72 protein-coding genes are annotated in these 91,805 nt (G+C 40.9%); 30 read left to right on the plus strand and 42 right to left on the minus strand.

The features are described 5' to 3' along the window. Nucleotides 1-352: 352 nt before the first annotated feature. The gene (locus H6G86_RS22925; RefSeq protein ID WP_242064924.1) at nucleotides 353-2,680 is read right to left on the minus strand and encodes an FAD/NAD(P)-binding protein; all 2,328 of its coding nucleotides are present in this window, start codon (nucleotides 2,678-2,680) and stop codon (nucleotides 353-355) included. A 369-nt stretch (nucleotides 2,681-3,049) separates the two neighbouring features. On the opposite strand from H6G86_RS22925, the gene H6G86_RS22930 reads away from it, so the two are divergent. Then, complete coding sequence (locus tag H6G86_RS22930) at nucleotides 3,050-3,769, plus strand: hypothetical protein (protein ID WP_190936242.1); 720 nt, start codon at nucleotides 3,050-3,052, stop codon at nucleotides 3,767-3,769. Nucleotides 3,770-3,918: 149 nt separating this feature from the next. Here the strand turns inward: H6G86_RS22930 and H6G86_RS22935 are convergent, their stop codons facing one another. The 3 genes from H6G86_RS22935 to H6G86_RS22945 all read right to left on the minus strand — a co-directional run bounded on the left by H6G86_RS22935 (nucleotide 3,919) and on the right by H6G86_RS22945 (nucleotide 6,176). Then, complete coding sequence (locus tag H6G86_RS22935; protein ID WP_190936243.1) at nucleotides 3,919-4,806, minus strand: hypothetical protein; 888 nt, start codon at nucleotides 4,804-4,806, stop codon at nucleotides 3,919-3,921. A 49-nt stretch (nucleotides 4,807-4,855) separates the two neighbouring features. Continuing rightward, nucleotides 4,856-5,362 (minus strand): hypothetical protein, encoded by a 507-nt coding sequence (locus H6G86_RS22940; RefSeq protein WP_190936244.1) that lies wholly within the window; start codon nucleotides 5,360-5,362, stop codon nucleotides 4,856-4,858. A 463-nt stretch (nucleotides 5,363-5,825) separates the two neighbouring features. Then, the gene (locus tag H6G86_RS22945; protein WP_012408957.1) at nucleotides 5,826-6,176 is read right to left on the minus strand and encodes a histidine triad nucleotide-binding protein; all 351 of its coding nucleotides are present in this window, start codon (nucleotides 6,174-6,176) and stop codon (nucleotides 5,826-5,828) included. A 501-nt stretch (nucleotides 6,177-6,677) separates the two neighbouring features. Between H6G86_RS22945 and H6G86_RS22950 the strand changes: the two genes are divergently transcribed. Together H6G86_RS22950 and H6G86_RS22955 are read left to right on the plus strand one after the other, a co-directional pair. Next, nucleotides 6,678-8,624: an APC family permease gene (locus H6G86_RS22950; protein ID WP_190936245.1), complete on the plus strand. Its 1,947-nt coding sequence runs from the start codon at nucleotides 6,678-6,680 to the stop codon at nucleotides 8,622-8,624. Nucleotides 8,625-8,653: 29 nt separating this feature from the next. Next, on the plus strand, nucleotides 8,654-9,259 hold the full coding sequence (locus H6G86_RS22955; RefSeq protein WP_190936246.1) for a Uma2 family endonuclease: 606 nt from the start codon (nucleotides 8,654-8,656) through the stop codon (nucleotides 9,257-9,259). A 131-nt stretch (nucleotides 9,260-9,390) separates the two neighbouring features. On the opposite strand, the gene H6G86_RS22960 is transcribed toward H6G86_RS22955, so the two are convergent. From H6G86_RS22960 to H6G86_RS23000, 9 genes are all read right to left on the minus strand, one after another. Then, entirely contained in the window at nucleotides 9,391-9,939 is a 549-nt protein-coding gene (locus H6G86_RS22960; protein ID WP_190936247.1) for a L,D-transpeptidase, read from the minus strand. Nucleotides 9,940-10,073: 134 nt separating this feature from the next. Then, nucleotides 10,074-11,000, minus strand: coding sequence for a hypothetical protein (locus H6G86_RS22965; protein ID WP_190936248.1), 927 nt, complete (start codon nucleotides 10,998-11,000; stop codon nucleotides 10,074-10,076). A gap of 72 nt (nucleotides 11,001-11,072) precedes the next feature. Beyond that, complete coding sequence (locus H6G86_RS22970; protein WP_190936249.1) at nucleotides 11,073-12,566, minus strand: hypothetical protein; 1,494 nt, start codon at nucleotides 12,564-12,566, stop codon at nucleotides 11,073-11,075. Nucleotides 12,567-12,583: 17 nt separating this feature from the next. Then, nucleotides 12,584-12,931 (minus strand): hypothetical protein, encoded by a 348-nt coding sequence (locus H6G86_RS22975; RefSeq protein WP_190936250.1) that lies wholly within the window; start codon nucleotides 12,929-12,931, stop codon nucleotides 12,584-12,586. A gap of 12 nt (nucleotides 12,932-12,943) precedes the next feature. After that, the gene (locus H6G86_RS22980; protein WP_190936251.1) at nucleotides 12,944-15,667 is read right to left on the minus strand and encodes a CHAT domain-containing protein; all 2,724 of its coding nucleotides are present in this window, start codon (nucleotides 15,665-15,667) and stop codon (nucleotides 12,944-12,946) included. A 383-nt stretch (nucleotides 15,668-16,050) separates the two neighbouring features. Next, complete coding sequence (locus H6G86_RS22985; protein WP_190936252.1) at nucleotides 16,051-16,680, minus strand: response regulator; 630 nt, start codon at nucleotides 16,678-16,680, stop codon at nucleotides 16,051-16,053. Between the two features lie 6 nt (nucleotides 16,681-16,686). After that, the gene (locus H6G86_RS22990; protein ID WP_190936253.1) at nucleotides 16,687-19,473 is read right to left on the minus strand and encodes a PAS domain S-box protein; all 2,787 of its coding nucleotides are present in this window, start codon (nucleotides 19,471-19,473) and stop codon (nucleotides 16,687-16,689) included. Nucleotides 19,474-20,258: 785 nt separating this feature from the next. Beyond that, on the minus strand, nucleotides 20,259-21,038 hold the full coding sequence (locus H6G86_RS22995) for an SDR family oxidoreductase (protein ID WP_190936254.1): 780 nt from the start codon (nucleotides 21,036-21,038) through the stop codon (nucleotides 20,259-20,261). A 242-nt stretch (nucleotides 21,039-21,280) separates the two neighbouring features. After that, nucleotides 21,281-22,120 carry a DUF8623 domain-containing protein gene (locus tag H6G86_RS23000; protein ID WP_190936255.1) on the minus strand — a complete coding sequence of 280 codons (840 nt, stop codon included), beginning with the start codon at nucleotides 22,118-22,120 and terminating at the stop codon, nucleotides 21,281-21,283. 84 nt (nucleotides 22,121-22,204) lie between these two features. On the opposite strand from H6G86_RS23000, the gene murG reads away from it, so the two are divergent. Together murG and H6G86_RS23010 are read left to right on the plus strand one after the other, a co-directional pair. After that, a complete protein-coding gene (gene murG, locus H6G86_RS23005) occupies nucleotides 22,205-23,278 on the plus strand; it encodes an undecaprenyldiphospho-muramoylpentapeptide beta-N-acetylglucosaminyltransferase (RefSeq protein WP_190936256.1) in 1,074 nt (357 codons plus the stop codon). Nucleotides 23,279-23,316: 38 nt separating this feature from the next. Beyond that, entirely contained in the window at nucleotides 23,317-24,633 is a 1,317-nt protein-coding gene (locus H6G86_RS23010; RefSeq protein ID WP_190936257.1) for an RlpA-like double-psi beta-barrel domain-containing protein, read from the plus strand. Nucleotides 24,634-24,849: 216 nt separating this feature from the next. Here H6G86_RS23010 and H6G86_RS23015 read toward each other — a convergent pair whose 3' ends face one another. Both H6G86_RS23015 and H6G86_RS23020 read right to left on the minus strand, forming a co-directional pair. Further along, entirely contained in the window at nucleotides 24,850-25,503 is a 654-nt protein-coding gene (locus tag H6G86_RS23015) for a response regulator (protein ID WP_190936303.1), read from the minus strand. After that, nucleotides 25,503-26,768: a sensor histidine kinase gene (locus H6G86_RS23020; RefSeq protein WP_190936258.1), complete on the minus strand. Its 1,266-nt coding sequence runs from the start codon at nucleotides 26,766-26,768 to the stop codon at nucleotides 25,503-25,505. Before H6G86_RS23020 ends, H6G86_RS23015 begins: the two co-directional genes overlap by 1 nt. 390 nt (nucleotides 26,769-27,158) lie before the next feature. Between H6G86_RS23020 and H6G86_RS23025 the strand changes: the two genes are divergently transcribed. The 4 genes from H6G86_RS23025 (at nucleotide 27,159) to H6G86_RS23040 (ending at nucleotide 29,338) form a co-directional block, all read left to right on the plus strand. Then, nucleotides 27,159-27,677, plus strand: a complete 519-nt coding sequence (locus tag H6G86_RS23025; RefSeq protein WP_190936259.1) for a Spy/CpxP family protein refolding chaperone — start codon at nucleotides 27,159-27,161, stop codon at nucleotides 27,675-27,677. 67 nt (nucleotides 27,678-27,744) lie between these two features. Further along, the gene (locus tag H6G86_RS23030) at nucleotides 27,745-28,266 is read left to right on the plus strand and encodes a Coq4 family protein (protein WP_242064925.1); all 522 of its coding nucleotides are present in this window, start codon (nucleotides 27,745-27,747) and stop codon (nucleotides 28,264-28,266) included. A 214-nt stretch (nucleotides 28,267-28,480) separates the two neighbouring features. Continuing rightward, nucleotides 28,481-28,723: a regulatory protein SipA gene (sipA, locus tag H6G86_RS23035; RefSeq protein ID WP_190936305.1), complete on the plus strand. Its 243-nt coding sequence runs from the start codon at nucleotides 28,481-28,483 to the stop codon at nucleotides 28,721-28,723. 57 nt (nucleotides 28,724-28,780) lie between these two features. Then, nucleotides 28,781-29,338 carry a peroxiredoxin gene (locus H6G86_RS23040; protein WP_190936260.1) on the plus strand — a complete coding sequence of 186 codons (558 nt, stop codon included), beginning with the start codon at nucleotides 28,781-28,783 and terminating at the stop codon, nucleotides 29,336-29,338. A gap of 245 nt (nucleotides 29,339-29,583) precedes the next feature. On the opposite strand, the gene H6G86_RS23045 is transcribed toward H6G86_RS23040, so the two are convergent. Together H6G86_RS23045 and H6G86_RS23050 are read right to left on the minus strand one after the other, a co-directional pair. After that, entirely contained in the window at nucleotides 29,584-33,576 is a 3,993-nt protein-coding gene (locus H6G86_RS23045; RefSeq protein WP_190936261.1) for a DUF2157 domain-containing protein, read from the minus strand. A 166-nt stretch (nucleotides 33,577-33,742) separates the two neighbouring features. Further along, entirely contained in the window at nucleotides 33,743-35,326 is a 1,584-nt protein-coding gene (locus H6G86_RS23050) for a glycosyltransferase family 39 protein (protein WP_190936262.1), read from the minus strand. Between the two features lie 1,580 nt (nucleotides 35,327-36,906). On the opposite strand from H6G86_RS23050, the gene argZ reads away from it, so the two are divergent. After that, complete coding sequence (argZ, locus tag H6G86_RS23055; RefSeq protein ID WP_190936263.1) at nucleotides 36,907-39,018, plus strand: bifunctional arginine dihydrolase/ornithine cyclodeaminase; 2,112 nt, start codon at nucleotides 36,907-36,909, stop codon at nucleotides 39,016-39,018. A 67-nt stretch (nucleotides 39,019-39,085) separates the two neighbouring features. After that, on the plus strand, nucleotides 39,086-39,610 hold the full coding sequence (locus tag H6G86_RS23060) for a DUF2085 domain-containing protein (protein WP_190936264.1): 525 nt from the start codon (nucleotides 39,086-39,088) through the stop codon (nucleotides 39,608-39,610). 20 nt (nucleotides 39,611-39,630) lie between these two features. On the opposite strand, the gene H6G86_RS23065 is transcribed toward H6G86_RS23060, so the two are convergent. Then, nucleotides 39,631-40,839, minus strand: a complete 1,209-nt coding sequence (locus H6G86_RS23065; RefSeq protein ID WP_190936306.1) for a NupC/NupG family nucleoside CNT transporter — start codon at nucleotides 40,837-40,839, stop codon at nucleotides 39,631-39,633. Between the two features lie 243 nt (nucleotides 40,840-41,082). On the opposite strand from H6G86_RS23065, the gene H6G86_RS23070 reads away from it, so the two are divergent. Continuing rightward, nucleotides 41,083-42,285, plus strand: a complete 1,203-nt coding sequence (locus tag H6G86_RS23070) for an RNA-guided endonuclease InsQ/TnpB family protein (protein WP_190936265.1) — start codon at nucleotides 41,083-41,085, stop codon at nucleotides 42,283-42,285. Between the two features lie 126 nt (nucleotides 42,286-42,411). Here H6G86_RS23070 and H6G86_RS23075 read toward each other — a convergent pair whose 3' ends face one another. From H6G86_RS23075 to H6G86_RS23095, 5 genes are all read right to left on the minus strand, one after another. After that, on the minus strand, nucleotides 42,412-43,269 hold the full coding sequence (locus H6G86_RS23075; protein ID WP_190936266.1) for a hypothetical protein: 858 nt from the start codon (nucleotides 43,267-43,269) through the stop codon (nucleotides 42,412-42,414). Nucleotides 43,270-43,321: 52 nt separating this feature from the next. Then, nucleotides 43,322-43,576, minus strand: a complete 255-nt coding sequence (locus tag H6G86_RS23080) for a hypothetical protein (protein ID WP_190936267.1) — start codon at nucleotides 43,574-43,576, stop codon at nucleotides 43,322-43,324. 80 nt (nucleotides 43,577-43,656) lie between these two features. Beyond that, nucleotides 43,657-43,920, minus strand: coding sequence for a type II toxin-antitoxin system RelE family toxin (locus H6G86_RS23085; RefSeq protein WP_190936268.1), 264 nt, complete (start codon nucleotides 43,918-43,920; stop codon nucleotides 43,657-43,659). Then, a complete protein-coding gene (locus tag H6G86_RS23090; protein ID WP_190936269.1) occupies nucleotides 43,917-44,147 on the minus strand; it encodes a hypothetical protein in 231 nt (76 codons plus the stop codon). The genes H6G86_RS23085 and H6G86_RS23090 overlap by 4 nt, the downstream gene beginning before the upstream one ends. 377 nt (nucleotides 44,148-44,524) lie before the next feature. After that, a complete protein-coding gene (locus H6G86_RS23095; protein ID WP_190936270.1) occupies nucleotides 44,525-45,925 on the minus strand; it encodes an amidohydrolase in 1,401 nt (466 codons plus the stop codon). Nucleotides 45,926-46,006: 81 nt separating this feature from the next. Between H6G86_RS23095 and H6G86_RS23100 the strand changes: the two genes are divergently transcribed. Both H6G86_RS23100 and H6G86_RS23105 read left to right on the plus strand, forming a co-directional pair. Next, nucleotides 46,007-46,786, plus strand: a complete 780-nt coding sequence (locus H6G86_RS23100; protein WP_190936271.1) for a cysteine hydrolase family protein — start codon at nucleotides 46,007-46,009, stop codon at nucleotides 46,784-46,786. Nucleotides 46,787-47,058: 272 nt separating this feature from the next. After that, nucleotides 47,059-47,514, plus strand: coding sequence for a cupin domain-containing protein (locus H6G86_RS23105; protein WP_179075012.1), 456 nt, complete (start codon nucleotides 47,059-47,061; stop codon nucleotides 47,512-47,514). Nucleotides 47,515-47,921: 407 nt separating this feature from the next. On the opposite strand, the gene H6G86_RS23110 is transcribed toward H6G86_RS23105, so the two are convergent. After that, nucleotides 47,922-49,577, minus strand: coding sequence for a B12-binding domain-containing radical SAM protein (locus H6G86_RS23110; protein WP_190936272.1), 1,656 nt, complete (start codon nucleotides 49,575-49,577; stop codon nucleotides 47,922-47,924). Between the two features lie 330 nt (nucleotides 49,578-49,907). On the opposite strand from H6G86_RS23110, the gene modA reads away from it, so the two are divergent. Continuing rightward, nucleotides 49,908-50,702, plus strand: a complete 795-nt coding sequence (gene modA, locus H6G86_RS23115; RefSeq protein ID WP_190936273.1) for a molybdate ABC transporter substrate-binding protein — start codon at nucleotides 49,908-49,910, stop codon at nucleotides 50,700-50,702. 139 nt (nucleotides 50,703-50,841) lie between these two features. Here modA and H6G86_RS23120 read toward each other — a convergent pair whose 3' ends face one another. After that, complete coding sequence (locus H6G86_RS23120) at nucleotides 50,842-51,789, minus strand: NAD-dependent epimerase/dehydratase family protein (RefSeq protein WP_190936274.1); 948 nt, start codon at nucleotides 51,787-51,789, stop codon at nucleotides 50,842-50,844. Between the two features lie 401 nt (nucleotides 51,790-52,190). Further along, on the minus strand, nucleotides 52,191-52,673 hold the full coding sequence (locus H6G86_RS23125; protein WP_190936275.1) for a hypothetical protein: 483 nt from the start codon (nucleotides 52,671-52,673) through the stop codon (nucleotides 52,191-52,193). A gap of 206 nt (nucleotides 52,674-52,879) precedes the next feature. Between H6G86_RS23125 and glgX the strand changes: the two genes are divergently transcribed. Beyond that, complete coding sequence (glgX, locus tag H6G86_RS23130) at nucleotides 52,880-54,883, plus strand: glycogen debranching enzyme GlgX (RefSeq protein ID WP_190936276.1); 2,004 nt, start codon at nucleotides 52,880-52,882, stop codon at nucleotides 54,881-54,883. Between the two features lie 30 nt (nucleotides 54,884-54,913). Here glgX and H6G86_RS38860 read toward each other — a convergent pair whose 3' ends face one another. Next, the gene (locus tag H6G86_RS38860; protein ID WP_190936277.1) at nucleotides 54,914-55,696 is read right to left on the minus strand and encodes an ATP-grasp domain-containing protein; all 783 of its coding nucleotides are present in this window, start codon (nucleotides 55,694-55,696) and stop codon (nucleotides 54,914-54,916) included. 437 nt (nucleotides 55,697-56,133) lie between these two features. Between H6G86_RS38860 and H6G86_RS23140 the strand changes: the two genes are divergently transcribed. Beyond that, complete coding sequence (locus tag H6G86_RS23140) at nucleotides 56,134-57,567, plus strand: sensor histidine kinase (protein ID WP_190936278.1); 1,434 nt, start codon at nucleotides 56,134-56,136, stop codon at nucleotides 57,565-57,567. A 17-nt stretch (nucleotides 57,568-57,584) separates the two neighbouring features. Here H6G86_RS23140 and H6G86_RS23145 read toward each other — a convergent pair whose 3' ends face one another. The 3 genes from H6G86_RS23145 to H6G86_RS23155 form a co-directional block, all read right to left on the minus strand. After that, nucleotides 57,585-57,812, minus strand: coding sequence for a hypothetical protein (locus tag H6G86_RS23145; RefSeq protein ID WP_190936279.1), 228 nt, complete (start codon nucleotides 57,810-57,812; stop codon nucleotides 57,585-57,587). Nucleotides 57,813-57,831: 19 nt separating this feature from the next. Then, on the minus strand, nucleotides 57,832-60,159 hold the full coding sequence (locus H6G86_RS23150) for a heavy metal translocating P-type ATPase (protein WP_190936280.1): 2,328 nt from the start codon (nucleotides 60,157-60,159) through the stop codon (nucleotides 57,832-57,834). 143 nt (nucleotides 60,160-60,302) lie between these two features. After that, entirely contained in the window at nucleotides 60,303-60,497 is a 195-nt protein-coding gene (locus H6G86_RS23155; protein ID WP_114084902.1) for a heavy-metal-associated domain-containing protein, read from the minus strand. Nucleotides 60,498-60,885: 388 nt separating this feature from the next. On the opposite strand from H6G86_RS23155, the gene H6G86_RS23160 reads away from it, so the two are divergent. Next, nucleotides 60,886-62,325: an RtcB family protein gene (locus H6G86_RS23160; protein ID WP_190936281.1), complete on the plus strand. Its 1,440-nt coding sequence runs from the start codon at nucleotides 60,886-60,888 to the stop codon at nucleotides 62,323-62,325. Between the two features lie 2,948 nt (nucleotides 62,326-65,273). Further along, complete coding sequence (locus H6G86_RS23165; protein WP_190936282.1) at nucleotides 65,274-65,729, plus strand: response regulator; 456 nt, start codon at nucleotides 65,274-65,276, stop codon at nucleotides 65,727-65,729. A 32-nt stretch (nucleotides 65,730-65,761) separates the two neighbouring features. On the opposite strand, the gene H6G86_RS23170 is transcribed toward H6G86_RS23165, so the two are convergent. The 3 genes from H6G86_RS23170 to H6G86_RS23180 all read right to left on the minus strand — a co-directional run bounded on the left by H6G86_RS23170 (nucleotide 65,762) and on the right by H6G86_RS23180 (nucleotide 69,308). After that, complete coding sequence (locus H6G86_RS23170) at nucleotides 65,762-66,886, minus strand: hybrid sensor histidine kinase/response regulator (RefSeq protein WP_190936283.1); 1,125 nt, start codon at nucleotides 66,884-66,886, stop codon at nucleotides 65,762-65,764. A 35-nt stretch (nucleotides 66,887-66,921) separates the two neighbouring features. Beyond that, complete coding sequence (locus H6G86_RS23175) at nucleotides 66,922-68,256, minus strand: ATP-binding response regulator (RefSeq protein ID WP_190936284.1); 1,335 nt, start codon at nucleotides 68,254-68,256, stop codon at nucleotides 66,922-66,924. A gap of 665 nt (nucleotides 68,257-68,921) precedes the next feature. After that, nucleotides 68,922-69,308: a hypothetical protein gene (locus H6G86_RS23180; RefSeq protein WP_190936285.1), complete on the minus strand. Its 387-nt coding sequence runs from the start codon at nucleotides 69,306-69,308 to the stop codon at nucleotides 68,922-68,924. Nucleotides 69,309-69,627: 319 nt separating this feature from the next. On the opposite strand from H6G86_RS23180, the gene H6G86_RS23185 reads away from it, so the two are divergent. Then, the gene (locus H6G86_RS23185) at nucleotides 69,628-70,350 is read left to right on the plus strand and encodes a response regulator transcription factor (RefSeq protein ID WP_190936286.1); all 723 of its coding nucleotides are present in this window, start codon (nucleotides 69,628-69,630) and stop codon (nucleotides 70,348-70,350) included. A gap of 136 nt (nucleotides 70,351-70,486) precedes the next feature. Here the strand turns inward: H6G86_RS23185 and H6G86_RS23190 are convergent, their stop codons facing one another. Then, nucleotides 70,487-71,851 carry a lipid-A-disaccharide synthase-related protein gene (locus H6G86_RS23190; RefSeq protein ID WP_190936287.1) on the minus strand — a complete coding sequence of 455 codons (1,365 nt, stop codon included), beginning with the start codon at nucleotides 71,849-71,851 and terminating at the stop codon, nucleotides 70,487-70,489. A gap of 234 nt (nucleotides 71,852-72,085) precedes the next feature. Here H6G86_RS23190 and H6G86_RS23195 point away from each other — a divergent pair, with 234 nt between their 5' ends. From H6G86_RS23195 to H6G86_RS23205, 3 genes are all read left to right on the plus strand, one after another. Next, a complete protein-coding gene (locus tag H6G86_RS23195) occupies nucleotides 72,086-74,170 on the plus strand; it encodes a BamA/OMP85 family outer membrane protein (protein WP_190936288.1) in 2,085 nt (694 codons plus the stop codon). A 377-nt stretch (nucleotides 74,171-74,547) separates the two neighbouring features. Further along, nucleotides 74,548-75,570, plus strand: coding sequence for an NADPH-dependent curcumin/dihydrocurcumin reductase (curA, locus tag H6G86_RS23200; protein ID WP_190936289.1), 1,023 nt, complete (start codon nucleotides 74,548-74,550; stop codon nucleotides 75,568-75,570). A gap of 87 nt (nucleotides 75,571-75,657) precedes the next feature. Then, nucleotides 75,658-77,064 carry a collagen-like protein gene (locus tag H6G86_RS23205; protein WP_190936290.1) on the plus strand — a complete coding sequence of 469 codons (1,407 nt, stop codon included), beginning with the start codon at nucleotides 75,658-75,660 and terminating at the stop codon, nucleotides 77,062-77,064. Nucleotides 77,065-77,067: 3 nt separating this feature from the next. Here the strand turns inward: H6G86_RS23205 and H6G86_RS23210 are convergent, their stop codons facing one another. Continuing rightward, on the minus strand, nucleotides 77,068-77,628 hold the full coding sequence (locus tag H6G86_RS23210) for an ABC transporter permease (protein WP_190936291.1): 561 nt from the start codon (nucleotides 77,626-77,628) through the stop codon (nucleotides 77,068-77,070). Between the two features lie 672 nt (nucleotides 77,629-78,300). Next, a complete protein-coding gene (locus tag H6G86_RS23215; protein ID WP_179075032.1) occupies nucleotides 78,301-78,876 on the minus strand; it encodes a TIGR04376 family protein in 576 nt (191 codons plus the stop codon). 149 nt (nucleotides 78,877-79,025) lie between these two features. On the opposite strand from H6G86_RS23215, the gene H6G86_RS23220 reads away from it, so the two are divergent. Then, nucleotides 79,026-80,570 carry a DUF3131 domain-containing protein gene (locus tag H6G86_RS23220; protein WP_190936292.1) on the plus strand — a complete coding sequence of 515 codons (1,545 nt, stop codon included), beginning with the start codon at nucleotides 79,026-79,028 and terminating at the stop codon, nucleotides 80,568-80,570. 93 nt (nucleotides 80,571-80,663) lie between these two features. On the opposite strand, the gene H6G86_RS23225 is transcribed toward H6G86_RS23220, so the two are convergent. From H6G86_RS23225 to H6G86_RS23235, 3 genes are all read right to left on the minus strand, one after another. Further along, nucleotides 80,664-81,206 carry a Uma2 family endonuclease gene (locus H6G86_RS23225; protein WP_190936293.1) on the minus strand — a complete coding sequence of 181 codons (543 nt, stop codon included), beginning with the start codon at nucleotides 81,204-81,206 and terminating at the stop codon, nucleotides 80,664-80,666. Between the two features lie 108 nt (nucleotides 81,207-81,314). Beyond that, nucleotides 81,315-81,743, minus strand: a complete 429-nt coding sequence (locus H6G86_RS23230; RefSeq protein WP_190936294.1) for a type II toxin-antitoxin system VapC family toxin — start codon at nucleotides 81,741-81,743, stop codon at nucleotides 81,315-81,317. Continuing rightward, entirely contained in the window at nucleotides 81,740-81,970 is a 231-nt protein-coding gene (locus H6G86_RS23235) for a hypothetical protein (RefSeq protein ID WP_179066283.1), read from the minus strand. Before H6G86_RS23235 ends, H6G86_RS23230 begins: the two co-directional genes overlap by 4 nt. Before the next feature lie 11 nt (nucleotides 81,971-81,981). Between H6G86_RS23235 and H6G86_RS23240 the strand changes: the two genes are divergently transcribed. Beyond that, entirely contained in the window at nucleotides 81,982-82,128 is a 147-nt protein-coding gene (locus H6G86_RS23240; RefSeq protein WP_190936295.1) for a hypothetical protein, read from the plus strand. Nucleotides 82,129-82,193: 65 nt separating this feature from the next. Here H6G86_RS23240 and H6G86_RS23245 read toward each other — a convergent pair whose 3' ends face one another. Next, entirely contained in the window at nucleotides 82,194-82,475 is a 282-nt protein-coding gene (locus H6G86_RS23245) for a hypothetical protein (RefSeq protein ID WP_190936296.1), read from the minus strand. Between the two features lie 392 nt (nucleotides 82,476-82,867). Between H6G86_RS23245 and H6G86_RS23250 the strand changes: the two genes are divergently transcribed. The 3 genes from H6G86_RS23250 to H6G86_RS23260 all read left to right on the plus strand — a co-directional run bounded on the left by H6G86_RS23250 (nucleotide 82,868) and on the right by H6G86_RS23260 (nucleotide 89,011). Next, nucleotides 82,868-85,678, plus strand: a complete 2,811-nt coding sequence (locus H6G86_RS23250) for a DUF3131 domain-containing protein (protein WP_190936297.1) — start codon at nucleotides 82,868-82,870, stop codon at nucleotides 85,676-85,678. Between the two features lie 513 nt (nucleotides 85,679-86,191). After that, complete coding sequence (locus tag H6G86_RS23255; protein ID WP_190936298.1) at nucleotides 86,192-88,201, plus strand: glycosyltransferase; 2,010 nt, start codon at nucleotides 86,192-86,194, stop codon at nucleotides 88,199-88,201. 102 nt (nucleotides 88,202-88,303) lie between these two features. Continuing rightward, nucleotides 88,304-89,011, plus strand: a complete 708-nt coding sequence (locus H6G86_RS23260) for a PIG-L deacetylase family protein (protein WP_190936299.1) — start codon at nucleotides 88,304-88,306, stop codon at nucleotides 89,009-89,011. A 40-nt stretch (nucleotides 89,012-89,051) separates the two neighbouring features. Here H6G86_RS23260 and H6G86_RS23265 read toward each other — a convergent pair whose 3' ends face one another. Beyond that, entirely contained in the window at nucleotides 89,052-89,417 is a 366-nt protein-coding gene (locus tag H6G86_RS23265; protein ID WP_179075039.1) for a Lin0512 family protein, read from the minus strand. Nucleotides 89,418-89,572: 155 nt separating this feature from the next. After that, nucleotides 89,573-89,941, minus strand: coding sequence for a cyclic nucleotide-binding domain-containing protein (locus H6G86_RS23270; RefSeq protein WP_190936300.1), 369 nt, complete (start codon nucleotides 89,939-89,941; stop codon nucleotides 89,573-89,575). A gap of 338 nt (nucleotides 89,942-90,279) precedes the next feature. Between H6G86_RS23270 and H6G86_RS23275 the strand changes: the two genes are divergently transcribed. After that, the gene (locus tag H6G86_RS23275) at nucleotides 90,280-90,660 is read left to right on the plus strand and encodes an endonuclease domain-containing protein (RefSeq protein WP_190936301.1); all 381 of its coding nucleotides are present in this window, start codon (nucleotides 90,280-90,282) and stop codon (nucleotides 90,658-90,660) included. Between the two features lie 391 nt (nucleotides 90,661-91,051). Then, entirely contained in the window at nucleotides 91,052-91,489 is a 438-nt protein-coding gene (locus tag H6G86_RS23280) for a hypothetical protein (protein WP_190936302.1), read from the plus strand. Nucleotides 91,490-91,805: the final 316 nt, after the last annotated feature.

Consider the following 91,805-nt stretch of genomic DNA (forward strand, 5'->3'; position numbering starts at 1 on the left):
TGGCATCTGCTGAATCTGCTCCTGTTGCTCTTTCTGCTCCTGCTATCAACGGTTAATTCTCAAGCATTAACTCAATTAGCTAAATAAGAAAGCGCTCTCCCACTTCGGGAGGGCGCTTTTAATTTAAGTTAGCAACAGAGGAGGTATTTACTAAATACCTCTTTAAGAATTACGGGAGTTAGTCGGGAAATACTAAAAGCTGAAACCAAGAGCGGGATATCACATTAGCGAACAACTTTACAATGGTTCAAGAACCCTGGTTTATCGCGGATATAAAGAGACTGACCAACAGCCTGTAGTCATCAAGCTGCTGAAAAAGCCTTATCCCAGCTTCACAGAACTCTTGTCGGCTCTAGATATACATAGCAAAGTAATCATTGTAGATTTCCGTATTAGTCATAACTGTGATTTCTATTTGTTTCTTTTCTTCATCTGTAGCCAGACTCATGGCCGGGTTTAAGCTATCTTGGGGGATAAAATCACCACAGTATTCATTAGCCGGTACTGTTGCATTCATTTTTTGGGGATAACTCAATTTGAGATTATTCATGATTGTAATGAATTGACTACGGCTGCGTTCGCACTGCGCTCCGTAGGAATCGCTAAATCTAGGATTAAAACGCTTTTCTTCGCCAATGGTGGAAACTGTGCGTCCTTTGTAATCATGGGCGGGATATACCAAGGTATCATCTGGCAAGGTGAATAAGCGTTGTGTCACCACATCGTATAGGGTTCCAGGATCGCCACCTTGAAAATCTGTGCGTCCACAACCACGAATAAATAAGGCATCACCAGTTAATAAGTGGGTTTTGTTTACCAAATATGCTATGTGACTAGCACTGTGACCTGGTGTGAAAATTGCTTCGATCGCTACCGATCCCACATCGATGATTTCGCCACCGACAAGAGAGCGATCAGCCTTCGTGACAGCAGGATTCTGGGGAACGATCACCTGACAGCCTGTTTGTTGCCTAAGTTTGCCTGCCCCTGTGATGTGATCGGCATGAAGATGAGTTTCTAGACAATAGCGTAGCTTTAATCCTAATTCATCTAATGATTGCAAATCGCGGTCAACTTGCTCTAATACAGGGTCAACTAGAACAGCATCTCCTGTCTGTTGATCGGCAATCAGGTAAGTATAACTACTAGTTTCAGGATCAAATAATTGACGAAATAGTAAGCTTGACTGGGGTATCTGTGAGCTGCGTAGGCGTAACCCGTCGTAGACATCGCCTGTCTCCTTATTTAAGGAAAGTATCGTGGGAATCGGACGCACACGTACTGGCAGCGACTGCAATAACGCTTGAGATAATTCCTGCGCCTGTACCCGTAATTCTGGAACAGCGACAGTTTCCCACAAGTCGCCTTTGCGAGGAGTGCCCAAGGTATAAAGCAGCGTCGAAACATTACTGTCTGCCGTATATAAAGCACCGTGGGGATCTGCATCTAAGCCTAAGCCGATGGCATTGGGGCGAATTAATCCTTGCGATCGCAAATCAGCAATTAGGGGGTGAGGCGATCGGCGATAATCTGCTGCTACCCCGGTACAATTCACTACACGGTGGACGTGTAAGACAGTATTAGCATGGGTTTTGCGCTGGCATACAGTCACTGCCACACCATCCGGCAAAGCTTGATATTCCCGAATCCGTCCGGCGGAAATGTTAAGTTGACCAGAATCCAACATTTCAGTGACAACATCCGCCACTTTGGGGGCAATACGGTGACGATGCACATCCCAATAGGCTGTTAGGTGACGCAAAAAGCGCTGCTGTTCCTCAGTCGGTAGTTTTTGCCAAATTTTCTGAATTATGGGACGCAGAGAATCAATTACCGATCGCCAGTCATAGCCTTGGGCAGCTGCAACTTCCACCTCGGAACGCAGCCGCCGTAACCAGCCGCGCACACTTTTTGGTGAAGTCTCTGGGGTCAAAAAGCTAGGATAAGGTTTAGCTGCTTGATGTTTTTGGGGAAATAACCCTCGTCGAGATATAGCATAAATTTTGCCCCGATGTTGGCGATCGTGCAGAGATAAAACCATATCCACCATCGTTAGTCCTGTACCAATTAGCAGCACAGGCGCATCAAGATCGAGGTCTGCTAGGGCATCGGCTGACCAAGCATTCCGCAGATAACTTTCATTATTGCTGTCTGCGCTTTTGATTGCGGGTGGTGTAGAAGGCGAGTTTCCCAACGCCAACACAACTTTATCTGCGGCAAAACAGCGACCACTACGCAGAGAGACGCTCGTGCCTTTTTCTTCAGGCTGTATCCCCACGACTTCATCAGTCAAACGTTCTAGTCGTACATCACTAGGTGCTGTGGCTTCTGCTTCTGCCAAAATCGACTGAATGTACAAACCATAGACCTTGCGGGGAATGAAGGTACTAGCATTGACTTCTTCAGGAAAAAATGACGCTAATTCGTTGCGATTGTACTGAAGCCAACGCAGCAGATGTCCGGGATCGTGAGGAAATGCACTCATGTTTCCGGCCGATACATTCAGCAAATGACAGTTGGTATTCGTGCTGTAGGCAATTCCCTTCCCCATTTGATGACTGCGCTCAATCAGCTTAATGGTGAGAGGTTGGCTGGCAGTTTTCAATAAGTGGGTAGCAACTAGAGAACCACTAAAGCCTCCGCCAACAATAGCGATCGTGGTTGAAGTCTGATCAGTCAAAAAACTAGGGTTCATGGCGATTTCACTTAAAATCGATAATCCCGCCGATTGAATAAAGTCTATTTACTAAGATTAAAGGTATTTATTTCCAACTCAGATGAAATAATTAGACTTTACTTAACTTTACTTAGTATTATTCTCTATAATAATACCTTGCTTTCAGGTATTTAACGCCTGGTTGACTGACAAAAGTCTGAGGTCAAGAAATTGAAGCAGAGAAAAAAGGAGGCGCAGACTTCCAGAAAAAATAATTTCGTCGGACTCTAACTGTTAGCTAAACACAGATAGAGGAATACAAGCGACCTCCCCCTGTTTAACGTATTGTAGATATCGTTAGTCTGCCATCTTTGACTCCGGATAATCAATAAAATGTTAAGACTTTATCATTTATTACTAGGTTCTATTTTGCTGGTGTCAATACCACTGGGAGCAAAATTTGTTCTTCCCCAATTTTCTCCACCCAAAGAGGTAAAATCCCCTGCCGTTGGAAAACTTCCCGCCTCTAATGAGGGTAATATCTGGCAGAAAATCCTGGGAAATACTGCTGCTCCCACTAACTGGCAAGTTGCCGCTTGTGAGGGAAATGCACCCCTGTTGTGTGTCTCTTCCAGAGGCAAACGTTTGGGTACAGTTGAGATTAACATTTACCCACTAACAAACAATGAGGATTTCCGAAAAAAACTCTTAGCAGCCGGTATTCCAAGTGGTTCCCAAGTAGACTACCAAAGTTCCCAATACCAAACCCAGGTATTACCAGTACTCAAGGCCTGGGTTGCAGACCACTATGCTGCATTTGCGAAAGATCGTCAGAGTCAATATGGAAAAGAGATTACTTTCTCAGCCTACCCACCGCAACCAGTACCGATTGGTAAACTTCAGGGAATCCGCTATGGCTTCGCCGGACTCAAGGAACAAGGTGGAGTAAAAGAGCAACATATCGGTCATGTTGCCTTTGATGGCAGTAAACTTTACGTAATTACTACTGCATTTGATCCAGGTACGCAGACAGGTAAGTTTGAGCAACTGGAAAATTTGGCTATTTTTCAACCTTACTTATATGCGATCGCATCCGATCTACGTTTACCGTAATGATTATGGGGTATGGGGCAAGGGGCATTGGGCAAAACAGTTCCGTTAGCGGATAGCTAAGGTTTAGCCCGTGCTGAGTAAAGAGTTAGGAGTTACGAATTCTCCCCCTGCCTCCCCTCCTCCCTGCCCATTCCCCAGTCCCCATCAACCTAAATCTCAGCCACCGCCCGTTCAATCAAGCGACGTGCTAAAGTTTGTGTGCCAGTGTGTTCATAATAATTTGTAGATACATCCAAGAATGCAGCCAGATAGTCTAACTTATCATCTGCAATATCGACAAAACTGTGTAAGTTGCTGACTACCTTGTGTGGCGTTAAATTATTCGCACTGACAATACCACTCATCCAACCTTTAACTGAGTCAAAACTTTCGCCGATAAAGTTGAGTTTACTACCAGCATTGTTGCCTGGAATCACATCTTTGATATTTTGGAAAGTCGAGTTCTGTTCTAACTCATTGGGACTTGTTTGATTAATCCCAGATATGGCTTTGCTGATGAAGTCTGGGCCTAGAGGTATTAAACCATCAACACAAACTAATGCCACCATGCGGATGAGTGACTCACCACTATACTCACCTAAAGAGGCGACAAAATCGCCAATGCTGTCTCCAGGAATGCCGTTAATTTGACAGAAAGCTACCAACTCCGCCACTAACTTTAATGTCAAATCGATGGTTTGGGCTTTGTCTGGTTTGGGAGTGACAGAGTTTAAAAAACCCAATAAAGGAATTTTTTCGCCAACTTTGTTAGCTAAAGCGGCTGCACCAAGGGCTTTATCTGTACCATCAACGGTTTGATATAACCACAAAGCTGTTTGGTATCCTTGGGATTTGTCATTGAATAGATAAATCGCTCTTTCACCAATTTGTTGAATTAAATCTTCGTCGTCTTCGCCAGTGACGGTTTTAATGGTGTTAACAAAGCCTACGACATTTTGCCACTCTCCAGGAGCAACAAAATCGAGGGACTTCAACATAGAAATAGTCAAACCGCCGGTTGGCAATTGATCGACTAAATCAACAATCGATTTGCTCACAAAAATCTCCTTACTTAGGTTTTGTTATCTTCAATGTTGGCAATCCGGCTTATTTCAGTTTAGCCAGACCATTAAGATTAAACTTCTCTAGCCAATCTGCGCGATCGCTAGCTGTAAATGACGAATCGCGGGAAAGTGCTTTTACTTGGTACTTACCTACCAAAATTGCAGTTTGCGTCTTACCAACTTCTACTGCGGGATAACCGCCAATTTTCTTGGTGCTTTTCGAGAACTTTGCTGCTGTACTAGGTGTGCTGGTAGTATCAGAAATAGACAGCAATGCTACATCTTTACCACCTTTTTTCAACTTCGCTTCTGCAAAGCCTTTTTTCTCTTGGGTAAAGACACGCTGGTAGCCATCACCTGCACTAGGGAAAAGTTTATTAAACTCGCTACCCTGAGTTGCATTCTTAGCCACCGCAACGTTTTTTTGTTGAGTGCTTTCTTTTTGCGCCTGGTCAAAACGTCCAGGTGCTTTTGGACTACAGGCTGTTGTCAGTAGTACCACTGACAGCAATAAAGCAGCTACCACCCTACGCCCACGGTTTAAAATCATTCTTGGCTTCTCCCTATACTTGAGCTTTGAGGCAATTATCTGCGCTGCTAGCAATTATTACTCGTAAAATTTACTTTTTGATAATTATTGCTTAAGTGCTTAACATACCAATAAACTCAACACAAAAATGCCCCCTTTCGGGCTACGGTGTATACGCATTTCTATACGAGATACACAACAACGTTAGATCCTCCTAAATCCCCCTTTTTAAAGGAGACTTTGACTCCTATTCCCCCCTTTTTAAGGCTAGGTGGGATCTAAAAGCTGTGGAACAACTTTAAAAGACTTGTGGATACACCGTAGACTTTTGGAAGAGACTAGGGCCAAGCGGGTTTCCCCCATGAGCAAGTGGCGTGGATTTAGGAGGATCTAAATGCAGTGGGATAAGTCTTTTAGAGTTGTGTATAGACTTTAGCCCTTTTAGGAGAGTGTCTTTGATTTATGGATAAGCATTCAAGTTTGATCAACCAGGGGGCCAGTCTAATTGCCGTCCTCCCAAAATATGCAAATGTAAGTGATAAACAGTCTGACCACCATCATCACCAGTATTGATCACAACTCGATAACCGTTTTTCAGTCCAGCTTCTTCTGCAACACGTTTGGCTGTTAATAAAAGATGCCCCAACAGAGCATGATCCTGAGATTCAGCATCAGCTAGTGTGGGAATGGGTTTTTTAGGAATGACGAGAATGTGAACAGGCGCTTGGGGGTGGATGTCTTTGAAGGCTAGGGCTAAATTATCCTCATAAACAATATCAACGGGAATTTCCCGACGAATAATTTTGCTGAAAATCGTTTCTGTAGTTTCACTCATACCATCTACCTAATCATCTGCTAGAGATTTTAAAGGTTTTTTTCCCCAAAACCCGATAAGTATTGGTACAGTATCCACCTTTGCTCAGATGAAATTTTGCCTCGTTAAGCGTTAAGTAGAGAAAAAGACATCACCTTTACAAGAGTATGAATATAGCAATTTGGGCGATGAAAAGCCGTAATTACACTGAGGCTAGCCCATCAATAATTTCTATCTTGGGTATTCGTAAATCCATTAGCACCCTTTTTTACAACTGATGCAGATTAAAAATGCTAAGGGTACGAAAGCTTCAATTTCAAAATGTCCGCATACGATATTAATTTTTCCCAATACCAGAAGCTACACTTGATCTTCATCCGCCAGACAACTTATATATTTTGTAAATCGGACAGGATGCTTAACCTACAATATATAGTGCTATATATTTATAGTTAAAAATTTTAATAAACCACGAAGGCTTAAAAATCACAAAGCCGGACTTTTGCAAAACAACCATATTTGATGAGTAAATCAATTGTTTCAACAAAACGGCTCGGCAGTCAGTTAATCCTCTGGTTGCTTGAAGAAGATCGACGAGAGAAGGAAGGGCCTTACCGCAAGGAGGAAGCACATCGCCAGCATCCTTGGTGGCAGGTAATGTGCTTGACTGGTGTAGATTATTTCTCCACCCTTGGCTATCAACCTGGGATTGCAGCACTGGCGGCTGGCGCTCTTTCTCCTATCGCTACCTTGATTCTAGTTTTGCTGACGCTCTTTGGAGCATTGCCAATCTATCGGCGGATTGCTGCCGAAAGCCCTCATGGTGAAGGGTCGATCGCAATGTTAGAACGTTTGCTACCTTGGTGGCAAGGCAAATTACTTGTGCTATGTTTACTCGGTTTTGTGGCAACCGACTTTATTATTACCATTACGCTGTCGGCTGCTGATGCTACAGCCCATATCATCGAAAATCCCCTTACCCCAGATTGGTTTCACGGTCAGACGATCGCAATCACCCTAATATTAGTTGCATTACTAGGCGCAGTTTTCTTGAGAGGTTTCCGAGAAGCGATTGGGATTGCAGTAGTTTTGGTGGCAGTTTATCTGCTGTTAAACTTCATTGTCGTGAACGTCGGTGTGTACCAGATTTTAACTCATCCAGGAGCGATCGCTAACTGGCAGACTGCACTTTTTGCCCGCCATTCCAATCCTTTGATCTTAATCGGTATAGCTCTTTTGATATTTCCCAAGCTAGCACTGGGATTATCAGGCTTTGAGACTGGCGTAACCGTGATGCCCCTTGTCAAAGGTAACAGTAGTGACACTCGCCAATATTCCAAAGGGCGGATTCGGAATACACGCAAGTTGCTTACCAGTGCTGCTCTAATTATGAGCTTCTTTTTGCTCACCACTAGCTTTATAACGACTCTACTGATTCCAGTCGCAGAATTTGCATCTGGGGGCAAAGCTAACGGACGGGCTCTTGCTTATTTAGCACATTTGTATCTAGGCAATGCCTTTGGCACAATTTACGATCTAAGTACCATTTCCATTTTGTGGTTTGCAGGTGCATCTGCAATGGCAGGGCTGCTGAATATTGTGCCTCGCTACCTACCACGCTATGGTATGGCTCCCAACTGGGCACGAGTAACACGACCTTTGGTGTTAGTCTACACTGCGATCGCATTTGTTGTCACAATTATCTTCAGGGCAAATGTGGAAGCGCAAGGTGGGGCTTATGCAACTGGTGTGCTTGTATTAATTACCTCAGCAGCCTTTGCAGTCACCTTATCAGCCCACCGTCACAGAGAGAAGCGGGCAAGACTGGTTTTTGCTACTATTACACTGTTATTTTTATATACCACTATTGTTAATATCATCGAAAGGCCAGAGGGGATTAGGATCGCTGGTTTTTTCATTGGTGCGATCATTTTTACCTCGTTGGTTTCTCGTGTTTGGCGTTCAACGGAACTGCGAGCAGAGCGGATCGAAGTTGACGAACTTGCTGCCCAATTCCTTGCTGAAGAGAGCCAAGGAGCAATCCGACTGATTGCAAATCGGTTGAATACGGGTGATGTCCTAGAGTATTTTATGAAAGAGAAAGAGGTACGCGAGGATAACCATATTCCGCCCAACGATCCAATTCTTTTTCTAGAGATTCAGGTATCAGATGCTTCAGAATTTGCGGATATCATCAAAGTAAGAGGGGTGCAAGTTGGTGATTATCGCATCTTGCGGGCTGAGAGTGCAGCAGTCCCCAATGCGATCGCGGCTTTGCTGCTGTATATTCGTGACCAAACAGGTAAGATTCCCCATGCCTACTTTGGATGGGTTGAGGGCAACCCCATACAATACTTACTGCGTTTTATCTTGTTTGGAGAGGGCGATATTGCTGTAGTTACCCGTGAAGTACTCCGTCGCGCCGAAAAGAATCCCCAGAGGCGACCTGGTGTTCATGTCGGGGGTTGAGTAAGCATCTTGAATGATTGAAGAGGAAAATGACATATATTTCCGCAAAAACCCTTACATTGGAAGATTTTCTCTCCCAATACCGAGATAATCTCCACTATGAATTGGCTGATGGAGAACTAATTGACATGGAACCCACTGGGCCACACGAAACAGTGGGTGGCAAACTAGCAACCCAAATTGGTATCTATCTTGTTGGAGAACAACTCCCTTGGTTTATTCCTCGCACTTGTTTAATTTACCCCTTTGCAGATGCAGCTACAGTTCGTCGTGCTGATATCGTCGTTCTCGATGAAACCGTTCTCAACCGTGAACCTCTTTGGGAGCGAGAGCCTGTAATTACGCTGGGACGATCCATTAAACTGGTGGTTGAAGTTGTTAGCAGCAACTGGGAAACTGACTATGCTCGCAAGGTTGAGGAATATGCCCTCTTAGGCATTCCTGAATATTGGATTGTGGATTATCGAGGATTGGGCGGTGTGGCATTTATTGGTAAACCTAAACAACCTACTTTCACTGTCTGTCGATTGCTTGAAGACACATATACTCAACAAAAATATCGGCTAAATCAATCAATTAACTCACCGCTTTTGCCTAGTCTGCAACTTCGCTTAGATGACATTCTGCCTCGTTAAGTGTAGGTGTAGCCCGTCGTAGACATCGCCTGCTTTAACCCTGTCATGAGAAGTGCGATCGCCTCAACTAAGACATAAACATCAGGAGCGTTACAAGTTTAACCCAAATGCAGCAATAACCCTTACCTACACTAAGGTAAAACATTTATGGGAGTTCCAATATTAACCAATTCGTACAATGCGATTACATCTTTATTGAGCATCCGAATACAACCATGAGACACAGCTTGACCAATGAGTTTGTCCTGATTTGTGCCATGAAAAGCTAGATGAGATTTTTTATATATTTTGAATACAATCACACGCTTTCCTAATGGGTTGTTAGCACCTGGCATGATAATATTACCTGTCTTGAAGTTTTTAAAGATTGGGTTTTTTTTCATATAAATAACCTGGTAATTGCCAAGTGGGGTTTCCCAACCAGATTTACCAATAGCAATAGGAAAACTTTTTAAGACTTGTTTATCCTGATATACATAAACTTGGCGTGCGCCACGCTTGACTCTAATACTAATTTTGTGAGTAGTATTATTTTTAGATGGTGGTATTTTAGGTGGAGATTGTGATTGTTGCGTAATTGCTTTATTAGATGATAATTTCTTTAAATATCCTGATAAAAAACCTCCTGTGAAACATACTATAATAGTTAGCAAAAATAATATTTTTGTTTTTACAAACATACCGAATGATACAGTTTTTGCACTTCAATTTAAAAAGTGAGGGCTGTCAAAAAATCTATGATTAGATTTTAAAGTTATCATTTTTTACTGCCTAAATGATAACTTTAGATAAAAATTTTGACAGATCCTGAATCTTACCATAGTGCAGGTACTGATTGTCTTTTTAACTCATCATGTACTTGTAGAGCTATTTGTTTAGCCCATCCTGGTTTGTTGGTAGTTTTGTTCATTGCTATTTCGTTCATCATGGCTCTGGTTACATTTGTTTCAAGTCCTTTTATCTTTCCAGCTTGTTTAATCTGAACTATAGCAAAATCTACATATTGCTTCTCGTGGTCTGCAAGGTATTTTGGTTCAGGAATATTTCTTATAAATGCTTTTTCTAGTTCTCCAGATTCAGAGAATTTATCAATATTTTTTTGTAACTGATTGCTAGATTCCTTTTGTATTTGATCCCAGTTTATAGATGTTCCAGATTTTTTTATTGCTTCTACCGTATCAAATAATGTTTCTAAGTATGTTAATTTTGTTCTTATATCTATATATAAATTTAACATATTACGGTCAATTTCTTGCTTTTGCTGGGACTGTGCAGATGTAGCATAGCTGACTGGAATAATAGCAAAATTATTAGGAGCTTTTTGGTTAAACACACTGGGAGTTATGTTATTGGGACTTACGTTATTAGCTACTGAAACAAGTGGTTCACGCCAACCCTCAGCTTGTTTCATGTATCTATATGTGGGGAAATCTGCTAATTGATTAGCTGTTATCCGAGAAGCTGCTTTCACATCGAATAAAGCATTCCAAACATATCGAAGCCCCATAGCTCCCTTTTCTACAAACTCTGCCTGAGCAGAAGCAATATCTGAAGAGTCTTTAATTTTATATCCTAATACTAATTCTTCAGATTTTTTGTTTAAATCTACCTCTCCATTAATCCTATAAACTACATCAGCTTTATTTTGGCTCAATTCTATAGGAAGTGATGCATAAACCACAGTTACTGTACTAATACAAAACAAGGTTACGCCTAAAAAATATCTGCTATACTTCAACATAACTTCTCCGCATTGATTTCAACAAAACTACTCACTACTATTGATAGTAATTTCCTGATTAGGAAAAACTAATCATTGATTCTCAAAAGTCTTCGCATTACGCAAATAAATAACAAAACCCATAACAATTGCAAAAATCACACCTATTAGTATATGAAACACCACATCAAATAAAAAACTTAAAGCAAAATTACTAGCCATATTATCTTTGGAAATAGATAAATATTTCTCGCTAGGGTTAGGCATGACTGAAGTAGAAATACTGCTAACAGCTAAGCCAGTACCTACCAGAGTGATCACTCGTTCTAGTTGTTGTTCCCGTTTTTGAGCTTTAGCTTCATTAGCTTGATCTAGTTCTGCCTTTTCAGCTTCCAGTTCAGCTCGGTCAATTGCTACCATACCCTGAACTGTATCAATTAACTGCTGAAATAACTTAGCACCAGGTTCTAGATGCTGACGATAAACTTGGATTTGAGCTTTATACTTATTGTGAGTTAGTTCTATAAACTCTTTTAAGAAAGATAAATTATCATCTCCTAATTCACTCAGCTTCTTAAATCTAGATTCGTAATTCTTTATATTGGTTACGATTGTAGTTTCATGATCTGCTAAATCCCGTAGGTGTTTGGAGTATTCAATTGCTTTTGTAGGCAATTTAGCCAGTAATTGCTTAAATTTTTTGAGTCGATCAGGACGAGATTTTGAAACAATAATCTGAAAGTCTTTGATATCTTCTTCTAGCTCGCTGTAGAGTTTTTCAGCTTCATAAAAACACCATTGACACTCGTCATAGGCATATAAAATTTTGTGGTAGGCGCAAAGTAACTCCAGTAACTGCTCAGACACCTCAGTTAGTTGTTCGTCAGTTGGAGTAGTGTCTGGATTTATGAACCAAACCAAGATATGACATCGTTTGGATGGTTCTATTTCCAGCGTCTCATATACAAAAATTTGGTTGCCTAGTAGTTTACCTTCACCAGTTAGAAAAAGTTGAATTTGATTGTCAAGAAGTTGAGCAACACAATCATCTGCTAACCTCTGTAGCTGCTCATTATCAGCTGGCAGTAGGGGTTGGCCATACAGAAGTAAAGTTTGTCCTATAGATGCTTTAATGTGTTGAGGCAGCAAAAGTTTTTTTGGATTAAGTTGCTCTAGTTCCTCTAGAAAAATAGCGCCATTACACGAAAAAGTGAGGTCTACAGCATAGGTGTCATGAAGCCGAAATGGACAGAATGAACTGAGTTTTATATCTGCACTTCCTATTGGTGCAATGGGATTGCACTCTAACTCATCTTGATTCGAGCGAAGTAGGCTTTGCCGTTTAAACGTTAATTGGTTCTCTAAGTTCGGCTGATATTGACCGTTTTGATAGCAGATTAGCTCTTGTTTAAGGTCTTGTAGCGCAGGAAACTGGAGAGTATTTCCTAGTTCTACCAACTGCTCCCAAAGTTGATCAGCTTTTGCTGAAGTTTGCTCTGGCCCCTGACTAATGTCAGTACGCAGATGGAAAGCATAGAGGGTAAGACTTGGGCTATATAGCCCCTGAGCTAAGGTTGTCTCGCTCATTTCTTAAGTAGGAATAATTATAATTGGGAAGAGGTTTTGCTTTGAGAAGATGATTTGCTTTGACGGACGATGTTATCTAGCAAACCTTTAGCTTCCTTCGGTGTAATCCGAGTTGGAATCCCTCCTGCTCCCCGTTCACTAGAGCTACTAATAGGCAGTTTCATCAGTGTATTGTGGATTTGAGGATATTCTTCTACCCAAATAACTATTGCATCTGATATTTCTTCAATATCTTTTAGATCATTAGGTAAAGTTGATAGTAAATTCTCTAGAGATACACGAACTTCGTCTGTAAAAAGTTCAGGATTATTTTGTGCGATGTAATTTAAGTCTTTGATAATTTGTTCGTGAATGGATGAAGTCATTTGCTTACTCCTTTATTGACCAATAGCACAGAATGCTGCCCAGTGATAAGGCTGACAAAATGGTTTTTCTTCATCTTGATGCTGAAGAAGAGAGCGTTCTAGATAGAATTTGTCAGTGCGCCTGAGGGATAAATTTTCAATCCATTGCTCTAATTCCGTCCTCGTTGAAAAAAAGCTTCGTAGGTTAAATTCATCTATATAGCTAAGGGACAAACTTTTAATCCACTGCTCAATCGGCTGCTTAGTCCAATGCTCAATCGACTGCTTAAATCGCGTTCTCGTTAAATCCCGCAACCATATCTGAGCTTTGTTGAGTGCAATGGCTACAGCACTTTCTTCTAGTTCGGAAGACTTATTCCAATGTTCTATTAAGTTTTCGTAAAATTTGATCATCAACAAGGCAGTAGAAATATCATTCACTTTCCAGAGACTAGCGACAATGCTGGGACTGCCTGCAAATAAGAAGCTACTAGGTAGACCAATGTATTCATCACTGATACTATCAGGATCTACCATTCCTGTTTCGCAGCCTGAGAGAGTGACAAGGCGGCATTTATCAAGAGTTAGTCCAAAAATTTCGGCTAGGGTAAGCCGTCCATCTTCTTTTTGTGTTTCAGACCCATGTTCGGCTAATAGTAGTGCTGATTCTAAAGGAGATTTCAGGTCAAACTCACCATGACAACAGAAGTGGCAACAATGAGATGAAGGCAGGTTTTCACTGACCTTGAGGGTAACTTCGCTGGCATCTCTCTCTTGCAATACATAATTAGAGGAAAAAAATGAGCGGATAACGTCAACTTCTAATTTGGCATATTTCAGACTAGCCAAAACATTTTTGGGATTTTGAACAGCGAACAAATTGCTAAATTCAGTACGTTGCAGTCTTTGGCTTAATTGCAACAGTTGGCAACTAGGAGCATAACGCACACCACCTTCAAATTGGTCTAAAAGACATTTATCTTGTTCTTCGGATAAAGGTAGAGCATGTAGGGGTAACAAATGTAAGAAGCGGTGGGGGACTAATATCAATCGATTACAAGTTTCAGGAATATGAGATAGTATTTCCTCGATATGCAGAATCTTTGCTAATTCCCTAAAATGACTATTCAGTTTGCTTTGCCACTTTTCTTTATCTGTTGCATAGTAAGCTTGGAGGTATTGTTTACACAAACTGATTAAACTGTCTAAATCTTCGGATGAAGATGTCAATACAAAAGGTATATTTTTTATTTCTGACTCTTTATTATGATTAACGATAAAAGTAATAATTTTACTATTAGTAATATACCACTCAATGAGTACAGTATCTTCTTTTACTAAAGCTTGCATCTCGCTAAAAGAGATTTTATTAACCTTCTGAGTAAATTTAAACGTTTTGTCTATGTCATTAATGTTTTTTAAAAGATTGTCTCGTTTCTTTCGCAATGATTTTAATTCTTCTTGGCTTTCTTTCTGCCGTTGTTTACTTGAATTTTTTCTTCGCAATTCATCAAGTTCTTTGCAATGTCTTTCATAGTCTTCTTGTTTCCCTTGTCTGTCATAGAAGTCTTCTTTGGGATATAAGTTTTTGGTTGCTAGTAGTTCAACAAGGTTGCGAGACTTACTAAGTTCAGCATATTCCATAGCATCAGCAAAGTACTGAGGCTGATCTTGAGCTAGTTCTAAACAAACTTCTACTATGTTTTGATAATAAGGATTCCATTCTTCAGCCAATTTTTGTTTATCTGCTTCAATCCCAGAGCCAGAGATTATTTCTGCTCGGAGAGATTCTGCAATATTAATTGCAGCAGCAAAGGCTGTATGAGCTTTAGTGTAGTTTTCAGCATTTTGGTAGGCATATCCAATATTACCTTGAGTTGTTGCCCACTCATGGGGGAAATCATCACTATTATAGATTTGTAAAGCTGATTCAAAAGCCTGAACTGCCAACTTTAAATTATCTTTTTTATATCCATTTTTTCTTTTAATATAAGCAATTCCAAGATTATTTTTGATTTTAGCCCATTGGCTGGGATATTGTTTATTAATTAATTTTTTTAGTACTGAATTGAAAATATGAATTGCTTGTTCTAAATTATCTTCCTTATTTCCTTGTTGTCTTTTAAGATAAGTATTAGCAAGGTTATTTTGAGTTATAGCCCAATCGCTAGGAAATTTATCAACAGTGTAAACTTGCAAAGCTAATTCAAAAGCCTGTATTGCTTTTTCTACATTATTTACATCTTCTTTTTTTAATTGCATATAAGCATAACCAATTTGATTTTGAGTCCACGCCCAATTTTCAGGAAAACCTTCGCAACTGTAAACTTGCAAAGCTAATTCAAAAGCCTTAATTGCTGCTTCTAAATTATTATTCTTATCTCCTCTGAGGCGGTAACAGTAAGTAATGCCAAGATTAGTTTGTGTCTTAGCCCATTCGTTACTAAAACGTCCACCAATGTAAATTGGCAAAGCTGATTTGAAAGCTTCAATTGCTAGTTCCAGGTTTTCCGCCGTCTCACCTCTTATCCGGCAATTGTAGGCACAACCAAGTTCATTTTGAATCCATGCCCAGTCTTGGGGAAAAGCCTCACGGGTATAGAATTTTTCTTGTAAAAGTTTATACCCGGCAATAGCTATTTCTATATTACTGGCTTTACTACCACAAGGAAAATACAAGAATAGCTGACTGAATACAGCAATAACTGAGGCAATTTTTTCTAAAACTTTTTGTAATATATGTTCCAACAAACTCATGCTTTTTACCTAAATAAATAGCCACCCAAATTAGTAAAAATTAAGTATGATATGTAATGCTTAAAACTAGAGTGTGTCATCAATTAAATATGAAATTGGCTCATGGCAAGGATTTCAGGAGTCTTTGTCACAAAAATGCCAAGAGACTCAATCCCTTATCTGATAAAGCTTTTGGCTCTTAACTGATGACACGCCCTAACTCTTTTAATTAACTATATGAAGACTGTGATCGCCACTCCATCTAAATATCTTGATTGCACTCCTCACAGTTATACAAATTAAAACTAAGTAGATACACTAAGCCTAGAAAATAAGCTCAACTTTGTCACTAGCTAAATGTTGGGTTTTAAACCTATCAAAATGTGAGGTCAAGAACATGCAAACTATAGCCTGACAATCCCCCGATTCAAGGCGGTGACTAGGGCTTGAGTCCGATCGCTAACGTTCAACTTGCCGAAAATATTATTAGCATGGAACCTGACGGTACTCTCCGCAATATTGAGGACATTGCTAATCTGCTGATTATTCTTGCCCTTGGCGATTAGGCGCAACACCTCCAACTCGCGATCGCTCAATTCCTCACTACCTATCCGCTCGGCTAGCTTGGCTGCTATAGTGGGCGGAATATACTTTTGTCCTTGATGAACAGTGCGAATCGCATCCAAGAGTTCATTCGGTTCAGCGCCCTTGAGGAGATAGCCCTTTGCACCAGCCCGCAATCCCCGATAGATATCTTCATCACCATCAAAGGTAGTCAATACAACGATCCGAGCGTGTTTAAACTTAGCACGGATGGCTGAGATCGCATCAGCACCTTCCATCTTCGGCATTCGCAAATCCATCAGCGCTACATCGGGTTGATGTTGGTGGAAAAGTTCTAACGCTTCTTGCCCGTCGCCAGCATGGCCGATTACAGTCATATCTGGCTCACATTGAAGAAACATTGTTAAAGCTTGTCCCAAGATGGGATGATCGTCAGCAAGCAGGATGCGAATGACATTGGATTGACTCATAATCATTTACCCTCGGTAGACTAACACTGAAACTTCTGTTCCCTGTCCTGGCGAACTCTGAATTTTTAGTTTTGCCCCGATGCGTTCAGCCCGTTCGCTCATGACTAACAGCCCAAAGCTGTTGATAACAGATACACTGGCGATGTCAAACCCTTGCCCATCATCTTTGATTTGCAAGCTGCACTGTCTTTCTTGATACGCCAGTTCAATTTGAATTTCTCTAGCTTGGGCATACTTGAAGGCATTGGTTAATGCTTCTTGTCCAATACGGAGTAGGTTATTTTCAACATCTGGAGACAAGGGGTATATCTCACCTATTAATTGGCAGACAATATGTGTATTGGTAGGGGAAAACATCTGTATGGCGAAGCGATTGAGAGCATTAAAAATGTCGCCGTTTTCTAATAATTGAGAGCGTAATGCTTTTATCGAACGGCGTGCTTCAGTTAGACCAGAATGAGCTAAGTCTCGCCCTGCTTTGATTAATTTCTGTGCTACTTCTATATCTGTTGTCAGTTTTCGTGAGGCGGTGTCTAAGTGGACAATAACAACGGTGAAGGCTTGTGCTAAAGTATCGTGAATTTCCTGTGCCAAGCGGTTACGTTCTGCCAATACGGTTGCTTGTTCAGCCTGCTTACGACTAGTGATATCCTGTATTGCAGCCATCCTGATAGTACGCCCACGATATGACATAAATCTGGCTCTGATCTCAGCCGGAAATGTGCTTCCATCCTTGCAAAGACAAACAGTTTCATAAATTCCTTCATCTCCTGAGCGAATCTTCTGCATCACCTGTTCCCGATATTCAGGAGCAGTAAAATCCATGACACGCATACCAACTAACTCAGAAAGTTCATAACCAAACATCTCAGCACAGGTTTGATTAGTGTCTAAAAGTATGCCTTGTTCGGTAATAGCGATCGCTTCAAATGTTGCCTCTGCTAATAGCCGAAATCGCGTCTCGCTCTCTAAAAGCGCCACTTCTGCCTGCTTGCGTTCAGCTATTTCTCGTTGTAGTTCTAGAGTACGTTCAGTAACCTGTTGCTCTAAAATCGAATTATAATCAGCTAGAATCTTCTCTGCTTTTTTGCGTTCGGTAATATCAATACAAACAGTGAGCGCATATATTACTTTCCCCGATTCATCAAAAATTGGGGTGCTTAAAACTTCTACAGGGATAGTTTTATTCGGGTGGCGAAACTCAAGATTATCAACATGGATAGTTTTACCAGCTAAAGAATATACAATTGGCAGTTCATCAGCAGGGCATAACTGGTCAGTTCCAGCTAGATAAATTTGATAATATTCTGCTATATTTTCGTATTCGATAAATGGTAATAACTCTACATTGACTAACTGTTGTGAAGCTCGATTAGTATAGTAGAGTTGCCCACTACTATCATCTATCGAAACACTCACAGGTATAGCGTCAAGAAATTGTTTCAGACGGGTTTCACTTTGCAATAAAGCTTTGTTTAAATCCTGCATTTGGGAAAATTTTTCTTGCAGTTGATCTGCCATACTATTAAATGACTTTGCTAATTCCCCCAATTCATCGGAACGCTCTATTTCTATTCTTTTTTCCCATTCACCTTGAGCAAGCGCTAAAGCTGATTTTTTTAAAGCTAGAACTGGTTGAGTAATCCACCGTAAAATTAAAACACCGACAGCTACAGCCACTATCAAAGCAGCAATACACAGCACAATAGTGGTGCGGGTATTAACATTAATTGCCTGCATGAAGTCATCTTCTGGGACTACTACCACAATTAACCAGTCAAGTCCTCGATTATCTTGAAAGGGTAAAACTTGAATAAACTGCCGCTTACCATCTATCGAGAAATATAATTGCTGTGAGCTATTAATTGACTTAAGTTCATGAAATTTATTTTTTAAATATTTACTAGTAAATTGTGTTTTTTTATCATTACTATTTATAGCCAAAAATGGCTGAATTCTATTTTCTGCTAATTGTGTCTCTAAATTATTTGAGCGGAAGGGTTTTTCATTAGTTGAAGTTGCTACTAATCTTCCAGACTGACGCTCAACAATAAAACTTATGCCTGTTTTACCAATTTTTAAATTTTGTAGAAAAGTGCCAATTTTGGATAAGTTTAAATTTGAGAGTAATACACCTTGCAAATTTCCCTGTTTATCGTAAGCAGGCTGACTAGCAGCTATGTACAAGGCAATACCAGAATTATGAGGATAAATTTTACTCCAAATTGGTCTTTCTTCTGCTATCGGTTTGTTATACCAATCACGTCTTTGAGTATCATAAGGTTTTCCAAAATCCTTTATTCCCGTGCGTGTGCCTTGTTTATTAGTAGTATAAGTCCGTAAATTATATTTAGTCGATTTACCAGATGCTCTGATTGTCAAAGAGCCATCAGGAAATATTTCTGCTGAAATAAACTCTTTATTTTTATTGGCAAACCCAATTAGACTAACTTGACTAAATACTTTTAATTGTTCAAAAAAATATTTTTCTAAGATAGCAAAATCTTGTATATTTAATTGACCAAGTTTAATAGCATTAGCATTATTCTGATTAATTTGCTGGGGAGTTTCAAGAAAAGTATGCAGATTCTGCTGAACACGCTGGCTAATTTCACTTAGTAGCCGTGTGGCAATATTATTTACTGCTTTTTGCCCATTTTTGAATGAGAGATAACCTGTTAAACTCACCACCGCTAAGATTTGCAGAATAAAGGGAACAATCAGAACGGTTCGCAGAGAAGGTTTAAAGCGAAGAGAAAGAAAGTATTGAAGATATGATATTTTGTTAAACAATAAAATATTCCTTTTATTGTCAAGATTATAAAATTTACTTAAGAAATTAAACTTCCGAAAATTTTAAGTGTCTGAAACAGAAGTAGTTCAGGCTTTTTTAACTCATCCTGCATTCACTACAGCACTTTTATTTTGATTAATAATTAATCTTTCCTTTAAGTTGTATAGTCAGCACTTTTCTTCAAATAACATATATGAATTTTATGTAGGAGTAAAAATCATTTTTGCATAATCTAGTTCTAAAAAATGCATACAGAAAGATTAACCCTAAAAAATCTCTCTTAGGATAGATGCTTTTTTTATTTTTTAATAAGCAAAAATTATATAACTACAAGACAATTTAAACAATTTCCGCAATCATCTACAACTAAAAGCTATAATTTTTTGAGTAAATTGTAATTTCCCGTATTTTCTCAGATTTTCCAACTAGCCTTAAAGGATGTTTTAAAAGTAGTTGCTTGTTATTCCAGGTTCTTATTGATCCCCCCTAACCCACGCCAGTCGCTCCAGTTTGCAAGACCAGAATCAAAGCCTCCCTTTTTAAGACAATACAGTTCACGTAAGACCAAAACACTTGTAGAGACGGCGATTTCTCGCGTCTCAAAAACCCAAGATTTTGTACTTTTTAAGGTGGATTTCGCAGGGTAATTTCATACGAAAAAAGAAAAATACATTAAATAAAGTATTTTTACTAATATCAAATAACCAACGGTTTTTTGGAAATGAGCGTAGTAAAATTTTCAAAATATGTGGGAGTGTTTAGAAATTAATTTTCTTAAATTGGGTTACTTTTCTGTTCGCCGATTGACTAACGTAGCGCTAGCTTGGTCAACAGGCATCAGCACAACTTCGTTAATATTGACATGGGGCGATCGCGTCACACAGAAAAATATCACATCAGCCACATCATCTGCTGTCAGTGGCGTAACTCCCTGGTAGACTGTTTTAGCGCGTTCAGTATTTCCGTGAAACCGCACCTTGCTAAATTCCGTTTCCACCATACCAGGGTCAACGGAAGTTACACGTACCCGTGTTCCCAACAAGTCTTGTTTTAAACCTTCAGAAATTGCTCTCACAGCAGCTTTGGTAGCACAGTAGACATTGCCACCGGGATAGGTTTGATGTCCGGCAATGGAACCTAAATTTACCACATGGCCGCGATCGCGACTCACCATTCCCGGAACAACATAACGGGAAACATAAAGTAAACCCTTAACGTTAGTATCAATCATGTCTTCCCAGTCTTGAAAGCTGCCTTCGTGCAACTTGTCTAAACCACGACTTAAACCAGCATTATTAATCAGAATGTCGATGTCAGACCAGGCAGGCGGTAGAGTAGAAATGGCTTCTTCGACAGCGTTGCGATCGCGCACATCTAGCTGTAATAAATGAATTTCAGTACCAAATTCTTTAACAAGAGCATCTGCTAGCTGCTGCAAACGTTCTAACCGTCGTGCCGCTAGGATTAGTTTTGCACCCGCACCAGCGAAGATCTTCGCACAAGCAGTACCAATACCACTACTTGCGCCAGTAATCAAAATGATTTGATTTTGTAGGGAAGTCATTAGGATAGTTAGAAGTGAGGAGTTAATAGTTATGAATTATGAATTAGCACAAGTTTCATAGTTCATAATTTATCATCAGTCGTCTATAACTCCTAGCTCCTAGCTCCTAACTCACGCAATGTGCAACTTATTCTTAGAACCCCACTTCTATTTTTCTCCCCCACAAAGAGATAAGTAGCCCTAGAAGGGAAGGGGTTGGGGGTTAGGTTTGAAAGAAAGTTGCACACCGCGTTAACTCCTGATTATTTTTTCACCACTTGTAGACGCTGAGTTACCATCGTCATTCCGTTACCTCGCAGGATGACAGCAGAAACCCATTGACTACCAGGGGTGGATGGTGCTTGTCCCGTTTTAAACAGTCCACCGGATGTTAATAATTGCAAATCTACGGGTGTGGGGTTGAGAAATTTCTCTGGTTGGATGGTTTCCTCTAGCGCCGTTCCTAGGAGAAAATCATCACCAAGTGGCTCTTGGACGATCGCATCAAAATTATATTTCTGACCAACTTGTACCTGTTGTGGTAATTTAATATCAATTTTGGGTGGCTTGCTGCCAGAGGTAAGTTGGGTGCGTTCTGCCAAAATGTCTTGGCGGACAATTTTACCGCTTTCAATGCGCTGACGCGATTTAATTGTGGCATCGAGAGCCAAATTATTCCCGTTACCGGAGGGTAAGCCAGTTATTTTCGTTTCTGTTTCGGCAATAATCCCATTGCCTTCAGATTTTGAAGATAGCAGTTTGGTACTGTATTGTAATTTAGGATATCGTTGCCAAAGTGAAACCAAAGACTTTTCTAGGGTTTGGAGGTTTAATCCATCCCCATGAGTGAAAGATGGGCTGTAGAATTGCAACACTCCTTTGACATCACCCTTGCTGGCAGCTGCATCGACTTGTGTCAACAGGTTTTTTAAATCGGTTGGTGCATTTTGAACTGCACCAGTTTGGGCTAATTGCTGTGGTGTCGTCGCTTGAGTGCGTTGCCAACCACTTGTTAAACCAAGGGTTAGCAGGAACGAAACCAGCCAAATACTGGCTGGAAATTTGAGTTGGCGTTTTGCAAAAGCAGCAATAATTTTAGTCATTGGCAAGAGTTTACTGATTTGATGAGAGAAAGTCAGGAAATTGTTTTATCTTAGTTAAGCTAGACGCTAAACGGTAGAGGTTTGATGGCAAACGCACCGATACGATTATTAATAGCTGCCAGTGGGACTGGTGGACACTTGTTTCCAGCGATCGCACTGGCAGAAAAACTTCCAGATTATCAAATCGAATGGCTGGGAGTACCCAATCGGCTGGAAACTCAACTTGTCCCTAAAGAGTATCCCTTGAATACTATTGCAGTTGAAGGGTTTCAGCAAGGGTTTGGACTCTCTTCGATTCGCATTTTGGCTAAACTCGCTGGTTCGATTATAGAAGTCAGACGAATTCTCAAACAGGGAAATTTTCAAGGGGTGTTTACCACTGGGGGTTACATTGCCGGGCCAGCTGTCATTGCGGCACGTTCTCTCGGTTTACCCGTGGTTTTCCACGAATCTAACGCCTTACCAGGTAAAGTAACTCGCTTTTTTGGCCCTTGGTGTAGTGCGGTAGCCTTGGGGTTTGAAGTAGCTGCTAAGTATTTGCCTCGTGCCAAAAATGTCTGTGTTGGTACTCCTGTGCGATCGCAATTTCTCAACGGAGAAATTAACTCACCCCTGGATTTAGCCATTCCTGATGGTGTTCCCTTAGTTGTTGTCTTTGGTGGTAGCCAAGGTGCAGTTGCGGTTAATAAGTTAGTGCGCGAATCTGCAAAGGCTTGGTTTGATGCTGGTGCTTATGTAGTACATTTAACTGGCGATCGCGATCCCGAAGCAGATAGTCTCAAACATCCACAGTACATAGCCTTACCTTTTTACAACAATATGGCGGCGTTGTTGCAACGAGCAACTCTTGCCATTAGTCGTTCTGGTGCCGGTAGCTTGACAGAATTAGCAGTGTGTGGAACACCAGCAATTTTGATCCCTTACCCATTTGCCGCAGAAGACCATCAATCTTACAATGCAGATGTATTTACCAAAGCTGGTGCGGCGTTAACCCTGAAACAATCGGAGTTGACAGCGCAAGTATTGCAAAGTAATGTGTTGAATTTGTTGCAGTCACCACAAGAGTTAGCAAAGATGGGTGAAAATGCTCATGCGATCGCAGTTCCCGATAGTGCCGAAAAATTGGCGCAATTAGTGCGTGAGGTGGTAAAAACATAACGTCGATTATTTAGTATTAGAAATTTAATTTCCAAGTTATGAATATCTTATCCAACCCAAAATTTCGCTTCACAGTAGGTTGTGCTGCCTTATTATTTGTCAGTTTAGCTAGTAGCCATCTATATACTCAGTCAAAAAATAAACAGCTAGCCCAACAAAATCAGCCCTTTACTCAGCAAGAAAATTCTGCCCCAGTTCAATCACAGATTTCCCTTACTGCAAATTTTCAAAATCCTTTTGTTGCTCAACAAATATCTGATGAAGTTATCGATAAGCAAAACGCTTTTTTATCTCAGCAAAATTTACTAGCTGCATCTGCACCCTATCCAGTTGTCGATGAGTTCAAAAAATATAAATTTAGTATTAATGGCAGCCAAGTTGTTAGCCCAGGAAAACTGCCAAGTAGTAAGGTTAACTTCAATCAAGGAGATTTATTAACTGTTCTAGTTAATACTAGAAAATATTTTCAAGATTACTCTTCAGAAGACCCAGATATTCTCCGTACAGGAATGCTTGCGACTCAAGGAGTAACTATACCAGATGTTCTCAACACTTTGAATTTCATGATTGCTGTCTTAAAGGAGGATATCGCTAATAACCGAGCTACTCGTTTGCAAGATCCTAACTTTATTAATACCAATTTTCGAGTTATAAAATGGTCTCCCTATAACCCAAAAAATAAACAGCAAAAACAATTACGAATTACCAAATATGCTGTCTTTACTCATCCCGGTTCTCGTAAGAAAACCTCTAATTTTAATACACCAATTTATAGCTTAAAAGACAACGCTAATAACGACAAATTCTATACAAAATACACCAAGCAGGATGTGTTATCAGGTATTTATGAACCAGGTGGTAAAGAATTTGGAAAAGTTACCAGTCTCGCTTATCTAACAAGAAATGGCTTAGAAGAAGCAATTATGGAAGGAACAATACTAATTAATTTTACAGATGGTTATAAGGCATTTTTTAATGTAGACAGAAATAATGGAATGTCTTATATTCGCGGATTGAAAGCAACAGCACAAAAACGTTATTGGTATTTTAGAGAAGTTGATGCTATTAAAGGCTATGGATATAAAATAGATGCAAAAATTTCTATCAAACCCGGAGTTACTTTTGCTGGAGATGTTTTGAATATTGGTTTAGGTAAAGTGGTCGTAATTGAGCATACTCAAGGTGGTCGCAAACATCTGCGAATGGGAGTAATTGCCGATACAGGAGGAGCCTTTTTACCCAATCTTTATCAGCTAGATTTTTTGGCAGGTATATTTAATAATAAAAAAGAATTTGGTCAGAAAATCAGCCAATTGCCTGACTATGCTACAGCATATTTTTTAGTTAAAAAGTAAGGGAATTCAGAACAATAGATTATCCAGTAGCGAAGCGATCGCCCTAGATAACAAAGACGCGATAAATCGCTGTCTTTACAACAATCAGTCCTTTGTAGAGACGGCGATTTATCGCGTCTCTTACCTTAACCGAACCGTATTGATACCGCTAATATAATTAATTTAAAGGCTAAAATTACGAATTACGAATTACGAATTACGAATTATTTAAGTTGGCTAATTCAAATAGGATAAATATGTATTTGCCCAAATCGCAGCTTGAGTGCGATCGCGCAGATTCAACGTGTTTAAAATATTTGTCACATGATTTTTTACCGTCCCCTCAGAAATATAGAGTTCTTGAGCAATTTCTCGGTTACTAGCGCCTGTAGCAATTAACCGCAAAACCTCTTTTTCTCTAGGAGTAAGTTCAGTTAAAGTAGATGGTACAGGTGTTGAATGGATTGGTGTACCATTAGAAAACTGAGTTAACAGCTTTTTAACTATACCTGGGCCTAATTGAGTATATCCTTTATAAACAGCACGAATCGCAACAGCTAATTCTTCTGAGGGCGTATCTTTTAATAAATAACCCATTGCCCCATTTTTTAATGCTGCTGATACATATTCATCATCATCAAAAGTCGTCAGTACTAAAATTTTAGTTTTGGGAAAACGTTTTTGAATTTCTTTCGTCGCTGCAACTCCATCCATAATAGGCATTCTGATATCTAGCAATACTACATCAGGTTGAAATTCTGCAACCAAATTAATCGCCTGTTCACCATTTTCTGCTTCTCCCACGATCTCTAAATCTGCTTCTAATTCTAATAAGGCTCTTAATCCTTGACGAATTAAACCTTGATCATCTACTAACAATACTTTAATCATCATCTCAACCTCATTAAGGGAATATTAACTGTAATTTTGCAACCACAACCAGGAGTGCTATTAATATTAAAGTCACCTCCTAACGCTAAAGTGCGATCGCGCATACTATGAAGTCCAAAACCAGTAGTATTTTGCCCTAAATCAAAACCTCTGCCGTTATCCTGAATTATCAATCGCAAATTTCCTCTGATCGTAGCGAGTTCCAGTTTAACCTCGGTTGCGTAAGCATATTTAGTTATATTTGTCAAAGATTCTTGAGTAATTCGGTAAATAGCAGTGTTGATTTCAGGTGGTAGAGGATATTCGAGGTTAATTTGATAAATTGGTAAAATGCCATTGAAACGATGAAAATTTTCTGCAAGGCTAGCGATCGCACGTTCTAAAGATTGCTCTTGTAAAGGATTAGAACGCATAGTAGAAACAGATTGGCGGACATCGTTTAGTGCTTTTGAACCTAATTCCTTTGCTGTTGCTAGAAATGTCTCAGCCTTACCTGGGTTAGATTGCCATAGTTTTAAAGCAGTTTCTAATTGCAGATTTAAAGCAGTGAGAGAATGTCCTAATGAATCATGAATTTCACGAGCGATGCGGTTACGTTCTTCTAAGGTAGCTTGATTTTCAATTCGCATCGCATATTCACGGAGTTTTTCATTAGCGATCGCTAGCTTTTCTCGACTTTGACGTTCAGACAATACTGCATTCATCATCAACAACACAAAAACCAAACTTAAACCAAATACCAGCGACGAATTCAAAATTAAAAATCGATATCGCTCTTGTGCCTGTGGCGATGCTTGAAAATTGAATAACTGATATTTTAGTTGGATAGTAACTAAAAATAATGCAAATGACAAACTTGTAACGAATAAACGTCCATTTAACTGAAAAATCAGGCAACTACGAGTAACTAAAATTATGTAAAGGAAAGGAAAAAGGCGAGCAAATCTTTCACCAAAAAGTCCAGTTATTAAAATCAATAAAATTTCAATGCCTGTGTATATTATCTTAGATGTCTGATTGCTTTTGGGTAATCTTAAACCCATTAAGGCAAAAATAATCAAGCTATAAATTGATAGTTCTGGTAAGAAATTACAAATTGATAAGTCTGGAAATAAACCACAAATTGTTAGTTCTGGAAGCTTGGGACGAAATCGCCGTAACGGAGGTGGTATAACTGCTATTAATGCAGTAATTGCCAGTAGTGTCCATTCTAGATAAAGCAGAGATGGAAAAGGATGTTTTTTAATTTGAATTGGATGATTCATTGTTGTTTGGCTCAAGTTATAAATTAGTTAAAATTTTGGAGTGTGAATTAAAAATACAGAATTATAAAATTTTGAAAATTTGAGTAGTATATTTCACGGTTTAAATCTTTCGTTAAGTGAAGAATTAATAGTAAATATGGGCTACACCAAAATATGCAATAAAGCTAAAGAAAGATTTACAAATCAATTATTATAAAAATGTTCATTATTTTATATATAACTCCCAACTCCTCCCAAATACTCCTACCACCTAACTATTTATTGTTAATCAAATTTGTCAAAATTCAATCATGACTAAAGTCATGGGTAGAACCATGACTTTCTCCTCATGTAACTAGTAAAGATAAGTTCTTATGATGGTGACAACCAACCAGGAAAAACCCACAAGAAATGAAACTCAAAGCATTATCGCTAGTCGCTGGAGCGATCGCTCTAACTTTAACTGCAACCTCCTTCGCTGTTAATGCCCAAACAGCCTCTCCTTCACCCGTGTTACTGGCACAAACTCCACAAAAAGAAAGAGGCCCTTGGAAAGACTTGGGTTTGACAGATACCCAAAAAACCCAAATTCAGGCAATTCGTCGCGATAGCCGCGCCAAATTTGAAGCAGTTTTGACCCCAGAACAAAAGGCAAAATTAGAAGCAGCTAAACAAGCGCGTCGGGCTGAGTGGCAAGCGCGTAAGGCTCAGGGGCAAACAGGTCAAGGTCAACGCCAACCAGGTCAACGTCGAGGAAAGGGTGGTTATGCTGACTTAAATCTGACTGAAGCACAGAAAACCCAAATGCGACAAATTCGGGAATCTGAGAAACAACAGATTCAAGCAATCTTAACCCCTGAACAGCGCCAAAAAATAGAGCAATATCGTCAAAACGCTCCTTCGCGTCGTCAACAAGGTAATCCTCAATAATAATCTTTTAAAAAATAATAATTTTGAGATGGGCAATGCTGTCCATCTCATTCAACCAAAATAAATTATGATGCAACCCTTGGTCGCTTCTCCAAATACCGCTCCTCGCCTGCAACAGGTTTTAGATTTAATCGATCGCATTGCTGTAGCACAAGGGCGAGATGTTCCCCAAATTGTAGAAATAGAAAAATTACGTTTCCTTCCTACTGACACTTTTGGCAGAACTTGGGCAGATTTCCTCAATGAACACAATTTCCAGCCCTTTACCACCGGTAGCCGTCGTAAACAACTACATGATGGGATTCACATCCTTACAGGCTATGGTGCTGACTTAATGGGTGAAGCAGAAGTACAGGCATTTTTATTAGGAACAAAATTTAGTATTACTAATTTGATGCTGGGATTAGGATTGCTACGAGTCATTCATAAAAGCCTAAATTCTCGACAACAATTTAGCTGGGCTAGACTTTGGCAAGCGTACCAACGCGGTTGTAATTCTCAATTTGACCCAGATACTTGGCAACCAGAATTACTATGGCACTTACCGTTGACTAATGTTCAGTCCTTATTTTCCATAGTCAAAAATTAACAAGCTTCTTGCAGAAGATGTGGAAAGGGGAAAAACTTCATCCCCTTTCCCTTTCCCTATTTTAATACTTACGCATTAGACAGAAAAGACTACATCGTAGTGGCAATACCCTACAGGAAGCCGTAAAGCTTGCCACTAGGATAGATACCCTATTTACTAGACTTTCAAGATAGTTATGAGTTATGAGTTAATCAAAACTCCTAGCTTGATTAAGATGTCTCAAGAATTCGCAATTGGTAGTAAAGTCCGTGTTGTGGCACTACCACCCTTCGTCAAAACTGCTGAACCTATGCCCATGCTGCGCCCCCCTGATGTTATTCACATTGGCGAAGAAGGTATAGTCCTTGACCGCCGTCCTGGTGGATATTGGGGTATTCGCTTCACTAGGGGAGCTTTTCTCTTAGATAGCCAATACATCGAAAGCATAGATAAACCTAGCGAATCTGACTCTAAGTAATATTTGGAGCGACTAAGAATTGTAAACTTGTGTAAAGTTGTGATTCTGGTTTGCACCATGATTTCCCGCCGCACTTTTTTAAACATATTATTTGCCAGCTGTATTTCTGTTATCAGCTGGCTGAACTTTATACCTGCTGCTGATGCCCTTGGTGGTAAACTTCCCGCAATTAATCAACCTGCACCAGAGTTTACTTTGCCAACTAACACAGGTGATGGCAAAATTTCCCTCTCTGATTTGCGTGGTAAGTGGCTAGTTCTTTACTTTTATCCTAAAGACTTCACCTCTGGTTGTACTATAGAGGCTCGCCGTTTTCAGCAAGACTTACCCCAATACCTCGAAAAAAATACCCAGATTATTGGCGTAAGCGCTGATGATATTGATTCTCACGCCAAATTTTGTGATTCTGAAGGGCTAAAATTCCCACTTTTAGCTGACACTGATGGTTCAGTGAGTAAAGCTTACGGTTCGTGGCTCGGCTTCTTATCTATGCGCCATAGTTTTATCATTGATCCTCAAGGTGTTTTGCGCGAGACTTTTGTCAAAGTCAACCCAACTGTTCATAGTTCAGAAGTGCTGGCACGATTAGAAAAGTTACAGTCTACAGCCTCTTAGACTTCAATAAAAACTCTTTGCCCCGAATGGCACTCAATACTTGTCGGATTTTGGGGGAAAGGGGAAGGGGAAAAGGGAAATAAAAAACCTTTAACCCTTATCCTTTAACCTTTTCCCCAAACCAAATTCTGAGTTGAAAATGCAAAACCCGAGTAGTATTGGAATGGCACTAACATAAGCCCAAAGGCTGAGAAGCATTCAGGGAAAGGGCTGTGTCTTATAACTAGTGCCATTCATTCCTCTCTCTATTGCCATGTTTGAAATTCATCAATGGCGCTACGAATTAAAGAAGTTATTTGAGTGCGACGGGTTTCAAAGTTGGCAGCAATATAAATCAGCAGGATGCCAACTAGTAAGCCAACAACCCATTTTAAAAAGGAATACTGCAAACTAAAAATTACCGATTGATAGATTGTAGTAATTAAAAAAGTGGCTGTACCAATGTAGAGAAAAGCCCGCACTCGCAAAGCTAATCCGGCAAAAATGGCGATGAGGCTGAAAATTCCAGGTATCCAGGCTGTGTTTTGATTAAATAAAATTGCCCATCCACAAATTAAACCACTACCTAGCAATCTCAAAATATGGCGAGGTGTTTTGTACTCTGGTAGCCTCAGTTGGGTATCTACTTGAGCAATATAAAGCAGTGATAATCCAATTGGCGTTACATACCATAAAATATCAGTCAGGCGTAAGGAATCAAACCATCGGTAAACTGCCCAATCAATCAACGCCACACTAATATATGTAAAACGGATGTTTTTACCAATCTTTGCGAGGAAGATGTAGAATCCAGCTGCGAGTACCAAGGTAATGGGATAAGTTTGCAGCCTCGTTTCCCACAAAATTATCAGTGGTATGATGTAGGCGGCTTGCTGCCAAGGTTTTTTAGACCAACCCCAACTTTCCCAAGGTAGGATATACAGAAAATAGGCTACCACACAAGCGATCGCACCGTTCCAAGGAACTAACGGCCCAGCCCAAAATTTTCCCACTGCTGTCTCGCGCCAATAAACCCTCATACTGGCTACCTCTAATAAGCCAAGGTAAACCCACATTTCGGCTATGGTGATTCTTCCCAAAATGCTGGGGGAAGTGCGCGAATTTCGTCCTTGAAAGATGGCATAACGAATCAAAAATACCCCTGTTGCTAATCCCACCAAACGGTTAATTCCAATGGGAAGAGGAATGGCAGCCATTAATAAGCAGCTACTCCAAGCCCAATGAATATGGGCAATTCTTTTCAATTCTTGGGGAGTTAGGCGTAAGTAATTTACCAGCCAAGGTGACAAAATCCGGTAAGCATACATGATACTGGCACCAAGGGCAGACATGGCAATCAATCCATCACCTAATGCTCCTCCTGAAGCTTGTAACATTTGATAGAACAAAAGTTCATAAGCAGAAATTGATATGCCAATAATTCCTAAGTACAGCAGGGGTTTAAAGTTCTCGTGCCGTCGCCCTACGCCAATTATGATTAAAGCTACACCCAAGGAATATAAACCAGTCCACTCGGTGAAGGTGTTCAAACGCAGCAACACACTGAATGCACCATAAATTAAGGGCAAAATGTGAAGGCTGCTAGGAAGTTTTTCTAATTGATGTCGTCGCCGCCACCACTCTCCGACAAGTTGAGTGATTAAACCTAAAGCGATATTTGCGATCGCAATTTTAACAGTTGAGCGTTCCCCAAATCCCAACACTTGGGTAATTAACAATTCTAAAGACCACCCGATGCCATAAAATGCCCAATTTGTCGGTTCTCGCCAACTGCGATAAACAATAGCTGTCAAGGTGATTAAAGTGGCAGCTAAGTACAAAAATCCCGAAGTGATAAACCCTGAGTAAATCAGCACTGAGTGTAGTGTCAAACTCAACAACTCAAAAGCACACAATGCGATCGCCCATTTATCACTGGCGGCTGCATAATTAAGTGCTAATTCGTTTCCGCGTCGGCTCAAAACTGTCCTAGCTAACCATAGAATTAGGATGGCGATCGCGCCTACGAGAAACCAACCTCCGAGAACGAGGTGAGGTAAACCAGGTACACCCGTCCACAGCAGCGCCACGATGAAACTTAGAGCAAATCCTTCTGTAATTACCGCAGATAGTTGGTTTCGTAAATAGCGCGTATTTACGAACATTAGCCCTGTACCTACTGCCAAACCGATTAATCTGGTTCCTGGTAACTGTAGAGTAAGTAGCTGGGCAACTCCCACAGCCAAGACACTCAAGTAACGGGTAGTAGTCCGACGTTCTGTAATTGTGCAATTTGCAACACCCGTGAGAGCTATAGGCGTAACTAGCCATAAGGCTCCCAAATAAGCTTGGCTATCAGCGACACCATACCAAGATGATTCTGCATTCATCCACAATAGAAAAAAACTAGCGGCAGCTAGCCCTAAACCGATATCCCATGCACTACGTTGCCAGACTCCTTCTTCTACGCTAAATCGCCATTCTGCAACCATCAGAGCTAATAAAATACTTGCCCAGACTTGTTGACTCAGGGTTGGTGCCAGCCAATGAATGGTAGAGCAAAATGTCAGCACCCCGATGATGTGAGTTAGATATACCAGAGGAAGGGATGCGGAGGAACGGCGTTGAGTTACGAATACCAGAGTTATGGTAGAAAATAACAGATTTAGCGATCGCAATACAGGATTGACAATCGCGATCGTTGTTAAAAAAGCTCCCAGTAAGAGGGTGAGCAGTTCGCCAAATTTAGCTAATTCTCGCTTTTCGGTGCGATGTAGACTATCTGTAAGCGCCACCATCAAAATTATGTAGGGAAATAAAGCTACACCCAGCAAAGCCCAAGGTTCATTTTGAGAATTTGTGAGTTGAGTACCAGTTGCGATCGCTAATTTCTGTAAGCTATCAGGTACTAATCGCCAACCTAGCCAAATCGTCTGTAAACCGATGACGAAAACCGCAGCGAAGTCTAGCTTTAAACTGTGCCGCCGCAAGCGACTTCCCACAAACCACAAACCTAAACCACTTACAGCTATTGCTTGCCAAGGATAATTTACTACCGAAACCAGCCAACCCAAAAACAGTAGAATCCCACCAAGTTTTTCCCAGAGAAAGAGAGATGAGGGGTATATTACAGTTACTTCCTCTGCTCCCCCTGCTCCCTGCTCCCCTGCTTCCCCTGCTCCCCTGCTCTCCTGCTCCCTGCTCCCCTGCCCCCTGCCCCCTAGCCTCTCCTGTACTAACCAAGTGACTAGCCAGCCGCAAATGCCAATAGCTAATCCCAACTGAGTGACATTTACCCCAGCAACAAAAATCGCCCGCACTAGCAGCACTATCAAAGCATAAATAATTACAGCAGCAGGTAAACTTATACTTAAACTGCGGCGTAGGCGTAGCCCGTCGTAGACATCGCTTCTATCTTCCTCACTGAGAATATTAGGCTGTTGGTAATTGTGATAAATAGTAATTATAGTTGTGCCAATCATTGCCACATAGACGGCAATTAAGGGGAATCCTGGCAATTGCCAACCCAAATGCAGATAACTCAACCCCAGAATATTGGCTATAGGTAATTTGCCAGTACGTAAATTAGTAAAAATAGTCCGATTTTTGGAGAGTAAAACAGTTATAGCAGTGAGGGTAGTCCAGGCGATCGCAACTGCAACCAAATCTAGAGGATTTTGCCACAATTGAAAGCTATCCATTGCCCAAAAGTTTACTGGAACTAACAAAAGGGTGACAATCAGCAAAGTTTGAGCCGTCAATCTCAGGTTGTTTTGTCTAGTCGCCCAAAAGCTTAATCCCCAAAAACTCAGAGTATAAGCAAATAAAACTCCATACTGTCCCGAAGCAGGAAACCTTTCCCACTGACTCGCAGCCAGTACCCCAGAGGATACCACTACCAGAAATACCCCTAGAAAAAGCAGCCAGCGTACACTCAGTTCTGCCCCCAAGGACTGCAACATTGTACTGACAAAGTTGGGTTCGACAGTTTTTTGTTGTTGTCTACGGCGGCTAGATTGTAAAGCTGCTACGGGTAACTCCTGCACGGGATCAGAAGTTAAAAAAACCACCTTTGTTTTAGCTTCAGGCTGGAGTGGCAACACGACCGAACACACCAGAAACTCTTGGCATAGCTGCCTAACTTGGGTATCGGATATTAAACCTAAACGTAGCCATATATCTAGTCCTTCTAGTAACTGAGGATGTGACGATGGCAGTCTAATTTCAAATTTTAGCGGGCGCTCAAGGGGCGATGACATAAGCGGCAGCAGTATCAGTATATACTTTCAGTAGATTTCAATTAAAGTATATTTTGGTTCTAATTGTGCCACTTATTAGGCTAATTGATGTTAACTTTTAACCTAGTAACGATATTCAAATACTAACCGTCTGCTTTTAAAGCCTAGGTGCGATCGTTTCCTTGGTTTAGGTGGATTTTGTTACTTTCCACAGTAAGTAGTTTATCTGCTGTAACTTTGAGTTATAAATTTTCTCAATTCCCGCTTTTAAATAATCAGAGGAATTGAACAAGAATATGTCAGTAAAACCATTAGTAACTTCGGGTAAGCTATTCTTTTTGACAATTTGAAACTGCACCTTGGGATCAACTAAATGACCAAGCATTTGAATTGATGGAATTATGCCACCATCACTAATTAAAAGCGGTTGATTACCTTGACTAACAATGTTAGCTATTTTCGGATATTCTTGGTATTTTTCAGGGAATTGATTCCACCAAATCTTAGCTTGCGAGTTGAGACTACAAGATATCACTCCGCTCGTAATTATCATAAATACAACAAGTAGCCACAGCTTTCTTTGCCACACTTTAGGAGAAATAGAAGTTAATTTAGTAGTAAGTAAGTAAGCAACAGCTAATTGTATACCTAAAGTTAAGGGAAGGGTATATCGAGTAGTAGCGTAGCGCTTTTGAAAGACAAAATCCAATATGAATAGGGGAAGCCCTAGCGATCCAATCAAGGTTAAGACAAATAACCAAACTTTTTTAGGTGTGCTTCGACAAAGAATATAAATTGAGTATAAAATTAGAGCAAAAATAATTATAACAAATGGAATTAATGCAAACTTAATTTTTCCTGAATCACTAGGACTAATACCCAAATCAAGAAACGCGCGGCTCAAGATACCAGCCCATCTTTCAACTGATCCAAAGAACGTTTGTTTAACATTTGCCCAATCTACTGCTTGTGGCTGAGGGTTGGTAATAATAATCCAAAGCCAAGGTACAAAAGTTATAAACCCTGCAAAGAGTGAAATTAGGTAATCAATTGTGGTTTTACTCCATCGAAAGCGTTCGATTGTAATTACATAAATTCCCTGTGCAAGAGCAACCAAGGCAAAAAATATATGAGTATAAAACCCTACTACTAATGTTGCTGAATAAATCCACCAACTAACCTTTGTTTTAAGACGCATGGCTCGCAGCATAGCGAAGCTCGACATTAAGATGGCTACTATCCATAAACTGTATGCTCGTGCTTCTTGTGCATACACGACCTCAACAGGTGAAACAGCTACCAAAGCGATGGCCATCCACCCGATTAGTGAAGACCCAAATAATTCTTCACATAGCAAATAAATAAAGGGAAAAGTGAACAGACTAATGAATGCCGAAAAACTTCTTACCGCTGCTATAGAATCACCAAAGTGTTGTACCCAAAACCTAGTCATTAAAATGTATAGCGGCAAAATCTGTGAGTCTTCTACAATAATCCCTTTAATTGTATCAATTGTATTTTTTTCAGAATTGGGATATTGGTATTTACTCAAATCTTTTATAGTAAGCAAACTACCATTGCTTAACTGTTCATTCATTTCTGACTGCATATAACCCGATATGCGTAATGAGGAGAAAACTTCATCACCCCAATAGACTTTTTTGTCAATATTGACGAAACGGAAAAACACACCTATTACTAATAGAATTATGATTAAAAAACGTAACCAAAATAGAGAAGTAAGCCAGCTTTTTGACAATTGCTTTCTCATGTAGTTCTCGATCTCCTCAAAGCATGAATGAACGGGGATAGAATTTTATTCTTATCGCAATAAAAGGTTATGGCAGATATTTTGGTTTTTATGTTAAGTAGGTCGGCGAAATTAAAGCTAACTGGCTAAGGCTGTCCTTTGTAATTGTTCATTAGTAAGGATTTTAAGCATATTTACGTTTCGTAACATACTTGGTTTTTCTAACGCCAACTTACTTAGTCTAAAAACGCTACAAATATTTTATTTATGCTTTTCAACCAAGAAATTGAGTCTCATCACTTTTCAAACAACCTCTCAGGTTAAGCTATAAATTGCAAATTGAAGTTTTTGCAACCTACTATAACAAGTATTAATAATCACTCGAATAAAATATTTGTATCCAGTAAATAATTTATTAGAATTTAACACATAAACACATAAACCTCATCTATGTTGAAAACTAGAGTTTTTTAAAAGATATATTTATGTTGGGTTACACTATCGCTGCACCCAACCTACAAAACTACAGTTCTAAAGGTAGACTAGGTTTAATATTCAGCTATCAAACTAATAACAAAACTTCCAAATATTTTTATTTTCCTTTTTTTACTATTTGTTTTGAACATCTTAGATATAAAACCGACAGTAAATATCTAGATATCCTCTCAAAACTTAACACTCAATTAGTGTCAAAGAAATTGTTTATAAATATATGAGCCAAAAGTATCCTCTATCCATAGAATGAACTTTAAAAATTTTGCAGATTTTAGCAACAAGATATCATACTAAATGCAATTGGTTATCTGTTGTTTTATAGTATAAATTAAATAATATAGAAATATGGATACGGAGCATCCTAGATTTTTAAATTTACTATTGCGCTGCATTAGAACAGGAATAAGAGAATGGATAAGTGTACTGTATACTCTTAGGTCGAAGCAACCTACGCGCAGGTTTCGTAGAGAACTGGATTTCCGCAAAGGGAAGACATTTATAAAGAGTTTGTGTCTCAGTTTCGTGAATTTTTAAAAAATTGGGATGCTCCCTATAGATACATAGCAGTCTGCTTTGATTTTTGAAATTTATTTGCGTGGTGCGCGTTCGCGGAGCGTGTCGCAGACAAGCGCAGCGCAAGAGGTAATAGTCAAGAGGAAAGAAGGTTCTTTAACTCGTACTTTACTTTGCAAAAATCAAATAGGATTTCTACATAATACTTGTAGCGTAGATGTAAAATACTTGTGTGAAAAATAAAAATATTTAATAAAGCTAATATTAAGATATTATAAATATACCTTTGAGTAGGATTTAAACCAAAGAATAGGTTAACGTTTGTTTAAAGCCTCCACATCTTTGCTAAAAGTAGACTCACTTAGTACTACTGAAACATTTAAGTCCGCCAAAACTATCCTAATTTTGCCACCTACTCTACTTATTACCATCTTCCAGTAATAGAATTAAGGACGAAGCCTTTGTAAAGCTTTCAACTATCACAAAGATAGAAGCTGTAGTAGTAGATTTGCGCCAAATGTCAGGAAATCAAAATTTGTATCCCAAAATAGGCCCTTAGTATAGTAGCATATAAAACGCTTGTAAGATTTTTTATGACTCCCCGTATTCGCTTTTTGATGTGTCCTCCTGACCACTACGATGTAGACTATGTGATTAACCCCTGGATGGAAGGGAATATTCACAAATCATCGCGCGATCGCGCCGTGGAACAGTGGCAGGGATTACACCAGATCCTTAAACAACACGCCATTGTAGACTTAGTACCACCCCAAAAAGGTTGGCCTGATTTAGTTTTTACCGCCAACGCTGGTTTGGTACTGGGGGAAAATGTCGTACTCAGTCGCTTTTTACATAAAGAACGTCAGGGAGAGGAACCTTTCTTCAAACAATGGTTTGAAGAAAATGGTTATATAGTTAATGAACTACCTAAAGATTTGCCCTTTGAAGGTGCAGGAGATGCACTCTTAGATCGAGAAGGGCGCTGGTTATGGGCGGGATACGGTTTCCGTTCAGAATTAGATTCTCACCCTTATCTAGCTAAATGGCTGGATATTGAGGTTCTCTCTTTGCGACTCATAGACGAACGTTTCTATCACTTGGATACCTGTTTTTGTCCGTTAGCAAATGGCTATTTGCTGTACTATCCAGGCGCTTTTGATTCTTACTCCAACCGCTTAATTGAAATGCGAGTCGCACCAGAAAAGCGAATTGCAATTGCTGAAGCCGATGCAGTCAACTTCGCTTGTAATACGGTGAATGTGGACAGCATTGTGATCATGAACAAAGCGAGTGAAGCTTTGAAAACCCGCCTTGCAGAAGTGGGTTTCCAAGTGCTGGAAACACCGCTAACGGAATTTCTCAAAGCTGGTGGTGCAGCTAAATGTTTAACCTTGCGGGTAACGGAACCAGTTAGGGATGAAATTCATGCCAATGTCTCGGTAGAAAGCCGTGTCATTCGTATGGAAGGACATTTGCTGGATGCTGGCTTAATTAACCGCGCCTTGGATTTGATTATAGATGCTGGGGGAAGCTTCCAAGTTCTGAATTTCAACTTGGGAGAACAACGGCAAAGTACCTCCGCCGCCGAAGTGAAGGTATCAGCACCATCTCATGAGGTGATGGAAGAAATCATCTCTCTATTGATTGATTTGGGTGCAGTAGATTTACCCCATGATGAGCGAGACGCAATCTTGGAACCTGTGATCCAAGATGGTGTAGCGCCTGATGATTTCTACGTTAGTACTATTTATCCTACCGAAGTCCGAATTAATGGGCAGTGGATCAAGGTAGAAAATCAGCGCATGGATGGCGCGATCGCAATTACTCAAACCCCCTCTGGTTTAGTAGCTAGGTGTAAAATACTACGAGATTTAGAAGTTGGCGAACGAGTAATTGTAGATGTACTAGGTATCCGTACTATTCGCAAAACGGAATCGCGCGAACAACGCAGCACCCAAGAATTCAGCTTCATGTCGGCGGGCGTTTCCAGCGAACGGCGCGTGGAATTGGTGGTTGAACAAGTAGCTTGGGAATTACGGAAAATCCGCGATGCTGGTGGTAAGGTAGTTGTCACGGCTGGTCCCGTAGTGATTCACACTGGTGGCGGCGAACACTTGGCCCAACTGGTTCGAGAAGGATATGTACAAGCGCTGCTGGGTGGAAATGCGATCGCAGTTCACGACATCGAGCAAAATATCATGGGCACTTCCTTGGGTGTGGACATGAAGCGGGGTATCGCCGTTCGTGGTGGACACCGCCATCACCTGAAGGTAATTAATAGTATCCGTCGTTATGGCAGCATTTCCAAAGCTGTGCAGGCGGGGGCAATTAAGAGTGGCGTGATGTATGAGTGCGTCCAGAATAATGTACCTTTTGTGCTTGCGGGATCGATTCGGGATGACGGGCCTTTACCTGATACCCAAATGGATTTGATTCAGGCACAGGAGGAATATGCTAAACACCTAGAAGGTGCGGAAATGATTTTGATGCTGTCATCAATGCTGCACTCCATTGGCGTGGGAAACATGACTCCGGCGGGGGTGAAGATGGTGTGTGTGGATATTAATCCAGCTGTGGTGACTAAATTAAGCGATCGCGGTTCTGTAGAATCGGTGGGTGTGGTGACAGATGTGGGATTGTTCCTGAGTCTGTTGATTCAGCAGTTGGATAAGTTGACAAGTCCCTATGTTAATAAGGTAGGTTAGGAAAACGTAGACGTAAAACGGCTTCCCGTAGGGTACCGCGAAGGCGCAAAGGGCGCGAAGAAAGGAAATGACAAGAGTAGCTTTCAGGGAACAGTTTCAGGTTAATTGGGTAAGTTTGATTGCTGATTTCTTGTTAGTAGGGATGGTTTTTGGCCCGCCAATTGCTCCTTTTCTGGCTGCGTCTGGAGTGTCTTTGCTTCCTGGGATTGCGGACATCATTTATTTCATGGGTAATCATGTATGTCCGCAACCAACTATGGGGTTAGATTTGGCACCACCATATATTATGGCTGTGTGTATGCGCTGTTACGGCACTGTCACGGGTTTGCTGATTACTCGCCTGCTATATGGGTTAACTGGTGGTAAAGGATTTTACTGGTTAAGTCAGTATGGATGGAGTGGCATGGCGATCGCCAGTGTGCTGATGATGGCTTATCCTTTAGAATTGGCAGCACAAATTTTCGGTTTGTGGAGTTTTAATAATTATCTAGTTACACCTTTTGGGTTGATTACGGGTTTAGCGTGGGGATTGTTTACTATGCCAATTTTCCACGGGTGGCGGGGTGCTAAAACTAGTTTGGAGCGATTTTAGTCTTACTCCTAATTTCTTCTTCAAATCAGCATCCCAGCAATGCAAGCAGTGATAAAACCCGCTAACGAGCCGCCAATCATTGACCTTACGCCCATGCGAGCTAAATCATGTTGGCGATTAGGTGCTATCCCAGTAATCCCGCCAATGGTAATGCCAATTGAACCTATATTTGCAAAGTTACATAAGGCATAAGTCGCAATAATTACTGCACGTTGGGAAATTTTACCACTTTCAATTAATGCCTTCAAATCTAAAAAAGCAATAAACTCATTGAGAATTGTTTTTGTACCCAACAAAGCCCCCACTTGCTGACAATCAGCCCAAGGTACGCCCATTAACCACGCTACGGGAGCCATAAAAATAGACAAAATCAACTGTAATGAGAGTTGCGGTAAACCCACAAATGCCCCCAACCATCCCATCAGTGCATTTAAAGCAGCCAATAATCCTAAAAAGGCGATAATTATTACCCCAACATTAACCGCTAGCTTCACGCCATCAATTGCTCCGGCTGTAGCAGCATCAATTGCATTTACATAATTGGTTTTTACATCTGCCTTTACTTCACCAAGCGTCTCTGATACTTCTGTTTCTGGATACAGCAATTTTGATACTACCAATGATGTGGGAGCAGTCATAAAAAAAGCAGCAATTAGGTGTTCTGCTGGTATGCCAAAAGAAAGATATGCCCCTAGTACTCCACCTGCAATTGTGGCAAAACCACCCGTCATTACGGCATGAAGTTCTGATTGCGTCATCTTCGCTATATAAGGTTTAACCATCAGTGCTGACTCTGTTGGCCCTAAAAAGATGTTACCTGCACAGGATAAAGATTCAGAACCCGATGTTTTCAACGTCTTCATCATTACCCACGCCATCACATTTACCAATCGCTGTAAAATGCCGTAGTAATATAAGACACTGATAAAGGCAGAGAAAAAGATAATTGTCGGCAGCACTTGGAAGGCAAAGAAATGATCCTTAAAATTTTCTCCAAAGACAAATTTGGCACCAACATCAGAAAATGCTAAAAATTTGCTGACAAAATCTCCCAGAAATTTAAACACAGTCAAACCCCAAGGAGTTTTAAGAATCACGATTGCCAATGCAAATTCTAATCCCAACCCCCACGCCACTACGCGCCAACGCACCGCTTGACGATTAACCGAAAAAGCGTAGGATATACCGATAAAAACTAAGATTCCCAACGCAGAGATGGCGCGTTCCATGTTCACTCCCAAAAAGGTATCGCTAAGGCACTTGGACACAAAGCATACACAAAAATCTGCCTTGTTTTGTGGCTTTGTAGTCAATTACTAGAGTTTTGATGCTGTAAACAAGAAATTAGCGATCGCAAATTCATATCTTGTTACCGGAATTAATGGGTCTAAAGCCCCGTCGTTCTACGACGGCTTTTTCATGATTATTGCTCATAATTATGATATAATTACGCTAGGTGTAATAGCGTAACCATGCTTGTATTCGAGGCAAAACTTAAGGGTAGTAATGAGCAGTACGAAAAGCTTGATGAAGCAATTCGGACTGCTCGTTTTATCCGAAATTCTTGCCTTCGCTACTGGATGGAGAACAAGGGAGTTGGCAAGTATGAACTGAGCGCTTATTGCGCTGTTCTCGCTTCTGACTTTCCCTTTGCTAATAACCTCAATTCGATGGCTCGTCAAGCCAGTGCTGAACGGGCTTGGTCTGCAATCACTCGGTTCTATGACAATTGCAAGAAGAATGTAGCCAAAACGGGCTTTCCGCGCTTTAAGAAGCATCAGACTCATGGTTCTGTGGAGTACAAAACCACAGGCTATAAGCTTTCGGAGAATAGACAAACTATCACTTTTACTGATGGTTTCAAGGCAGGAAGTTTCCGATTGTGGGGAACCCGTGATTTGCATTTCTACCAGTTGAATCAGATTAAGCGAGTTCGAGTTGTTCGCCGCGCTGATGGGTACTACGCTCAGTTTTGTCTTGATATTGAGCGGATTGAAAAACGAGAGCCAACAGGTAAAACCATTGGGTTGGATGTCGGTTTGACCCATTTCTACACTGATTCGGATGGGCAAACAATTGAGAATCCCCGACACCTCAGAAAGTCCGAAAAAGCCCTCAAACGTCTTGGGCGTAAACTTTCTAAGACTAAGAAGGGTTCTAAGAATAGAGTCAAGCGCCGCAATCGCTTGAGCAGAAAACACCTCAAAGTAAGTAGGCAGCGTAAAGATTTTGCTGTGAAGTTGGCAAGATGCGTTATCCAGTCTAACGACTTGGTTGCTTATGAGGATTTGATGGTGAGGAACATGGTCAAAAACAAAAAGCTGTCTAAGTCTATAACTGACGCAGCATGGTCGGCTTTCCGAGATTGGTTGGAGTATTTCGGCAAGGTGTTTGGAGTGGCAACGGTTGCTGTTCCACCCCACTACACCAGCGCCAATTGCTCTAGTTGCGGGGAAGTCGTCAAGAAGTCTTTGAGTACAAGAACTCATAAATGTCACCATTGCGGGTTTGTGCTGCATAGAGACTGGAACGCTGCTCGGAACATACTTGAGCTTGGACTACGTACCGTGGGGCACACGGGAACGCTTAACGCCTCTGGAGATATCGACCTCTGTATTGGTGGGGAAACTCCTCAATGTAAGCCGAGTCGTGGAAAGAGGAAACCCAAAGAGTGATCTTTGGAATCCCCGACCGTTTACGGCGGGGAGGATGTCAAAAAATTATCTCCCAAGCCTTAGAGAAAACCCTGATGGGTTGCAAGCATTTATTTATTCACATTGCTTTGCAAATTGTCTCTAAAATTACCCTATTTTCTGTGGGTAGCCAAAGCTGAGATGGCTACCAATGAGTGTGTAGAAATCATCTGGCGCATGTGCTGCACCCCCTGCACAACTCGGAACCTTGCACTTATCGCTAACAGTTTGAGCGATTTTGTCAAGCTTGGTAACGTGTGGTGTCATGTCCCATCCTTCGCTACCATAGCTGCTTGTGATTTTTTCAATATTATGCAAGACGACCACTTGCATCTGCCAGCCATTGATTTTGCACTCGCCCAAGCGATAAATTTTAGACAATGCAGGATCTGATAAAGCTAGACGTAACTCTCTTTCTATTTGCACAAAGTCAGGCTTTTCCGGCCTCATCTGCAAGTAAGCAAGCAGTTCTGCGGCTGATGTGCCAGTTCTAAAAAACACCGATGAGTAACCGTCTCCCCCAGAAACGACTCTCCAATCAACTAAAGTGAGTTCTGGTGACTGCGCCAGTGCCATAATCAGTGAGGTGTCAGCTTGATTATGTCTGCCAGTTATCCCACCATAACCACACTCAATGCCAAATTTGCGATCGCAAACACCAATGATTTGCCAGGTATAGTGTGCAACAGTAACTATAGGTTCATCTCTTTGTATACCCAACATAACTTCAGCATAGTTGCTCTGGTCAACATACAAATCGTAAGAACCTGGAGTATTAGCATCTCCACATGGTGCATTAATTAATTTGCCAACAAAATGGCAGTGTTCAAAACCAGACAGTGGATGCTGGCGCACCAAAGCAGCAAGCTGTTCAGCATCAGATGGAGCAAAAGTAGCGTTGAAATAGTAATGAGGCCCTTGGCCGCACTCATTAATTTCCCAGAACCAATCCTGAAAATTACTCACTATCTAAAGATACACACAACGACATAGCGACTAAGATAACTGCTGCGATATTTCATGAATCAGCTAGCAGATTATACTTGCGACGCTGTTCTTGGGCAAACTCATGAAAAGACCGGAACTGTCGTGCCTCGAAATCATCTAATCCTTGTTGAATCCCCTTTATAGCTGCCTCTGATTCTTGTACTTCCCACTCTAGGACACTGGTAAGCAACTCAGACGCTACAAGACTAACATCTCGATCTTGCCGAGCAGCTTTGTTGCGTAGTAATGCTTCTAATTCTGGGCTAAGGATAATGACAATTGGCATAGAGCTAGTTCCTTTGGCATTCAACCTCTGCGCGATATTCTAGCAAACACAGCAATCAGCAGCTATCTAAATATACAGACTCACCCAAAGAAACGCTCATAATTGTCATGACTACCGATCCAAAACCATGTCACTATGTCTCCTTCCAAAACTCCAAGCGCTCGATAGCCTCGCGTTACCCTCACTGACCAAATCCCCTCCTGACTGTTGATGCACTTGAAATGTAAAGACGGGTGAAATGGATTTTCTGCCCACAGCCGATATGCTTTCCTGGCACTTTGCCTAATTTCGCTGTTCAACTGTCGATACTCAGACCAGAAGGAAGGAAGTACTGCTGACTTCATAGCTGGTCGTAGTTCATTGCAGTGGCTTGTCCCTCTGCAATTTCTTGTTTGGCAAGTTTTGCAGCAGCAATAAGTTTTGATTGTGTTCTCTGGAACGATTCATTCCATATGATTTCATCTTGTAGATCATCAATGTATTCCCGCAGATGCTCTGCAATTCGATCTTGTACCTCAATGGGTAAAGACTCCATCATTTTGATTACGGTGGTAATTGCTGTTGATGACATAGTGAATTGCTCTCACGCAACGCTTTGCTCTTAAAGCTAACACCGATCACCCCTCTTTATTCATCAAACTCTCATGCCTGACGACATCATTGACTCTAACCTAAACACAATGAGCAAGTGTTGTGCATAGCCGTAGCCCGTCGTAGACATCGCTCAAATACCCAATTATTTTAAAATGTTCAACGAATACAGTGTTAGCCTGTTGCCACTACTTAATAATAGTCACCAAACCTAACTAGAATAAGTACTTACTGTACTTGATGTAGTGAAAGAGACTTTTTAAATCACTAAGTGATAATTTCATGCTTACTCCGCATGATGTCCTAAGCTTAACAATTTGTTACTATTTTATAGTGTCTCTTGTGTATACTTGTCTTTCACAACCCCATAACTGTGCGATAATGTGCTTCAATTTGCGCGACGGTTTCAGACTTGCGTTTTGTCTCCCATTGACTGCGGTTAAATAGTTCTTGCCGCAATTCATCAACGTTAATTGTGCTAACTTTCCCATCAGCAACAATTTGCTTACCATTTACCCAAACACTATCTACAACATTACTAGGACGACCTAAAACTAATAAACCAATCGGATCTGTACGTGGCAGTAATGATAAATGGGTGAGGTCATAAAGTACTAAATCTGCTTGTTTGCCCACACTGAGAGAACCGAGATTATCTGTAAGATTCAATCCTTTTGCACCTCCTAAAGATGCCATCTCTACTGCTTGTCTGGGTGTAATCCAGTACTGATAATCTATGTCTGTAACGTTATGTAAGATCGAACCAATTTTAATGGCTTCTAACAAATCTTGAGAGTCATTACTTGAAGCACCATCACAACCAAAAGTTACATTTACTCCAGCTTGACGATATTTTAAAATAGGGGCGATGCCACTACCTAAACGTAAATTACTTAAGGGATTATGAACAACTGTAGATTGAGTTTCGGCGAGAATATCTATATCAGCATCATTCAACCAAACACAATGAGCTAGAGTTGTGCGATCGCTCAAAAACCCGATTCTTTTCAAATGTTCCACGGCAGTACAACCGTACTTTTCTTGAGCGAGCTTTTCCTGTGCCCTAGTTTCCAGTAAATGGGAGTGACGACAAAGATTATAGCGATCGCTTAACTCGATACATCCTGCAAATAAAGCATCAGTACACAATTGTATTCCCGTTGGTGCAACCAAAATATTTACACCTTCATCTGGGCGATGAAACTGTCTCACCGCCTCTTCGATAATTTCCAATGTTGCCGCCGTTGAGCGATGATAAGGTTCATGAGTTCTTGCTGATTCTCCAGATGGAATACCTGCACTAAGGGATTCATCTTGAATTAAGGGGGCGATAAAGGCGCGAATCCCAACTTCTCTGTAAGCGCGGGTTGCAGTGGCGATCGTTTCTAACTCAAGTCCGGGAATTAACACTAGGTGATCTACTACACTCGTACCCCCAGAAAGTAAGGTTTCTACCGCAGTACCCAAGGCGCTGAGATAAACCTGTTCAGTGTCGAGAGGGGCAAAATCATACAGTTCCCCCAACCATAATTCTAAAGGCAAAACTGACATGATTCCCCGTTGCCACATCTCTGATGAGTGGGTGTGGGCGTTGAAAAAACCAGGTAGTAGCAGCTTATTTTTGCCATCTATAATAGTGCCGATTACTGGTAGATTGGGGGCAATGACTGCGATTGCCCCATCTATAATCTGTACATCTACGGTCGCATAATCATCACTGGCGGCAATTAAAACATTCTGAATAGTGAAATTGACCATATTTAACCTTGATTAAGTAATTGTATTTTCAACTGAATTTCAAGTTACAAGATAGAAAATGGTGTAGGATATTGCAATTTTATGAATTTGCCTTTTCGGACATTGGGAGTTTCACCAAATGCGTGGACAGTGAATGATGCGATCGCAGATATCACTCGTCCTCAAAAACCCCCACAACCCGTTATTTTATCAACAGAAACTAAAACCCTGCGCTTAGACTTGGCAAAAGCCGCTATTCTCGTCATTGATATGCAAAACGACTTCTGTCACCCTGATGGCTGGTTAGCGCATATTGGTGTGGATGTAACTCCAGCGCGTCAGCCGATTCAACCTTTGAATAACCTACTTCCAGAACTTCGTGACGCGGGTGTTCCAGTCATTTGGATAAATTGGGGGAATCGCCCTGACTTACTCAATATTAGTGCTGGTTCGCGTCATGTTTATAACCCGACAGGAGCAGGCGTGGGATTAGGCGATCCACTACCAAGCAATGGTGCAAGAGTACTAATGGCGGGTAGTTGGGCCGCGGCAGTAGTAGACGAACTAGAACAGGTTCCTGAAGATATTCGTGTAGACAAATATCGCATGAGTGGGTTTTGGGACACTCCATTAGATAGTATCTTGCGGAATCTGGGAAGCACAACATTATTTTTTGCTGGTGTTAATGCCGATCAGTGCGTTCTAGCTACCTTATGTGATGCCAATTTCTTAGGATATGACTGTGTGTTAGTTAAAGATTGTAGCGCTACGACTTCGCCTGAATATTGTTGGCTAGCAACGTTGTACAATGTTAAACAATGCTTCGGTTTTGTCACTGACTCCCAAGAGATTTTAACAGCGCTGCAAAAGAATGAGGAGTGATTAGATTTTAGATTTTTCCTTCAATCCAAAATTCAAAATTGGTTGAATGAGGAGTATTTAGTGTTTAGCAATTAGTGATTTTGTCATTTATACAACTTAAAACTTACGCATAACCCACGCGGTAGGGGCGATTAATTAATGAATTGTCCCTACCTGAAAATCTTTTTTGGTGGCTATTGTTTGCATCATTCCTGATACCTCATAACTGAATATTCAAGACTAAGATTTTAGGAATTTTCATATCCATCGATAACTTTAGAGGGGATAAATAAATGTACGCTACTCGTTGTGTAATTCCGGTTATCAAGTCTCCCAAAGATTACCAAGTATATCGCATTAGTCCCAATGACTCTAATCGATTAGCAATTATCTTCGATTCGACAAATGCTAATACTTCCTTGACTTGCTGTATAGAAATTTTTGATGTCGGTGGACAAACACCGCCAAATCGCCATCAGTGGGCGGTGGAAATGTTTTTTGTCCTCAAAGGGGAAGCGATCGCCATGTGTGACGGCAAGAGTGCCACTATCAAGGCTGGAGATAGTTTATTAGTGCCTCCCACTGGGACTCATTTGATTAAAAATACTGGTTCTACTCGCTTGTATACGTTGACTGTGATGGTTCCCAATGAAGACTTTTCGGAATTGATTCGCAGTGGCATTCCGACAGAGTTAGATGCAGAAGATATGGCTGTACTGGGGAGATTTAATACTTTGATGCCCTGTTAAAATAATTCGTAATTCGTAATTTATTGGATATTCCTCGTTTTCATGTAAAACACGGGAACGAGGGAATATTATGAATTACGAATAATTTCTCGTTAAAAAACTTTTAGCTTATTAACCTAGTGGTCTGTCGCATTAATTCTGCTGGGTGAACTCATTCTTTATTTCTCTTCCTTTGTGTACTTCGCGTCTTCGCGGTTCGTTTTTTTAACCCTCATAACTAATGCGATGAACCACTAGTGGTCTATCACATTAATTTTGCTAGGTTTGTAGTGAGCTATTTATCGCTCATATCAAGGACTAAAGTCCTTACTACAAACTGTTATAACCCTTCACAATTAATGAGACAGACCACTAGTTCAAGGGTTTAAGTCCACGTCACAAAACGTAATTGCTAATTGCGAATTGGTTTAACTACGCACTTTTGTGAGGATTTTTTGCGAATAAAACGAAGCTGATTCTTCGTTTTTAGAACAATCTTGTGCAAACTTAATCAAATGATGTCCCACAAGACCGACGTGAATCAAGTTTTCAATATCACCTGCTTTCAGTGCTGGCTTGGCCATTTTCCAGAAAGTATGACGATAGTTACTAAATAAGCCTATCCGCAGCAAAATATTAGTTAAATAAGTTAAACCTTTGCGAATATTAGCCCCAGAAGTGCGAGCAGGACTGTTAGGTACTTCGATACGATTTGGATAGGTGTGTTCCATATTGTAAGCAAACCGCTCATATAAAAATTCCGGCTCATAAGCAGTTGTGATGCAGCGCCGCCACATCTCGACAACTTGCTCGTAGGGCATCAAAAACTCAACATTTGATTCCCGGCTTTCATCAAATACGAGTCGTCCTTCTGCTTCTAACCTCCGCCATAACGGAGTTCTAGGCAATGCATGAAGTAGATTAATTGTCAACATGGGAATTTGAGATGCCCGAATAAATTCGATAATTCGGTCTGCTGTTTCTGGTGTATCTGTATCTAACCCAATGATGATTCCTGATACTACTTCCATACCATAGCTATTTAAAACCTGAATTGCCTTTAAGATTGGCATACTCAGATTTTGATCTTTGGAAATAGCATGGAGAGCATCTGGGTCAGGTGTTTCGATACCGCAAAAGATCGTGCAGAAATAGGCTTCGCGCATCATCTCCAGCAGTTTTGGACTTTGGGCTAGGTTGAGAGTTGCTTCACAGGCAAACTGGATGGGGTAGCCATTGCGTTTTTGCCAGTCAATCAGGTGAGGAAGTAACTTCATGGCAGCGCGGCGATCGCCAACAAAGTTATCATCAACAAAATACACTGCCCCCAAATTGCCCGATTGTCGCATTGCATCTAGCTCGGCAACTACTTGCTCTGGTGTTTTCATCCGGGGACTGTTGCCATAGAGTTCTGGAATATCACAAAACTCGCAGCGATAAGGACAACCACTAGAAAACTGCACATTTGCTAAGAAATAATCATCAATATTCAGCAAATGATAAGCTGGAGTTGGAAACTCTGTTAAAGGTAAACGTTCCTTCGTTTCAAAACGGATTTGCCTTTGAGGACGTTCCAAGTTTTGGTCTAGATACTCGATCATGCGATCGCTAGCATCTCCCAACTCACCCAAATGTAAAATGTCAAATTCAGGATAATATTCTGGACATCCAGATACCGAGGGGCCACCCACGACTGTGATTTTTCCGGCTCGATGGGCAAGTTCATTAATTTGATTAATCTGTGGTTTTTGGATATGCATTCCACTCACAATTACCACATCAGCCCATTGGTAATCAGCCCTGGTTGCTGATTTGACATTCTCATCAATAAACCGCACTTCCCATTTTTGAGGTAAGTAGGCAGCCACAATTAAAATACCTTGGGGTGGCATAAAAGCCCGGACATTACCCATCAGTGGGTAGGCGTAATGAAAAGTACCAAAGGAGCGGCTGTACTTAGGAAAGATGCAAAGAATGCGTCGATGGTTCGAGGGAACGTAGCTGGTTCTCTTAGTGTTAGAAGCGGTTTTGGAATCGGCCGCTATATAAGTTGGATTCTCTAAAGACTTAAGATTTACGGTCATCGCAAATTTCACCCCAGAAGACTGAGCAGTTAATTTGACAATTTATTGACACAATTCAGTGATAATTCCAACTAGCTTACCGCGATCTTTCAGCAGTTTTTAACTGTAAAATATAAAATTCCTTCTAGAGGGGTATGATTCGCCCTTTCTCAGAATGCAGTTTTGCAATTACCGATGCGTTTGAGTCGCCAGATTCTGGCTTATGAGTTAATTCATCTGGAATGCTTAGGGAAAAAGTAATTACCTATATAGTTGGTTATAAGTTGGTATATTTGGTATTATTTTACCTAGCATCAATTTTATGGAAGAAATTTCTCAAACGCCTTTTCTATGAAAAGAAGACAAATTTTTGGCTTATTGGGTATAGCAGTTGCTGGTTTGCTCCTGGCAATTGGTTTACCGTTAGTTAATCCTTCTCCGGTAATAGCACAGTCAAACAGCACTATCCTCGTCTCCGCAGCCGCCAGCTTAAAAGAGGCACTAGAGGAAATTAAGCCTTTGTACCAACAAAGTAAATCAGATGTCAACATTACTTATAATTTTGGGGCTTCTGGTGCCTTGCAACAACAGATTGAGCAAGGTGCCCCAGCAGATATCTTTATTTCTGCTGGCAAAAAGCAAGTGGATGCCCTAGAACAAAAAGGACTTTTGGTAACAGGTAGCCGTGCTAACTTGGCAAATAACCGTCTAGTCTTGATTGTGGCTCAGGATGTTGTTGGCATCACTAGTTTCTACAATTTAACAGATAGTAAGATTAAAAAAATTGCGATCGGTGAACCTAGAAGTGTACCCGCCGGTCAATATGGGGAGCAAGTCTTAAAGAAATTGAAACTTTATAATCAGGTAAAGCCCAAATTAGTCTTTGCTAACAACGTGCGTCAAGTTTTGGCAGCAGTAGAAAGTGGTAACGCTGAAGCGGGTTTAGTTTATGCTACTGATGCCAAAATTTCCAACAAGGTAAAAGTCGTAGTTGCTGCTGACGATAAGTTTCACTCACCAATTGTCTATCCAATGGCAGTAATTAAAAGCAGTAAAAATATTCCAGCAGCCAAAGAGTTTATCCAATTTTTATCTGGCAGTGAAGCCAAGACTGTACTCAAAAAATATGGGTTTCTTGTAAGTTAGCAAAAAGCTTAATAGTTCATTTGAATAAGTGTTTCGCTGTGACTTGAGGCACTTTTAAATCCCCCTAACCCCTTTTAAAAGGGTTGGGGGATATTTTGTGCATAAGTTTTAAAGGAGAATAACCAATGCCCCATACCCTTTAATACAACGACTTAATCCACTGCCATTCCTGCGTTAAACCCTCTCTTAGAGAGACTTGTGGCTGATATCCCAGAATTTTCTGCGCTTTAGATACATCAGCAGCAGTGTGGCGTGCATCTCCCATCGCTTTTTCTATGTGGTTTCTTTTGATTGGTTTGCCAACGATTTCTTCAATCGTATCTAAGACTTCTGCTAAAACCACCCTGCTACCACCACCGATATTAAAAATTTCTCCCACTGCTTGGGGTGTGGAAGCAGCCGCTAAATTGGCCGCGACGATATCACCAACAAATGTAAACTCCCGCGTTTGCTGGCCATCGCCGTAAATAGGAATCGCCTCATCCTGCAAAATGGATTTAAAGAACTTATGAAATGCCATATCTGGGCGTTGTTTAGGCCCATAGACTGTGAAATAGCGCAATGATACAGATGGCACACCAAAGTTTTTGTGATACAGTCTGCACAAAGTTTCAGCCGCTAGCTTAGTAATGCCGTAAGGAGAAACAGGTTCAGGGCAAATTCCTTCGTGAGTGGGTAAAGTTTCTGCATCACCATATACACTTGACGAAGAAGCAAACACTAATCTTTTCAAGTGTTTTGCATCTTTAGCCGCTTCTAGCAAAACTTGCGTAGCATTAATATTTCGTTCTGTGTAACCTCGAAAAGCCTTACCCCAGCTTGCCCTGACACCTGCTTGTGCTGCTTGATGGTAAACGACATCAACATCTTTTAAGAGTTCCTGCCAATCTAAAAACTGAATATCTGCTTCAATTAATGTAAAACTAGGTGAGCTATGTAAGTGTGCAACATTCTTACGCTTTAACATAGGATCGTAATAATCATTGAATTCATCAATCCCAATTACTTCTTCCCCTTGTTGTAGCAAGATGTCTACGAGGTGAGAACCAATAAAGCCTGCTGCTCCAGTAACGATAATTTTAGCCATGTTAGCTATTTTTTGCTATTTTCATAAATTTCTATATTCACAGGTTAGTACTTGTAATCAATAATCGTCATTACTTAAGCTTGATTTTTAATCAATTATTGTACTGTTTTAAACACAAGTATTACTTAAATAAATATACTTATAATCTAATTAATTAAAGTATATTTGTTTGGTTATTGTATGACAAAATTGACTAAGCAAATATACTAGTTGACAGAATTTAATCTTGAGAATAAAAGCAGTTGAAATTCCAACCACGAAATGGTCTTAAAATTATTCCGCCGTCTGCTGTCTCTTCGCAGATATAAGCTAATATAACTACAAGCGATCGCAGTTAGACTCCAAACAACAGTGCTAGAAAGCCTCAGAGGAGCGATCGCTAACTAAGCTAATCAACATTTCTATTGGAGCGTTTCAATATGAAAACGCTTAAATGCTCTAGCTGCTTCAGGAATTAGTTCAATGTACCAATGCCCATTTGTTTCATCTGCAAACCAACTAATTATTGCAAGTGCCGGTTGCCCAAATTCATCATCTTTTACTCCAAAGAATTGGCTGAACTTTCCACCTAAATGACCAATTTGGCCAGAAGAGTCACCATCATATCCCGCCGCTTCAGATAACTCCCAAGTGCGTAATCTGCGATTGTCTTCCATAAAGTAACAATGCTGATACAACTTATTCAAGATAGCTTGGTGTCCCGGAGTCAATCCTTTATAAATTGAGTGGAATGCCTCTAAATACTTGTCCTCTGAAGGAATATAACGTTCAACATCTTTCAACACTCTATTCTTCCTCTTTTGATTTGAAAATTCGCTGGCAATGAGTAAAATATTATAGTTTGCCCTCCCTACTTCCTTGAGGGTGGGTGCTTTCGCAATCACGTTAAAGAATCGTTTAGAGGCATTTTAGCTTCTACTTGCAGAAATGTCTTACCAAGGATACCTGTATTTAATAGTACCCACGGCAATGTATTTTATTTAACCGCGATCGCCAGTTAAGATTTTAGAACTCTTTATACCATTCTCAGCACACTAGAGGATTCATAATCCATAATCCAAATATTGATCCCAAGGAAAAGTGTTGACTTATGTGTATAGAATTTGGGCGGGAAATCTGCGGCAATCTTGACACGGCAGAGTCACGGGAATGGTTAGTTACTAACGGTATTGGTGGTTACGCTTCTGGAACTGTGGCTGGTTTATTGACGCGCCGCTATCACGGACTATTGATAGCGGCATTGAAACCACCTTTAGGTCGTACCTTACTGCTAGCAAAACTAGATGAAACTATCCTGTATGACAATCGCTCTTATTCTCTAGACACCAATCGTTGGGCTGATGGGACTGTCAGCCCTCACGGTTATCAAAATATTGAACGTTTTTCTCTGGAAGGGACAATTCCCTTGTGGCGTTTTGCTGTTGCCGATGCCTTGTTAGAAAAACGGGTGTGGATGCAACAAGGTGCTAACACAACTTATGTCCAATATACTTTGCGTCGTGCCACGCAACCTCTGAAGTTGACGCTCAAAGCAATGGTCAACTACCGCGATTATCACAGCGACACCCAAAGTAATGGCTGGAAGATGTCTATTGAGCAAGTCGAACAAGGAATTTGTGTAACTGCTTATCCAGATGCTGCACCAGTGTATTTATTGAGTGATAGTGGTAGCGCATCTGTCGCCGACAATTGGTATTATGGCTTTGATTTGGCTGTTGAGCGCTATCGGGGATTGAGAGATAGAGAAGACCATCTCCACGCTGCGACTTTTGAGGTTACACTGAATCCTGGGGAAGCGATGTCTACGACGGGCTGCACCTACGCATTTGTAGCCAGCACAGAAAAGCAAGCAAATCTCAATGCCGAGGCTGCACTTAAGTTACGTCGCGCTCAAGAGCAGAAGCTAACTGGAATTTGGAAAACTAATCAACCTCTCAAGACCAAGGAATCACCTATCTGGATCAAGCAACTAATACTAGCTGCTGACCAATTTATTGTTGACCGTCCAATGCCAGAAGACCCCTACGGTAAGACTATCATTGCTGGTTATCACTGGTTTAGCGATTGGGGACGCGACACCATGATTAGTCTACCTGGTTTGACAATTTCCACTGGTCGCCCAGAGGTAGCACGCTCAATTCTTCGCACTTTTGCTAGATACGTAGACCAAGGAATGCTGCCTAATCGCTTTCCCGATGCGGGCGAGCAACCAGAATACAATACAGTCGATGCCACTCTCTGGTATTTTGAAGCAGTCCGCGCCTACTACAGCGCTACGGACGATGATACTTTGCTTGGTGAACTCTTTCCCATACTTGCAGACATCATTGATTGGCACTGTCGCGGTACACGCTACAACATCCATCTCGATCCGGCTGATGGCTTACTTTTTGCAGGTGTTGCAGGTGTACAACTGACTTGGATGGATGCCAAAGTTGACGATTGGGTAGTTACGCCCAGAATTGGCAAACCGATCGAAGTTAACGCCCTCTGGTATAATGCTTTACGGACAATGGCAAAGTTTGCCCGTCACCTTGGTAAACCGCACCAAGAATATGAGGCAATGGCAGACCGGGCTAAGTATAGATTTTCTCGCTTCTGGAATGACGAGACAGGTTATTGCTATGACGTTCTAGACAGTCCTGATGGTGATGATGCAGCATTGCGACCTAACCAAATATTTGCAGTTTCATTGCCAGAAAGCCCATTAACACCTGCCCAGCAAAAGAGTGTAGTGGAAGTTTGCGGATGGAGGCTGCTGACTTCTCATGGATTGCGATCGCTAGCGCCCGATCATCCCCAATATCAGGGTAAATACGGTGGCAATCAGTATCAACGTGATGGAGCTTATCACCAGGGCACAGTTTGGGGTTGGTTATTGGGGCCGTTCGTTCTAGCACACCTGCGCGTCTACAAAAATCCTGAGCAGGCTCGTCAATTTTTGGAACCAATGGCTAATCATCTTACTACACACGGTCTTGGTAGTCTCAGCGAAATTTTTGATGGTGATGCTCCGATGACTGCACGGGGATGTATTGCCCAAGCGTGGACAGTGGCAGAGGTTTTACGCGCTTGGTTTGCAACAGAGAGTTGATGCAGGGAATAACTATCGACTGCTTACCTATCACCCCACCCAAAGTTGAGCGAAACGTTCAGCCGTCCATCCTACAATATCTGATACCTGCCCATCACCAATTTCTACGATCCTCTTAGTACCGTCTCTACGCTCTATTACATCTACAGAAAAAAATTGGCTTCCAATCCGCTTTGCACACTCTTCAACAATCTCTGGAACTTCTTCATCTGGTAAAGCGGCAAAAGCTTTACCAGATACAACAAAGTAACGCCTCTCTGTTTCGGGCACAAAATCTTCAATCCGCCGCACACAAATACCTCCCTCAATACTGCCTCGAAACTTCTGCATTTCAGACACCACTGTTCCTATTTCCGAAGGTTTATTAATTATGGAACCAACTGAGGTTTTGAGAGATTTAACGTAATCTTTGATAAAAAATCCGTTCCAAGCAAGTCTGTTCAACTCATTCTCTAAATCATCATCAACAGAATAGAATTTAGTCTCTGGAGTTAAATCGGCAATCAGAGGATACCAGTTAGGGAGATAGTGTGTGGCTAAATACTCAGCTTTAGAAGTTAAGAGACTTGCCCCCATGCTGCCCACGACCCCAACTAATAACTCATAATCAGAGGGTGAGATTATCCAACCACGATAGACCACTTTTGAATCTGGGTAGGGAACTGGAATAATCTTTGATGAACCAGATGCCAGCAACTCTAAAGAAACAACAGAAGTTGCAAATCCTGCATCTTGCATACAAGCAACTTGTTCCAGGTATGCTGCATCCGCTTTCTTGGGATTAAAGTAGTCACTAGGAAAAAGAAATCTCATAATACTTCAACTGAATGTAAAGCTAACTTGTTATTATGGGAAAAAACTCTGTAGCTCCACTGGCATCAAAATTTTTACCTCCTATGTCTATTAAACAGCAAGAGCTACTTTCCGTCATTGTATTTTTAAAAGAATACAAAGAAAAAACATATAAAAGTACAAAATTTTAAGGTAATTCTCATATTAAATTAATTTAATTAACAGTAAATTAATTTAATTTCTTATTAGAGAAGGATTTGCAGGGTTGAGAGGGCGATTAAAGAAAAATCTTTCGCAATTTTTCTGGAATGGCTGCACTTTTCATTGTAGGTATACAACAAAGATAAGTTAAAATCATCTGTAACTAAAAATTTAGCGGTTAATAGCAACTTTACATTTAGCATTCTGATTTTTTTATTAAAATATCTTTATTAAACACCTAAAACATAATCAGAAAAGTGAAGCAAATCAGAAAAGTTTGGATAAATATAGACCCATTTTCCTTACAGTCACGCCTCACAATTGGTATTGCTGCATTCTCAGGTTTGGTATTAGGTAGCCTCGCTACATGGACTAGTTGGAAAATGCAGCAAATTTTAGTTGATAGTCATAAATATAATATAGAACAAATCGCCAAGCGCTTGCCGCAAGATGTGCAAATTTATAGTGAAATGATGCAACCTGAAACTGGGTTGCAAAAGGCTATTAATAACTTGGCAAATACCAACATCTTATTATGGTTGAAAAGTCCTGATAATAAAATTTTAGTAAAATCTGCCAGTTTAGATTTGGTATCTGATACTAAAGTAGCTGAGTTAATGTCTTTAACTAAGATGCCGATTAAACCACAAGTTTATCAAGTCAACGAAAGCTATTTTGTTTTATGTGGTAGTTCTGTACAAGTTCAAGGTAAGTTACTCGGTGAGTTATTTGTAGTCAAAGATATTACCCGCGAACAGAAAATGTTTCTGAGAATGGTGCAGAGTTTAGCTATTATTAGTGTTTTGGCAATTATTATTTTAACTGCTGTGATCGCATTTTACATCCAGCTTTCTCTGCAACCTCTACGCCAGCTAAATCAAATGGCTTCTGTGATTTCGGCTGAAGATTTAGGACAATCGCAACTATCGGTTAAAAATGCACCCAGCGAAGTTAAAGAATTAGCTCAAACTTTAACTATGCTGTTATCACGTCTCTCTCAATCTTGGAAGCAAGAACGAGAATTTGTGAGTAATGTTTCTCATGAATTACGTACACCATTAACCATAGTACATGGTTATTTGCAAAGCGTCTTACGAAGGCAAAATAATTTAACACAAACCCAACAAGAAGCTTTAGAAACTGCGGCATCGGAAGCTGAACGCACTATCCGTCTGCTACAAGATTTACTTGATTTAGCACGAGCTGATAATGGTTACTTATATTTTCAAATGAAATCTTATGTGCTAAATGACTTGATTGAAGAAGTGGTGATGATGGCAAAAAAATATAGCGAGCGCATAATTCAAATCGAGCCAAAAGTTGATCGAATTGAGGTGAAAGTAGACTACAGTCGCCTCAAACAAGTATTATTGAATTTGATTGATAATGCCATTAAGTATTCTGAAGCTGATACACCTATAGCTTTTAAATTAAATCAACTTGAAGATCGGGCAATTATTGAAGTTTGCGATCGAGGCTATGGAATTCCTTTGCAACAGCAAGCACGGATATTTGAAAGATTTTACCGCGTAGATGAATCCCGTTCTCATACTACCGGGGGTTGTGGTTTAGGTTTATCTATTGTCAAGACACTTGTTGAGGGTATGGGGGGTAGTGTCAGTGTCCAATCAAAGTTAGGGGAAGGGAGTACATTTACAATTAGTTTACCGACATATAGCAGTGCTATCTGAATTGTTAAAACATCCTCTCAAGAATCAGAACTTTTATAGAGGAGAAACCACCACAACTCTAGTCCAATCAAGGCTAAACCACCGATCGCAACACCAACTTTCAAGCCCAATGGTTGCTCTATATGGTTAAATTGGGTAGTTTGCTCTGACGAGTGGGCTGGCATTTCTGCTAATGTTGCACTTGGTGTCCCGGCGAGAAGCGCTAAAGCTGTAAGGCTTCCCCAAAGCATTTTTTTACTGAACATTTCCTAATTTAACCTGCAATTATGAAGTAGCTTTTGGTTGAAAGTTACGCAATCTGAGGGCATTGCTAACAACAGATAGCGACGAAAGAGCCATCGCAGCCCCAGCGATAATTGGATTGAGTAACCAACCAAAGATAGGGAACAAAATTCCAGCCGCAATGGGAATACCAATGACGTTGTAAATAAAGGCAAAGAAGAGATTTTGCCTGATATTGTTGATGGTGGCATGGCTGAGTTGAATTGCTGTGACAATCCCTTGCAAATCTCCAGAAATTAGGGTGATATCGCTAGCTGCGATCGCAACATCTGTTCCTGTACCAATAGCAATTCCCACATCAGCCTGTGCTAGGGCTGGTGCATCATTTATCCCATCACCTACCATCGCCACAATGGATTGGGGATTGGGGATTGGGTACTGGGGATTGGGAAGAATTTTCCCTAGTCCCCAGTCCCTAGTCCCCAGTCCCCTTTTCTGAAGAGATTGGATAATCGCCGCCTTTTGATCTGGACGCACTTCGGCAAAGATTCGCTCAATGCCAACTTCTGCTGCGATCGCATCAGCCGTTTTCCGATTGTCTCCGGTGAGCATTACTACTTCTAAACCTAACTTCTGTAATGCCTTCACCACTGCTGCTGATGAAGGTTTCAGGGCATCGGCAATACCCATTATTCCTTGTAGTTCGCCATCTACAGCAATCAAAATGACTGTTTTACCAGCAGTTTCCCAGGCATCTTTATACTGCTGAAGAGTCATGGTGTTAATTCCAAGTTCTGTTAACCAGCGTTGTGTACCAATTTGCACAAGCTGATTTGAAACAACTCCTTGGACACCACTACCTGCATTAGCCTGAAAGTTCTGTGCCTCTGTTAAACTCACCTCTTGAGACTGGGCGTATTTCACCACCGCTTCAGCTAAAGGATGCTCAGAATTCCGTTCCACCGTTGCTGCTAACTGTAAAAGCTTGATTTCATTCCCATTAGCTGTACCGTTAACAGTCACAAAGTCTGTAACTGTTGGTTTACCCTGCGTCAAAGTGCCAGTTTTATCTAGAACGATGGTTTGAATTTTGTGTGCTAGTTCTAAGCTGTCCGCACCCTTAATCAAGATGCCATTTTCTGCACCTTTGCCGGTTCCCACCATTACAGATGTGGGAGTGGCTAAACCCAAAGCACAAGGACAAGCGATAATTAGTACACCCACCGTTGTCATTGTTGCGAGGGTGAGGTTGCCAGTGAAATTAAACCAAATGACGAAAGTGGCGATCGCAACGGCAATCACAGCTGGTACAAACCATCCTGTAACTTGATCTGCCAAGCGCTGAATTGGTGCTTTAGAACCTTGGGCTTGTTGCACTAATTTGACGATTTGAGCCAAAAATGTATCATTTCCAACTCGTGTCACCCGAAACTGAAATGCACCCGCACCATTAATCGTTGCCCCAATCACTTCATCTCCTGGCTGCTTTTTGACTGGCAAACTTTCACCTGTCACCATCGCTTCATCTACTGTCGAATCGCCTGCAATCACCTCGCCATCGACTGGAATCTTTTCACCAGGACGTACCAAAATCACATCGTTGATTCTGACTTCAGCAATGGGAACATCAATTTCTCTACCATCACGGATAACTCTGGCATCTCTGGCTTGCAATCCGATCAGTTTGCGGATGGCTTCAGAAGTTTGTCCCCTAGCGCGATTTTCCAATAACCGCCCCAATAAAATTAAGGTAATAACAATGGCTGCAACTTCATAATAAACATGAGGTATCAAGCCCTGAACAATAAAAAATTTCGGGAAAACAGTAACAAACAAAGAATATACATACGCTGCACTTGTACCCAAAGCAATCAGCGTGTCCATTGTTGCCGTATGGCGCTTGAGGGTTTTCCAGCCATTGCGGTAAAAAGATCCACCACACCAGAAAATGACAGGGGTTGTCAGGACTAACTGTACCCAAGGATTTTGCAAAAAGCTGGGAATTAAGGGGAAGTTTAGCCCAGTCATCATGGGTAACGACCCCAAAAAGAGGAAAATGCTGATTACACCTCCCACAATTACCTTGAGGAAAAGTTCGCGTTGTAATGCTTGCCTACTCGCAATCTCTGCATCATCTTCTTCAGAGAGCAATTCTTCCTGGAGTGAGTCAGAAGAATATCCCGCAGCTGCGATCGCAGTTTGAATTTTCTCTAAACTTGCTAGAGAGCGATCGTACCTGATGGCAGCTTGTTCTGCTCCAAAGTTAACGTTGCAGTCAATCACCCCAGGAACAGAGCGAATTGCCTTTTCGATGTTGTTGGCGCAACCAGCGCAACTCATGCCTCGAAGTTTGAGTGTGAGAGTATCCATATTGGGGATTGGGGATTGGGGACTAGTGACACTTCGACAAGCTCAGTGCATCGCTGGGGATTAGGGACTGGGGATTAGGGCTGGAGAATTAGGGAACAGTTTTCCCAGTACCTAATACCTAGTACCCATTCTCCAGTCCCCGTTTAAGCAACTGGATAGCCAGCAGCAGCCAACGCTTCCTTAATTTCTGTTTCTGATGCTTGAGTTTCTACACTGACAAGCTTGGTTGTTGGATCAGCCTGAACGCTTGCATTAGCATCGACTGCTTGAAGTGTTTTGGTGATGGTGCTTGCACAAACAGAACAAGACATATTGGGAACTGTGAGTTGGAGAGTCATAGATTTACGGGATAAAAATAAACAACCTAGCCAAACCAAGTTGGATGACTGAGGGATAATCGTCAACAATCAGAAATTTCTGGTTGAGAGTCCCCTTGAATTCATACTAGACTCTCCAGCCAGCTGGAGAGTCTAGAGAATTTTAAAAGTTTTTTGCTAAACTTCAAATTCCTTTACAGATGTAGTACATAAAATACAAAAATTACAAAAGACTACAAAACACTTGTTTTCCAATGCAAGTGGTGTTATTAAAGCTATATAACCTGTTGTTTTCCCCACAATTCTGGGAAAATAACCCTCCGCACCACTTGAGACGCGGCTGCTGAACCCAAGTCTCCTACTCTCTTCACAACCAAGAGTCTTTTTTAAGGCTCAATTTGGAGTTTTCATGCAGCCAAAAAATTTAAAACGTCTCCTGCGTGCTTTAGAGCGGCAGGGTTTGGATGTAACTTACAACAATCGCACTTATTCTGTCCGTTTACTCAATTCTCCTGATGCCCCTGTAGCAGAAGTGCTACTGCCAGAAGGCTTCCCCGTAGAAGCTAAGGCACTGAAGCAGCTAGCAAATTTGGCAAGCGTCCGCCACCCATCTGGTGGATGCGTTTGCCGTGCCTGTGCTACCCCTGACTTTCACCCAGGTGATGCGGGTGTTGCCATTGGTTCAATTGTGGAAACTGTGGGTCAGGTTATCCCTGGCGCTGTCGGTTCTGATATCAATTGTGGAATGCGCCTGCACGTTGCTGATTTGACAATCGACGAATTCATGGCAAAGCGCGACCAATTCGTCGAAAAAATGAAGGGGGATTACTTCTTTGGTACGCGTGATGTGACAATGACTGCTGAGGCAATGCGATCGCTATTTCAATACGGAATTCCCGGTTGGCTGGATACCATGCTAGATCGGCCTACCGGGAGTGTAGTCAAATCAGATTTGCAACAACTTGCCCAAGAGAGCGATCGCATCTTCTTAGGTGGTTCAATGGATGGTGACTGGAAACTTGCACCTGAAGAATTGGTTCCCGATACCGGAATGATACGCGATGGCGGACTGGCAACCATTGGCGGCGGCAATCATTTTGTAGAAGTGCAGCGAGTTGATAAAGTCGAAAATCGCCCACTTGCCCACGCTTGGGGAGTGCGCGAGGGACAACTGGCTTTTATGATTCACTCTGGTTCTCGAAATGTGGGTAAGTATATCGGGGGAATGTGGCGAGATAAAGCTAAGGCGACTTGGCAAAAAGGTCTGAAGTATCCTGATTCTCAGATTTTTCCTCTCTCTACCCATTCTCACCCCGAATTAGTCGCCAGTTACCTGCAAGCTGAGGCAACTGCTGCTAACTATGCTTTTATTAATCGCCTGCTGTTAGCAGAACTGCTACGTCTGCGTTTGCGAGAAGTATACAAAGATGTGGAAGCACCTCTAATTTATGATTTGCCGCATAATATCACCTTGCCGGAAGGTAAAGGATGGGTAACACGCAAGGGCGCTTGTCCTGCCCATACAGGGCAACCAGTGATTATCCCTGGTTCAATGGGTGCTTATTCTTATCTGATGGTGGGTAAAGGCAATCCAGCATTTTGCAATTCGGCCTCACACGGGGCGGGAAGAATTCGTTCTCGCTTCGACCTCAATCGCAGAGGTGCATCTCAAAATGAGGCAGAACTGGGATTAACTGGGATAGACTGCATTACCTTGCGTGAAGAACGCCGCATTGAAGAAGCACCAGCCGCCTACAAACCCATTCAGTCTGTAATTCATGTGCAGGTTGAAGCAGAAATGGTGGACGTTGTGGCGCGATTGAGTCCGGTTTTGACGTTTAAAGCGTAGCCCCTAAATAAAAAGCCCCTGGTCAACGCCAGGGGTATCCATCTTTATTCCCTAACATTTAGAATCGCATCTGTGAAGCTATTACAAATCCGTACAAATGCAATTAACGCATAAGTTCGATGATTATTTTGCAATCAATTAGATGGAATTTATTCAGTGTCATAAATGCTACAGTGTACATACAAGTTAGATCCAGTTTTAGTTTTATCCCAATACGCTTGGGATAAGCCAGAAAGCCCTTCTCCGAAAATGAGTGTAGAGACGTAGCAGTGCTACGTCTCTACAATAATTCTGGATAACGCATATTTAATTTCTGGAGATGTCTAATCAATACTTTATGTATTTTTGTTTTTTGTATGAAACTACCTTGCGTAGCTTGCCTCCGCAAGGGTACGCTATCGGCATCGCTCTTTTGTCTTCACTCGATCAGAAAATAGGTTTAGCTCAGTGCTAAACCTATAGATTTAGTGCTTAAGTAGACATTTCAGATTAATTTAGACTGACTTTTTTAGCAGTTCATCTTCCTATAGACTGTATCCAAAATTCTTGAAGACTTGTACATAATAAAAGGCTTGGTTAAACCAAGCCTCTATATATACCAAGCATTTACTACACCAAGATTAATTTAGACTGACTCTTACTTTAGTTCATCTTCCTATAGACTGTATCCAAATATTCTGAAATCTGATAGAACACTTCCTGATTAGTCGTTAAAAAAAAGGTTTGGCTGTGAACCAAACCTCAATAATTGCTGTGCTTAACAACGTACAAAATTAATTTAGTTCTACTCTGTACTACAGTTCATCATCCTAGAGGATGTGTATAAATATTCAGAAATTTGGTATTTCATAACTTGGTAAAAATATTAACTAATTTTTTGAAAAAATACACAAAAAATCTACCTAAAGTTAATCATATTTAAAGATTTCTGGATTAGGCTAAAGACTCTAATCACCAAGTAGATTATGATATATCACCTCTTTATTTTTTCTGTTCAATCCAGTGTATAAAAATATCGCTTATTAATTTACTTCTACTCTGACTAAAGTCTATCTTTTACTTATAAGTTTAAAAAAAAGACCCTGGAAGAATATCCAGGGTGCATACACGTTTTTCAGGCATTAACAGGCTGAATAATAACTTTGTAAAATAGTTATTTCTACTATCTATAGAATGATACGAATATTGATATATATATGGTATTGATGGTTTTTTGTTGCTTGTTCTATTGATATATAGTATCTAATAACACTAACAGGCATTTTTTGATGGGCTTTTCTACTTCTTTAGGATAGTGTCAAACATTATTTAACATGATATGGATATATTATTAATAGGAAGTTAGAGGAGATTTTGGAAGTAATTTTTGATTAATACTTATAGATCAAGTATGAAATCTAGGGTCAATATCCTGCAAGTACTCCGTTGAAGAACCTGTAGCTCTTCGCCCGATGCCTTAGAGAGGATGCGCGAATAGCATATATGGGCTACTTTTTGCCTCATTAACTGTATGTTTCAGTTGGTTAGTGCCAGTCACAAAAAAGGCATGGCTAAAAGCCATGCCCTATATATACCAAGTGTTTACCATACCTTGCTAATTTATAATTACTTTGATTTCAGTTCATCTGTCTAGAGTGTGTTGACATACTCTAACAATAGGCATGAAAAAAGGTTTAGCACTCAGCTAAACCTTCATTGAAAGCAGTTATTCGACACACCAAAATTAATTTAGAGCTACTCTTAATTCTGGTCATCTTCCTCTAGGATGTGTACAATACTTATAAAATCTGGTACTGATATATATCGATAATATGGGAATTATTTCAACCCCCTTTAGATAGATAAATCTTTCAATAGATGTAATTAAAAATAAAATTGATCGCAGATAAAATTAATAGGCATCAATGGTCTAATTTAGCAAAGCTTAAATAAAACTATTCTCAAGTTTTTGGTTGCATTAAACTCAATACGTTTCAGTTAAGAAGAATAGTAGTAGTGGTCTATCTCATTAATTCTGAAGGGTTATAAAAGTTCGTAGTAAGGACTTTATTCCTTGATTTGAGCGATAAATCACTCACTACAAACCTAGCAAAATTAATGCGATAGACCAGTAGTAGCGCAGCAAGCTTAATTTGTTGGGTTGAGCAATCATAAAATAATTTTGTTTACGACTTTCTATATTTTTTGAACCCAATGTTTTAGCATTGAAATATTAGTATTGGTTTATACTTTATATATACTAGAATGCTTGTCATATATAGCTTTTAGCAGTTTTATACCTGATTTCTCTCAGACTTTGTGAGAAATACGGGCCAACCTACGCCAGTTTTAATTTTTAACCTTAACCCAAGCGTATTGACATTAAACTTCAATAAATAATCTAGAAACAAATTTCTGCATAGGTGTAGCCTGTCGTAGACATCGCGCTATAGTAAAGTAGTAGATAGCCTTGGACAAAAGATGAAAAGCTACTTCTTTTCAGGAACATATCAAAAATAATCTCTTGGTTTAACCTAAACAATCGCGTCTGTACAAACAACAAAGACTGTGTCTAAATTAGATTAAGCACGTAAACTTTAGTACAAAATTTAACAGTTAATAACTTGAATTACTTGTTTATTTAGTATCTTTAAAATCTCCAAGCATACATAGTTCAAGCCGATACTGTTTTAAATCATCATCTGATCTTTTTATATAAAGTTATGGTGAATTTATTAAGAAAATATTCTGTAATTTTGCGTATAATCGAAAAGTATCCGCTAAACCTCTCAGCTTGAGGTCTTCTTCCTTCAGCAATTTTTGCGTGGGTAAGAATGATGAAATAGGCAAAAGTAAAACACATTAGCTAATTCTGACCGAGTACTATTCTATATGTTCGCGCGAAGCTTTGTCTGTATCTCCCTAATAGAGGCAGACGAGGAATCCTAATAAAATCTTCTGGAGAAGAGATGTATTTGGCACATTCATTCATGAGTGATGAAAAGCAGAAAAACTCTCACCAGCCTTTGATTTTGGCAGTGGAAGACCATGATGATAGCCTTTTGCTGATTAGTTATGCTCTTGAGTTAATGGGTTGTAGATTTATTTGTCAAACAGATTGTTCTGCAACAGTGCTGGTAGCTAAAGAATATCAACCGGACTTAATTTTGTTGGATATTTTGTTACCAGGTCTTAGCGGTATCGATGTTGTGCGTCATCTAAAGCAAGAACCCTTAACTTCCAAAATTCCAGTGATCGCAGTCACAGCTTTAGCTACCACGGAGGATCGAGAGCGTATCCTCAAGGCGGGATTTGATGATTATATCAGCAAACCCTATATGATTGAGGACTTAGAGGCTATAATTCGCCGTGTATTGGGAGGAAAATTCTCTCCTTACTCAGCTTTTGAACTTTGTCAAGATTAGCAATTCAGCAGAAAAATGTCCCTGTAAAGAAGTTAAATGTTCTTGGGTAGTTGGACAGTGAACAAAGTACCTTTACCTACTTCAGAAGCAACCTGGATAGTTCCTGCGTGCCCTTCTACAATCCTGTGGGATAAATGTAGCCCTAAGCCACTACCTGAACGTTTATTTTTGCCTTGGCGAAATCGCTCAAAAATTGTTGCCTGATCTTCGGGTGCAATTCCATATCCTGTATCTTGTACCTCGATTGTTACCGAATCTTGATTTCCTGGAAGAGGTGATGTTTCAAAAATGCGGATTGTGATCCCTCCTGTATCCGTAAATTTGATGGCATTGGCGATCAAATTGTTTAGCACTCGGCGTAGTTCCAAGCGATCGCCCATAATAATCCCAGCATTTTTACCCAGTGGATCTAATTTACTGGTGTCTATTGTCAGGGTCAAACCTTTTTCATTAGTTAGAGGACTTAGTTCACTCACTACTTCTTCAGATATCTCACGTAAATCGCATACTTCCCAATTCAATGTTTTTTTACCTGCTTCGAAGCGATAGACTTCTAGGAGGGTGTTTACCATTTCCATCAAATTTTGGTTACTGCGAATCATAACTGCGATCGCCTGTTTCATTTCCGGCGAGATTTTGCAGAATGTTTCCATCTCAAACAAACTCAACATCCGATCGGCAGCTACTAAAGGAGTTCGCAAATCATGAGTCAGACGGGAAACAAAGTCTTCCCGTTGGCGAGTCATTTTTTGTTGTTCGTCCAGACTGTGCTTGAGACGTAATAGCGATCGCACTCTTGCCAGTAGTTCATCCGTATCAAATGGTTTACGAATAAAATCGTCAGCACCAGCATCTAAACCTTCGACAACACTAGATTCATGAAAAGCAGTAATCAGCAGAATTGGAATATAACTAATTGCTGGGTTATTCCGAATCCGACGCGTGACTTCATAACCATCCATCCCCGGCATCATTACATCTAACAAAATCAGATCGGGTGGAGATTTTTCAACTTGCCTCAAAGCCTTTATTCCATCTGAAGCCAACTCAATTTCATATCCCTCACTTTCTAAAATCGCTTGAACCAAAATAAGATTATCTCGAGTGTCATCAACTGCGAGAATGCGATAAATTTTATTATTTTCAACTACAGACATAAGTTATAAATTTTTCTCAGTTTTTTGGAAGTAATTTATAGTTTAAATTTAGGATATCCTATCGGTGCTTGCCTAGCTTGAGAAGATGACTGATGGGGATTTTTTGCTCTACCAAAAATTCCGTCGCTGTCTAATTGTAAATTAGGAGGATCATCTGCCACATTTTGTAATGTGATTTGACGCGGCAATTCAATTTTAAACATTGAACCAATGCCCAATTTGCTCTCCAGAAAAATTTTGCCGCCCATCATTCGCACCAATGAATCTACAATTGCCAAACCCAGACCAGTCCCTGGATATTTGCGAGTGATAGTTTGATCGACTTGGCGAAATGCTTCAAAGATACGTTTAAAATCTCTGGATGCTATACCAATACCTGTATCCCGAACAATAATTACTACTTGATTTGTAGGTAGTTCCTTAATCTCAACCAAAATCTCACCAGACTCTGTGAACTTAATCGCATTGGAGAGTAGATTAGTTAAAATTTGTCTGATCCGAACAGGATCGTTAAATATCAAAGGATTTTGCAAATCGGTTTGCACTAACAATGACAGCTTTTTAGCATCAGCGAGGGAATGCATTTCACCTACAGCGAGATTTACGACCTTTGATACATCAAATATTTCCGCCTTTAAGTCTAATCGTCCTATCTCCAGCTTAGAAAAGTCAAGAACTTCATTGAGTAGCATCAGTAAATGCTTCCCATTATTCAAGATGCGCTCAACCATATCTGCTTGCTGGTTACTTAGTTGACCGAACTTAGGACGCAGCAGTATTTGCGAAAAACCAATAATCGCATTCATCGGCGTTCTGAGTTCGTGGGACATAGTGGCCAAAAAATGTGATTTTAACCGTGATGCCTCCAACAGCTTAAAGTTTTGCATTTGAATCTGTTCTTTTTGTCTCTCCAATTCTTGGTTCTTACGGATGAGTTTTTCATTACTTTCTCTAAGCTGCTCTTTTGCCAAAGCTGCCTGCATTTCAGCCCGATAAATCCGAATCGCACTCCGCAAAACCTGTGCCAAGTTTTCTGGTGATATCCTAGACTTAGAGAGATAGTCTGTAGCACCAGCTTTAATTAATTCAACAGATATTTGTTCATCTCCTTGACCAGTCAAGACTACTATAGGAACTTTAATTTCCGAAAAACGTAGCTGTTGAATCAAGGTTAGTCCATCCTGGTTTGGTAAATCATAGTCGAGGAAAACACAATCATAAGCAGTACTGCTTAAGGCAGAAAACGCATCATTGCCATCGCCGACTTCAGACAGTTCCATCTGAATACCTGCTATCGTCAGGCCCTGACAGACTACCATCCTGTCTACTTCGTCATCGTCTACAACCAAAATTTTCAGCGTCTCTTCCATCGTTTTTTATTTTTGCCGCCAAACATAGGTTGATGTATAACATTTCTCTTTTGAGATTATCCAATTAAAAAAAATATAAGATTTTCGGACATCTAAAATCTGTAACTTGATTGACTAAGGCGTTTAGCACAATATCCAATACTTGTTTAGTTTGGCTATCATCTTGCCTAACTTTGTCAAGATGAAAGGCTTGAGGATATATCTGGCTCGATTTAAGTCGTCAGCTTTCACTCGGTGTTGATCTTGATTTGAGGTTGTCATTACAATTACAGGAGTTGCTTTCAAAGCTAATTCTTGGGTTAAATTTAGTCTGTTGTATCCTTAATCTGTTTAGTTTGCCAGACTATTGAAATTAAACTTCTAGCAAACTACCAATAGCTTTCAAAAAACTAGCAATTAACAAATCGAAAACTATTGCTCTAGGCACAACAGACAGAACTGATATAAAGTAAAATAAAATACTTTACTAAGCTTAAACCAATTGTAAATGAGTCAGCAAGCGACCGTCGTCAGCCATTGGTGAGAGTTGCATACCATTATCGTGTACCATAAGCTTGAGCAGTTTTAACCATTAGATTTGGTTAGACCAGGTAAATAAGAAAGTGCTTCCTATACCTATTTGTGAATCACAAGTAATCCTACCTCCTGCAATTTCAACAATTTTCTTAACGATCGCAAACTTTCACAGTTTGGAAAATTCCCAAAACCTCCTCGCAAACTTTAGGAAGAATACCAAACCCTTCTAAGCCTTTTGGCATTAAAAAGATTACTTGCCCACTTTGACTGCTTAAGGGTTTAACTTTTGAGCCATAAGTCCCCCAGCATCTGGATGCACGAGTAATTACCCCATGCAGTTGTAGTTGAATTCCTTTTGAGATTGTCCACCATTGAGCCTGACTTTTCACGTGATAGGGAAAAGAAGAGGCGAAACCTAAACCCCTAGCCCCCAAACCTTGTAGGGTTGGGGGAGAGTTTAAAACCTCTTTCCTATAAGGAAAAAGGAATGGAAGTGAGGTTTTCCAGATCCCGTTAAAAGTCAGAACTTCGTCCATTTTTGTAAGCTTTGTTCAAAGCTTTGTACAAGATAATAGGAAATAACTAATGGAAGATGGCAACTAAAAGCTGAATTCTGAGCAAGGGAGAGCAATTTGGCATTCGTCTCAATATTTCATACTTTTTGTGCAAGTATCTATATATCTCCAGCTAGATATGTCCTCTATCTAAATATAAAAAAAGAGGTAATTTATTATTTCTAGCGATGGATGCAGACTGGTTAAAATATCATCTATCTTTGGTTTGGGGAAATAAGAGAAAGCGCTAACGAAAGGTAAGACTTTGAAAGATGCAAACAGCGTAAGAGCGAGTATAGCGATGAATGAAATTAGCATTATTTTAATTGAAGATCATGACTTAACACGAATGGGGCTAAGAGCGGCATTACAGTCTCACAGCGCCTTGAAAGTAATAGGCGAAGCAGCAAATGCGACTCAAGGACTAAAACTTTTGGAAACGGCAAAGCCAGATGTAGCTGTTGTAGACATCGGTTTACCTGACATGGATGGCATTGAACTCACCCGTAAATTCAAACGCTATCAAGCTGAAACTGGTCAGACGACAACGAAAATTCTGATTCTAACAATGGATCACACTGAAGACGCTGTACTTGCAGCTTTTGCAGCAGGTGCTGATTCTTATTACATGAAAGAAACAAGCATCAGTAAATTAACTGAGGCGATTCAAGCAACTCACGGCGGTAACTCTTGGATTGATCCGGCAATTGCCAATGTGGTATTGCGGAAAATGCGCCAAGGTATTCCTGGAGAAAGCCAAAGTTCTGATAAGCCGAAGACTGTAAAAATTGAGGCGCTAGCGTCAGAATACGAGCAAGTTTTAGAAACATACCCCCTAACTCAACGGGAATTGGAAATCTTAGAATTGATTGTAGCTGGGTGTAGCAATGGGCAAATTGCCGAGAAACTCTATATTACAGTTGGTACTGTAAAGACTCATGTTCGTAATATTCTAAATAAATTATGTGCTGATGATCGTACCCAAGCTGCCGTCAGGGCTTTACGTTCTGGGTTGGTAGCATAAGGAGTGCTGGGTGAGGAGTGCTGTAAATGGATAGTGGAGCGTCTAGCTTGTGAGGATTAGAGATTGGGAAGATAAGGGAGTCGGGGAGCAAGTGGGAGAGATGAACGAGAACTAATGCCCAATGCCCAATGCCCCTTCAACTCAATCGTTCCTGTAAACATTCTGCAATGCGTAGTGCGGCTCCTGGTTTACCCATACGTCGCAGTCCATTTTCGGCGATAATTTGCAAAATATCAGGATCTTTGAATAGAGACTGGACGATCTCGGCCACTTTAGCTGGTTGCTCAATTAAAATCAAAGATGAGCCTAAAAGACGACTTTGAGCTTCAGCAAAGGCAGGGTTATATTGGGGGCCATTGCCGGGAATAGCGATCGCAGGTTTCCCTAAACCGATAAACTGTTCTGTGGCTGTACCTGCCATTGCGATCGCAAAATCTCCCAAATGTAAGCAGTCATTATAGGATTGTTGACTCAGCAAAAGATAAGCATTTCTTTGTTTGAATGTCAATACATTTGGATCGGGAAGTTGGATAGGACATACCGATTCCGCTCGCCAGCCTTGGGATTGCACGCTTTGGGATAAAATATTAGAGTCTAAACCAGGAGCGATCGCACCTAAAAATATCACCGTGCCAGAAGTGTAAAACACCGAATCTCGCTCCTGGAAACTTGCCATCAGCGCAGATACAGCAATCATAATTTTTTCCCAGTTGGTGTATGCTTCTGGCGGACGGGAACCAGGAAGAAGAGTCACCATTAAAGGTCTAACCGTTTCTTGCTGGTGACTATCCCGACTATAAAATTGTTGGCGTGAAAAGGTTGGTTGCAGACCATCCATCATGGGATTACCCAAATTAAAAGCGGGAATTGGCCATTGTTTTAATGTTTCCGTCGTCAGCACATCTCTAGGAAACACTGCCTTACAACGGCGACGACTCATTAACCAACGTTCCCAAGGATGGTATACTGAACCAGAAAAGTTTTCCCAACGCGCGTCTTTGGATTTCCGTGGTAATAATCCAGCTTCATCGCGCACATAATATTCAGATTTCGCCGTACCCACAAAAGCATAATTAGCGCCACTAAAAGTTGCAAACAACAGGGGGACAATATCTCCCACAGCTAAAATCGCTCTTTTATTACCTAATTTTTTTTGAGAACTCACCCATCGGCGGACAGCTTTAATCTGGCTGAGGGTAAGTTGCAATAAACCACCGCGCACATCCCGCGCCAACTGGCGGCCATCCATATAAATAAAACCGCCAGAAGGCATAGTGCGGACTGAACCGATAAGAGGGATATCCAACTGTTGGTAAGCATGTCCTTCACCCACCAGAGGTAAAGCAAATATCTCTGGTGGGTTTGATTGTCGTTGGAGTTCTTGCAAAATCCGAACTGCAATTACATCTTCCCCATGACCATTACTTAATACAAGTAACCGTAAAGGAGAAGTTGCAGCTTGGGAGTTAGAAGCAACAGATAAGCGGGATGAATTACTCATAAGAAACAAAATATCAAAATTAACTGTCGTTTGGGTAAGAGGTGTAAATAGGGGAAATCGGCGAATAAGCGGGAAGTTAGTATTATCGCTATTTCTTTGCTTTCCTACAACTAATGCCAAATTCTCAAAGGATGTATTGTTTAAAATTATTGGAAAAGCTTTTTAATCAAGTCTTTTAATCTAAAATCTAAAATCCAAAATTGATATAACTCCCTGTTAATTAGGTTAAATATTATGCGAGTTTCTGCTACTGCAATTTTTACTTTAGCTACTTTAGCTGCTGCCAATGTGACTCAGCAAGCAACGGCTGCATCCGCTAAAACCCTTACTCCAACGGCAAAAGCCGGTAACTTAGTAGTGCCGATAATTGAAGATACTCCTGCACGGATAGAGACAATTGCTTCTCCAGAAACTATAGTTGCACAACAATTTTCTCAAAATTCCGTCGCCGCACAAACAGGTGCAAGCAAAAATTCCCCAGTAGTCTTAAAGTCAGCAAAAGAATTAAATTCCCAAGCCATCCTCCCTGCTCCGCCTGCCTCTCCTACCTCCCCCTCGCCATCTCCCAAAACCCCTGCTACTGAAAGCAATTTGGTAGTCACAGCTACAGACGTACAGGTAGTGGGAGCCAATCAAGAATTGCAGGAGATTATTCGTAAAGTCATTAAAACCCAGGTGGGTGGAGAAACCAGTCAAAGCCAGCTACAAAGAGATGTCGCTGCAATTTTGGATACAGGTTTATTTAGCAAAGTCAGTGTGAATAGCTTTAGCACACAGGCTGGATTGAATGTAGTTTATCAAGTGCAACCAGTAATTGTGCGATCGCTGCAATTATCTGGTGCTAAAGTCCTCACCTACCAAGTGGCCCAACAAAAGTTTCAATCTCAGATTGGAACCACCATTAGTCCTGCTGGACTCCAGCAAGCAGTAGTACAAATTAACAAATGGTACGCCGACAACGGTTATAACTTAGCACGAGTACTATCAATTAAACCCAGTTCTCAAGGCATTCTCACCGTAAATGTTGCTGAAGGCTTAGTGAGTGATATCAAATTTCGTTTTGTCAACGACGAGGGAAAAACCGTTGATAGCAAGGGTAATCCCGTCGGAGGACGCACCAAACCAGATTTCCTACAACAGCAACTCAAACTGAAACCTGGTCAAATTTTCCAAGAAAATGTCGTCAAGCAAGACATCCAACAGCTATATCGCACTGGTTTATTTGAAACAGTGAATGTTGCCTTAGAAGGAGATGCGACAAAACTTGATTTAGTCTACCAACTCAAAGAAACTGGGGCGCGTGGTGTTAACTTGGGTGGTAGTTACAATGCAGATCAGGGTTTAGTAGGCACAATCAGCTATCAAGATCAGAATGTTGGTGGTATTAACGATACATTAGGTGTGAATATTGGTGTAAGTAGCCGGGATTTGCAATTTAATAGCAAATTTGTCAGTCCTTATCGGGCAACAAACCCCGATCGCTTGGGGTACACTGTGAATGGTTTTCGTAATCGAGAACTTTCGGAAACCTTTGATGACAAGATTAAACTAGCTAACGGCGACAAAGTGCGGGAAGGTCAAATTGGTGGGAGTGTCAGCTTACAGCGACCAATTGACAATTGGAATACCTCATTAGGATTAAACTATACCCGAACTAGTATTCGCGATCGCCAAGGTAATATTACCCCAACTGACGCTCAAGGCAATCCCCTATCTGCTAGTGGAACTGGTGTTGATGACCTAACTACTGTATCCTTCACCGCCACTAAAGACCAACGAGATAATCCCCTCAACCCAACTCAAGGTTCCGTTTTGAGTTTGAGTACAGAACAATCTGTGCCCATCGGTCAAGGAAATATTTCCCTAAATCGCCTCAAAGCCAATTACAGCCAATATTTACCAGTCCAGTTATTTAACACCAAACAGCCACAAGTATTTGCTGTGAACCTCCAAGCGGGTACCATCATTGGTAATTTACCGCCTTATGAAAGTTTTAACTTAGGTGGTTCCAACTCAGTGCGCGGTTACGATTCCGGCGATGTGGGAAGTGGTCGCAGTTATGTCTTAGCTTCCGCAGAATATCGTTTTCCAGTTTTACCAATCGTAGGGGGTGTATTATTTGCCGACTTTGCTTCAGACTTAGGCTCAGGTGATACCGTATTAGGAAATCCTGCGGGTGTGCGAGACAAACCCGGCTATGGTTTTGGTTATGGGGCTGGAGTGCGCTTAAATTCACCACTAGGCTTAATTCGGGCTGATTATGGCATTAATGACCAGGGAGAAAGCAAAGTGCATCTAGGCATAGGTCAGAGGTTTTAAGTATATTCAAACTTTCTTTATGAGCCTACGCCGAATTTTTTAACCTACTCTTTCTTCCTTTGTGTTCTACCCTGCGGGAAGCCGCTACGCGATTGCGCTTTGTTTCTCTTACTTATATTTCATCGTTTGGCGCATTTTAATACAGAATTAGTATAAGAGGTTGTTTTAAAAGTGTTTGGCTGTGATTTTAGGCACTTAATTTATTCCCCCTAACGCCCATTTTTAAGGGAGAACCGGAATCAAAGTCCCCCTTTTGAAAGGGATTTAGGGGAATCTAAAACGTTTCGCTACAAGAATACTTTTCAAACATCCTCTTAAAAAGGGGGGAACCGGAATCAAATTCCTCCTGGTCAGATTGATTTAGAGGAAAATAACTGATGTCTGATTTAATGAACAAGCAAATCATCCTCAAAAGTCGTCCAGTCGGCGAACCAAAAGAGAGTGATTTTGCTTTAGTAGAAACGCCAACTCCCGAACCGGGTGAGGGCGAAATTCTTAGCCGCACCATTTATCTATCTCTCGACCCTTATATGCGTGGTCGCATTAGTGCAGGCGAGTCTTATGCTGCATCGGTAGACTTGAATTCTGCGATCGTGGGTGGTACAGTCAGCCAAGTAATTAAATCAAATCATCCTCAATTTCAAGTAGGGGATTTTGTTTTGAGCAATAACGGTTGGCAAACTTATGCCGTATCTAAGGGTGAGACACTGCGAAAACTTGATCCCACTCAAGCACCTTTATCTTATAGCTTAGGTGTACTGGGTATGCCTGGTCTGACTGCTTATGCTGCTTTGCTTGATATCGGCCAACCGAAAGAAGGTGAAACTGTTGTGGTTTCAGCCGCCTCTGGTGCTGTCGGTGCAGTAGCAGGCCAAATTGCCAAAATTAAAGGTGCTAGAGTAGTGGGAATTGTCGGGAGTGACGATAAGAGGGACTATATAGTTAAAGAATTAGGCTTTGATGTTGGCATTAACCGCAAAACCCAAGAACTTGATTCAGCGCTCAAAGAAGCTGCACCTAATGGAATTGATGTTTACTATGACAATACAGCAGGTGTGATTTTAGAAACTGTATTGCAGCAGATCAATCTTGGGGCAAGAATTCCACTAGTAGGTTTAATTTCGGAGTATAACGCTACATCTACTCCATCAGGGCCTAATTTAATGCCACTACTAATCAAACGAGCTTTAATCAAAGGTTTCTTAGTTTCCGATTATCAACATCGGTTTAATGATTTTTTGCGTGATGTTTCTGGATGGTTACAGTCTGGTCAGCTTAAGTATAAAGAAGATGTAGTTATGGGTTTAGAAAACGCTCCTCGTGCATTCATCGGTTTACTTCGAGGTGATAATTTTGGCAAGCTGATTGTTAAGGTTAATGACGATCCAACAGCGAATTGAAAGGCACATCACTAAACAAAAAGGAGCAAATTGCTGAAAGTCAGCGTCAGTAGTAGATAATTCAACTAAAGTTTTAGGTGTAACTAAATGCACAATGATTTTAGGAGTAAGCTGCCACTACTGCTGACATTCTGCCTATTTACGAGCTTTTTGCCTGCCTCTGGTTCAGTTTTATGTCCAGCTGTTGCCTCTGACGAATATTATAGAGTAGCCAGAAATAATGCCAGAGATGGACGTACAGGAAGCGATGGGCGATCGGGTAGAAGCGGTGAAAACCAAAACATTTTTGTTAATGGTTCACCCGTTAATCTTGATTTGTCCGGTAAAGATGGGGAAGATGGGGAAGACGGGGAACATAGCGATCGCCCTGAGTGTGGTTATCAACGCAATCACGTCAGCCATGATATCAAGCATGATATAAATGCACCAAATGGTGGCAATGGCGGTAACGGCGGTAAGGGAGGAGATGGGGGAAATGGTGGTTCCCTCACAGTGTATTACAGCAATTTAGCAGATTTACGAAACATTTCCGTTCGGGCAAATGGTGGGCAAGGTGGACGTGGGGGTAGAGGTGGCAACGGTACGCAGGGTTGTCGCTGTCACAAGCGGAGTTGGGAAGTTAAAACCTGTAAAGGAACTCCCGGTAGTCCTGATTATAAGTGTACTGAAAAGGTTTATCGATGTAGCGACGGTAGCGATGGGCGAGATGGCAGCGATGGTAGTGAGGGTAGCCAAGGGCGCTTAGGAACTTTAAGTATTGTAAATAGTAAGGAAGCTTTGGCAGGCGATAATCCAACGGTGCAGCTAGCAATTTCGGAACTGACAAACAAACCAGTAAACCTTTCGAAGAACAAATGGAATCTTCGCAAAGGCGCAGCTTCTCTACTTGCACCTGGTTCTGCGATCGCAGATGATTACCTTGAGTTTGAACAGCGTCTAGAAGAAACTTTTCAAATAGTTTGGCAAGAAAAACAACCTATTACCAGCTTTGGCAATCAAGCTGTAACACTGAATTTAACTGACAACAAACAAGTAGAAGTAACTTTTGCCGAGGACTTATGGGTTGATGGTAGCATCAAAAATGAAGCTAACTTAACAACATTTACCGTTAACCATGCCATTCCCAAAAAAGATGTCACCCGGTTAGCTGTAGCAGAGTTTGCCGAAGCAGGACAAAACCTCAACTTAAAAATAGTCGATTTGGCAGCGAAATCTGATGCTATTAATACTCAGTTTCGCATCAAATTCCGCGCCCAGGATAACTTGTACGGCTTTTCTGGCTACAAAACTGAATATGAAGGGGATATTCCCAACGAACTTGTGACTCGTGACTACAACCGTTTTACTCTAGCTTTAGGCAAGCTCAAAATTCCTGATTCAGCTTTACGTCCTGGTGTCAACGTTGATCTTGAAGTCGTAGCAACTCGTTCCTTGGGAATACGTTCTGCCAAGCAAACTATTAGCTGGCAGGGTGCAATCCGCAAGCCTAGATAAAATTTAGGAAGATTTTTTCCCATCTGAAACCATTTGCGAAAGAATATAAGCTGCAAAATCTAGTAACTGATCCAGCAAAAAGCCAATGATACCAATGTAGAGGATCACCTGGATCATATAATCAGCATTGCCAGCTTTATAAGCTTCCCAGAGAGTAAAGCCAAGTCCTTTTGGGCCTGTTAACATTTCTATAGAAATAACTATAAACCAGGCTACCCAAATACTAACTTTCAAGGCATGAAATATATGAAATATAGCTACTCGAAAGTTATTATTCTGCCTACGAAAATGTTGCATACCAATTGCCATATTAATAATCATCGTCCAGAGAGTTCCTAGAAAAACTACTGTAGTATCAGCCGATTCGCTCTCTTGAAATACTATTAATGCAATAGGTAGCAAAGCTATAGGAGGGATGCTATGTGGTATCTGGAATATCAGCCTAAATAACTGATAAACCATGCTATTCATGCCTATTAGGTATCCAACAAAACTACCCAATACGGCAGCTGGAATGTAACCCACAAACAACCGTTGCAGACTAGCTAAAATGTCTAAAAACATATATTCTCTCTGCCTCAGTTCTCATGGAAAAGATTTAGAAAATACTGTGGCAACAACACAAAGTAGCAAAGATAAAAATGTGTTAAATTACACGATCTCTTTAAAGAATACAAGATTTTTTCTATCTTCTCCTTGTCGATATTTAATCAAGAAAAATTAGGTATTATTACGATGTTTTGGTAGTAATGCAAAGAGGGGTAAAGCTTGACTTTAGTAAACTTTATCAGAAAAATAAATCCTGATTAGTAAATTAAATACAATTTCCAGATTTTAATTGTTTGATGATTATAGTAAGTATGAATATGTAATATTTTTAATATTAAGTAAATAGCAAAACTTGTTATGAGCAATACAGAATTTTTATAAAACAGGGAGTGTCAGAGATACTTTATCAAGTAAAAACAAAATTACTCTAGGGAAGGCAATGCGTTGCCCGGATTTTTCATGGGTAAAAAATCCGGGTGTCCATTTCTTCAAAAATCAACTCTGTCAGCGTTATTTCAATGCAAACAAAAAGAAAGACATGATTGGCATTTCATATAGCGCTGCGATTGGTTATACCATTTCAATCGATACTCCTAAAAATTACCCCAAGAGCCGATATCACTAAATCCTTTGAACGATTTACGTTTACCTTATAAATTTCAGTGCGTCTTTTTTATCTAGATGCGATTATTTCCCTAGATTGCGCTTCATTTGTTCTAATTCATCTTGGGTTTCCCAACTACGAAACTTCTCTTCTAAGTCATCAAATCCACTAGAATAAGTGCTAGTTTTATTTGACCAGCCACTGGTTTCAAAACGCTGTTGAGTTTGCGCTTTATCACGGGCTGTTTGTGCTTCGGCGGCTTTAGCTTGCACCTCTTGTCGCCGTTGCTGTATTTTTCGTAATAGTTCTTGAGATTGGTTAATGCGTTCTTTCAGCCCTTGCATGTGTCCCCAGCGCTGATTTCCTTCGCGCAACAGGGCTGCTTCTCGCTCACCCGCCGCAGTCGCTAAATCTTCTCTGCCGGCGTTTTTGGCTTTTTGAACACGGATATGCCAACGCTGAATTTCTTGAGCGGTGGAGAGAATTTCTTCTTGCGATCGCTTCTCTTGCAATTGTAAATCTGCGATCAGTTTTAATGTGTCTTCTTCTTGCTCACGCAGCTGTTCTAGCAGCGCCTCTAACTCCAAATGTGGATTGTTACGCAAGAATTCTTCTAAACGGTTTTCTAAAAACCGACTCAAATCATCAAATAATCCCACTGCTAGAACTCCAGAGATCGGGTGCGTGACTATTTTATTGTAGTAGTCAGGTGGACTTCTGGGTGTTAGTTAGATTTCAAAGTTGGGAAGAATGTATTTGGTGAAACTACGCAAACAACGCTGACTTACAAAATAAGGCTTTAATCAGTATGAGTTCTGATTTTCAACCGCCACCTAAGAACTTGTCCATACTAGCTTCTGTAGGAGGGGTAGTTACGGCTGTAATAGCGATCGCAATTTTAAATGGTTGGTCTAAGCAACTTTCCCAAGCTTCCATAGAAAAACCGGAAATCTCAACATCCGAAACTGCTTCACGCCAGTTGGTACAACCAAATAAACCCCAAAACCCTGTCTCTGGTGCTGAAGCAGCTGAAATCATTGCCAGTCTTGATGCTAAATCTGTAGTTTTGCCAGGTCAACCTATTCCTAAGAACCAACTCACAGTAGCGATAATTCCATACATTGCTCCGGGAGTTGGAAAACTAACTCCAGAGGAAATGACAACGGCACGTATTGCTTGGTCATATTTCCAGCGCAACTGGAATGATGAAACTGGTTTGGTAAATTCCGTTGATGGCTTTGCCTCCGTCAGTATGTGGGATCAGACAGCAGCGATCGCAGCCTTAGTTAGTGCTAAAGAACTCAATATCGTGCCTGCGGCTGAATTTGAAGCCAAAATGAGCAAAATGTTGAAAACACTGGCATCAATGCCTTTATATAAAGGGGAATTACCCAACAAGGTTTACAATGCCAAAACCCTCGTACCCGTCAATTATGGTCAACTAGAAAAACGCGAAGAAATTGGTTGGTCAGCTATTGATTTGGGAAGGATGGCAATCTGGTTGAAGATTGTCGAGGCAAAGTATCCAGAAATGCGATCGCTTTCTACAGACGTTTGGAAACATTGGCAAGTCAAGCGTATTACCAAAAATGGAAAAATGTACGGGACTGCCGTTATTAAAGGTAGAGAACAATACAATCAAGAAGGCCGCTTGGGCTATGAGAATTATGCTGCCTACGGATTAAAGCTTTGGGGCTTGAATGTTACACAAGCATTGGATTATCAGTCCAATATTGCCTTTGTTGATCTTTACGGACAGGGAATTCCTTATGATCGCCGCGACTATAAAAACTCTGGAGCCAATAACTACGTTCTTAGCGAACCCTATATTTTAGATGGTATCGAAACTGGGTTTCAAGCTTTGCCTAAAGCATACGCCGATCGGATTTTAGCTGCTCAAGCAGCGCGTTATGAAGCAACAAAACAATTAACCGCCGTTACCGAAGACAACTTAGATCGCCCTCCATACTTTGTTTACAGCAGCTTGTTTGTCAACGGAGAACCTTGGGCAACCATCACAGATACCCAACAAAAACACAACGATTTGCGGTTCCTCAGTGCCAAAGCTGCGATCGGCTGGCACGTACTTTATAATACTGATTACACGCAGCAGTTATTTAATTTCGTCCAAGCTAACCTTAACTCTAAAGATGGTTGGTACAACGGTTTTTATGAGTCTATGCGTCAGCCAAATAAAACTCTCACCGCCAACAATAATGGCGTAATTTTAGAAAGCTTACTGTATAAACAAGTTGGACAACCACTCACCGTTTGGGCAGGAGTCAAAAGCCAGAAGTCAATCAAAAGGGCTATCAGAACACCACAAGTTACAGCTAAGATTATCAGACCATGAAAAAATTGGCGTTGCATAATAGAAGTTATCTACTGTTCAATGTCGATACCGTGTAACTACGGTAATTTGCAATATCCATTCAGTAACGCTACTTTATGGCAAAAGTCTCTGAACGGACACTGAAATATCTGCGAATGCTAATGGTGTAACCGTTCCTTGCGTAAGAGTATATTCTTCAACATACTTACCATTTTGAGGATTTCTGAACACAATCATCTGTTTGGTAGATAAGTCGAAAACCCAATATTCTTGAATCGCAGCCGTTGCATAAATTACAGCCTTGATATCCAAGTCCTTGTTTAAGCTGGTTTTAGCAACTTCTACAATCCAAAATATATCTTGAGGAGCAGGATGGCGATCGCTGTAAGATGACTCTGGAAGTCGAACGATTGCAATATCAGGTTCGGGTTCCGAGTCGGATAGTGTAATGGGCCCATTGAAACGAACATCAGCTTTACCTGATAGCAATTCTTCTAAATATTTTGCACCTCGTTTTGCTGTGGTGTAGTGAATTGGGGTTTCTGGACTTATCTCAACAATTTCGCCTGCTAGCAGTTCTACATGACGACCACGCAGAATGCCCGCCTCAACCATGCGGTGATAGTCGTCTACAGACCATTTAGCCAGGGTTTTCATAGCAAAATTGCTCACATTCTTGTGATAAACCTAGTTCAATTTTAAAAGTTGCTGGACTGTGTTTGTGACAATCTGAAAATACGATCACCATATTTGCCTGACAACCAACTACTCGCTATCTTGCATCCCTAACTGCTGTAACAACTTATGAATTGACAAAACGGGTATGGATGAACTCAAAAAACCTTGCGTATCGCGTGTCACAATAGCATCTAAACCCTGAGCAATAGCACAAGCGATTTGAACAGCATCTTCAAAATCAGCTAAACCAGATCCAAAGGCTGATTTCAAGACGGCTCGATTAACAGGACAAATTACCATAACAGTCAGCGTTTCTGAAACTGCTTGCCGTGCTTGCTCAATGCTGCGCGTGTGTTTTCGGGAAATATAAAAAATATCTGTAAGTGTTGTCGCTGTGATGTGTCCAACGACACGACCAGAATCGATCTCCTGAAACAACAGTTCCGCGTCTTGGAAAAATGGAGATCGCTGCAACAGAAAATCTAGGACAATATTGGTATCAATTAAAACTTTCATTCAAGATACTTGTCCACTCGTCGCTCTTCTAACATTACAGCCACTTCTTCATCAGTCGGTGCTGGCTGGTCTGTTTTTAGCAAGCCTCGCATCCGTCTAATGGCGCTAGAGCGCTCAGGCTCAGAAATTGGCGTGTCTTGCAAGGACTCAATGATGGCGCTTACCAGTGCAAGGCGATCGCTTGGTGGTAACTTGAAGACCTGCTCCTTCAATTCTTGTAGCAACATAGACGGCTCCTATGGTCGAAGGTATCTACTATCTAGTATGGGCGATCGCGCCTTCTATAACCAGATTTATTGACCCTGCTACAGTTCCCAAGTGCAGGTCTTATCTTTATTTTGCGATCGCACCCCATCTCAAAAATCATCAGCGATCGCGGGAGTAATGTCCAAAGTGGGTATCAACTCATAACCGCAAAAATGATAAAAAATGTATTCAACAAAGCATTTGCTACTTCTGCCAAGACGCAGGCCGCCATGCTTCTTTGGGGATACTACCAACCTTAATGCCTTTAACTCGAATGGATTTCTTTTTTCCATCCCACCGAACGCAAAACACTCCATGCTTCTCATAGATTGACAGAAGCGTTGTTTCTGCCGCATTTATTTCTTTTATTTTTCTGTCAATATCAGCTTGCTGCGATTTCTCGTATTCACCAATAAATATGCCGTTGCTGTCAATTAGCAGCCGATTCATTTTTTTAATGGGTTCGACGCGCACAAACAAAGTCATGCTGCTAATCTCCTTTGGGGCTAACTAGTTATTAGACTGAAACTTTCCAAATATCAATAAATTTTTTATATATCGTCAATATCGGAATATTATACCGAATTTTCCCTATAAATATAATGTTGGGTTACGCAAAGCCTCCACCCAACCTATTAGCGTGACTGAAACAACAGTTCTGCGTCTTGGAAAAATGGCGTAGGCGTAGCCCACCGGAGGCATCGCTGCAACAGAAAATCTAGGACAATACTTATATTAATTAAAACTTTTATTAAAGATACCTACTCTACCGAATCGATAAAGCCATTACACAAAAAATACACCCAATAAATCTTGATTTAGGAATATAACTGTACAGACGCGCTATGCGCTCCTAACTCCTAATTCCTTTTTTGCGTATGATATACAAACCTCCTCAACAAAAGCTGTTGAGATGGATTGCATTGTTCCTAATTGGAACATTTCTGCAATTTTTGTTTTACATCCCGACACCAGTCTTATCTCAAAATTCCAATCGCTGTAGTAATATTACAGCCCCTCTGACACCTGAAGAACAAACTTACGCTCGTGGGGCTTGGCAGTATTTTGTCAAAAACTATCAGCCAGCAACAGGATTTACCAATTCTACAGGGGGTTATCCTTCTGGTACACTCTGGGATATGGGTAACTACCTGATGGCGTTGAATGCTGCACGCTGGTTGAATCTTACTGACCAAGCAGATTTTGATGCTCGTCTCAACAAATTTTTAACGACTCTCAGCAGCTTAAAGTTATTTGAGGATGCTTTGCCCAATAAAGTCTATAACGCAGCCAATGCACAAATGGTTGATTATGGCAATAATCCCCTTGAGCGGGGTATTGGTTGGTCTGCTTTGGATGTTGGGCGAATACTTGCAGCGTTTGATGTCATCCGTACCTGTCATCCGCAATATAATGATTGGCTTAAAGGAATTGTAGCAAAGTGGCAAGTGGCGCGATCGCTCAAAGATGGACAGCTTTTTGGCGCTACTGTTCTCCCAGACAACAAAACCTTGTTGGTGCAAGAAGGACGACTTGGCTACGAAGAATACGGGGCTAGAGGTTATGGACTTTGGGGTTTCCCCGCACCCAAAGCTATTTCTTTAGAACCGTTTAAGTTAGTCGAAATTAATGGTGTGCAAATTCCCGTTGATACCCGTGACTTTCAAAGCACCAACGCTAATAATTACGTTGTTAGTGAGTCTTATATCCTTGAAGGGATTGAGTTTGGCTTGCAAGGTGAGTTAGCTGATTTTGCTGCCAGGGTTTTAGATGTACAAAAACGGCGTTACGATACCACAGGGCAGTTGACTGCGGTTACAGAAGATAATATTGACCAAGCGCCTTATTTTCTCTACAACACCGTTTACGCCAACGGTGCAAACTGGGCAACAATCACGGATGCTAATCAACCTTATCCACAGTTTCGCAGCATTAGTACCAAAGCTGCTTTTGGTTGGCGCTATCTTTTTCCAGAGAATGCTTATGCTCAAAAAGTTTTTGATGCTGTCAAGGATCTCCGTAGCCCTGATAATAGTGGTTACTATGCTGGTATCTATGAAGAATCTAAACAGCCTAATAAAGCTTTGACAGGTAATACTAATGGGCTGATTTTGGAGATTTTATACTACAAAGCTAAGGGAAATCACCCTTTAATTGCTTCTAGTTCTGCGAGTGTGTCTACTGGCAAACCCAGTGAAAATGCTTCTCCTGCAACACCCTCAAATCAACCGAATTCTACTGTTACAACTCCGATCGCAAATCAACCGAATTCTACTGTTACGGCTCCCACTGCAACCCCTCCGGATACTTCTAAACCTAAAGAAGTCGCCGTTGCACCTATTCCACCAGTAGATAGTCCTCAGCCATCATCTCAGATCAAGATGGAGCGATCGCTGTCGGTGATTGAACGGCGCTATGCAGAGGCGGCTTGGCGATACTTTCAAGCGAATTATCACTCCAAAAATGGGCTGATTGACGATCGCAGTGATTTCAAAGGCGCAACCCTCTGGGGATTAGGAGATTATCTCGCAGCCCTCCATGCAGCGCGATCGCTCGATATAATTACTCCCAAGGAATTTGACCAGCGCACCCGCCATCTTTTAGGAGCCTTGATAAAGTTACCATTGTTTGCTGGAGAATTGCCGGGTCGGAGTTATGATACGCGATCGCTCCAACTAGTAGATTACGGTGGAAATCCAGCCCCAGAAGGAAACGGCTGGTCAGCTTTGGATTTAGGTAGAATGCTGGCAGCACTTTACAACTTAAAAACCTGTCATTCAGAATACACGGCTGCGGTAGATAAAATTGTGCTGGATTGGTCATACTTGCGTGTGGTACGCGAAGGTATTCTATCCAGTGCGACTGTCACCAAAGAGCAAGAAGGGCGATCGCTAATCCGCGTCAACCCCGAAACCCGCTTGGGATATGAAGAATATGCAGCTAGAGCTTTTCAATTATGGGGATTTAATGTTAATGGTTCTGCTGTTGGCGGAGAATATCAAACTGCCTTAGTAGAGGGAGTGAAAGTGCCAATTCAACGCCACCGCAAAGATAGCAACTCCAAAAACCAATACACAGTTAGTAATCCTTTCTTACTCTATGCTTTGGAGTTTGGACTAGATCCACAAATGCGATCGCTCTTTGAACCAATTTTTCAAGCACAAGCTGAACGTTATCGTCGCACCGGCAACCTCACAGCCTCAGCTACCACCTTGATTGATCGTAAGCCTTACACTGTCCACAGCACAATTACTGGAAAAGGTGAGTCTTGGGTGGCTTTAGGAGATGACGGTCAACCTGTACCAAAAGGGCGATTGGTAAGTACAGCAGTCGCTTTTGCCTATCATTCCCTGCTTCCAGAAAACAAGTACAGTCAAGAGTTACTGCAAGGAACGACTGACTTATATAATCCATTAGCTGGATTTTATGAGGGTTTCTATGAAGCCACAGGTAAAACGGCAGTTGGTTTCACCAGCAGCACCAACAGTATGATTTTGCAATCCTTGCTGTACAAGGTAACGAATCAACAACCTCTAATTCGTCCGACAAATGACATGAAATCTCCTTGGTGGCAAGAAGTTAGTCAGGGAAATTCTGGGCGAGGTCTACCCAACACTGCCAAACAACAAACTAAGTTAATTTCTGATAGTTCTGGCAGTTACTGGGTTTCAGCTAGCGAGCAACATTAAGAGAAGCCAGACGCAGGAATGCAAAGATGCGTGCCTGCGTCCTCTAGCAGTTCGCCAAGTGTACTTGGCGGGGTAAAGGGTAAGGGGTAAGGGGGAAAGGGTTTAAATCCCTTAACCTTTCCCCTTTCCCCAGTCCTCACTTAGCATTTTTGGGTTGGCAGACTACTAGCAGTAATGTTGGGTTGGTAATAGGTTGTTAGTAATGAATTCAACTAGGGAATACTTATTCTGAAGGAATGCAGATAAAGTGGGAAGCTCCGTCTAGTCTTTACAGAGGGGCTTCCCATTTCATCGGGAATAGCCTCCAGGACTCCCTAGTTCTATTGGTCTAACTTTCCCTCCTCTTGTCAAAAGTCCTGGTTCCCAAGACCCAAATCTTTTTCTTCTCCCAAGGGGAGACGCTAAAAGCGATGCAACATATACCTATCAGCTTGGTTCTCGCTTATGGCATTGATGGTTACTGAGCGTAGTCGAATCTAAAATCCAAAATTCAAAATCTAAAATAGTACTAAGATGAGTTCAGTTTCTATTAGTGATAATTCCTCAAAGTTTTCTGGTAATAGTCGCTCATTACTCAAAAAAAGAACGCTGTTATTTCGCTATCTTGCAGAAATAAATTTAATTTTTGGTATCTGGTATTTGCAATGGCGCATCACCCATTCCATAAATTTTGATGCACTGTGGATCTCTATTCCTTTGTTGATAGCAGAAATTTATAGCTATTTCGGCGGTGTGATGTTTGTGATTGGGTTATGGCGACCTTTAGTGCGACAAATTAAGTCTCTCGACCAGATGACTCCACCTTTACCCAGATCCGAATGGCCAACAGTAGATGTCTTTGTGACCTGCTACAACGAACCGCCGGAAATTGTAGAGGAAACTGCCAAAGCTGCTCTGGCAATGGATTATCCGCCAACAAAGTTACGAGTTTATGTTCTAGATGATGGTAACTCGGCTGATATACGGGCTATGACAGAAAGATTGTGTATTGAGGATTTGCAGTCACCACAACTACAACAAGAAGCAAATCGGATTGATGCAGAACACTCTTCTTTATTGCAGCGTCTAAAGCAACTAGAAAATCTGACACCTAATACTCAGGCCGCAGAACAATGGTTGCAAACATCATCATCAGAACCAGTGGTTAATCAGTTGGCTACGGAATTTGTGCAAAGCCTGCGACAATTTATTCTTTGGTTATCTCCGACTCATGAAAGTATTAGTAATTCTCTTGGAGAGACGCTACGCGATCGCCTCACTACTGAACGGAAAGCCCTAGAGGAAACTATTCGTAAGAAAGAACTTGAACTTTTGGAACTCTCCCGGTTTCGGTACATCGCTCGTCCCAAAACCCCTGGTGTAGCGCATCATGCGAAAGCAGGCAACATTAATTACGCAATTTTTTCTGGGGAAACGGCAGGAAATTTTATTGTTACTCTAGATGCCGACCACATTCCCAAGCAAAATTTTCTGAAGCGAGTTGTGCCTTATTTTTATACATATAAAATTTCAACAGGAAAATACGACGAGAATAAAATTGCTTTTGTACAGACTCGCCAGGATTTTTACAATATTCCTCCAGGCGATCCTTTTGGACATCGAGCAAATTTATTTTATGGGCCACTCCAACAAGGTAAAGATGGCATGAATGCTGCGTTCTATACAGGCACAAATGCGATATTGAGGCGTGAGGCATTAGTTAGTGTAGGACTGCAAAATTTTGCTGATGAATTTGCCAAAGATGAAAAACGTTTAGATGAATTTGATTTAGTTGGTGGGGTATCGAGTAATAGCATTACAGAAGATATGAATACAGCCATGCGTCTGCATAGTGCTGGCTGGAAATCTATTTATCACAATGAACTTTTGGCAGAAGGTTTAGCGCCAGATGACCTGAGTTCTACTCTTAAGCAGCGACTACGCTGGGCACAAGGAACTATCCAAGTACTAGTTCGGGAAAATCCACTGACAAAATCAGGACTAACCTTTTGGCAAAGGTTGCAATATTTTAAGACGATGTATAGTTATTTCTCTGGTTTTGCAACTCTGGTGTTTATTTCTTGTCCAATTATCTATTTTTTTACAGACATTGTTCCAGTTAAAACCTACGGGTCTGACTTTGCGATACACTTTTTCCCCGCTTTTATTATCAACCGTCTCACCTTCTTAGCAGCTACCTGGGGCATTCCAGCTACAGAAGTTTGGCGTTCTGAACAATATGCGATCGCTTTATTCCCCCTGCTAATCCAAGCTGTATGGAGTGTGTTCACAGGACAAAAACTCAATTTTCAAGTCACACCTAAGCAGAGGCAATCTGGTATTTATCTCAGGCTGGTTTGGCCGCAGTTAGTTATCTTAATCCTTACTATTCTAGGGATATTATGGAGTCTTTACCGCTTTGCAATTGGTCATCTAAATAATCCTTTGGTTCACCTAATCAATAGTGCTTGGGCTATCTATAACTTGTTACTTTTGTCGGTTATCATCCGCGCATCCGTTTGGCAACCTCCAAAAGAAACCTAAGAGGTAATACAAGTATTTTTTCTTCTCTGGATGTCGCGCTAGTTGCTACAGACGCAATTAATCGCGTCTCTCCCTCATAAATCCAATCTAGAAAACATACCTATGAACACTGATTCGGATTCAAAAAACTTTAGTCAACGAACTGTCTTAACAATTTATGCTCATGCTGATGATGAAGTTCTACCTGCTGCTGGTACTCTCAGTCTGATGTCCAAGGCAGGGTGGAATATTCGTTGTTTAATTTTGACTGATGGCAGTCTTTCCAGTTCGCCTATTAAGGGTACACGTCATCAAGAAGCGGATGCAGCAGGTAAAATCATCGGTGCAACTTACGAGTTTTATGCACTTGAGGAGTACAATTTCTCAACTCAAGCAGTGATTAAAGTTACTGAGGAAGCTATTAGGCGTTGGCAACCGGCTCTAATTATTACTCATGCACCACAACCTGAAAAATATGGACATAGAGATCATGAAGTGTGTGCGATCGCAGTTTCTAATGTTGCTACCCGTAAAAACATAACTTTGTGGTATTCTGCCCCGCCTGTTTTTTTGCGTGGTTTTGAACCCAACTTTTTTGTGGATATTACATCTGTAATTGAGGAAAAAGTTGCAGCTATCGGCTGTTATGAATCAGAGGTAAACAAAGCATTTATGCAACTTGATGCCATACTGGTTTTATCTCGTTTTTGGGCACGGGAGTTAGGTCAGAAAGATGGCTATTTTGAAGCTTTTGAAATTTCCCGACAATGTGTAGATGCTAACTTTTTTACAGCAATGGCTAATAATTACCAAGCAATTAAACACAGCTAATCGTCATTTGATTAAATAAATGTTGAGGTAAAAAGCGCAACTACTCATTTTCGATCAGAACTGTAACAGCTGCGATCGCAATCAACATTTCATCATTTTTATCGTTTAGTTCAGGAATGGCCCGCCCTTGAACTATCATTCCCCCAGATTCTACAGTAAGAGTTTTCCGACCAAATGGTAGGACAGCTAGTACCTCTTCTTCTCTAACTTGTTCTGGATATGGCACTGCTACCTGAACCTCTATAATCATTTCATTGGGATGACTTAAACCTGCAACTTCCCAAACACCAGGTAAAGCATTGTGAGCGATCGCATTCCTTACTGCCCTAGATGCTGCTACTGTAGGTTCTTGTCCATGCTGATCTATTCCCATTCCCATCTCAATAATCAACCGTTTACGCACCATTACTACCTCCGGTAAATTCTCCACCTTTCACTACCAAAGGCAGCTATAGTGAGGACAGAAGGCTCAGTTGGAATACTGCATTTCTTCCTTACAAGACCCTTCATGCAGAGTCCTACGATGAGAGCCAAACTTCTGCCTCCTGCCCCCTGCCTTCTTTAGACCAGACGTTGTAAGCGACTAAGACGCTCTGAGTAACTTTTCATCACCTGTATGGCAAACATAGGTGTTTCCTGAACGGCAAAGAGAAACCCTTCTTCATCAAGAAAACCTAGTTTAGTATCCACCTTGGCAATAGCTGTGTAATTTCTATTTTTTATTCCTACAAGTATTCCAGCACCAAAAACTTCGCCCTTCTCAATGGTTTCTACAACCTTGTCATTAACTACTATCTCTACCTCTCCTTCCAGAATGCCGTACATACTATCACCAGACTGTCCTTCTTCAAAGATGACTTCACCTGCTGAAAATGCTTCAGGATCGGGTTGTTTTTGAAAGATACTGACTGTTATTACAGGACTTAGCATTAGAGCGACCCTAAAATTTTTGGTTTTTAGACGAAACTTTTTGATAGTTTTAGGCGAACCCAAAAAAGTATACTACTTTATGTTGATTAACTCTCACTCAATCTCCGCAAAATTCCTGATTAGTCTCCTAATCGCCTAAAAACCTCTCCCTGGTTTTACTCTACGGTGTACACATAAGTTATCGAATCACTATTCAGTCCTCGAATTACCCCACCCTAACCCTCCCCTTATAAAGGGGAGGGAACTAGATAGATTTCTTTTTTCCCCCCTTTCCAAGGGGGGATTAAGGGGGGTAATGCTGGGAATAATAAGTAGAGTCCAGGAATATGAAAACGCTGATGACAAAGCTGTATAACCAAAGCTCAGAAAAGCAAAAACGGCAAACTCTTAGAAACAATATGCCCCCATGTGAAAAAATCGTTTGGGTAAAACTTAAAAATCAACAAATTGAAAGCTGTAAATTTCGCAGACAATACAGTATTGACAGATTTATAGTAGATTTTTATTCTTCGGAATTGAGACTTGCCATAGAAATTGATGGTGATAGTCACTATCAAGATGGAGTTCCAGAATATGACCGCGATCGCCAAGCATTTTTGGAATCAAAAGGTACGAGATTTTTGAGATTTACGAATCAAGAAGTTTATCAAGATATTGATGGTGTGATGGATAAGATTAGGGAAGTTATTTGTCGGTTGAGGGAAGTTACCCCACCCTAACCCTCCCCTTATAAAGGGGAGGGAACTAGATAGATTTCCTATTTCCCCCCTTTATAAGGGGGGTAATTCGACTTGTGTATACGATGAAATATTCTTTTTTCCCCTTTCTAATGTTGATTTAGCGATCGCATTTGTTGATATAGCGATTGCATTTGTTGATTCAGCGATCGCATTTGTTGATTCGGCGTTCGCATTTGCTGATATGGCGTTCGCATTTGCTGATTGCACTTATTCTCAAACAACAAATCGATATGAAAATGAGTAAAAATACAGATAAACTCGTAATTATTTCATTAAAAGTTCAACGAAATAAATCTACAAAACTACCCATCTCAGGCAAAAGGATACTCCACTATGTTGAAAAAGGAATTCTTAAAAAAAAGGATATCTCATGTCTTTAAGAACTCGTGGTTCTGCTGCTGTTGACAAAGCCCAACTTCGTCTCGCCTTGCTTAAATCCGTTGATGAAAATCTGGATTTAGGACATGGATTAACCATTGAAGCCTACAACTACCTTATCAACACTACCCGTTCGACGTTAGAAGCTCATAACACGCTTGTGTCCAATCTTGAAGAATCGCGTAAAACAATAACCCAGATGGATAAAGCCCTCTCCGAAATGTCTGAACGAATGCTAAGTGGAGTTGCAACTGTCTACGGCAGAAACAGTATACAGTATTCCAAAGCTGGCGGCTCTAATGGGAAAAGAAATAAAAAATCTAGTTCAAAAGTTGCTCCACTTGTAGCGGTTCTTGCTACTCAACCTGCTCAAGCTGCAATTGCCAATGCGTCAACTAACGGTAACGGCACAACTCCTTTGCTGCAATAATCCACTCCTTGCATAAATCTAGTGCCGTGTCAAGTCTAAATTTGTGCATTAAATATAAGTTGGGTTTCCTTACGTCAACCCAACCCAATACTTGTCGGTTAAGGGGAAAAGGGGAAGGGGAAAAGGGAAAGAAAAAACCTTTAACCCAACCCCAAAAACCTTTTCCCCAAACCCAATTCTGAGTTCAAAATCCTTAACCGAGTAGTATTGCAACCCAACCTTGTATCTTAGAAATAGTAGTAGACCGTCCCAACCTTGGTCAAGAAAGACCGCTTCGTAGCATGGGTCACTACAACAATCTCTTTGACAGAACTCG

It is taken from the genome of Nostoc sp. FACHB-133 (assembly GCF_014698055.1).
In the GTDB taxonomy this organism is placed as follows: Bacteria; Cyanobacteriota; Cyanobacteriia; order Cyanobacteriales; family Nostocaceae; genus Nostoc.

What these genes read in the sequence shown, in the direction of transcription:
- H6G86_RS22930 (WP_190936242.1), top strand. Translation starts at nt 3,050, where the DNA reads ATGTTAAGACTTTATCATTTATTACTAGGTTCTATTTTGCTGGTGTCA.
- H6G86_RS22940 (WP_190936244.1), bottom strand. Translation starts at nt 5,362, where the DNA reads ATGATTTTAAACCGTGGGCGTAGGGTGGTAGCTGCTTTATTGCTGTCA.
- H6G86_RS22945 (WP_012408957.1), bottom strand. Translation starts at nt 6,176, where the DNA reads ATGAGTGAAACTACAGAAACGATTTTCAGCAAAATTATTCGTCGGGAA.
- H6G86_RS22950 (WP_190936245.1), top strand. Translation starts at nt 6,678, where the DNA reads ATGAGTAAATCAATTGTTTCAACAAAACGGCTCGGCAGTCAGTTAATC.
- H6G86_RS22955 (WP_190936246.1), top strand. Translation starts at nt 8,654, where the DNA reads ATGACATATATTTCCGCAAAAACCCTTACATTGGAAGATTTTCTCTCC.
- H6G86_RS22960 (WP_190936247.1), bottom strand. Translation starts at nt 9,939, where the DNA reads ATGTTTGTAAAAACAAAAATATTATTTTTGCTAACTATTATAGTATGT.
- H6G86_RS22965 (WP_190936248.1), bottom strand. Translation starts at nt 11,000, where the DNA reads ATGTTGAAGTATAGCAGATATTTTTTAGGCGTAACCTTGTTTTGTATT.
- H6G86_RS22970 (WP_190936249.1), bottom strand. Translation starts at nt 12,566, where the DNA reads ATGAGCGAGACAACCTTAGCTCAGGGGCTATATAGCCCAAGTCTTACC.
- H6G86_RS22975 (WP_190936250.1), bottom strand. Translation starts at nt 12,931, where the DNA reads ATGACTTCATCCATTCACGAACAAATTATCAAAGACTTAAATTACATC.
- H6G86_RS22980 (WP_190936251.1), bottom strand. Translation starts at nt 15,667, where the DNA reads ATGAGTTTGTTGGAACATATATTACAAAAAGTTTTAGAAAAAATTGCC.
- H6G86_RS22985 (WP_190936252.1), bottom strand. Translation starts at nt 16,680, where the DNA reads ATGAGTCAATCCAATGTCATTCGCATCCTGCTTGCTGACGATCATCCC.
- H6G86_RS22995 (WP_190936254.1), bottom strand. Translation starts at nt 21,038, where the DNA reads ATGACTTCCCTACAAAATCAAATCATTTTGATTACTGGCGCAAGTAGT.
- H6G86_RS23000 (WP_190936255.1), bottom strand. Translation starts at nt 22,120, where the DNA reads ATGACTAAAATTATTGCTGCTTTTGCAAAACGCCAACTCAAATTTCCA.
- murG (WP_190936256.1), top strand. Translation starts at nt 22,205, where the DNA reads ATGGCAAACGCACCGATACGATTATTAATAGCTGCCAGTGGGACTGGT.
- H6G86_RS23010 (WP_190936257.1), top strand. Translation starts at nt 23,317, where the DNA reads ATGAATATCTTATCCAACCCAAAATTTCGCTTCACAGTAGGTTGTGCT.
- H6G86_RS23015 (WP_190936303.1), bottom strand. Translation starts at nt 25,503, where the DNA reads ATGATTAAAGTATTGTTAGTAGATGATCAAGGTTTAATTCGTCAAGGA.
- H6G86_RS23020 (WP_190936258.1), bottom strand. Translation starts at nt 26,768, where the DNA reads ATGAATCATCCAATTCAAATTAAAAAACATCCTTTTCCATCTCTGCTT.
- H6G86_RS23025 (WP_190936259.1), top strand. Translation starts at nt 27,159, where the DNA reads ATGAAACTCAAAGCATTATCGCTAGTCGCTGGAGCGATCGCTCTAACT.
- H6G86_RS23030 (WP_242064925.1), top strand. Translation starts at nt 27,745, where the DNA reads ATGATGCAACCCTTGGTCGCTTCTCCAAATACCGCTCCTCGCCTGCAA.
- sipA (WP_190936305.1), top strand. Translation starts at nt 28,481, where the DNA reads ATGTCTCAAGAATTCGCAATTGGTAGTAAAGTCCGTGTTGTGGCACTA.
- H6G86_RS23040 (WP_190936260.1), top strand. Translation starts at nt 28,781, where the DNA reads ATGATTTCCCGCCGCACTTTTTTAAACATATTATTTGCCAGCTGTATT.
- H6G86_RS23045 (WP_190936261.1), bottom strand. Translation starts at nt 33,576, where the DNA reads ATGTCATCGCCCCTTGAGCGCCCGCTAAAATTTGAAATTAGACTGCCA.
- H6G86_RS23050 (WP_190936262.1), bottom strand. Translation starts at nt 35,326, where the DNA reads ATGAGAAAGCAATTGTCAAAAAGCTGGCTTACTTCTCTATTTTGGTTA.
- argZ (WP_190936263.1), top strand. Translation starts at nt 36,907, where the DNA reads ATGACTCCCCGTATTCGCTTTTTGATGTGTCCTCCTGACCACTACGAT.
- H6G86_RS23060 (WP_190936264.1), top strand. Translation starts at nt 39,086, where the DNA reads ATGACAAGAGTAGCTTTCAGGGAACAGTTTCAGGTTAATTGGGTAAGT.
- H6G86_RS23065 (WP_190936306.1), bottom strand. Translation starts at nt 40,839, where the DNA reads ATGGAACGCGCCATCTCTGCGTTGGGAATCTTAGTTTTTATCGGTATA.
- H6G86_RS23070 (WP_190936265.1), top strand. Translation starts at nt 41,083, where the DNA reads ATGCTTGTATTCGAGGCAAAACTTAAGGGTAGTAATGAGCAGTACGAA.
- H6G86_RS23080 (WP_190936267.1), bottom strand. Translation starts at nt 43,576, where the DNA reads ATGCCAATTGTCATTATCCTTAGCCCAGAATTAGAAGCATTACTACGC.
- H6G86_RS23085 (WP_190936268.1), bottom strand. Translation starts at nt 43,920, where the DNA reads ATGAAGTCAGCAGTACTTCCTTCCTTCTGGTCTGAGTATCGACAGTTG.
- H6G86_RS23090 (WP_190936269.1), bottom strand. Translation starts at nt 44,147, where the DNA reads ATGTCATCAACAGCAATTACCACCGTAATCAAAATGATGGAGTCTTTA.
- H6G86_RS23095 (WP_190936270.1), bottom strand. Translation starts at nt 45,925, where the DNA reads ATGGTCAATTTCACTATTCAGAATGTTTTAATTGCCGCCAGTGATGAT.
- H6G86_RS23100 (WP_190936271.1), top strand. Translation starts at nt 46,007, where the DNA reads ATGAATTTGCCTTTTCGGACATTGGGAGTTTCACCAAATGCGTGGACA.
- H6G86_RS23105 (WP_179075012.1), top strand. Translation starts at nt 47,059, where the DNA reads ATGTACGCTACTCGTTGTGTAATTCCGGTTATCAAGTCTCCCAAAGAT.
- H6G86_RS23110 (WP_190936272.1), bottom strand. Translation starts at nt 49,577, where the DNA reads ATGACCGTAAATCTTAAGTCTTTAGAGAATCCAACTTATATAGCGGCC.
- modA (WP_190936273.1), top strand. Translation starts at nt 49,908, where the DNA reads ATGAAAAGAAGACAAATTTTTGGCTTATTGGGTATAGCAGTTGCTGGT.
- H6G86_RS23120 (WP_190936274.1), bottom strand. Translation starts at nt 51,789, where the DNA reads ATGGCTAAAATTATCGTTACTGGAGCAGCAGGCTTTATTGGTTCTCAC.
- glgX (WP_190936276.1), top strand. Translation starts at nt 52,880, where the DNA reads ATGTGTATAGAATTTGGGCGGGAAATCTGCGGCAATCTTGACACGGCA.
- H6G86_RS38860 (WP_190936277.1), bottom strand. Translation starts at nt 55,696, where the DNA reads ATGAGATTTCTTTTTCCTAGTGACTACTTTAATCCCAAGAAAGCGGAT.
- H6G86_RS23145 (WP_190936279.1), bottom strand. Translation starts at nt 57,812, where the DNA reads ATGTTCAGTAAAAAAATGCTTTGGGGAAGCCTTACAGCTTTAGCGCTT.
- H6G86_RS23150 (WP_190936280.1), bottom strand. Translation starts at nt 60,159, where the DNA reads ATGGATACTCTCACACTCAAACTTCGAGGCATGAGTTGCGCTGGTTGC.
- H6G86_RS23155 (WP_114084902.1), bottom strand. Translation starts at nt 60,497, where the DNA reads ATGACTCTCCAACTCACAGTTCCCAATATGTCTTGTTCTGTTTGTGCA.
- H6G86_RS23160 (WP_190936281.1), top strand. Translation starts at nt 60,886, where the DNA reads ATGCAGCCAAAAAATTTAAAACGTCTCCTGCGTGCTTTAGAGCGGCAG.
- H6G86_RS23165 (WP_190936282.1), top strand. Translation starts at nt 65,274, where the DNA reads ATGTATTTGGCACATTCATTCATGAGTGATGAAAAGCAGAAAAACTCT.
- H6G86_RS23170 (WP_190936283.1), bottom strand. Translation starts at nt 66,886, where the DNA reads ATGTCTGTAGTTGAAAATAATAAAATTTATCGCATTCTCGCAGTTGAT.
- H6G86_RS23175 (WP_190936284.1), bottom strand. Translation starts at nt 68,256, where the DNA reads ATGGAAGAGACGCTGAAAATTTTGGTTGTAGACGATGACGAAGTAGAC.
- H6G86_RS23180 (WP_190936285.1), bottom strand. Translation starts at nt 69,308, where the DNA reads ATGGACGAAGTTCTGACTTTTAACGGGATCTGGAAAACCTCACTTCCA.
- H6G86_RS23185 (WP_190936286.1), top strand. Translation starts at nt 69,628, where the DNA reads ATGAATGAAATTAGCATTATTTTAATTGAAGATCATGACTTAACACGA.
- H6G86_RS23190 (WP_190936287.1), bottom strand. Translation starts at nt 71,851, where the DNA reads ATGAGTAATTCATCCCGCTTATCTGTTGCTTCTAACTCCCAAGCTGCA.
- H6G86_RS23195 (WP_190936288.1), top strand. Translation starts at nt 72,086, where the DNA reads ATGCGAGTTTCTGCTACTGCAATTTTTACTTTAGCTACTTTAGCTGCT.
- curA (WP_190936289.1), top strand. Translation starts at nt 74,548, where the DNA reads ATGTCTGATTTAATGAACAAGCAAATCATCCTCAAAAGTCGTCCAGTC.
- H6G86_RS23205 (WP_190936290.1), top strand. Translation starts at nt 75,658, where the DNA reads ATGCACAATGATTTTAGGAGTAAGCTGCCACTACTGCTGACATTCTGC.
- H6G86_RS23210 (WP_190936291.1), bottom strand. Translation starts at nt 77,628, where the DNA reads ATGTTTTTAGACATTTTAGCTAGTCTGCAACGGTTGTTTGTGGGTTAC.
- H6G86_RS23220 (WP_190936292.1), top strand. Translation starts at nt 79,026, where the DNA reads ATGAGTTCTGATTTTCAACCGCCACCTAAGAACTTGTCCATACTAGCT.
- H6G86_RS23225 (WP_190936293.1), bottom strand. Translation starts at nt 81,206, where the DNA reads ATGAAAACCCTGGCTAAATGGTCTGTAGACGACTATCACCGCATGGTT.
- H6G86_RS23230 (WP_190936294.1), bottom strand. Translation starts at nt 81,743, where the DNA reads ATGAAAGTTTTAATTGATACCAATATTGTCCTAGATTTTCTGTTGCAG.
- H6G86_RS23235 (WP_179066283.1), bottom strand. Translation starts at nt 81,970, where the DNA reads ATGTTGCTACAAGAATTGAAGGAGCAGGTCTTCAAGTTACCACCAAGC.
- H6G86_RS23240 (WP_190936295.1), top strand. Translation starts at nt 81,982, where the DNA reads ATGGTCGAAGGTATCTACTATCTAGTATGGGCGATCGCGCCTTCTATA.
- H6G86_RS23245 (WP_190936296.1), bottom strand. Translation starts at nt 82,475, where the DNA reads ATGACTTTGTTTGTGCGCGTCGAACCCATTAAAAAAATGAATCGGCTG.
- H6G86_RS23250 (WP_190936297.1), top strand. Translation starts at nt 82,868, where the DNA reads ATGATATACAAACCTCCTCAACAAAAGCTGTTGAGATGGATTGCATTG.
- H6G86_RS23255 (WP_190936298.1), top strand. Translation starts at nt 86,192, where the DNA reads ATGAGTTCAGTTTCTATTAGTGATAATTCCTCAAAGTTTTCTGGTAAT.
- H6G86_RS23260 (WP_190936299.1), top strand. Translation starts at nt 88,304, where the DNA reads ATGAACACTGATTCGGATTCAAAAAACTTTAGTCAACGAACTGTCTTA.
- H6G86_RS23265 (WP_179075039.1), bottom strand. Translation starts at nt 89,417, where the DNA reads ATGGTGCGTAAACGGTTGATTATTGAGATGGGAATGGGAATAGATCAG.
- H6G86_RS23270 (WP_190936300.1), bottom strand. Translation starts at nt 89,941, where the DNA reads ATGCTAAGTCCTGTAATAACAGTCAGTATCTTTCAAAAACAACCCGAT.
- H6G86_RS23275 (WP_190936301.1), top strand. Translation starts at nt 90,280, where the DNA reads ATGACAAAGCTGTATAACCAAAGCTCAGAAAAGCAAAAACGGCAAACT.
- H6G86_RS23280 (WP_190936302.1), top strand. Translation starts at nt 91,052, where the DNA reads ATGTCTTTAAGAACTCGTGGTTCTGCTGCTGTTGACAAAGCCCAACTT.